Genomic DNA, 113,514 nt, shown 5'->3' on the forward strand with positions numbered 1-113,514 from the left:
GGTCGCGGCCGGGCACGCCTATACGCAACAAGGTTTTGATACCAGCTTCCGCGTGATGGGACACGACGATGACGGCGGCCAGCTCGCCGGTCAGTATGCGGTCAATACCCTGAAAGCCAAACGCATTGCGGTGATCGACGACCGCACCGCATTTGGTCAGGGGCTTGCAGACCAGTTTATTAAATCGCTGGAAGCCCAGGGCGTGAAAATTGTCGATCGTCAGTACGTGGATGACAAAACGGTCGATTTCAGCGCCGTACTGACCGCCATCCGCAGTAAAAATGCCGATCTTATCTTCTTCGGCGGCGTCGACAGCCAGGCCGCACCGCTGGCTCGCCGCATCAAACAGCTGGGCATGAATGCCACGCTGATGGGCGCAGGCGGATTCGTCAGCCAGACGTTCCTCAAGCTGGCGCAGAAAGAAGGCGAAGGCGTTGTGGCGCTGGAGCCGGGTCTGCCCGTTGACCAGATGCCGGGTGGAAAGGCATTCGAACAGGCCTATCAGTCCCGCTACCACACCCATATCGAACTGCACGCCCCGTTCGCCTATGACGCCACCCGCGTGCTGGTTGCGGCAATGGAAAAAGCAGACTCCGTTGAGCCTTCCGCGTATCTGCCTGCCCTGCGCGCCATCAGCTATTCCGGCGTCACCGGGCAGATCGCGTTTGATAAAGAGGGCAACCTGAAATCGCCGTCGTTCACGGTCTACAAGGTTGTCGACGGCAAATGGCAGCCGCAGACCGTGCTGGGCGGCGCAAAAGCGAAGTAACGCAGCGAGGCAATGTGATGAGTGATAATAACGAGCTGGGCATTCTCGCCCGCCGCAAAATTGAAGCCGAAATTATTAAGCCAATTTATGAAATCCTGGTGCGCGAGATAGGGAAAGCCCGCGCCCAGGCGGTGATTGGCGAGGCCATTGAGCAGGCCGCGATTGACGCTGGCAAAGCATTTGCCAGCAAAGAACCCAACGGCGCGAACATCAAGAGCTTTATCGCCCTGCAGTATCTGTGGGAGAAAGATAACGCCCTGGACGTGAAGGTGATCGACGCCGACGACCAGCAGTACAACTACAACGTGACCCGCTGTCGCTACGCGGAGATGTACCACGAGATGGGGCTGGGCGAGATTGGCCACCTGCTCTCCTGCGCGCGCGATGAAAAATTCATCGTTGGCTATGCGCCGGACGTTGAGCTAACCCGCACCACTACCATTATGCAGGGCGGCGCGTGCTGTGATTTCCGCTACCGCAGCAGCAAGGACAAGCCATGATCCGCGTCAACGCCGAACGGTTGTGGTCAACGCTTGAGATGATGGCGCAGATCGGCGGCACGCCCGCCGGTGGCGTCACCCGTCTGGCATTAAGCGAGGAAGATCGTGTTGCGCGTAACCTGCTGCGCGACTGGGCGCTTGACGCCGGTTTTACCTGTGACGTCGACAGCATGGGCAATATGTTTATCCGCCGCGCGGGGAAAAACCTGCAGCTTGCCCCGGTCATGACCGGTTCACACGTGGATACCCAGCCGCTGGGGGGGAACTACGACGGGGTTTACGGCGTCCTGGCCGGGCTGGAGCTGCTGCGTACCCTCAATGACCATCACGTTGAGACGGATCGTGACATCGTGCTGGTGAACTGGACCAACGAAGAAGGCGCGCGCTTCGCGCCAGCCATGCTCGCTTCAGGGGTCTGGACGGGGCAGTTTAGCGAAGCGTACGCCCATGCCCGCGCCGATCACGATGGCATCACCGTGGGTGAAGCGCTGGATAGCATTGGCTACCGGGGTGAAACCCCTGCCCGCGCGTTTCCGGTTCACGCCTGCTACGAGCTGCACATCGAACAGGGACCGATTCTGGAAGACGAAGCCCTGGATATCGGGCTCGTCCGCGCGGCAATGGGCCAGCGCTGGTTTACCCTGACGCTGGACGGATTTGCCGCCCACGCGGGCACCACGCCGATGCACAGCCGCCGCGACGCCCTGATCGCCTTCGCAGAGATGGCGCTGAAGGTGGAAGAGATTGGCTATCGGCATGCGCCGGACGGACGGGCGACGATCGGTATGGCGCAGGTTACGCCAAACTCGCGCAACGTCGTGCCGTCTCGCGTGGTATGCAGCGTGGAGTTTCGCCATCCGGCGCAGGCGGCATTGGAAGCCATGGAGGCAGCGCTGCATAAGGTGGCTGAAAGCCTGAGCCTGCGCGGCGTGTCGGCTCTCGTTGAGCGCATTTTTGACTACGCGCCCATCGCGTTTGATGCCAAATGTCTGGCTCGCACGGAGAAGGCGGTGGCAGAACTGGGCTATTCGTCGAAACCGATGGTCTCGGGTGCGGGACATGACACCTGCTATGTCAGCAACATTGCCCCTGCCAGCATGATCTTTATCCCCTGCGTGAAAGGCATCAGCCATAACGAAGCGGAAAGGATCCTGCCGGAGTGGTCCGAGAAAGGGGCGAACGTGCTGTTGCATAGCGTCCTGTCCGCGGCCCAGGAGAACTAGAACGGCGCGAAAGCAGCCCCTGCTTTCGCGCGACGCTAGACGGCAACGCGGCGGCTGATTTCAACCACCCGATCGCTGGGAAGGTGGTAGTGGTTGATGACGTGCGTGCAGTTGCGCTTCATGAAGGCAAAAATGTGTCGCTGCCAGGCCGCCATACCGGCCCCGCCTTCGCCTGCCACAATGGTTTCATGCCCGACATACCAGGTGGCGTCGTCCGTGGCAAAAATTGCGTTAATCTCGCTGACGCCCTGCAACAAACGCGGGATGTCCGGGTGTTCCATAAAGCCATATTGCGCCACGCCGTGCCAGTAGCCCGGCGCGCGCTGCTCCACCCTGATACGCTGCTCCTCTCCGACGTAGGGCACGTTGAGAATATCAATGGTCAGCGACAACACGTCCTGCTGTAGCGCCCGGTTTCGCGCGACATGCCAGCGCATTACCGGTGGGATATTGTTCTGCGTGCGGGTCAAAAAGACAGCAGAGCCCGTCACTCTGGGCACCGTCTTTTGCTGAAGCTGGGCAAAGAACGCATCCACGCTGACGCCCTTCTCGCCCACCGACGCGGATACCGCCTGCACGCCGCGATGCCAGATCAGCATCACCGTACAAATGGCGGCGGCCATTAGCAGCGGGATGTAGCCGCCCTCAAGGACCTTAATCAAATTGGCAAACAAGAAGGTGGCATCGATCGTCAGGAAACAGAGGGCGATGATCCCGCTGCTGAACAGGCTCCAGCGCCATACTTCCCGCATAGCGACAAACAGCAGTCCTGTCGTCATCAGCATGGTTAACGACACGGCAATGCCGTACGCCGCGGCAAGCTTATCGGAGGATTTAAAGAACACCACCAGCCCTATCGTCACCACCATCAGCAGCCAGTTTATTATCCCGATATAGATCTGACCGTAGCTTTCTGCCGCCGTCTGTTTGATGCGTAGCCGCGGTAGCCAGCCGAGCTGAATCGCCTGACGCGTCATGGAAAAAGCGCCGGTAATAATCGCCTGACTGGCAATGATCGTCGCCAGCGCGGCAAGAATGATGAGCGGCACCTGCAGCGCTGGTGGACAGAGCGTATAGAATAGATTTTGTTTGCTGTCGGCACCGGCCAGAATCAGCGCTGACTGACCAGCATAGTTGAGCAGCAGCGAAGGAAAGACGACGCCGTACCAGGCAAACCAGATGGGCTTTTTACCGAAATGCCCCATATCGGCGTACAGCGCCTCGGCCCCCGTCACGCAGAGAAATACGCCCCCCAGGACCAGGAAGCTGGTGTACCCGTTCGAAAACAAAAACGCGATGCCGTAAGCAGGATTAAGGGCCAACAGTACCGAGGGGTGCTGAACGATCCCCCGCACGCCCAGGGCCGCAATCGCCAGGAACCACAGCGCCATCACCGGGCCAAATATCTTCCCTATGCGGGCGGTACCAAAAGGCTGGATCAGGAACAGCGCCAGCAACACCGCAACCGTGAGGGGTAAGATGTACGGCTGGGACTCCGGAATGACCATCTCCAGCCCTTCCAGGGCGGAAAGCACGGAGATGGCCGGGGTTATCGCGCCGTCACCGTATATCAACGCGGCGCCAATTAGGGCGGCAAAAATGACCCAGCGACCGCCTTTGCCTTTTTCCACCAGAAGCGACATCAGGGCCATAATGCCCCCCTCGCCATGATTATCAATTCGCATGGCGAAGGCGGCATACTTAATGGAGGTCACCAGGATGAGCGTCCAGGTAATCAGGGAGAGCAGGCCCAGGATGACGTCAGGCGTCGGGTCATGCTCAGAGAGCGAAAGTACCGTCCGGAAGGTATAAAGCGGGCTGGTGCCGATATCACCAAAAACAACACCCAGCGCGCCCCCTGCAAGCAGGGTTAACCGGGAGAGAGGTTGGGACGGTTCACTGCTGTGGCGCGGGCTCATATTTTTCAGCAAGAGTCAGATAATCCTTTAAAAAACATAGCTCATCTGCCCCGCCCGCGCCAACCGCTGCCCCTGTTTTACCGCGTGGTTTACTGCGGATTGACCTTCGCCAGGCTGAACCAGATCCCCACTGCCAGCAACAGAAGCATGCCACCCGCACTGCCCAGCGCCACGCTGTGGGAGGTAATAAACGCACTTTTCGCCGCCTCAATCACCGGCTCCGCCAGGGACGGCGTCAGATCCTGCGCCACCTTCATCGCTTCCCCAATCGATGACGAGGCTTTATCGATGAGCGAGGCATTCAGCCCCTGCGGCAGGTCAATCGACGCCGAGAAGCTGCGGGTCAACAGCAGACCAAAAATGGCGATCCCCAGCCCGGCCCCCAGCTCATAGGACATGGTTTCAATCGCCCCTGCAGCGGCGGCTTTCTCCTTCGGCGCGGCAGCCATAATGGCGGAAGTCGAGGCCAGCAGCGCGCTGGCGGCACTGAAGCCGAGCAGCACCATCAGCCCCCATGCCTGCCACTGCTGCGTGCTGAAGTCGAGCGTCGACAGGCCGATAAAGCTGACAGCGCTGAGCCCCATGCCGCCGGCCGCGACGATGCGTAGCCCTAATCGCCCAACCAGCACGCCCGCGATCGGCCCGCTGAACCCGCTGGCGACCATCACCGGCAGCATAAACATGCCCGCTTCAAACGGCGTAAAGCCGTGAACAAACTGCAGCTCCTGGGCCATCAGCAGCTCAAACCCGACCAGGGCAATCATGGCGGTCATCGCCATCACCACGCCGCTCAGAATAATGCGATGGCAGAAGAGACGCATATCGATCATCGGTACGCGGGCGCTAAGCTGAATACGCACAAAGATAAACAACAGCACTGAGCCGGTAACCAGCGCGGCGGCCACCAGCCACGGCGACAGCACGCCCTTTAGCGCGGTTTTGGCGCTGTAAACCAGCAGCAAAATCGCCACAATCAGCATGATGGCATGGCTGATATTCAGCGGCTGCTCCGGGCGGCCCTGCTGACGGGGCACAAAACGCGCGGCCAGCGACACCACCACCAGCACGATCGGCACGTTGATTAAAAACACCGATCCCCAGTAAAAATGCTCCAGCAGCATACCGCCAATCAGCGGGCCAAACGCCGCCCCGCCGGAACCGACCGCTGCCCAGACGCCGAGCGCGATGTTGCGATCTTTCGCGTCGGTAAAAAGCGTGCGGATCCCTGCCAGGGTGGCCGGAATAATCATCGCCGCACCGATCGCCAGCGAGGCGCGCGCCGCGATCAGCCATCCTGCTGAGGGGGCAAACGCAGCCGCCAGCGATGACAAGCCAAAGAGCGTACTGCCGATCATCAACAGCCGTTTAAAACCGATGCGGTCACCCAGGGCGCCCATCGGCAGCACCATCCCCGCCATCACCAGCGAGTAGATATCGATGATCCACAATAATTCGTTACCGCTGGCGCCCAGCGTCATGCTCAATGTTGGCGCCGCCACGTGCAGCACCGTCGCGTCAATCGCGACCGGGATATACACCAGCACGATAATCACTAACGCTAACCACTGACGAAACATAAATTTCCTTTTCATTTTAAACCTGGACACATGTCCAGATTGCGATCCTACGTAAAGTTGAACGCGTGTCCAGCTTTTTGTTACACTCGTTTCGTTCCCATTGAGAGTGAGTAAAGATGCGATATCTGAGCAAGGATGAACGGCGCGAAGCCATCTTACAGGCCGCCATGCGCGTGGCGCTGGCCGAAGGACTGGCGGCAATGACGGTACGCCGCGTTGCGGCTGAAGCCGGCGTCGCGACCGGACAGGTTCACCATCATTTTACCTCCGGCGGGGAGTTAAAATCGCTGGCCTTCGTACGGTTAATTCGCGAACTGCTGGATGCGGATGTTGCGGGTGAACAGGCCGGATGGCGGGAACAGCTTCATGCCATGCTCGGCAGCGATGACGGCAGGTTCGAGCCTTATATTCGTCTCTGGCGTGAAGCGCAGATCCTGGCCAGCCGCGATGCCGACATTAAGGGTGCCTATGTGATGACCATGGAGATGTGGCATCAGGAAACGGTGGCGCTGATTAACGCGGGAACGGAGGCCGGGGTATTTCGTCCCGGCGATCGGGCGGAAAATATCGCCTGGCGCTTGATTGGTCTGGTGTGTGGTCTTGACGGGATGTATATCTTAAACATGCCCGAAATGGATGAGGCCGCGTTTAACAATCATCTGGATAAGTTAATCACGCTCGAGTTGTTTACTACCCCGTCTCAGCAGTGATGTTACCGGGCAGCGGCTACGCCCTACCCGGCCTTCCTTTTGTCTACTCCCGGTCTGTTAAGACTGCAGCATTCCGTGTTGCAGCAGGAAACCCCACCACGGAATGCCGAGGAACATGTGGATTAAAAACGTGCACAACGCCACGAGGGTGCCGATTATCCACCAGGATTTGATGTCGTTATACCCGGAGGCAAAAATAATGGGCCCTGCTGCTCCGCCATAGTGCGTAATGCAGCCTCCATAGGAGTTGGAAAACAGAATAGCGAGGGCAAGCAGAACGGGCGCCGTGCCGGTGACCAGACCCACGGTGGCAAAGACCGGCACCATCGCCGCGACGTAGGCTCCGCCGGAGGCAAAGAAATAGCGAACCAGTACGCTGAGAAACACGATAATCACGATGGTCATGTTACCGGCGCTGAGGAAATCCAGATGTGCTGACAGGAAATCAGCCAGCCAGCGGAAAAAGCCCTCCTTGCTCAGGGTGGCGCTCAGACCAATGATGCCCCCATACCACATCAGGGTGTTCCAGCCACCTTTGTTTTTCTGCACATCACTCCAGCCGATAATATTAAACAACAGCGCCGCGCCCATCGCGATAATGGCGACGGCGGATTCAGTGAGCCCAAGCTGACGAGAAAAGATCCAGCCCAATAATGCAGCGATAAAAATAACGACCAGGCCCTTCTCCTTGAGGCTCATAGCCCCGAGACTTTGCAAGCCGTTGGTAGCAATAGCGACATTATCAATCTTTTTAATTTCCGGGGAGGCAACGCGATAGCAAATATAGGGAATGATACACAACATCAATAAACCCAGCGGTGCTCCCGCCAGCATCCAGCCGATCCAGCTAATATGAATATGGAAAATATCTGAAATAAGCTGCAGCGCTAATGCATTTCCCGCAAAACCCGTTAAAAACATATAGCTGGTCGTTTTAGTGACCATATAGACGTTGACCATTAAATACCGGCCAGCCTTACACGGCGACTCTTTTGGCGTTGAGCCCAACACCGTCGCGATGCTGTTAATAATAGGAAAAACGACCCCGCCCGCCCGCGCCGTATTTGAGGGCGTTGCCGGTGCCAGCACCAAATCCAGCAAGGCGGTCACATACCCTAGCCTCAGCGTCGTACTGCCAAACTTGAGAATAAACCAGTAGGCAAGCCGTTTCCCCAGACCCGTGGTGACAAACGCCGCGCTAAGCGTAAAGGCACTGAACACCAGCCAAGTGGTGCCTGAGGCGTATCCGCTCAGTACATCCATGGATTTGACGGGTGAATCCGGGAACTTTGTCACGGTAAAACAGGTTAACGCCACCGCAACCAGCATGATGACGGGTTCAGGATACGGTTTAATGACCAGTCCAACGATAGCGGATAAATATATTCCTGCCAGTATCCATGCCTCTTTGGTTAATCCATCAGGCGGAGGAATGAATATCGATAATAAAATGATTACGGCAAGCAAGATTGTTTTTAAAACATTCGATTTAAGCATATCTCACCCATGAGAAAAGGGTCCCTGAATAGCAGAGACCGCTCTTAGAGAAGCCTCCGCCCACAAAACACATTTATCAAACAAATAAAAAATTAGAGATTCACGATGCTGATATTATCGCTTTCCGCGAGTTGATATTCCGTTAAGGTGTCAAAACTGAGATAGCGATAGATATCCTCATGTGCACCATGCAGCTTATCGGTATAGCTTAAATACTCTTCAACGGTAGGCATTTTGCCGAGTATGGCTGCGACGGTGCTTAATTCAGCTGAGGCAAGAAATACTTTGGCATTGGTACCCAGACGATGCGGGAAATTTCGGGTGGACGTCGACACCACATGGCTCCCTTCGCGCACCCTCGCCTGGTTCCCCATACAAAGGGAACAGCCCGCAGGCTCGATCCTCGCCCCCGATTTAATAAACTGACTGAAATAGCCTTCACGGGAGAGCTGTTGAGCATCCATTTTTGTCGGCGGTGCGAGCCACAAACGCGCCTGGTTTTCGGTGGCTCCGGCCATGATTTTACCCGCCGCGCGAAAATGACCGATGTTTGTCATACAGGAACCAATGAAGACCTCTTCAATCGGCGTGCTGGCAACCTCTGAAAGTAACCGGGCATCGTCCGGATCGTCCGGGGCACAGACCACCGGCTCGGTGATTTCATTGAGATCAATGTCAATGACTGCGGCATATTCCGCATCCTGATCGGCACAGAGCAGCGACGGGTTAGCCAGCCACGCCTCGATTTCAGCAATGCGTCGTTCAAGCGTGGCGGCGTTCTCGTACCCTTGCTTAACCATCCAGCGCAACAGGGCCGCATTGGAACGCAGGTATTGCGCGACATTGTCTTCCGTCAGGCGCATAACGCACGCCGCAGCGGAGCGTTCAGCGGAGGCGTCCGCCAGTTCAAACGCCTGCTCGGCACTTAATGTTTCCAGACCTTCAATTTCGAGGATCCGGCCCGAGAAAAGATTGCGCTTATTCTTTTTCTCAACCGTCAAAAGCCCCTGTTTTCTGGCGTAAAGCGGAATGGCATGCACAAGATCGCGAAGGGTAATCCCTTTCTGCATCTCACCCTTAAAACGCACCAGCACAGATTCCGGCATATCCAGCGGCATAATGCCCGTCGCAGCAGCAAAAGCCACCAGCCCGGAGCCGCCCGGGAAGGAGATCCCCAGCGGGAAGCGGGTATGGGAGTCGGCGCCGGTGCCCACCGTATCCGGCAGCAGCATGCGGTTAAGCCAGGAGTGGATAATGCCGTCGCCCGGTTTGAGCGCAACCCCATTACGGCGGGTAATGAACTCTGGCAGGGTTTCGTGGAGCTGAACATCCACCGGCTTAGGGTAGGCAGAGGTGTGGCAGAAAGACTGCATCACCAGGTCGGCTGAAAACGTGAGGCAGGCAAGATCGGTCAGCTCGTCGCGCGTCATCCCGCCGGTAGTATCCTGAGATCCCACGGTCGCAATTTTCGGCTCGCAGTATTGTCCTGGACGGATCCCTGCCACGCCGCAGGCTTTACCCACCATTTTCTGTGCCAGCGTGAAGCCTGTTGCAGAGGGTGCGGGTGCGGCGGGCTTGCGGAAGACGTCTGAAGGCTCAAGATTCAGCGATTTTCGCGCTTTCGCCGTCAGGCTGCGTCCGATAATCAGCGGGATACGTCCGCCGGCGCGCACTTCGTCCAGCAGCACCTCGGTTTTCAGCGTAAAGGTCGTCACCAGCCGCTGGCTTTCCGTCTCCCGAATTTCCCCCTTGTAGGGGTAAAGATCGATCAGCATCCCGGTCGTCAGCCCGGAGACGTCCATCTCAACCGGCAAAGCGCCGGAATCTTCCAGCGTGTTGAAGAAAATGGGTGCGATCTTGCCGCCAAATACAAACCCGCCGTTACGTTTATTCGGCACGAAAGGAATATCTTTTCCGATGTGCCACAAAATGGAGTTGGTGGCGGATTTACGTGAAGAGCCGGTTCCCACGACGTCACCCACGTACGCCAGCGGCCAGCCACCCTCTTTGAGATCGGCCAACTGGCGTACAGGGCCACGCACGCCGGGCTCGTCAGGCACTACCCCTTCCCTGACGTTACTGAGCATGGAGAGCGCGTGCAGCGGGATATCCGGACGTGACCACGCTTCCGGCGCCGGAGATAAATCGTCGGTATTGGTCTCACCGGGAACCTTAAACACCTTAAGGGTCATTTTTTCAGGCATGGCCGGACGGCGGGTGAACCAGTCGGCATCTGCCCAGGACTGAAGTACCTCTTTTGCCCGGTCGTTACCGCTCAGCGCTTTGGCTTCGACCTCGCTGAATTTTTCAAAAATCAGGATCGTGGAAGCAAGCTGCTCTGCGGCCAGCCTTCCCAGCCCTGGATGCTCGAGAAGATCGATCAGTGGCTGAACGTTATAGCCTCCCTGCATCGAGCCCAGCAGCATCGTCGCCGCTTCGGGCGTCAGCCCGTCAACAGAGTATTCCTGCAACGCAACCTTAAATAAAAACTCGGCTTTGAGCTTTGCGGCAGGATCGACGCCCGGCGAGACGCGGTGGGTTAATAAATGAATTAATTCCGGATGATGTGCGGGTGCATCATTAATTAAACGCTGAATCAGCGCATCCGTTTGTTCCGCCGTTAAGGGTTTCGCCGGAATACCCCGTTCAGCACGCGCGTGCAGGTGCTGATTATAATCATCTAACATAGGCTCTCCTGTTAAAGCTAAAGTTGTTCACAAAATTCAATTAATCGTTCGAGTCCGTAAGGCCATTCACCAAACCCAGACTCGGCATTAATATGTCCCGCCTCTCCGATATCGATTAAATGCCCCTTCCAGCAGGCCGCCCAGAACTCCGCGCGTGAAAAAGGCATCAGGGGATCGTTTCGGCTGGCAAACATCAGGCAGGGAACCGGCAGTGAGGCGGGCAGAATGGCCTCTTCAAGGCCAAAAAAAGCGGGCTCTGCCGGTGCGATCATCACGACCCCGGCGACGTTTACCCGGCGCGTTTGCAGCAGTCGGCATGATGCCAGCGCGCCAAAGCTATGGCCGACGAGAATTGCGGGAAGCGTGCACAGTGCCAGCTCGCGGGTAATGGCGGAAACCCAGTTTTCAATATCGGGCTCTAGCCAGTTTTTCTGTTTAATCCGCCTCCAGAAAGGAAAACGCTGTCCCCAGCAGCTTTGCCAGTGATATTCATCGCTGTCTCTCAGACCCGGCACCAGAATAAGGGTATAAACGTTACTGAGCTGCTGCAGGCGTTGTTCAATCATGACGTTTTCCTGTTACGCGTTTCGTGATTATTCGACTGGAAATTGCGACAATAACCATCCGACGGCGATAAGGTCTGCGCTTCCGCCCGGGCTTAAATTCCGGCGAATAAACTGGACGTCCATGCGGGATAAGGCTTTCACCAATTTCTCCGGCGTCAGACATTTAATGGTTAATATTCGTCTGGAATAGCGTCTGGCATAATTCAGCCCCGTTATTCCACCCCGTGAAACAAGATTGGTGTCCGGATTCTCCGCCATCAGCCCGAGCAACATCCTCAACAACGCTTCCTCCTCAGAGGCTCCCCGTCGCAGCGCGATGTCAAAATGAGGGAGGCCAGCGTGACGGACGGTAGCGAAACCGCTTTCAACTTCCCCTCTGGCACCGGTGAAGCCATAGGCTTTGAACTGCTGCTCACCCTTGGTTTTTGCCACGCCGCGATTTTTCAGCTCCTGCTCAACGATTCCAGCGCAGATCGCCCTGCTCTCATCGCACAGGCTGCGTTGCGTGAGGGTTTCTTGCCTTTGCGTCAACCGTCCGGCTGCAGCACACAGCAGCCCCAAAGAGAAGATCCCGCCTTTATGGGTATTCACCCCGCCGGTGGCGTTAAACATCGCCTGTTCGCAGGCCAGCCCGGTCGGCCTTATGGCCCGCAAGGTTTGCGGACCAGCAAGACGAGCCGTCTCTCTGCCGACGTGAAAGAACGCTGAGAACCAGGGGGCAATCGCCGCGATACTGGCCATGAACATCGCGAAATTCATATCGGTATGCGCCCCGCTGTTTGCACGATCCACCAGACCCGGCTTCGGCGTTAGGCGAATTTCCCGATACATGGCCTCGGCAGCCAGCTCAGCGAAGGTGCGCTGAACGTCTGGCGCATTACATCTGGCAGGCAAAGTAGCCATCGGTTAACTCCTCGATCGCACGCGCGAGCTCGGCCCGCGAATGACGCCGGGCGCGAGAGCAGGCATGAGCAGGTTCCTGACAGATAAAGCATCGGCGCATCGGTTGCTGGATGGCGTTTCTTTTCAGCTGTCCCGTCTTCGGACAAAACACGTCGATATCCCATAAGCGCCCCAGAGGGTGGTTATCTTCCAGATGCGCCGTGACGTGTTTTATCATCCACGCGGGTGCCGACACCGACCAGAGTGCTTCCGGTCCCGTGACCGGCAGCAGGATCTGCTGCCGACAGACCGTCCATTGATGGGAGCGGAATACTTCTGCAAGGGCCTGATTCGCAACGTTCATCACCCGTCTGGCGAGCCCGGTATCCTTCACCTCGCCCGGCCAGACCAGCGTGACGGAAACCACGCTATGTTCCGACTGAAACAGCCATGCCTGCTGGCGACGGGCTCGCTGTTCTCTGGCGGCCAACACCTGTTCCAGAGTGACTTTCACGTTCGAGGCTTTATCCATCATGAGGATTACTCCTTCACCTGGCGCACGACATCAATCACGCTGCCGTCACGGTAGCGCACCACGCCGACGATCCGATCGGTAAACTCGACAGGCTTAGGTTCACCTGAGATGAGCAGCGCCTTTTGATACAGCGCATCAATGTCGACAACGGGCAGCCCGGCGTTAATCAGGCGTTCGCGGATTTCCGGGCGCGCCGGGTTCACGGCAATACCGTGATCGGTAACCAAAACGTCAATACTTTCGCCCGGCGTCACCAGCGTGGTGACCTGTCTGACGACGGTAGGAATGCGGCTACGGATCAGTGGAGCCACGACGATGGTGAGATTGGCCGCCGCGGCGACGTCGCAGTGTCCGCCTGACGCCCCACGCATCACGCCGTCGGAGCCGGTCAGGACGTTGACATTGAACTGGGTGTCCACCTCCAGCGCGCTGAGAATGACCACGTCCACCTTGTCACAGCAGGCGGCTTTTGCAGCCGGATTCGCATAGACGTTAGTGGAAATTTCCACATGGTCAGGATTGACCGCCATGGAGGCTGCCGCCGTGCCGTCAAAGCTTTGCGTATCGAGGATCTTTTCAATTAACCCTTTCTGATGCAGATCGACAATGCTGCCGGTGATCCCGCCGAGCGCAAATCGGGCGACAATATTGTGTTTGCGCATCCGGGTTTCCATAAACCGCGTACAGGCAGTTGACGCCGCACCTGACCCGGTCTGAATGGAAAAGCCGTTGCGGAAATAGCCGGAATGTTCAATCACGTCGGCGGCAGAACGGGCAATCATCAGCTCGCGTGGGTTGCTGGTGACCCTGGCGGCACCGACGCTGATTTTTGCCGGATCACCGACGCTCTCAATCTGCACCACATAGTCAACCTGATCCTGAATGATACTGGCCGGCAAGTTAGGGAATGGTTTCAGGGTTTCGGTAAGCAAAACCACCTTCCTGGCATATTTTGCGTCGACCATCGCATAACCGAGCGAGCCGCACTGCGATGTGCCGCCGTTACCGCTGGCATTGCCATATTCGTCACTGCACGAGACTGCCAGGAAAGCGACATCAATGGCAATTTCGCCCTTCTGAATCAAATTCACCCGCCCGCCGTGGGAGTGGATTTGTACCGGCTCGTCCATCAGACCGTGTGAAATCGCATCTGCCAGTTCGCCACGCATCCCGGAGGTGTAGATTTTGCCGATTACGCCATTGCGAATGTGTTCAATAAGCGGCGTGTTGCAGGACATTAACGAACTGGATGCCAGCGTGATCCCTTTCAGACCACGCTGAGCCAGTTTGTCCATCACGTAGTTGATGACCTTATCCCCTTCGCGGAAGGCGTGATGGAAAGACACGGTCATGCCGTCATGCAGATCGCAGCGGGCCAGCACCTCGTCCACGCTGGCAAAAAATTTTCGCTGTGACTTTTGCTGACTGTCAGCAAGATAAGGCGTCGTCGCGTTAGCGCCGCAGAAGGCGATGTATTCACGACGAGAGCCTGGAATGTGATGCAGGGTTTCAGTTAGGTTTTTCATTATTCATCCTGTCGCTTGCAATAGGGGATTACTGACGAATGCCGGAGGCATTTTTGCGTTCGATCACGACGCGGGCATGGTTGATGATTGGCGCATCAATCATTTTGCCGTTCAGTGAAATCACCCCGAGTCCGTTGCGCTCCCCTTCCTCTGCGGCTGCAATCACGCGCTCCGCATAGTCCACCTCTTCCTGGGTTGGCGCGTAGGCGTTATGCAGAATTTCAATTTGTCGTGGATTAATCAGCGATTTTCCGTTGAAGCCCATCCTGCGGATGAGGTCTACCTCTTTCAGGAAACCGGCTTCATCATTCACATCGGCGTACACCACATCGAACGCATCAATACCGGCCCCGCGTGCGGCATGGAGTACGGCGCAGCGGGCATAGAAAAGCTCCGTGCCGTCGCCCCGCTCGGTTTGCATATCCATCACATAGTCAAAGGCTGCCAGGGCAATCCCCATTAAACGCCTGGATGATTTCGCAATGGCGACTGCGTTAATGACGCCTACGGCAGATTCGATCGCTGCCATTAATTTGGTTGAGCCAACAGGACGCCCGCAGCTTTCTTCAATACGGACAATTTCACGTTCGAGTTGGTGGATATCTTCCGGAGAGTCGGTTTTCGGCAAACGAATAACATCGACACCCGCCCTGACGGCGGCCTCCAGATCTTTTAATCCAAACGGGGTATTCAGAGGATTAATTCTGACAACGGTTTCAATATCGTTGTACATCGGGTGTTGCAGAGCATGAAATACCAGAAGTCGGGCGCTGTCTTTTTCTTTCAGCGCGACGGCATCCTCCAGATCAAACATAATGGAGTCAGGTTTATAAATAAATGCCGTCGAAAGCATGGCGGCACTTGAACCGGGAATAAATAACATACTGCGGCGTAACTTTTTCATTATAACGTTTCCCATGCAATGTCATCCCGGGCCGTTCCCCTGAGCAAAGCAGCCTGCACCCGGGCGCGGATCACGCAATCCAGGGCACCTTTATCATCAACAATGATCTGCCCTTGCTCGATGTTGAACGCGGCCAGGGTTTCATTTACCACCTCTGCAATTCGATCCCCGAATTGCTTATACACTTCGCTTTCAATAACGACATCCAGCCCGCTTTCGACGGGGCTTACCTTGACCATCAGGTCGCTGGACTCGAGCGTTCCCGCCATCGCAGCTTGCACAATTTTCATATCAGATATCCTGTAATAAGGCGGTTAAACTGCTGCCGACAACGGTTCGGATAAACAAGGCTGATGCTGCGCCTCATTCTTCAGAAACGCGCGCGTCGTGACCGGCACCATGCGGTTGGCGGCAGAGAATTTGTTTTCATTTAATAAACGACGAACGGCGGAAGCCGATACCGGCACATTATTGTCATCCGTTCTTCTTTCTATTTCGTGTATGCTGATAGCGGCTGCCTGGCATGTTTCATCTTCCAGCCAGCGATGCATTGCCCGGTTATATTCAGCGGTTAACGAACAGAACGGCTCTGTGCCCACAAAACGATGATTAATATTCAGCGCGGGGGCGATGTAATTTCTGAACAGCATGAGATCAATGGCCGCATAGGCTTTATTAATGACCTGCTTATCTTTCAGAAAATAGCCCGGGAATGTCCCGCGAGAAATAATATACGCAGACCCCGGATGTACGGTGACATTTCGCAGATGCCGCGATCCGTCTCTGACCATCGCAAACCGTTCTTTAAAGGAAAAAGTGGAGACATCTTCCTGAACCACGAAAACATGGAGCCAGTCGCACTGGCCTGCCGCATGCTCGATGAGGTATTGATGGCCCAGCGTGAACGGATTCGCGTTCATCACGATCGCGCCAATATTTTTCCCGGGCACGAAATGATGGCTTCGGAGCTGGCTGCAGTAACGATGAATACCGACCGGCGTGTTCTCCATTAATGCCGCACAGTTCTCGACGGTCACCAACGGATAGAATCCGCATCCGCGAAACGACTTCACATTATCCGGACAGGTAAAGAGAAAGAGCTGATGTTCGCCGTTTTGTGCCGCCAGAAGTTCGGCCTCATGAATTAACGTCAGGCTTAACGACGTGCCCCGCCATCCGGCATCCACAGCAATGCATTTTAAGGTGTTACCCGCAATGCCGGTGCAGGCGACAAGATGGCGCCGATCGCGCGCAACGATGAATTGCTCAATATCATCATCAATGCCTAAACCGTTGCGTGCCAGAAAGCGGACAACCTCCTCTCTGGCCTTCGAGTTACCGGCGTTAATCACCTCAAATTCTGGCGTTGTGGCGGTGTACATCGTCTCTCTCCTGCGCGTTTAAACGGTCAATTCTTGTTGCTGGGGCTGCGCTTCCACGATGGTGTTCATCAGGCGGCCAATGTTTTCAATTTCGACTTCGACGCGATCGCCATCGCGCATAAACAGAGGCGGATTACGTTTTTTACCGACGCCACCAGGCGAGCCGGTAATAATGACGTCCCCGGCGCTGAGGGAGGTGAACGTGCTGATATAGGCGATAAGATCGGCCACTTTGTGGATCATGCTGCCGGTGGAGTCATTCTGAACCAGCATGCCGTTCAGCCAGGTGTGGATGGTCAACGCGTGAGGATCGGGGATCTCATCCGTTGTGGTCATATAGGGGCCGAAAGCGCCGGTTTGCTTCCAGTTTTTACCGGCGGTGAACCAGGCGTGCTGCCAGTCGCGGACGGAACCATCCATATAGCAGCTGTATCCCGCAACGTGGTTGAGCGCGTTGTTGACGTCAATTCGGGAGCCGGGTTTGCCGATGATCACGGCCAGCTCGCCTTCGTAATCAAATTCGCTTGAAAGAACCGGTTTTAGAACGGGCCGCGCATGTCCGGTTTGCGAATCAGGGAAGCGGATAAACAGCGTGGGGGCATTATTCGTCTCGGCAAATTCTTTTCTTTTTTCTGCATAATTCATCCCCACGCAGAAAATCTTTCCAGGCTCTTCGATAACGGGCAAGAAGGTGATGTCTTTATGCATAATATCCGCAGGGCAGTCGCTATACTGCCTGGCGACATCAATCGCATCCCATTGAAGGAGATCTTTCAGGGTTGCATATTGATGGCCAATTTTATTACCCAAGTCGATAAAGCCCGACTCAGTATAAATTCCGTAGCTTTTACGGCCCTGATGAATATAACTTGCTAGTTTCATAATAATACCTGATTAATATACGTGCTCATTCTGTGTTCACGCTCTGAAGCGTGAACACATTGTCATGCTACTTACTCGGCTGACTGCGCTGGAACCAGAACCTGCTTATTACCAGATGCAAGATACGTAGCCACGACTACGCCAACGCCAAGTAATGCCAGAATAAATCCGGTCATTCCCTGCCAGCCCATTGAATGGAAGACAAAACCGTTGATAAAACCAATCACCGAACCGCCCATGTAGTAGAAGAATAAATAGAGCGCGACGGCCTGACCTCTTGCATGAGTGGCATTTTTACTGACCCAGCTTAAGCCGATAGAATGGCAGCCGAAGAAACAGCCGGTAAAAATCACTGCGCCAACAATAAAGGTGACGACGTTTGACGTCAGCGTCAGCAACATGCCCAGGGCCATTATCAAAAACAGCACGCGCAATACCTTCATTGCGCCATATTTCGCCGATAAACGACCGGCCTGTGGCGCCGTAAAGAAACTCAGGGCGAAGCTAAAGGAGAGCAATCCTGCGTTTGCCGGTGAAATATGGAACGGTTCTCCTTTCAGGAAGAAGGCCAGATAGTTATACAGTGAGGTAAATGCGCCGAAGATAATAAAGCTGATGACAAACGCCAGCGCCAGATTTTTGTTTTTGAAATGGGAAGCCGCCCCTTTCACCATACGCATAACGTTAAGATTCTGCGTAGGCGTGAAGTTTTTCGATTCCGGCAACAGGAACTTCACCAGAATCGCAACCGCGATCAGGCTGACTGCAAACCCGTAGAAGATCACATTGATTGAAACGTGGTCGATCAGCTGGCTGGCAACAATACGACCGGACATGCCGCCCATCGAGTTACCGAAAACAAAATAACCCGTCACGATGCCTGCCGCTACCGGTGCGACCTCTTCGCTGATATAGGCCGTTGCTGCCGCAGCGATGCCGCTCAGCGCCAGACCAATCACCGCACGCAGCGCCACCAGCATTGCCCAGGACTGAACCAGTGGGCAGAGCAGCGTCAGAATGCCGCCCAACAGGAGAGAGACGATAATTAACCGCTTCCTGCCGTAGTGATCGGATAATGTCCCGGTAAACAATAATCCAATTGCCAGCAAGGCCGTCTCTGCTGATAAGATAATACTCACCTGGCTAACCGGAACATTATATTCCACCGCAAGCATCGGGAGCAGAGGCTGAATAAAAAACAGAGAAGCCAGTTCAGCAAGCCCGGATAATGCGAGGGCCAGAATGACACGAATATGCGCGCTGGCTTTTACCGGCTCGGGCGCTTTCAGGGTATTGTTAGTATGCGTTAACGCCATAATAACCTCAGTATTATAGTTAAGGTACAGAATGTATTTTTTAAGATGGGTGATTTTTTGGTTCAGAATTTACTTAATCAACTTCAGAGAGCATTTTTTCTGACACGCAAACGACGCCTTCAAATAACTTGCGTGACGTGCGAATAACCGCGGCTCGGGTATTTTCGATATTATTTCCGTCCCTCAGCAGCGAAACGGATATTTTTCCACTGGGGTGTTCAATATCGATAATGTTGGTAAAGCGTTCCTTTGGACGATCGGCGATGATTTTCGCCGCGATGGAACCGTCAATAAGCGTCGCGGTTGAAATACCAATCGAACCGGTTATCGCAAGCGATTTATGGCACGTATGCGGCATGAAGTACCGCACCTGAAGCGTCCCGCCGTTACGGGCCCGACTGAGGAGAACCGGTTTAGGGATTACTTTATTTGAAACATCCCCTAAACCCATCGCCGTGCCAGCCTGTCGGCGCAAATTTTCCAGTTTTTCTTTAAATGCTTTATCGCCATCTAATTCCGCTGGCGCTTCCCCACCAGTTTTACCCAGCGCCGAAGCGTCAATCAAAACCATCGGCATCGCCATATCTATGCAGGTGACTTCAATACCGTCAAACACGTTTGTCACGCTACCGGTCGGCAGCAGTTTTCCCGTTTTCGAACCCGCCGAATTCAGGAAGGTTAAACCAATGGGCGCGGCAGTACCCGGAACTCCGTCAATCTGGGTATCGCCGTCATACACAACGCGATAATCAGGCGTTTGCACCTCGGCGTCGACCAGTGTTCCGGTGTTCAGATTGCGGATACGAACCGTCGTCACCGGGCTTTGCGCCTTAACCAGCCCCTTTTCAATGGCAAAGGGACCGACAGCGCAGAGCATATTGCCGCAGTTAGGCGTGGTATCAACGCGACGTTCGTTCACCATCACTTGTGCGAACAGATAATCCACATCCGCGTCCGGACTGTCGGAAGGACTGACGATCGCCACCTTACTGGTTTGCGGGCTTCCGCCGCCAATGCCGTCAATTTCAAGTTCGTGGCCAGCGCCCATCAATCCGAGCAATACCGCGTCACGCTCTTCACTGTCCGCAGGCAGATCGCTGGCCAGAATGACCGGGCCTTTTGACGTACCGCCACGCATTAATACGCAAGGGATCTTTAACATGTCTTTTTCTCATTTCGCTTATATCAGGAACGCAATAAGGTTTTCACACTCGGGTTGATAACTCTAATGTCAAAAAAAGCAGGATTAATACGTTTTGCACATTAATAACCCTTGCGTTATCGTGGTTAAAGAAAAGCAAAAATGGAATACAGATATGCAGCATGAATTACAGGGAATACAAGCGTTTGTAAAAATTGCAGAAATCGGATGTTTTACAAAGGCATCGCAATTTCTTCACATTTCACAACCAGCTTTAACACGCAGAATTCAGAAACTGGAAGAGAGTCTGGGAACCACGCTGTTTGAACGTTCGACGCGCAGCGTCAAACTCACAACGGTGGGAAGGGAATTTTTACCTAAGGCTAAGAATTTAATCGATTTTTATGAAAGCTCGATCATGAGTATTAAAGAGATGGCGACGCATCAGGCTGGCGTTATTACGGTTTCCTGTATCCCGACAGCCGCGTTCTATTTTCTGCCTTCCGTGATACGAGATTATAACAATGACTACCCAAACATCCGTATTCGCATACTTGAGCACAGCGCCAGCGATTGTCTCGAAGCGGTATTAAATGGCGACGCAGATTTCGGCATAAATATGATAAACATCACACATCCCAATATCGATTTCGCGCCGCTGGTGAACGAACCCTTTGTGCTGGCATGCCGACGGGATAATCCGCTGGCAAAAAAACAGCTGGTCACCTGGGACGATCTGGCTGGCATGAAGCTGATTGGTGTCAGACGCTCCAGCGGAAACCGTTCGCTTATCGATCAGGCTTTTGAAAAGATGGACTGGAAGCCGAACTGGTTTTACGAAGTGCGTCACCTGTCAACGTCATTGGGGATGGTAGAGGCGGGTCTCGGGGTGTCTGTTGTGCCGAGTCTGGCGATGCCGACTGATGAACATCATGTCCTTGTCAGTCGCCCGCTGATTGAACCCGTGATCCGGCGAACACTGGGGCTAGTACAACGCCGGGAAAACCCTCTCAGCCCGGCGGCGGAAAAATTCAGAGAGCTGCTTGTTCAGCTATGGTCAGCGGAAAACAACAGCCCGTGGATCGGCAAGTTTACTCAGTTGTAAGCCATCATATGACAAAGGGGCTAAGGCCCCTTTGCGCATTATTTTCCCGCCTGAGGATGTGTATCAAAGCCCGCCATCACCGCCGTCAATTCTGCAAGTGAAAATCCGTGTTTTGCATCGTCAACGCCCAGCCCAAAGCGTTCCTGCATCAGCTTGTAAAGCGCTGCCGCATCGGAAAGATGGATCTGCTCCTCCACATGACCGTTCTGCCAGTGGGTAAAGTTGAAGTTGGTCAGCGTCAGCTTGCCGCCGTCCGGCAGATGGCGGCACATCAGCAGATGATGGCGGAAGTGCGACTGCGGCCAGTGCGCCGACCAGAAATTCCCCATCACGTAATCACTGAAATACTGTGTTGTCAGGTCAAAATGGTACATCGACTGCCAGTGCTCGTGGTGACGGAACTGCAGCACCCAGTCGTTACCCTCGCTCAGCAGACGATACAGGCCGTGCGGCGTTTCCTGTTCCTCACTGGCGAGCAGACGAATTGGCGCCGTCAGCGTCTGGCCGCCAAATCCCACGTCCGCAATCCAGCGCTCGCCGTTAAGCTCAACCAGCAGCAGGCGGTGCGTGCGCGGCGGCATTTGCGGCGGGCTCGCTAATACCACGCGTCCCAGCACGCTGCGTACCGTGAAGCCGACTTCACGCAATACCCGCTCAAACAGGCCGTTTTGCTCAAAGCAATATCCTCCGCGACGGGCGGCGATCAGCTTGTCGACCAGGCACCGATCGTCAAGCTGGATTTCGCGCGGCAGCACGACGTCAATATTCTCAAAGGGGATCGCACAGTTATGGTGTAAATGCAGCGCGCGCAGGGTATCGATATCCACCCGTGTCGGTTGCGTCCAGCCGATGCGAGCGAAGTAGTCGGTCAGGAATGGGGACATACATCAGTTTCCTTTGATTGTGATGTTCTGTTTATAAACTAATTTTACGCACTCACTTTGATTTACGTGCTTTTTCGTCATACTCATCGTTACAGATGAGGAGATCCTATGAGCCACTTTCGCCCTGTTGAATTACGTCATGCCAGCCGTTTGCTGAACCACGGCCCTACCGTGCTGATCACCAGCCGCGATGAAAGCCTGGACAGACGTAACGTTATGGCCGCCGCATGGTCAATGCCCGTTGAGTTTGAACCGCCGCGCATCGCAATCGTGGTGGACAAAAGTACCTGGTCACGCGAGCTGATCGAACGCAGCGGGAAATTTGGCATCGTCATCCCCGGCGTGGCGGCAACCAACTGGACTTACGCGGTCGGCAGCGTCAGCGGGCGCGATGAGGACAAATTCAACTGCTATGGGATCCCGGTGGTGAATGGCCCGGAGCTCGGCCTGCCGGTCATTGAAGAGAAATGCCTGGCGTGGATGGAATGCCGGTTATTACCCGTGACCTCCGCGGCAGAGAAATACGACACCCTGTTTGGCGAAGTGGTTTCAGCGGCAGCGGATGAACGGGCGTTTATCGCCGGACGCTGGCAGTTTGACGGGGATAAGCTCAATACCCTGCATCATCTTGGGGCCGGGACGTTTGTGGCGAGCGGGAAGATGGTGAAGGCGCTGGACTGATTGTTTAAATCATATATGGCTGAATTATATTAAATTTCTATGGCATTTTATGTTTACTCTTGCGTTGTAAAACGGAGGATATTTCCGGAGTTGCTGCATTAGCACTCTCCCGTTAAGGAAATATCAATGTCATGGAATAAAGATGGCGCAATCTCCTATGCCAAATCACACGCCCAACCGAAGAGCACCGGCTATTGTGCTCGCTACGTCACCGAAGCGATCAGAACAGGGGGAAGATTAAAAATTCCCAATACGCGTCTGGCAAAAGATATGGGGCGTACATTGGTCAACGCTGGATTCCGCCTGGTATACGATCAACCTCATTACGAACTGTTCAGGCACGACTAATGAAAATACTCTGCTTTTTTCTTTTTGCCCTGTCTCCGTTCGCAGTCGCCCAAACTGACTATGCCCCAGGCCAGGCTGCGCTTAAATTTAATCAATGGTATATCGCTCAGCTGAATCAGGACAAACCACCAGTGCTGAATCCAGACATTATGAATGAATACATTGCCTCTGGAACAATTGATGCAATTAAGGAGATGTACTCAGGAGACAGTAACGAAAAAGACATGCCCGATGCTGATATGTTCATTAAAGCGCAGGACTGGGATGAGGACTGGGATCAGATAACCGTTCTGCATTCTGATTTTGATGCCGTTTGCTCAAACGTTTATATCGCATTTGGTAAGAAACAAGATCACGTTGTAGCAGATTGTCTCGTTCAGGAAAAAGGGAAATGGAAAGTTCGGTCGGCCACGCTGATCAAGTAATAAACGTCTATGAAAGCCCTCTGCTACAGCGGCAAAAGCACATGATAGCCCAGCGACTACCATGTGCAATTCATTAACTACTTCGCACGCCGTGAAATAATCTCATCCGCAACATTCCGCGGGGCTTCCGCAAAATGATGGAACTCCATCGTATACGTCGCGCGTCCCTGGGACATCGAACGCAATGTCGTGGCATAACCAAACATCTCTGCCAGCGGTACGTCGGCGCGGATAATCTGGCTGCCGTACTGCTCTGCCATCCCCTGCACCATGCCGCGTCGGGAAGAGAGATCGCCCATGATGTTACCGGCGTACTCTTCCGGTGTTTCCACCTCCACGTGCATGATCGGCTCAAGAATCACCGGATCCGCCCTGCGGGCCCCCTCTTTAAAGCCGAGGATCGCCGCCATGCGGAACGCCATCTCCGAGGAGTCGACGTCGTGATACGAGCCAAACGTCAGCGTCGCTTTGACATCGACGACCGGATAGCCCGCCAGCACGCCGCTGTTCATCGCTTCACGCAGTCCTTTCTCAACGGACGGAATATACTCACGCGGCACCACGCCGCCCTTAGTAGCATCTTCAAATTTAAAGCCACTTCCAGGCTCCAGCGGCTCCAGGCTCAGCACCACATGGCCGTACTGGCCTTTACCGCCGGACTGTCGGACAAATTTGCCTTCGATGTCCTTCACCGTTTTACGCAGGGTTTCACGGTAGGTCACCTGCGGACGACCGATATTTGCTTCGACGCCAAACTCACGCTTCATGCGGTCGACGATAATCTCAAGGTGTAACTCACCCATCCCGGAGATAATGGTCTGACCGGACTCCTCGTCAGTGTGCAGGCGGAAAGACGGGTCTTCCGCCGCCAGGCGCTGCAGCGCAATGCCCATTTTCTCCTGATCGCCTTTGGTTTTCGGCTCAATCGCCAGCGAAATCACCGGATCCGGGAACTCCATGCGCTCAAGCGTAATGACGGCGTTCGGATCGGTGAGCGTGTCACCGGTGGTCACGTCTTTCAGCCCGACGCAGGCTGCGATATCCCCGGCGCGCAGTTCGTCCACCTCGTGGCGATCGTTGGCATGCATCAGCACGATACGCCCGATGCGCTCTTTCTTCCCTTTCACCGGGTTATACACCGCGTCGCCTTTGCGCAGCACGCCAGAGTACACGCGGATAAAGGTCAGTTGTCCGACGTACGGGTCGCTCATCAACTTGAACGCCAGAGCCGAGAACGGCTCATCATCACTCGGGTGACGCTCCGCGTGCTGCCCTTTTTCATCCACGCCATCGATGGCCGGCACGTCCAGCGGCGACGGCATAAGCTCAATCACCGCATCGAGCATGCGCTGTACGCCTTTGTTTTTGAACGCGCTGCCGCACAGCATCGGCTGGATTTCGCCCGAAATGGTGCGAATACGTAGTCCTTTGATAATTTCTGCTTCCGTCAGGTCGCCGGTTTCCAGGTATTTGTCCATCAGTTCATCGCTGGCTTCCGCCGCCGCAGAGACCATTTTTTCCCGCCATTCCTGGGCGGTACTGACCAAATCGTCCGGCACGGGGGCATAGGTAAACACCATGCCCTGCGTCGCGTCGTCCCACAGAATGGTGCGCATCTTGATCAGATCCACCACGCCGGTGAAGTGATCTTCGGCCCCCACCGGGATGACAATCGGCACCGGATTGGCCTTCAGGCGTTCCTGCATCATCCGCACGACGCGGAAGAAATCGGCACCCGGACGGTCCATTTTGTTGACGAAGGCCAGACGCGGAACGTGATATTTATTGGCCTGACGCCAGACGGTTTCCGACTGCGGCTGCACGCCGCCCACGGAGTCATACACCATCACGGCACCGTCGAGTACGCGCATGGAACGTTCCACCTCAATGGTGAAGTCCACGTGTCCCGGGGTGTCGATGATGTTGATCCGGTGCGGTTCATAGCCTCTGTCCATGCCTGGCCAGAAGCAGCTAACCGCCGCGGACGTAATGGTGATCCCGCGCTCTTGCTCCTGCGCCATCCAGTCAGTGGTTGCCGCGCCATCGTGTACTTCACCCAGCTTGTGGCTCATCCCGGTATAAAACAGGATGCGCTCAGTGGTGGTAGTTTTACCGGCATCGATATGCGCGGAGATACCGATGTTGCGATAACGTTCGAGAGGGATGGGTCGGGGCATGATATTTCCTTAGTCACTATGACATGTTTGTGACGACCAGGATGGTCGTGCATTCGTTCGTTTGCTATAATAGTCCTATTGTACGAGTATTATCGAACTATTTTTTAAGGGTTGACCTATTGTTGATATAGCTCAATCTGACGCCATACGCAGGAAAACGATGATCCCTAACCACCCTGAAACTGAACAAATACTGCTGGAAAATGTGCTCTTTGCCCTCGGCAACCCGCTCCGGCTATCGATTATTCGCCGGCTCGCCGATGGCAGCGAACTCAGCTGCAACGCGCTGCGCCCGGAGGATGTGGTGAAGTCCACGATGACCCATCACTGGCGCGTATTGCGCGACAGCGGGGTCATCTGGCAGCGTCCGCAGGGACGCGAAAACATGATTTCATTGCGACGAGACGATCTGGATACCCGCTTTCCGGGGCTGATGGCGATCCTGCTGCAGGTTAAGTAATTTCAGTCCCTTCCAGGCGATAGACCGGGATCTGCCGGGTTGTTTTGGTGAGCGTATCGAACACCTCGGCGTTGGACGTCACGATCCGCATCCCTGTTTTGCGTAGCCGTTGAACATCAGCCGCGATGCGCTGAATGCCAAACCAGAAAAGCCCGTCGAGCGCGGTCACAGACAGCCCGTTTTCCAGCGCCAGTTTGAGGCGCTCCTTTGGCGCTTTCACCTGCTGGGCAATTTGCCGGTAAGACGATTCCGTCGCACCCGTGGCGTCACTGCGCTGGATACGTGTCTTCAGGTGATAGGTAAACTCGTCAGGTATGCCGTCCAGATCCCGTTTAAGGCTGTAGACGCAGCCAAAGCGCTTGCCGTTAAACAGAACATTTTTCTGACTGAGCTGAAGCTCTTTTCTGACAGCGTCAATCAACTGGGGGGCGCGGGTGAGAAGTAGCCTGAAAGGCAGCTCGAAGCTGGTGACGTAGTCCACATTAAGCAACGCGAGACGCAGACGATCCTCCGCACCGGACTGTTGCTCACGGCACTCCTCCAGCACCTCCGCCCACTGGCGCGTCAGGCGCTCCGGTTCGGCGGCTTCGGTCAGGAGATATTTTTCAATCTGATAATCAACTCTTCCGGTCATCGTGTGGTATCCCGTCGCTGTGGCTGCGGTAATTCTATACAGCGCGGTGAGTTTTATAAAGGACTGAACCGCAGCGACACGCTGTAAATGTCGTTGCGATTCAGTATCCTGAGGTTTCGAATCAGTGCGCCATAACCCAGCCCATCAGCAGCGTGGCCAAAATGACCGTCGAGGCACCGCCGATACGCGTCGCAATCTGCGCGAACGGCATGAGCGACATGCGGTTGGAGGCGGACAGAATGGCCACATCTCCCGTACCGCCCAGCCCACTGTGGCAGCAGGTTACAATCGCCGCTTCCACCGGATACATATTCAGACGCGACGCAATCACGTAGCCGCTCAGCGCCATCGCAATCACCACCGATCCGCATACCACTACATAGCCCACCGAGAAGACCGACACCACGCTCTCAAGCGGCACGTATAGCATCCCGAGGCCGATCATCAGCGGCCAGACCAGCGCAGCCGAAACGAATTTATAGCAGCTGTGCGCCCCCTGCTCCATTGAGGCCGGGATCACCCTGAAGTATTTACACAGGACAGCAATCAGGATCATCAGCACCGGACCGGGAATGTGGACCAGTTTTTCAAACAAGCCCCCGACGATGAAAAATGCGCACACCATCAGCAATCCGCCGCCCATCAGATGAAAATCCGTCTGCTGTGCGCTTTGCGCCCCGGCAAACAGGCTGGCGTCATCTTTACTCCGCGTGAGCATGCCATTTCCTGAAAGCGCAGGACGTTTCGTCCCGAGACGCGCCAGCGAGCCGGCACAAATAATGGCGAAGATATTTCCGACGACCGCAGCAGGAGCCAGCTGCGCCACGTAGACGTCCGGCGTCTGCCCCAGTATGGCCGAATAGGCCAGAGACAGGGGCAAAATCCCCTCGCCAATTCCGCCGCCAATGATAGGGACAATGATAAAGAAGAAGGTGTGGTAAGGCGTATACCCAAACAGCGTTCCCACAATAAGCCCGCTCAGCACGGCCATCAATGTCCCCGCCACCAGCGGAACAAACATGCGCATCATGCCCTGGATCAGCAGCACCCGGTTCATCCCCAGAATACTGCCGACTACCAGGCAGGCGATGACGAAATAGAGCAGATTCGCCTCCTTCATCAGCAGATGCACCGTATCAAGGGTTTGTTTCCCGAATGCGCCAAAATAGACCAGCACGGAAGGCACCATCAGACACAGGATCGCCGGGCCGCCGATGTCCTTCAGCACGGGGATTTGACGCCCCACTTTGGCAAACGCAAAGCCAAGGGTCATGATGACTGCCAGTCCGCCTATCATATTTTTCGGCAGCAGCCCTGCCCAGGCGGACGTCGCCACAATCGCGGCAATCCCCACGAACAGCATCAACGGGACTGCGCCAACCTCAGTATTGTTGAGCCCAAAGGCGAAACGCGAGGTCGACAGCTCAGAAGTCGGTACAGGATTATCTTTCATATAATCACCTGAAATTTGTGTTCGGATATGCAGAGAACGGAATAAACGAAAAACTATTCCTGATTCGAATAAATGTTCTTAAATAGAAAATAAAAACTTTGGTGGCCTTTTCTAAAAACAGGCTCAGCGTGAAATTAACATACCCTCCCAAAGAGAAATGTGAACACAATAGCCCTTTCCTTTTAAATAATTTAATTCATTATTATGTAACTAAAGTTATTCATTACATTCAATGCAATTCTTTTGAAATTAATAAAACCAGAAAGAATGTGAACCTTGTCACTCCTGATCCGTTAGCTAAGCGCTAAATTAGCTCCCCAACAAAACACAGAAAACTGCGTGCCTTTATCATCCTTAAAGTCACTGTTTCTGCTCGTCTTATTTTCTGTTTCGTTTAAATATTCAGGAGTTGACCATGTCTCGTAAAGACGTTCTGTACACGCCCTATAATGGCGCCGTACTGCTGGAGAATCCGTTATTAAATAAAGGCCTCGCCTTTATTAAAGAAGAACGGGATAATTTTAATCTGCATGGATTATTGCCGCATAACGTTGAAACCATTGAAGAGCAAACCGAGCGCGCCTGGGTGCAGTTCTGCCATTTTAAAAGCGATATTTCCCGTCATGTTTATTTGCGCAATATTCAGGACACCAATGAAACTCTCTTTTACAACCTCTTGCGTTCGCATCTGAAAGAGACGTTACCGATTATCTATACCCCGACGGTGGGTGAAGCCTGCGAGCATTTCTCCACGATTTATCGCCGCGCGCGCGGCTTGTTTATTTCATGGCCTAACCGCCATCGTATTGATGAGATGCTGCAAAGTTTCTCGCGCAACGACGTTCGGGTGATTGTGGTAACGGATGGAGAGCGCATTTTAGGGCTCGGCGACCAGGGTATCGGCGGTATGGGCATTCCGATTGGCAAGCTGTCGCTGTATACCGCCTGCGGAGGGATCCATCCGGCCTCCACCCTCCCGATTATGCTGGATGTCGGCACCAATAATCAGCAACACCTCGACGACCCGATGTACATGGGCTGGCGTCATCCGCGCATCAGCGACGATCAATACGCTGAATTTATGGATATGTTTATCAGCACGGTTAAAGCGCGCTGGCCCGACGTTCTCCTGCAGTTTGAAGACTTTGCACAGAAAAATGCCACCCGACTACTCCAGCGCTACCGCGATCAGCTGTGCTGCTTCAATGATGATATCCAGGGCACGGCAGCCGTCACCGCGGGGACGCTGATCGCAGCGGCCCACGCGGCAGGCACGCGCATTCGCGATCAGCGCGTGGTCTTCCTCGGCAGCGGCTCTGCGGGATGCGGGATCGCTGAAAAAATTGTGGCGCTGATGGTCGATGACGGCCTGACCGAGTCCGAAGCCCGCAGCAGGATCTTCATGGTCGATCGCTTCGGCCTGCTGACCGACGACATGACCAACCTGCTCGATTTCCAGAAAAACCTGCTTACCGCGCGCGACGCCGTAAGCCGCTGGCAGGTAGACGCGAAGAATATTTCCCTGCTGGACGTGGTGAAGAACGCACATCCAACGGTGATGATCGGCGTTTCAGGTCAGCCGGGGCTGTTCAGTGAAGAGATCGTCAAAGAGATGCATCGCCACTGCCCGCGCCCGATTATCATGCCGCTCTCGAACCCGACGTCGCGGGCGGAGGCCCAGCCGCAGGATCTTATCGCCTGGACCCAGGGGGCCGCGCTGGTGGCCACCGGCAGCCCGTTCGCGCCGGTATTCTGGGAGAACGCGCACTACGAGATTGCCCAGTGTAACAACGCCTATATCTTCCCGGGCCTGGGACTGGGCGTGCTGGCCTGTAACGCGCGCCGGGTGACGGAAGAGATGCTGATGGCAGCAAGCCGCAGCCTGGCCGCCCAGTCTCCACTGGTGACCACAGAAAGAGGAGGATTGCTGCCGCCGGTAGATCAGATTGAAAAGGTCTCACGCCAGATTGCCGTTGCCGTCGCCCGGGTCGCCATTGAACAAGGCATAGCGCCATCGTTAGATGATGAAACCCTGATGGCGCGTATCGAGAAGACCTGGTGGCAGGCGGACTATGCGCCGTACCGCCGATCCGCGCTGTAGCGCCGGTCATGCCCTCATCCTGCGGTGAGGGCATCGCTGTGGTGTTAGTGCTGTATGCCTGAGCGGTCAGAAAAATCGCTGGCGGAGAGACTATCACCCCGAGTTGCCGCCTGTTTCAGACGGGCATACCGATCAGGTACCCCTTCAGGACGCGTTTTGAAGCGACGGTGCAGCCACATATACTGCTCTGGGGCCATGCGTACGGCCTGCTCAATTGCCCTGTTCATCTGCGTCGCCACGGCTTCTTTATCGCCGCCCTGCAACGCCTCACTGATATCCTCCAGAATAATCAGCTCGTAACCGGTGCCATCCGCCCTGCGACGCGGCACAAAGGGGATGACGGCAGGCTTAGCGCTTTTGACCAGCATATAGCTGCCCGCCGTAGTCGCGGCATCCGGCACCGCAAAGAACGGCACAAACACGCTGTTGGTTTTGCCATAGTCGTGGTCCGGGGCGTACCACAAAATTTCATTCTGCTTTAGCGAGCGGATCATGCCCTTTAAATCATGGCGATCGAGCATGGTTTTGTTGGAACGCAGACGTCCGCGCGTCTGAAGCCAGTCCAGCAGAGCATTGTTATTAGGGCGATACACCCCGATACCGGGGTTGAGCATGCCAAATATCCGCGCGCCCAGCTCAAGCGTCAGAAAATGCATCCCCACCAGCACCACGCCTTTTCCCTGCGCCCTCGCCTTTTCCATGTGCTCATACCCCTGCACGGTAAAGCATTTCTTCACCCGCCACGCAGGCCAGAACCATGCCATCCCGGTTTCAATCACCCCCATTCCTACCGATTCAAAATTACGCTGCAGCAATGACTCGCGTTCATCCTTTTTTATCTCCGGGAAACAAAGTTCCAGGTTGCGGCGGGCAATCTCGACGCGGCGAGGAAGTAAGCGCATCGCCAGTCGCCCCAGGCCATGACCGATTCTGAACAGAAGCGGATAAGGGAGCAGCATGATGAGCCACAGAGCCGCAATGCCGGCCCAGCTTAGCCAGTAACGGGGATGAAGAAAGGCGAATGAAAAACGGGGTAATTTTGTCATCAGAAAATTATCCTTTAACGTGTCTGTCCTTAATTGATTCTGTTGAAGATCTTTCCTAAGGATGAATAAAAAGTCAGCCAGAAACGTTAATTGTAGCGGATAAAACAAAACGCATTTTTATCGATTTTTGCGAAAAACGGGAAGACGAGCCGGGGAGGATTTATTCGCTCCCCGGCAGAAGATATTACATCGAATACCCGGGCTTCTTAATAAGCTCCTCCAGCTTCGGTCCAATTTCGGTATCCCAGACCTGCGCCTTCCAGTCTTCAGGCGCGATCTGCTTCAACGCCACCGACACGGAACTGTCTTTGCTGTTGAAATGGCGAATAATCACGTCGGCAATATCTGCCGCCAGGGCAGCTCTTTGTTCGTCGTTCAAATCACGGGGAAAACATTTGATATCTACGTGTGGCATGTACAGGCTTCCGGTTGTGAATGAGGGTTCCACGTTATCAGATAATATTGTTTGCCTTTAACACCTTGTGCAGTTCCGGTCGCTGACATACGGCGTCCGCAATCGCCGTGAATTTAGGGGTATTTTCGGCAAACCAGGCGTGACGGGGCCCCCAGGTGCGCGCTACCGCTATATGCACATCGAGCAGCGTCAGCCGTTCCCCCAGCGCAAACGGGGTAGCCTTAAGCTGGCTTTCGAACCACAAATAGAGGGATTTCCGGTATTCGATGCAGTTTTTCTGCAGCTGTTCCGGCGCATCCGGCACCCAGCGTTCGGGATAGTCTGCATAGGTAAACGTGGGATAGACGTTGGCTACGAACCAGATGAGCAAACGCTGAAACTGCTGACGCTCAGCCTGCCCCACGGGCGGGGCGAGATCGGGACACCGGTCGAGCACCATCAGGGCAATCGCCGCCGTTTCGGTCATGATGGCGCCATTTTCCAGCTCCAGCGTCGGCACCTGGCACAGCGGATTGAGCTTGTGCAGCAACTCACGCTGCGGACCGGGCTGGTCAAACCCGTCCACGTTGATAAATTGATAAGGGATATCAGCCAGGGTCAGCATCACCTCACTGATTGCCGAGCCCCAGCCGGGTACACCATAAAGTTTAATCATGTTGCCCTCTCAGGAGTGAAAATCCTAAGTGTAGAGCACCATTAGTATGTTATCCCAGGCGGGTTGACCTCCGATTGCGCCACCGCTTCGCCCTGCTCGCCCCAGCGCGCCAGCACCTTCTGGTACTCTCCGCGCTCAATCGCACCGTTCAGCGCGGCCTGCAAGGCATAAACCAGTTGATTGCCTTTTTTGGTCGTGGTGGCGACATAAGCTTTCTTCGGCCCTAAACCGACCACGCGGGTTTTGCCGGTGAGCGCCGCTTTGTAAGCTGAAACCGACTGAGGACCAAAGAACACATCCGCCCTGCCGGACTGGATATAGAGATTGCCCGAGGCATCGTCGTGAAGATAGACCGGCAGCGCAGGCGCCCGCCCCGCCTTTTTATTTTCTTCGTTCCAGCCAAGCAGGATGCGCTCCTGATTGGTACCCGAGCCGACAATCACCCTTTTCCCGGCCAGATCTTCCGCGCTTTTGATTGACTGAATCTCGCTGGTGGATTTCACCGAAAACGCCAGCGAATCGACGCGGTAGGTCGCAAAATCAAACTTCTCTTTACGCTGTTCGGTCACCGCAATGTTCACCAGCGCCACGTCGTAGCGCCCGGAAGCGATCCCCAGCGGCCAGTCTTCCCACGCCGTCGGCACCAGCTTTAGCTTCAGCCCCAGGCTGCCCGCCAGCAGACGGGCAATATCCGGGTCGCTGCCGATCCGCGTGCGGTTATCGCTGGCCAGCAGCGCCAGCGGCGGGGAGTTCAGCATCGAGACGGCGACCGTCAGCGTACCTGACTCAACGAATTTATAACCGGTGGGGATTTTCGCCACGGCCTGCCGATCCACCGTCACCGGCAGCGGCTGCTCGTTGGCTTTCAGATCGATGCTGGCGTGGCTCGCCGTCGTAAAAAGCAGTCCTGCCAGAAGTCCATATTTCATCTGCGCTCCTTACAGCACTTTTGACAGGAACTGGCGCGTTCGCGCGTGCGACGGGCGGTTCAATACCGCGTCGCTGCTGCCCTGTTCCACGATTTTTCCGTCGACCATAAACACCACCTGATCCGCCACCTCGCGGGCAAAGCCGATCTCGTGAGTGACCACCACCAGCGTAGTGCCGGACCGGGCCAGTTTTTTGATTACGTCCAGCACTTCCCCTACCAGCTCCGGATCCAGCGCCGAGGTGGGTTCATCAAACAGCATCACGCGGGGACGTAACGCCAGCGCGCGGGCAATCGCAATGCGTTGCTGCTGGCCGCCGGAGAGATGGCGGGACCAGGCATCGGCTTTGTCCCGCAGCCCGACCACGTCCAGCAGGCTGTACGCCCTTTCCACCGCCTCTTTTTTGCTGAGCTTTTTATGCGCGATGGGCGCCTCAATCAGGTTTTCCAGCACCGTGAGATGGGGAAAGAGATTGAAGTTCTGAAACACATAGCCCACGTTGACGCGCTGTTTGAGGATCTCTTTCTCCTTCAGCTCGTAGAGCTTGTCGCCCTGGCGACGGTAGCCAATGTAGTCCCCGTCGATCTGAATAAAGCCTTCGTCGACGCGCTCCAGGTGGTTAATGGTACGCAGCAGCGTCGATTTTCCCGACCCGGACGGCCCGAGGATGACCGTCACGGATCCCGGCGGGATCTCAAGCGACACGTTGTCGAGCGCCTTATGGCGTCCAAAATATTTGCTGACGCCGGTAATCGAGATATGTCCTTCAGGAGAGGCTTGCATGGATAGGCTCCTGTGCTGGCGTGGTGGTGACAGAACGGGTACGACGGGCGGCACGGTTCTGATTAACCGCAGAGCGGCGTTCGCTGCGGGCAAGTGCGCGCTCAACACCGTACTGGATAGCGGACAGGACGGTGGTGATCGCCAGGTACCAGGCGGCGCCGACCATCAGCAGCGGGATCACCTCCTGCGTGCGGTTGTAGATCATCTGGATGGTATAAAACAGCTCCGGCATCGCCAGGACGTACACCATCGCTGTGCCCTTGGCGAGGCTGATGATTTCATTGAACCCCGACGGCAGAATGGTACGCAGCGCCTGAGGCAAAATGATGCGCACCGTGCGGCGCCAGGCCGGCAGACCGAGCGCGGCGGCGGCCTCATACTGCCCGTGATCGACTCCGAGGAAACCACCGCGAATGATCTCGGCGGTATAGGCGCTCTGCACCAGCGTTAGCCCCACCACGGCGGTAGAGAACTGCCCCAGCACGTTGATGGTTTCAAAACTGCCCCAGGTAATACCGGTAAACGGCACGCCGAGCGAGAGCGTGTCGTAGAGATAGGAAAAGTTGTACAGGATAATCAGCACGACGATCAGCGGCAGCGACCGAAACAGCCAGATGTACGCCCACGCCAGGCTGCTCAGCAGCCAGGATGACGAGAGTCTCGCCAGGGCCAGCATGCCGCCAAACACCACGCTCAGCGCGGTGCCGATCAGCGTCAGCAGCAGGGTCTGCCCGACACCGTCGAGGATCACCGGGTCGAAGAACCAGCGGGCGAACACCGCCCACTCCCAGCGCGGGTTAAAGGCTACGGACTGAATCACGACCGCCAGGACAAACAGCGCCACCGCGGCGCCGACGGCCCGCAGCGGATAACGCGCCGGGACCACCTTAATGCTTTCAACGTTGCTCATCGTCGTTCCTCATGCGGTTTTACTGAACGCTTCACGTACCAGCGTTTTGGTGAAACGCAGCCGACCGTCAAACGGCGGCTGGCTATACTCTTCCGGATCGCGGTTCAGATCGAACTGCGGCTGATAGCCCTGGCTAAGATAGAGCCTGACCGCTTCCGGCTGACGAAAGCCGGTTGTCAGGTAGATTTGGCTATAGCCTGCCAGCACCGCCCTGCGCTCCAGCTCCTGCACCACGCGCCCGGCAAGCCCCTGCTGACGCAGGGTTTTGTCCGTCCAGATACGTTTGATTTCCGCGGTGCGTTCGTCGAACGGTTTGTACGCGCCGGTAGCAATAATCTTCCCGTTGCGCTCCAGGACGATAAACAGCCCCTGCGGTGCCAGATACCACTCGGTGAGCTCCACTTCCGCGTCTTTAGAGAAGTAGTCTCCGTAGCGGGCCGCATATTCCCCGAACAGCCCCTCGATAATGGGCTGAAGTTCGGCATCTTCCGGTGATACATCACGAAATCGTTCGCTCATTACGCCTCCTTAATCGCCCAGGCCAGCCGGGTTCACTTCGGACTGAGGAATGCGCTCAACCCCTTCCCCCCAGCGGTTCAGCACTTTGTCGTAATCGCCGTTTTTGATGACGCCGTTCAGCGCGGTTTGCACTGGCTCAACCAGTCCGCTGCCTTTTTTCAGCGTCACCGCGATGTGTGCCGCCTTCGGCCAGCCGCCGTCGACGCTGCCCACCAGTTTGGTTTTCCCGTTCAGCGCCGCTTTCCATGCGCCAATCACGTTCGGGCCAAAGTAGGCATCCGCGCGGCCGGACTGCAGCGCCAGGGTTTGGGCCGCATCGTCTTTGGTGTAGATCGGGGTAAAGGGCTTCAGCCCCTTCTTCAGGTTTTCGGCATTCCATGCCAGCAGGATGGCCTCCTGGTTGGTGCCGGAGCCGACGATAATCTTCAGCCCGGCGATGTCTTCCGCCTTCTGCAGCGACGTAATCGGGCTGGTGGATTTCACGTAAAAGCCGAGGGAATCCTTACGATAGGTAGCAAAATCAAACTTCTGTTTGCGTTCTTTAGTGACGGTGATGTTGCTGATGGCGGCATCGTATTTCCCGGACGCCACGCCCAGCGGCCAGTCCTCCCAGGAGGTGGGCACCACATTGAGCTCCAGCCCGAGGCTGTCGGCGACCAGACGCGCGACGTCAACTTCGCTTCCCAGCAGCGTTTTGTTGTCGTCGGAGAAGACCGTCAGCGGCGGCTGATTGAGTCCCGCCACCGCAACGGTAAATTTCCCCGGCACGGCAAAGCGATAGTCTTTCGGCAGTTGCGCTACCGCCTCGCTATTTTTCGCGGTGTTAATCGGGGTTTTATTGGCCTCGATGCTCACGCCGGTGCCGTTAATATTCACATTCTCTGCCCAGACGGCAGGGGTAAAGGCCAGCGCGAGCGCCAGAATAAGCGATGATTTCTGCATAGCGGGGTTCTCTTTTATTGTTGTGTGTACTGGTTTTTCGGTTGGTCTAAGCCAAGGCTTTCACGCAGCGTGGTGCCCGGGTAGTCGGTACGGAACAGGCCGCGGGCCTGAAGAATGGGCACCACCTGGTCAACAAAGCGCGGGAAGGTGTCCGGCGTGCCGCCCTGAATAATGAAGCCGTCTGCGGCATAGCCTTCAAACCAGGCCTGAAGACCGTCTGCCACCTCCTCCGGCGTGCCGGAAAAGCGCGGGCGCGGCGAAGCGGCCTCAAGCGCCACCTGACGCAGGGTTAAGTTGCGTTCGCGGGCGTTACGCTTGATTTCATCGGTGGTGCTGCGGAAGCTATTTTTGCCTAAGTCGCCGATATCCGGGAACGGCTCGTCGAGCGGATACTGGCTGAAGTCGTGATGTTCAAAATAACGCCCGAGGTAATTGAGGGCGTCATTAATCGACACCAGCGCCGCCGTGGTCTGGTACTGGTTTTCCACGTCATCGTCATCTTTCCCCACAATCACGCTGACGCCCTGGAAAATATGGAGATCCGACGCGCGGCGGCCGTTTGTTTCCAGCTGCTGTTTTACGTCGCGGTAAAAGGCTTTTGCCTCATCGAGCGTCTCGTGGTGGGTGAAAATGGCGTCGGCATGTTTCGCCGCCAGCTTTTTCCCATCGTCTGATGCCCCGGCCTGAAAGACAATCGGGCGACCCTGCGGCGTGCGGCCAATATTCAGCGGACCGGCGACCTGGAAGAAGTCACCGTGGTGATCGAGCGTATGCAGTTTCGCCGGGTCAAAAAACTGGCCGCTCTCTTTGTTACGAATAAACGCGTCCCCTTCCCAGGAATCCCACAGCCCTTTCACCACGTCGAGATACTCATCGGCAATCCGGTAGCGCAGCGCATGCTCGGGGTGTTTTTCGCGGGAAAAGTTCTTGGCCGACCCTTCCAGCGGCGAGGTCACCACGTTCCAGCCCGCGCGGCCGTTGCTCAGGTGATCGAGGCTCGCGAACTGGCGCGCCGTGGTGAAGGGCTCGCTGTAGGAGGTGGATAAGGTTCCCACCAGCCCCAGGCGCGAGGTGATGCTGGCCAGTGCGGAAAGCACGGTTAACGGTTCAAAACGATTCAGAAAATGGGGGATAGATTTCTCGTTAATATAGAGGCCATCGGCCACAAAGAGAAAATCGAGCTTCCCTTCCTCGGCCTTTAACGCCGTCGCTTTCACAAAGTCGAAATTAATACTGGCGTCGGCGATCGCTGCAGGATGGCGCCAGGCGGACATATTCCCGGATGCACCATGCAGAATGGTGCCCAGCCGCAGTTGTCGGGTTGCAGACATATTTACCTCTCCTGAATTAAACGTGTTGCAGGGCTTTTTCCGCAAGCTGTGCAAAATAGCGGGCGGCGGGCTCAATCAGTGCTTCATCCGGGTTAAAGGCCGCGTGATGTAAACCAAACGGACTGTTGCTGCCAATGCTGACAAACGCGCCGGGAACAGACTGCAAATAGACCGCAAAATCCTCCCCGCCCATATGCAGTTCCGCGTGCCGGGTTTCATATCCGGCCTCACGCGCGACCGAGGTGGCAAAATCAGCCCAGCGCTCGTCATTCACCAGCGCGGTAGGCCCGGCATACCAGGTGATATCAATCTGCGCGCTGAAGGCGCTGGCAAAACCGGCGGCGATTTCGCCCACGCGGGCTTTCACATTCTGCTGCACTTCCGTGCGATGGGTTCGCAGCGTGCCTTCCAGCTCGACGCTTTCCGGCAGCACGTTCCATGTGTTACCACCCGCAATACGTGTCACGCTCAGCACCACCGAATCCAGCGTGTTGACGTTGCGGCTGGCGACGCTTTGCAGCGCCGTTACCAGCTGGCTCGTCAGCACAATGGCGTCGTTACCTTCATGAGGACGTGCGGCGTGCGCGCCTTTGCCGGTAATGCGGATCACAAAGCGGTCGACGTTGGCGTAGAACGGCCCGCCGCGGGTGGCGAACTCACCGACCGGCAGGCCGGGCTCGTTGTGCATACCGAAAATCGCGCTGACATCGCGCAGGGCACCGGCGCGCACCATGCTCTTCGCACCGCCAAAGTTCTCTTCAGCAGGCTGAAACAGGATACGCACCCGGCCGTTAAGCGAGGCCTCCCGCTCTTTCAGCTTTAACGCGGCGCCGAGGATGACGCTGGTGTGAATATCGTGTCCGCAGGCGTGCATCACCCCTGCATGCTGTGAGCTAAACGGCACGCCGCTGCGCTCCTCGATCGGCAGCGCGTCAATGTCGGCACGCAGCGCAACCAGCCTGCTGCCCGTCCCGATTTCCGCCACCAGCCCGGTCGACAGGTCGTAAGGCTGTGGGGTGATCCCGGCGTTGGTCAGCCACTGGCGCAGGCGCGCGGTGGTTTCGACCTCCTGGCCGGACAGTTCCGGGTTCTGGTGCAGTTCGCGGCGCCAGGCAATCAGTTGTTCGCCAAAACTCATACGGTGACCTCCTTGTTAAGACGCGCCCCGGCAAGCAGTCGCAGCGACGCAACGCGCGTAGCCCCCTCCGCTACCGGCGTGTCGATGATAAATTCGTCAATGCCCCACTGCTGATGCAGCGCGTTGAGCTGTTCCACTACCGACTCAGCGGTACCCGCCAGCAGCGACTGCGCCCGACGTGCAATGCGCACCGGCTCACTGCCCGCCTGGCGTGCAAACGCGTAGGCCTGCTCTTCGCTGGCCACGGTGACACGCTGCCCGTTTGCCAGCTCAACGCCCCACACTTCGACCTTCTGCGCCAGCGCGTCTGCCTCAGCCTGCGTCGGCGCGACAATCGCCTGCACCGCCACTATCACGTCACGCGCGCTGTTCTCGCGCCAGGTCGATACCACCTCGCGCAGCAGGTCCGGGTCACCGTTCAGGTGTGCGGCAAACACAAAGTGCCAGTCGAGCCTGGCGGCGAGCAGCGCGCTTTCGGTACTCGCGCCCAGCAGAAAACCCTCAGCAGGCAACGGCGGCAGCGGCGTGGCGCGGACGGCCTCTTCAATAGCGTGATGCTCAGGACGGATCCAGCGGTCGAGCTGGGCCAGTTGTTCGGCAAAGCTGCCCTTTTCCTGTTGATTCAGGCCCTGCTGCAGCGCGCGGGTTGAGAGCGGTAATCCGCCGGGGGCTTTCCCGACGCCGAGATCGACGCGGCCAGGCGCCAGCGCGGCCAGCACGTTGAAGTTCTCGGCGACTTTATAGGGGCTGTAGTGCTGAAGCATTACGCCGCCTGACCCGACGCGAATGCGCGTGGTTTGCCCGAGGATCCAGGCAATCAGCAGCTCCGGCGAAGGGCTGGCAAGCTGTGGGGTGTTGTGGTGTTCGGCAATCCAGAAGCGGTGATAGCCCAGATTTTCTGCCTGCTGCGCCAGCGCCAGGGTACGCGCCAGTGCATCGGCAGCCGTTTCGTTTTCAGCGATGGGGCTTTTATCCAGAATGCTGATTCGCCATGACATGTTGCGTTCTCGTTTGACTTAACATGTCGACATTATTAAAGGCGCATTTCACCACTGAGAAACAATTAATTTACATTTAGTTTGCCGGAAAACAGATATATAAAACCCTGCTAAGAATAAGACTTTAAGGAGGCAATCAGCGATTCCACCTGCTCCCGACGGGTAATGCGGACGAAGCGAATATGGCTATATTGCGGGTTTTGCAGATCGGCTTCATAGCGCGTACGGTTGTTACGCCAGGTTTTTATCGTCCAGATGATAATGGATTCTCTGCTGAAGAACGCGCGCCGGAAACTCTCTTTATTCCCCGTTCCCGGCCAGAGTTCGTGCTTATGCCAGGCCCGCTTTATTGCTCGCGTGACGGCCTGCCAGAGGGTGCGGGTAAACCCGTAATCCACCCACACCACCACATCGACATCGCGCCATTTCACAGGCCGCGTGCGGTTGTAGTTACCGTCAAGCACCCAGTCTGGCGAAGCCTGTAGCGCCTGCACCAGCTTTGCCTGAAACTCGTCGTCCGGCGTGCCCTGCCAGTCAGCCTGCCAGTAGAGTCTGTCCATCTCGATACAGGGAATAGCCAGTTCGGTCGCAATCTGCTTCGCCAGCGTGCTTTTTCCACTCCCGCTGGTTCCTATGACGTTAATTTTCACCTCAGCCTCCCTGTATTCACGAAAATGAGACCAAATCATAGCGTTTTCATTCTGTTAACGAAACGCTATTTAAGCATGACAATTTTTCCAGGGAGGCGATCTCCCTCTTGCAGTTTGGCTTATGTCATTTATTTAAATCGATTCAAAATAACACCCACTAAAATATTTTCAATTTTATTACATCCGATAACATTAACATATTAAAAATAATGAACGCCGGGTATTTCGGAGGATCTCAATTTCAGCGAGAATATGTGCAGATCGTTATTAAAATAATCACTTTTATCTTGCCGGAGCGCTTTCCGGGTTTTTATTCTTGCACAACATCATGGAGTTACTCATGAGGCGTAACACCCCCGTTACACAAAACGAGTATTTACTTAACGCTGGTTCGACGTTAATGTCCACCACCGATACAAAAAGTCATATTACCTATGCAAACTCGGCTTTTATAGAAGCCAGCGGATATAAAGAAGAGCATCTTCTGGGTGAGCCGCATAACCTCATCCGCCATCCCGACATGCCTGCCGAAGCGTTTGGCGACATGTGGTTTACCCTCCAGCAGGGTGAGACCTGGACAGGGCTGGTGAAGAATCGTCGTCATAATGGCGATCACTACTGGGTGCGTGCCAACGTGACGCCGGTCTGGCAGGGGGAATCCCTGACCGGCTATATTTCGGTGCGCAATATCCCCTCACGGGAGGAGATCGCGGCCAGTGAAAATCTGTATGCAAAAGTACGTAATAATGAATTAAAACAGTACCGTTTTTATAAAGGACTGTTCGTTCGGCGCGGTTTATTTTCCTTTTTGTCGCTCTTTAAATGTCTCAGTACCGGAAAACGAATTCAGCTTGGTATTACTGCGACAGCGTTACTTTCCTGCCTGGCGGTATATTTATTCCGCGATCGTCTCGTTCAGGCCACCACTCTGGTGCTGCTTTTTTCTGCGCTGTCCTGTTATCTTCACGCGCAGATCGCCCGGCCGGTAAAATCCATTGTTCAACAGATGCAGCGCGTGGTTTCAGGACGTAAAACGGACTATTACCATTTTGACAGGATCGATGATATCGGGCTGATGATGCGCCTGGTGAATCAGTCTGGTTTGAACCTGAACTCGCTGGTTGATGATGTCGGGGCGCAAATCAGCGGTATTGGCACCATCAGCCAGCAGGTCGCGAAAGAAGGTGCGGCGCTGCAGACGCGCTCTGAAGAAACTGCAGATTTCTTGCAGCAAACCGCATCTGCGGTGGAAGAGATCGCCAGCGCCGTGAAGCAGACGGCCGAAACCGCGAACGAGGCGATTCAGATGGCGGATCGCACCCGCGACAGCGCCCACTGCGGCGAAGCGATGATGAAAGAGACCATCGGTATGATGCAGTCCGTTTCGCAGGATAACGGCCAGATCGTCGATATTATTAGCGTAATCGATCGTATTGCCTTCCAGACCAATATCCTTGCGCTGAATGCCGCCGTGGAAGCGGCGCGCGCGGGTGAAGCCGGCCGCGGCTTTGCGGTGGTCGCGGCTGAGGTGCGCAATCTTGCACAGCACTCCGCGACGGCAGCGAAAGAGATCAAAGCGCTGATCGAGAAAAACGTTGCCAGCGTCAACGCTGGCGTGGAGAAGGTGGTACAAACCGAATCACAGCTGACGGTCATGATCGACCATGTTCTGCAGGTTTCCACCTTGATTAAGGAGATTGGCCTCGCCACGCAGGAGCAAACTCAGGCGCTGACGCTGATTAACGCCTCCCTCTCCCGTATCGGCGCAATGACCCAGAGCAATACGGGGATGGTGGATAACGTCACTCACGCCGCGAATCACCTGACGCAGCGGACGACGCGCCTGCAGCAGGCGATTGCCGTTTTTGGCGGTTAGCCGTTCGGGTACTGCTCGTCGGTCACTTTTTCCAGCCATGTTACCGGGCTGCCGTTTACCGCTTCGGCGATGGCAAGATGCGTCATCGCCGTTTGCGCACTTGCGCCGTGCCAGTGCTTCACGCCGGGTGGGATCCAGGCGATATCGCCCTGATTCAGGATTTCCGCCTCTTTGCCCCACTCCTGTAACCAGCCGCGACCCTGCGTCACAATCAGCGTTTGTCCCAGGGGATGCGTATGCCAGGCCGTGCGCGCGCCCGGCTCAAAGGTTACGGTTGCCCCGCCGACGCTGGCTGGTTCGGTCGCCTGAAAAGGCGCGTCAATGCGAACAGCGCCGGTAAACCAGGCTTCCGGTCCTCGTACTGAAGGTAATGAACCGCTGCGGATAATTTTCATCTTTTGCTCCTCGTTGACTGTTGCGTTAACAGTAGCGCAAAGCACTCGGGAGCATTAGGGTGCATAATCAGATAGGACACATGACTGAAACTCATAAATAGAACCGCGATGCTAAAAGATAATTTCAACGATCTGCTCTCCTTTATGGTGGTGGCCCGCGAGCGCAGCTTTACGCGCGCAGCGGCGCAGCTGGGCGTCTCGCAATCGGCGCTGAGCCATGCGATGCGCAAGCTTGAGGCGCGATTAGACGTTCGCCTGTTAACCCGCACAACCCGCAGCGTGGTTCCGACACCCGCGGGTGAGCAGCTTTTTTCGCGCCTCAGCCCGCATCTGCTGGAGATCGAACAGGAACTCACGGCGCTTCGCAGCACCCGCGACAAACCCGCAGGCGCTATCCGCATCGTCGCCGGCGAGCACGCGATGGACGCCGTGCTCTGGCCGGTACTGAAGCCTTTTATGCTGCAGTATCCTGACATTAACGTCGAAGTGACGGTCGACAATGGCCTGACAGATATCGTAGATGGCCGCTTCGACGCGGGGGTTCGCCTGGGTGAACAGGTGGCAAAAGACATGATTGCGGTGCGGATTGCGCCGGACATGCGCATGGCGGTCGTCGGCTCCCCGGATTACCTGGCTCGTTTTGGCGTGCCGCTCGTGCCGGAGCAGCTGGGTGAACACCGCTGTATCAATCTCCGCCTGCCCACCCGAGGGGGATTGTATGACTGGGAATTTGAGCGCGACGGGCGCGAGCTTCGCGTGCGGGTTGACGGACAGCTTACGCTGAATAACCTGTCGCAGCGCATCGACGCTGCGGAGAATGGGCTCGGATTAGCCTACGTGCCCGAGTCATCGGTTCTGGACGCTCTGAATCAGGGACGGCTGGTCAGAGTCCTTGAATCGTGGTGCCCCACGTTTGAAGGATACCACCTCTATTATCCGAGCCGCCGGCAGCACACAACCGCGTTCAGGTTACTTCTCGATGCCCTGCAGCAGCAAAAATTTATACCATCTGGTAATAATTAAGAGAATCTGATGATTAAATAATCAACCCCACCATTGTTTTGACTAAAAACTCATCACGTTTCAGCGTGTTGTGATCCCCGTCTGCTCTGACCACACGATTTCCTTCGACGTGCATCACTTTCGGCACGGTTATATTTTGCGTCGCTTATGAATTGCAGGTAGGATGCCTCGCCATGTTTCGCCTTATCCATACGCAGAATGACTGGGGAGGCGACATGTGTTTGCGCAGAAGCAATCGTTTGTATTGCGCTCTGCCAGGCAGGACTATCACGATAATGGTTCAGACAGGCAAACAGGTAACTCAATGAAAACAAGCAATAAAAGCGCAGCCGATCATCATGCTGCTAAACGTCGCTGGTTGAACTCCCACGAAGAGGGCTACCACAAAGCGATGGGCAACCGTCAGGTTCAAATGATCGCCATCGGCGGCGCTATCGGAACGGGTCTGTTTTTAGGTGCTGGTGCACGCCTGCAGATGGCTGGCCCGGCTCTCGCCCTGGTCTATCTGGTGTGCGGGATCTTCTCTTTCTTCATTCTTCGTGCACTGGGCGAACTGGTACTGCATCGCCCTTCCAGCGGCAGCTTCGTCTCTTACGCCCGTGAATTCCTCGGTGAAAAAGCCGCTTACGTCGCGGGCTGGATGTACTTCGTCAACTGGGCGATGACCGGTATCGTCGATATCACCGCCGTGGCGCTGTATATGCACTACTGGGGCGCGTTTGGCGATGTGCCGCAGTGGGTCTTTGCGCTTGGCGCGCTGGCGATTGTTGGCACCATGAACATGATCGGCGTGAAATGGTTCGCGGAGATGGAGTTCTGGTTTGCGCTGGTTAAAGTGCTGGCCATCGTGGTGTTCCTGGTCGTGGGTACCGTCTTCCTCGGCAGCGGTAAGCCGCTGGATGGCAATGCCACCGGCTTCCACCTGATAACCGATAACGGCGGATTCTTCCCGCACGGTCTGCTGCCTGCGCTGGTTCTGGTTCAGGGCGTCGTGTTCGCCTTCGCCTCCATCGAGCTGGTGGGTACCGCTGCAGGTGAATGTAAAGATCCGCAGACGATGGTACCAAAAGCCATCAACAGCGTGATCTGGCGTATCGGTCTCTTCTACGTCGGTTCCGTGGTGCTGCTGGTGCTGCTGCTGCCGTGGAACGCCTACCAGGCGGGCCAGAGTCCGTTCGTGACCTTCTTCTCTAAGCTGGGCGTGCCTTACGTGGGCAGCATCATGAACATCGTGGTGCTGACGGCGGCGCTCTCCAGTCTGAACTCCGGCCTCTACTCGACCGGTCGTATCCTGCGCTCCATGTCGATGGGCGGTTCTGCACCGAAGTTCATGTCCAAGATGAGCAAGCAGCACGTGCCGTACGCCGGTATTCTGGCGACGCTGGTGGTCTATGTCTTCGGCGTGTTCCTGAACTACCTCGTTCCGTCTCAGGTGTTCGAAATCGTTCTGAACGTGGCTGCACTCGGGATTATCGCATCCTGGGGCTTTATCGTGGTCTGCCAGATGCGTCTGCGCAAGGCGATTAAAGAAGGCAAAGCCGCTGACGTCAGCTTCAAGCTGCCTGGCGCGCCGGTAACATCCTGGCTCACCCTGGTCTTCCTGTTCAGCGTGCTGGTGCTGATGGCCTTCGACTACCCGAACGGCACCTACACCATCGCGACCATTCCGCTGCTGGCCGTGCTGCTGATTGCGGGCTGGTTCGGCGTGCGTAAACGCGTTCACGAAATTCACAGCACCGCGCCGGTTCATCCTGATGATGAAAAACACGACGCGCCGCTGGTGGAAGAAACCTCGCGTTAATAAAAAAGCCGGGTGGCGGCTTCGCCTTACCGGCCTACATTTCATTATTTTGTAGGCCCGGTAAGCGCAGCGCCACCGGGCAATTCCCATCTTACAGCGCGATACGAATCACGTCGTCAGGCTGGGTGGCTTCCTGCTGGCGGGTAGATTTTTGTTTCACCGTCACGTACAGGGTTTTGCCATCCGCAGAGAGCGCCAGGCTGTTCGGGTAGACCGGCGTGTCGAACGTTTTAGTCACCTTATACGTTTTCCCATCAATCACGCTCACCTTGCCGGCTTCACGGTGCGTCACGTAGGCTTCATTGCGGGCCGGGTTAAACAGGACCGCCAGGGATTCCGGCGCGGCGATTTTCGCGATCACGCTGCCGTCTTTCAGGCTCACCACCAGTACTTCCGGCTGTTTTGAATCGGTCAGGAACGCGCGCTGACCGGCTGTGTCGAGGCTCAGGTTCAGGTAGAAGTGCTCTTTCCCGTCATCCTGCACTTTTTTACGGCTCAGGATTTTGTTCGTTGCCGTATCAATGGTTAACAGCTCGCCGTCCGCATTCGTGGTGTACAGACGTTTCGCCTGCGCATCCAGCGCCAGGCCGGTGCTGTAAGTACCGGTATTGGCAATGGTCTCTTTTAGCTTCAGCGTGGCGCCATCCACCACCCAAATCACGCTCTCTTTACCGACACCGGTGATGTAAATCGTGTTGCTTGCGTCATCCGCCACCAGTTGGCGCGGCTGCAGCGGTTTGACGGTTTCGCTGCGTTGACGCCCGTCCAGCACCAGTCGCCCTTTTACGTCACCCGTTTTTGCATCAATCGCGGTTACCGCGCCGTTGATCGTATTACCGAACCACAGCGTTTGGGTCGCGTTGTCAAAGGTGGCACCAAAGGGTTTGAGATCGCTATGGATTGCCTGCGTCACGTCCAGCGTGACCGGATCAAGACGGTAAACAATCCCGCCCTTGTCGGTTTTACGGCTTTGCGAGGTCGCCACCCACAGCGCATTCTCCTGCTGGCTCACGGCCATTTCATACGCCCCTTTGCCCACCGCTTTACGCAGCACCTCTTCGGCGGCATGCACCTGGAACGTCCCGGCAAGCAGTAAAGTGGCAGACAGCAGTGACAGGCTCAGACGCGGCGAGCACAGATGACGTAAAGACATAACAATTCCTTTTCTGAAAAGTGGGGTTTGGGCTGACATCACTTCCGGCAGACAACGTCATGGCATTGCCTTTTGATAATGAGAATAGTAATCATTAATCAGATGAATGTGGAGTTTTTCTTTCCCCTCTCGCCTTTCATTAACGCAATGTGCGGTTATAGTTTTCAAAACATTTACAAAACCTTTAACATGTATGGACATGTTCCATTTGGTTCGTTTACATACCACAACCGGTTTTATTCATGAAAATCATTTCTGCCCGTAAGGCTTCTCTCCCGCTGCTGCTGGTTCCTGTTATTTTTGCGCCGCTCACCGCCATGAGCGCAGAGGAACAGACCATGATCGTCAGCGCCACGCCGCAAACCGTATCGGAACTCGATACCCCGGCAGCGGTCAGCGTCGTCAATGGCGATGATATGCGCCAGGCTGCACCCCGCATCAACCTGTCTGAATCCCTTGGCAGCGTACCCGGGCTGCAAATTCAGAACCGTCAGAACTACGCCCAGGATCTCCAGCTGTCGATGCGCGGATTTGGCGCTCGCTCAACCTTCGGGGTGCGCGGTATCCGTATGTACGTCGACGGTATTCCAGCCACCATGCCGGACGGACAGGGCCAGACCTCCAACATCGATCTTTCCAGCGTAGAGAGCGTTGAAGTGCTGCGCGGTCCCTTCTCAGCTCTGTACGGCAACGCCTCCGGCGGCGTGATTAACATCAACACCCAGACCGGTCAGCAGCCGCCGACTATTGAAGCGAGCAGCTATTACGGCAGCTACGGTACCTGGCGCTACGGTATGAAAGCCACCGGCGCGATGGGTGATGGCACCCACGCGGGCGATGTGGATTACACCGTTTCCACCACCCGTTTCACCACCCAGGGCTACCGCGACCACAGCGGCGCGCGGAAGAATCTTGCCAACGCGAAGCTGGGCGTGCGTATTGATGACGTCAGCAAGCTGACGCTGATCTTCAACAGCGTGGACATGAAAGCCAACGATCCGGGTGGACTGAATTATCAGGAGTGGCGGGACAACCCGCGCCAGTCGCCGCGCGGCGATCAGTACAACACCCGCAAGACCATCAAGCAGACCCAGGCCGGTCTGCGCTACGATCGCCAGCTCAGCACCCAGGACGACCTGAGCGTGATGATGTACGCCGGCGAGCGTGAAATGACGCAGTACCAGTCGATTCCGTATCAGCCGCAGCTAAAAGCCACTCACTCCGGCGGGGTGATTGATATGCAACGCCACTATCAGGGCGTGGATACCCGCTGGACTCACCGCGGCGAGCTGCTGGTGCCGGTGACCTTTACCACCGGTCTGAACTACGAAAACCTGAGTGAAGATCGTCGCGGCTATGAGAACTTCGTGATGAGCAACGGGGTGCCGGACTACGGCGTCAAAGGCGATAAACGTCGCGACGAACGCAACCTGATGTGGAACGTCGATCCTTATCTGCAGAGCAGCTGGCAGCTGACGCAGAAACTCTCTGTCGATGCGGGTGTTCGCTACAGTTCGGTCTGGTTTGATTCCAATGACCATTACGTTACGCCGGGCAACGGCGATGACAGCGGTGACGCGAGCTATCACAAATGGCTCCCGGCGGGCGCCGTGAAGTATGCGGTGACTGACGGGTGGAACCTCTACGCAGCCGCAGGGCGTGGGTTTGAAACGCCAACCATCAACGAACTCTCCTATCGTGCCGATAATCAGGGCGGTCTGAATATTGGCCTGAAGCCATCCACGAATAACACGTATGAAGTGGGCAGCAAAACCCGAATCGGCAACGGTCTGCTGACGGCGGCGTTGTTCCGCACCGATACGGACGATGAGATCGTGGTGGACTCCAGTTCCGGCGGCCGCACAACCTATAAAAATGCCGGGAAAACCCGCCGTCAGGGTGTGGAAGTTTCCCTGGATCAGCAGTTCGCGGAGAACTGGAAGCTGAAGATGGCGTGGACGTATCTGGATGCCACCTACCGGACTAACGTCTGCAGCGACGCAGACTGTAACGGTAACCGTATGCCGGGGATTGCGCGCAACATGGGCTTCGCTTCGTTTGGCTGGCAGCCGGAAGAAGGCTGGTACGCGGGCACGGACGTGCGTTACATGAGCGATATCATGGCCGACGACGAAAACACCGCGAAAGCGCCGTCTTATACGGTAGTCGGGCTGAATACCGGGTATAAGTTTAACTACGGCAACTGGGGAATGGACGTCTTTGGCCGCGTCGATAACCTGTTCGATAAAGAGTACGCGGGATCGGTTATTGTCAACGAGTCCAACGGTCGTTATTACGAGCCAGCACCAGGCCGTAACTATGGCGTCGGGCTGTCGGTCTCTTATCGCTTCGAGTAAGCAAAAAAGAAAAGTTTATTTTATAAATGAAATAACCCTCCTGATGGCAATAAGCCATCAGGAGTTATTCACCAGATAAATAATTAGCGGCGGTATATAGTCGCTCTGATAAATAATCTCTCAGTTAAAATATTGTCGCTGTAAAAGAGAATCCGCTTCATCAATCAACTTATCAATCGCCTTTTGGCTGGCCTCCACATCTCTCCGCTCAAGGGCTGAAAGAAGTTCGTCATAGTGATATGTTGCCGTTTTGATGTCGCTAAGCTCCTGGTGCAGATAGTTCATGCAGGGGCCGATGCGGACCCATAGCTGTTCAATTAAGGCATTAAGCGTCGGCATTTCCGCATACTGATAAAGCGTAAACCTGAAGACACGATTCGCATGCAAGGCCTGCTGAACGTCTCCATTGCGCATAGCCTCATGGAAGGCCTCTGACATTTTGCGCAACGCCTCCAGCTTGCCGTCTGACATATTCTGGCATGCTGCGGCAACCGCCATTGGCTCAAGCTGTTTTCGGATGGCGTTAATCTCGTTATAACGCTCCAGCGTCACCTCAGGGACCAGAAAAGCCTGCGCTGGCGTGGCGTGAAGCGCGCCTGAGGAGACCAGACGCAGCAGCGCTTCGCGGACCGGCGTAATACTGGTGCCTAATTTATCAGCAATCTCTTTCGTTATCAGTCGTGCTCCTGGTTTGAGGGAGCCTGTAATTAACGCCCCTTTCAAACTGTGTTCAACCTGCATGGTAAGGCTAACCCTTTGGGCTTTTTCTAAGTGATCCAAATCAAGCATGTGGAATTCCTGTAGCTAAAACTTAATGCTATTTTTAAACGCCAGTTTTAATAAAACGGCGCCGGTACGATATATCCTGTATCGTCATGCCTGGTGGTGGGAAGTACGTAAAACAGCAAAAAAAAAGCAAACATCATTTTTTTTATCGTTTTCGGGCTCATCCGGGATGATGGCGCGAAAAACCGTGTCCAGTAATTAAAGACAATATATCGTATCTTCACAAATAAATATGGCGGGAAACCCCGCCATTGTGCGCTTTATTTATTGTCACTCGCGACGCGAATCACGACTTTGCCGAAGTTTCGTCCTTCCAGCAGGCCAATCAGCGCCTCGGGAGCATTTTCCAGCCCGTCCGTCACCTGTTCGCGATAGTGGATTTTCCCCTCCTGCACCCAGCGCCCCATCTCTTCCTGGAACTCATGAATGCGGTGTCCATAATCCTGGCCGATAATAAAACCCTGCATACGAATGCGTTTCTTGAGAAGGGTCGCCATCAGGAGCGGCAGGCGGTCCGGCCCGTCAGGCAGGCCCGTCGCGTTATAGCCGCTCACCAGGCCACACACCGGCACGCGCGCGGAGGTGTTCAGCAGGGGCAACACGGCATCAAACACTTTCCCGCCGACGTTTTCATAATAGACATCAATACCGTTCGGACAGGCGTGTTTCAGCTGGTCGGCAAAATCCGCCGCATGGTGATCCAGACACAGGTCAAAGCCGAGAACCTCAACGGCATGGCGGCATTTCTCTGGGCCACCGGCCACGCCGACCACCCGGCAACCCTTGATTTTGCCGATCTGCCCTACTGTCGCGCCAACCGGGCCGGTCGCCGCAGCCACCACCAGCGTTTCACCCGCTTTCGGTTGCCCGATATCCAGCAGCCCCATATAGGCGGTAAAGCCCGGCATGCCCAGTACGCCCAGCGACCAGGAAGGATGAGACGGATTGTCGCCCAGCTTCACCAGGCCACTGCCGTCCGAAAGTTCATACTCCTGCCAGCCGCTGTAGCCCAGCACCCATTCACCGGCTTTGAAGTCGGGATGGTTTGACTGTTCAACGCGGCTGACCGTTCCCCCCACCATCACCGCACCGATCTCAACCGGCGGTGAATAGGATGGCGCGTCGCTCATGCGACCCCGCATATAAGGATCCAGCGACAGCCAGACGGTACGAAGCAGAAGCTGCCCCGCACCCGGTTCCGGAACAGGCTGCGTTTCCAGACGAAAATTTTCCGCGACCGGTGCGCCCTGTGGACGAGAGGCCAGCACCCAGCGGCGGTTATGCGAAACAGAGTGATTCATCAGGATCTCCTTCTGGGACAAATGTCATTACAGCCTGGCTCACGTTCAGCGTTATCGCATTAGCATTACGAGCCAGACTGATTGAGGCGTACAACCAGATAGATGCAGGTTTCATTCGTCTCGTTGATGAACCGGCAGTCATTAGGCGGCCCCAGCTCAAGACAGTCTCCGGCGTGCATCTCGTGGCGGGTGTCGCCCTCCTGAAACACCAGCTCACCGGACTGCAGCCAGATAAGCTGACGCGCCAGCGCGTAAGAAGAGGCCGGCATCGGAACGTCGCTTCCCGCAGGCAGTTCCACCTGAACAAGGTCGATGGGCAGATCGGTACGGGGAGAAACATGGCGGCGGAGGTAGTGCGTCTGCGGATCGCGCCAGACGGGCTGGTTTGCCAGGCGCAGCAGCTTACCCTCCTGCATTTCGGCCCGGGCAATTAGCGTTGACATGCTGATGCCAAACGCGCCCGACAAGCGGGCAAGCAAGGTGGCTGTCGGGCTACTGTCCCCGCGCTCTATCTTATGGATCATGGCGCGGGAGACCCCTGCCCGGTCCGCCAGCTCGCTCAGGGACCATCCGCGAGACTCGCGTTCAAGGCGAATTCTTGCGCTAATCCGTTGATTCATCGTGTCTGTTATGGTGTTCATGACGTCATACTATAGTGTATGAACGGCAATTCAATGGGCTTTTGATAACAAAAAAATATGGCTTATGCCATAGCGATCGGGCGATACAGTTGTGTAATATCGTGGCGATAACGTAATACTATAGTGAACAACACACAGAGGCTTCATCATGATCGTTCGTCATGCCTGCAAAGAAGACTGCGCTGCGATAGGCGAGATTTACAACCACGCGGTGCTGCACACTGCCGCGATCTGGAACGATAAAACCGTCGATACCGATAACCGAATCGCATGGTTTGAGGCGCGCTCGCTTGCGGGCTACCCGGTTCTGGTAAGTGAAGAGGACGGCGTAATCACCGGCTACGCCTCTTTCGGCGACTGGCGCGCCTTTGACGGCTTCCGTCATACGGTTGAGCACTCGGTCTATGTCCACCCGGCCCATCAGGGCAAAGGGATTGGCCGCACGCTGATGAAGGCGCTGATTAACGAGGCCCGCGCCATCGGAAAACACGTGATGGTAGCCGGCATTGAAGCGCAAAACCATGCCTCGATTCACCTCCATGAAACGCTCGGCTTTGTGACGACCGGACAAATGCCGCAGGTGGGAACCAAGTTTGGCCGCTGGCTGGACTTAACCTTTATGCAGCTGCAACTGGACGAGCGCAGCGATCCGGACGCGATCCCATGAATCAGTCACTGACGCTGGCGTTTCTGGTCGCGGCGGGCATCGGTCTGGTGGTGCAAAACACTTTGATGGTGCGTATCACCCAGTCCTCCTCCACCATTCTCATCGCGATGCTGCTGAATTCGCTGGTCGGCATCGTGCTGTTTGTCAGTATTCTGCTGCTGAAACAGGGCGTGGCCGGGTTCAGCGAGCTGGCCGCGACGGTGCGCTGGTGGACGCTTATCCCGGGGCTGCTGGGGTCGTTTTTCGTGTTTGCCAGCATCAGCGGCTATCAGAATGTTGGCGCGGCGACGACCATCGCCGTGCTGGTCGCAAGCCAGCTGATTGGCGGGCTGGTGCTGGACGTGCTGAGGAGCCATGGCATCCCGCTGCGCGCCCTGATCGGCCCGGTGTGCGGCGCGGTGATGCTGGTGGTCGGGGCCTGGCTGGTGGCGCGACGCCAGTTTTGATGGTTACAGTATGGTGCCGCCTTTCGTCAGCTGTTCCTCACGCGCGTCCATCTCCTCTTTATGCTGCTTGCCGTGGTGCGAAATCGCGGTGCGCAGACGCTGCTGCTGAGTGTAGCGATCTTCACGGCTCAGCTCCGCATCATCGCTTAATTCAATCAGCAGTTCGTTCATGTGGGTAATCACGCTCTCTTCGATAGCGGCATCGACGCGGGCGATAACTTCGTTTAAATGTGACATTGTCACTCCTCGTTATGTGCCCGGTGGCGCTACGCTTACCGGGCCTACAGGTGCCAAATGTAGGCCGGGTAAGGCGGAGCCGCCACCCGGCTAAAAAGGCTTAGTTCAGCTTCGCTTTTGAGAAATCGCTGCCCATCAGGCTTACGCTGTACCCGGTCACGTTGCTGCGGGTCGCGTAGAACGTTTTCCCGTTTGCGAGCGCAATCCACGGCGCCTGCTGGTAGAAAATCTCCTGCGCCTGGCCATAGAGCTTCGCGCGCTCGGCCGGGCTGCTGGTCAGCTTCGCTTTTTGTACCAGGGCATCATACCCCTTATCGCACCAGCGCGCGGCGTTTGAGCCGGTTTTAATGCTGTTGCAACCGAGCAGCACATCGGCAAAGTTGTCCGGGTCGCCGTTGTCGGACATCCAGCCAAACAGCGCGGAGTCATGCTCGCCTTTACGCATTCCGGAGAGATATTCGCCCCACTCGTAAGAGACAATTTTGGCTTTAACGCCGACTTTCGCCCAGTCGCTCTGGATCATCTCCGCGATACGACGCGAATTCGGGTTATACGGACGCTGCACCGGCATTGACCACAGCGTGACTTCCGCGCCCTTCTCCAGACCCGCCTGCTTCAGCAGGGCTTTCGCTTTTTCAGGATCGTAGCTGTAGTCCTTCAGGTCTTTATTGAAGCCCAGCATATTTGGCGGGATCGGCGATTTTGCCACCGTGCCCGATCCCATAAAGACCGCATTAACGATGGCCTTCTTGTCGGTCGCGTAGTTGAGCGCCTGACGCACCAGCACGTTATCAAACGGTTTTTTCTCGGTGTTAAACGCCAGATAACCGACGTTCAGCGCATCGACGGCGTGCAGCGTCAGGTCTTTGTTGTTCTTGATGGCGTCAAACTGAACCGGGGATGGCGCAGGAATGATCTGGCACTCGTTGGTCTGCAGCTTCGCCAGGCGAGTTTCCACGTTTGGCGTAATGGAGAAGATGAGATGCTTCGTCGGCACCTCGCCCTCCCAGTAGTTCGGGTTCGCGACGTAGCGGATCAGCGAATCCACTTTATACTGCTGCAGCACGTATGGCCCGGTACCAATCGGCCAGGTATCCACGTTTTCAGGCGTGCCTTTTTTCAGCATCGCGTCGGCGTATTCCGCGGAGAGAATCGAGGCGAAATCCATCCCCCAGTCGGCCAGAAATGCGGCGTTGGGTTCGCTGAGGGTGAACTGGACGTGATAATCATCGACCTTTTTAACGTCCTGGATCAGCTTATCGAGACCGACATCATTAAAGTACTCGTAGTTGCCCTGCGACACGTTGTGGTACGGGTGTTTAGGGTCTTTCTGACGCATGACCGAGAAAATAACGTCATCGGCATTAAAGTCGCGCGTCGGTTTGAAGTATTTGTTGCTGTTGAACTTCACCCCTTTACGCAGGGCAAAGGTATAGGTCTTGCCGTCCGGAGAAATCGTCCAGGACTCCGCCAGCGACGGCACCGGGGTGTTTTTCACCGGGTCGAAATTGATCAGACGGTTATACAGCACCTGAGAGCTGGCCACAAAAGACGGGCCAGAGCTGGCGATTTGCGGGTTGAAGGACTCGGGGGAGGCTTCTGAACAGTAAATAAGGGTGTCGTTATTTGCCGCCCATGCGGCACCGGCTGGTAACAGCGCGCTCAGCGCAAGGGCGAGCAGTGTTTTCCCTGTAGACATGGTTATAACCCTGACAGTTTTATTATATAGGACAGTAATAACAGCACAGGCGTTTTGACCTGGCAAATAACGAAACACTATCAGGTTATTCTAAAGCCGCGTTTTTTGCTGTTTTAACCGCCAGCGCTCAAAAAGATGATTTGCCTTAAGTGCCATTATTCGTCAAGCACAACCGTCACTTTCTATGCCGCAAGAAATCGGCGCTTTTAGCGTCTCTTCCTCCGTTTGTTTGCTTCCTCGTTTCGTTAAAGTAATGGTGTGAAGAAGTATATGGGATCAAATCGTGGCAAAAACTCTTTTACGCAGCGGTAATCTGGATGATTTTCAGGCCGTTGGCGGCGGCGGACAAGCCGTTTTCGAATCAGCGTTGCAAATCCGGGAAGCGCTCCGTTTGCGCAAACAACAGGCCATCGTCGACTGTCTGGCGATTCCTCAGGTCAACGACAGCGGCGACCGCGTGGACTGGTATTCCCCGGTTGAAGGGAGCGTAATCAGTTGGAAAGCGGCCGATGAAGATGATCGCTATCGCGCCCTGCGCTATCTGGAAAACACGCTCGCCAGCGTCGAGTCATTAAGCAAGAAATGCCTGCAGTCGCCTAAAACCGCGCAACAGCTTTTTGGCTCTCTGCTGTCAAAGGCGTTTCAGTTTCCGGGCGAAAACTTCCTCTTCCTGGTGGACGGAAAGCCGGTCATTAGCTTCTGGGGGTTTGTAAACCTGAACGAGAACGCGCGCGACGATGTCCTCGACTGCCTGCGTGAATCGCTGATCCCTGAGCCAGCCCCCGTTGTGATTGACGATCCTGAACCCGAGCCTGAGCCAGAGCCGGTGATGACCTTTGAGCATGCTGACGAGCCGCTGATCGCCCCTTCCACGGTGGTGCGTATTACGCCGGAGGAGCTGTATGAGCCCGAACCGGCCCCCGCCGTTGCACAACCTGTTCAGGCGCCTGCTCCGGCGAACGTCGTGAAAAAGCGCCGCGTTCCCCTGTGGACCCTGCCGGTTGCCGCCGTGATCGTCGCCGCCATTGCCGCCCCGCTGCTGTGGCCAAAACAGGCACCTTCCGCTGAGCCCGGCCCGGCTCCCACACCTGAACCTGTGGAGATTGCGCCAAAACCGATCAAAGCGGTTGAGCCGCTGGCGATGAAGCTACCGCTGCATCAGGCGGAGGTCGTGGCCAGCAAAGAAAAAGAAGCCGCTCCGGCCGCTCCTGCGCCACAGCTCGCTCCGGTGGTGATTGTCGCCATCCCGAAAGACGCCATGGTGATGGAAGCGAATCAGGTAAAAGCGGGATCGACGCGCTTCCTGAACGGCACCTGGCGCGCCATCCTCGATGTGAAAGATCCGGTTACCGGCAAGCCGCCGTCGCTGCGCTATCAGATCCAGAACAATAAAGGTTTCGCCCGCGTTGTCCATGGCGACAACATTGTCTGCCGCGCGGAGGTCTTCTCCGGGCTGCACAGCAATGGCGAGCTGATGATTAAGAGTCGCGGCACTGCCCGCTGCACCGACGGTTCCCGCTACCCGATGCCGGAAATTGCCTGTAAAGCAGGCACCAGCGATATCGCAGAATGTCGCGCCCGTTATGATGCCAACACCGTCGTCCCACTGACGTTCAAGAAAGCAGGTGCCTGATCTTATGCTGGTAAATCTTTGCGACTATAAACAAAGCGTCACGCTTATTGCCAACAGCGGCGTGCAGTTCCTCGATTTCGGTCTGACGCCGCAGGACTCCGCCAGCAACGGGCGCTTCGTACGTAAAACCGCGAACGGCCCGCTATTGCGCCTCGATTTCGACCTGGTCAACGGTCGCTATACTCTGCCCGGCATGAATGGCGGGCAGCCAGAAGTGGTCAAACCGGAAACCACTATCCCGCTGCATCAGTCGCTGGCGGTACTGGATGGCGTCTGGCTTCCGGTTCCGTTCCTGCGCTTCAACCCGCCGCGGACCTTTGTTGAAGGGCCGGATAACTGGGCGCGCGTTCAGGTGCGCAAGCTTGACACCCCGGACACGGCAGGCAATACGCACCGCGTCACCCTCGCGCTTGACAGCCAGATTGCCGATCATGCCACGTCCGCGCTCTCTCCGGTGGAAAACGATATTCTGAACGGCACCCGCTTCGCGCTGGCGTGGCGCGATAACGAGGTAGACAGTTTCCTCGATCAGACCTGGATTGACGGCTGGCTGCGTGAGGCGTTTACCCAGTATGCCGACGGCGTTGAGAACCGCTCTGAACGCGACCTGCAGCAGGCGATGCGCAGTTTTGAATATCAGGCCCACTGGCTTAACCTGCTGACCATGCTCGGTGAACAGCTCACCGTACCGGAAGTGAAATTTGTCACCCATACGCTCAGCACGCCAGCCATTCCGGTCGACCTGATCCTCGACGTGGGTAACACCCACACCTGCGGCGTCATTATTGAAGACCACGGCGATGCGAACGATGGGCTGCGTCAGACAGCCGAGCTGCAGGTTCGCTCGCTCAGCGAGCCGCAGTTCCTGAACGAGCCGCTGTTCACCAGCCGTCTCGAGTTTTCAGAAGCACGTTTTGGCAAGCAGCACTTCTCGGTGGAAAGCGGTCGCGAAGACGCGTTTGTCTGGCCGTCGATTGTCCGCGTCGGCGATGAGGCCCGCAAGCTGGCGATGCAGCGTCTGGGAACCGAAGGCAACAGCGGTATCTCCAGCCCGCGTCGCTACCTGTGGGATGAAACCCCGGTCGTGCAGGACTGGCGCTTTAGCCAGATGAACAGCAAGACCCAGCGTGAACCGCTTGCCACCGCGTTCCCGCTGATGAACCTGATGAACGATGACGGCGAGCCGCTCTTCACGCTGCCGCAGGACGAGCGCCTGCCGGTCTTCTCGCCGCAATACAGCCGCAGCACCCTGATGACCCATATGCTGTGCGAGCTGCTGGCACAGGCGCTGGGGCAGATCAACAGCGTCGCCACGCGCCTGCGTCTGGGCTTCCCTGCCTCGCCGCGCCAGCTGCGCACGCTGATCCTGACGCTGCCCTCCGCCATGCCAAAGCAGGAGCGCGAGATCTTCCGTCGCCGCATGTTTGAAGCCATCGCGATTGTCTGGAAAGCGATGGGATGGCACCCGCAGGATGAGGATTTTGTCACCCGCAAACAGCAGGAAAAAAGCGTGGTGCCGGTACCTGAAATCCAGATGGAGTGGGATGAAGCCAGCTGCGGTCAGCTGGTCTGGCTGTATAACGAAGCCATCTCCCGCTTTGGCGGCCAGACCGAAGCCTTCTTCGCCTCCCTTGCCCGTCCGGACCGTGAGCCTGAGCCGGGCAGCCAGCCGGGGCGCGCGTTGCGCGTCGCGTCCATCGACATCGGCGGCGGCACAACGGATATGGCGATCACCCATTACCAGTTGGACGACGGTTCCGGCAATAACGTCAAAATCACCCCGCAGCTGCTGTTCCGCGAAGGGTTTAAGGTCGCGGGCGACGATACGCTTCTGGACGTGATTCAGCGCTACGTGTTGCCCGCTCTGCAAACGCAGCTGCAGAAATCCGGTATCGCGGATGCCTCGCTGCTGATGGCCTCGCTGTTCGGTGACTCCGGGCGCATTGATACCCAGGCCGTACTGCGCCAGCAAACGGCGCTGCAGCTCTTTATGCCGATTGGCCATGCCATTCTTGCCGGATGGGAATCCAGCGACGTTGACGATCCGCTGGCCGGTCTGCATGCCACCTTTGGCGACCTCCTGCCGCAAAAGCCGACCCGCAACGTGATGAACTATCTGCAGCAGGCGATCGATCATGCCCTGCCTGCGGGTTCAGACGCTTTCGATCTTTTCGCCGTGCCGCTGCATGTGAACTTCCGCGAAATGCAGGATGCGATGCTGGCCGGGCAGTTTACGCTGGCCTCCCCGCTCCATGCGGTGTGTGAGGCGATTTCCCATTACAGCTGCGACATTCTGCTGATCACCGGACGCCCGGGTTGCCTGCCTGGGGTTCAGGCGCTCATTCGTCACCTGCAGCCGGTGCCGGTCAACCGCATCGTCTGGCTGGATAAATACCAGGTACATGAGTGGTATCCGTTCAGTCAGCAAGGGCGCATTGGCAACCCGAAATCGACCGCTGCCGTGGGGGCCATGCTCTGCAGCCTGGCGCTTGACCTGCGTCTGCCGCGCTTCAACTTTAAAGCCGCGGACATTGGCGCGTATTCCACCGTGCGCTATCTGGGCGTGCTGGATAACACCGTCAATACCCTGCGCGAGGAAAACGTCTGGTATCAGGATATCGATCTTGATAAACCCGGCGCGAAGCTTGATGCGCGTCTGCACTTCCCGCTGCGCGGTAACGTGACTCTCGGCTTCCGCCAGCTGGCAAACGCGCGCTGGCCGGCCACGCCGCTCTACACGCTCAGCATTAACTCGGCCGAACTGGCAAAAGCGATTGCCGGCGACGGCGTGCTGAACGTGCGGCTCAAGCTCTGCGGCGGCAGCAAGCAGGAAGGTCCGGAGGCCTTCGAGCTGAGCGATGCCTGGCTGCAGGACGGCACGCCGGTGGCGCCTGACGCATTAACTTTCAAACTGAATACCCTGGCCGATCGCCGACACAGCGGTAGCCACTACTGGATCGACAGCGGGAGCGTATACCTGAAATGACAGCGACCACGAACACCACTCAGGCCTTAATCGGGTGGATTAACGAGACGCGCCTGACCGCCCCTGTGCTGGATAACGATGCCGACGCCCTGCTTGCTCGCATCAACGCGGTGCAGGCGCGGGAGCAGGCCATTGAACGCGCCATGACCCGCCAGAGCAGCATTGGGCTTTACGGCCATTCGCAGTGCGCGAAAGCGCACCTGCTGTTGTCGCTGTGCGGCAGCGGCAATGGACGCCTGAACGTGACGCCAGGCCAGCGCACCTTTGACTATTTTTCGCATATCAATCCGGGACATGCCCTGACCAATATGCCCGTCCGCTTCACCCGGGAAACCCCGGAATCGCTTGATGAGGCGTTTCCGCTGCGCCTGAGCCTGGTCACCGAGGCCGAGCTGGTACAGCTGTTTATTGCCCGCACGACGCTGCATCCGCAGATGCGCGCGGTGGATAAGGCGGTCATCGAGACACGTCTGGAGAAATGGCGCGGCCTGCGCCAGCCGCAGGGCGTGCCCGGCATCACCGCTCAGGAAGTGGGGGCAATTGCCCGTTTCTGGCAGAGCACGGTACCCGCAGCGAAACAGCAAGTTGATGATGCCCTGTGGCATGAGTTTGCCCAACTGGTGCCTTCACTCGATCTCAGCACGCGAGCCAGCGTCTGGGCGCTGCTCTGGGGCGAACAGCAGGAACTGACCCAGCAGTGGTTAAACCTGGCCCATGTGCTGCACCAGACCAGCCATGCCAGCGAGCTTGCGGCCCCCCTTAGCCTGCTGGTGGACAGCTTTGGGCTGCCGGGTGAAGGGTTCCTGACGCACGACGGTTCGATAGCGCTTCAGCATGCACAGGAGACGCTTCTCCATCCGCTGAACAACGGTGAAATGCTTAACGCCATCAGCCTCCCGGTCGATGTGCTGGCCTTCCTGACCCGCGAAGTGGTGCTGCCCGTTGAGAGCGGCGCGCTGGATAATGTTGATATCATTGATATCCCAGTGTTTGAAGAGCACCATGCCGATCCGCTACGCCAGGCGAAATCCCAGTGGCTGCTTGAGCACTATCGTCAACAGCTCCAGCCGGATGTGCTGGTCATTTGCAACGCGACGGCGCAGCACGAACAGACGGCCAAAAAAGCAAAAGTGTTAATGAACTGGGTCAGGGAGACGCAGCCTGCCGAAGAATCAGCCCTGCCGGGACTGGTGTGGGCGATCACCCCGCATGACGCCCGCTTTACCACCCGGCAGAATCTCGACGAAGCCGTACAGCATCTGCTCGGAAAGCCGGGCTTGCGCTGGGGCACCCTTCAGGCCCTGGACAGCCACAGCATGCAGCGCGTCATTGAGTGGCTGTCTCAGGCCACGTTGCCCGCGCAGCGACAGAAACGTCTCGGCACGCTGAAAAATGCGCTGCATCAGGAGCTCTCGGCGCTGATGCAAAGCTATCTGGCACCGCTGGTTGAGGAACCGGGTACCAGACGCGCTCAGGCAGAAAACATGGTGCGCATGCTGCAAAGCAGTGCCGCCCGCCACGGCGAGCTGCTTGAAGGCCTGCTGCCGCCGCTGAAGGCCTTTGAAGCGCTGCTGGCCGTTCAGCAGCCGCGCGAGGAGCAGGTTAACGGGCTGTTTACGGATACCATTGACCTGTTTGCTGATAATGCCCAGGAAAGCGCAGGCCTGTTCCAGACCAAAGACAAAGCGCGTCTGGCGCACAGAGTATGGATAAATCATCTGCGCCAGTGGAGCCGCAACGAGGCGACCGCCGCCCGTCTTGGGCTGGATCCTGAGGTGTTACAGCAAATCGCGGATGTGCTGGTCGTCACCAGCTACCGGCTGAATCTGCCTCAACAGCTGCAGCGAATTGTCGAAGCAGACAAAAGTAGCGCTGCGCAACTGCATGCCGTGATGGGCAATTTCGTTGGCTGGCTGGGTTACGACCAGACGCCCGTGGCGACGCGTCCGGCAAGCCGCATCCGTAAGGGCCACGCTATCTTCGTCACGCCGGTGGTCAGCAGCGCCGAACCTCGCCTGACGCGCCTGGGAGAACAGCCGGTCCATGCGGCTACCGCATATGTTTACGACTGGCTGGTCGCACTCTATAGCCGCGCGATAGAGTGCATTGATTACCAGCACCCGCATGATGTTCAGCCTGACGCACGTCAGGCACTTCGGGCTTTAATAAAGTAGCCGCCCTTCTTGCCGGGTGGCGCTGCGCTTACCCGGCCTACATTTCGCAACGATGATACATTGCACAATAATCACATCGTCATACATTCGGCTAAGGCCCGCGCCAGCGCAGAGGGGTTTTCCCAGGACATTGAGTGCCCCGCCGCAGGAATAATTTTCACCTCAACGCCCTTCTGCTGGAGATTTTCCACATCGTCATCCGGCAGAGAGAGCTCGCCAAAAATCAACGTTACCGGGCAAGAGAGTGACAGGAACTGCGCTTCCCATTCCGGTTCAACGCCCGCGACCAGGCCAGATGCACCGCGCCAGACGGCATAAGCGGCATTGCTCTGCAGGCATCCCGCCCATGCTGTTTTTTCTGCGCTGAGCATGGCGTCATATCCGTGCTCCAGAAACTGTTGCTCGGATTGCGCCGCTATAGACCGGCTGAACATGCCCCCACCCGCGTGAAAATTGGGCTCTGACACCATCAGTCCCTTCACGCGCGTTGCCAGCAGCCCCGCCGTTTCGATAGCAATACTGCCGCCCATGCTGTGGCCATATAACCAGAAGGAATCCAGCTCAAGATGGTCAATCAGTTCCGCGACAACGTGCGCCTGGTCAGTGGTTTTATAGCTGTAGTGCTCAGGCTTATCGCTGTAGCCGCTGCCGGGCAAGTCGATGAGAATCGCTCTGCGCGCGCCAAACAGCGGGTCACAAACGACGCGGGGATATTCATAGGAAGAGGCGCAGCCCAGCCCGTGAATGAACACCACGGGATCGCCGGTACCGGGCAAGTCGTGCCAGCGCACGGTGCAACCGGCCTGCTGCGAGTAAAAACTGTTCATAAGCACTCCTTTCATGATGCACTGTGTATTTATACAGCTATCACATCAGGAATGCTATGTTCATCTTTTAAAACTGGAAGCGTGCCTCAGAAAAGCGAGACCAGCAGGGCAACAGGAAAGCTCATTGGCCAGGTTGACCCCACCAGGAAAGCGCTCAGCAGGCGGATACGTTTGCGGTCTTTAGAGAGGAACCAGGTGATTAATGCGCAGATGGAAGCCATGATTGCGTAAAAAACCAACATCTTTTGATACAACGTCATTCTGTATACCAGAGCCGAAAAAATAACCGCACGCAATATGCGTCATATGTTGACACAGATCAAGTTTTTTCGTTACAGAATAACCACTTAAAAATTACGGTTAATAACAATTGAGTATGTTACGTAACACGTGTGGCGGGCAAGGAGAACGCCTGGCCGCGCAAGCGACCAGGCTGAGCGGATCAGTGTTTGATCATGACATGCCTGACGACCGTATAATCCTCAAGCCCGTAGACCGACATATCTTTCCCGTAGCCCGATAATTTCATGCCGCCGTGCGGCATTTCGCTCACCAGCATAAAATGGGTATTCACCCAGGTACAGCCGTACTGCAGGCGCGCGCTCAGGCGATGGGCGCGCCCCACGTCTTTGGTCCAGACCGATGACGCCAGGCCGTATTGCGAATCGTTCGCCCAGGCCAGCACCTGCGCCTCGTCATCAAATTCGGTGACGCTCACCACCGGGCCAAACACCTCGCGTTGAACGATGGCATCGTCCTGTTTTGCCCCCGCCAGCAGGGTTGGCTGGAAGTAGTAGCCCGCCCCCTCTTTTTTGCTCCCGCCGGTGACAACCCGGATATGACCGAGCGCTTTCGCCTCATCGACGGCCTGGCAGACGCGTGAAAGATGGGCGGCCGAGCTGAGCGGTCCCAGTTCGGTCGAGGTGTCTTCCGGAGCACCCATTTTAAGACTGGCAACCGCGGCACCCAGCTTTTCCACCAGTTGGGCATAAATTCCCTTCTGGGCATAAATGCGGCAGGCCGCCGTACAGTCCTGTCCGGCATTGTAGAAACCAAACGTCCGCACGCCTTCGACCACCGCATCGAGGTCGGCATCATCAAACACGATCACTGGCGCTTTGCCTCCCAGCTCCATATGGGTTCGTTTAATCGAGGACGCCGTATGGCCGATGATATGTTCCCCGGTCGCGATCGAACCGGTCAGCGAAACCATGCGGACCTTCTCGTGTCCGGTGAGCGGGTCGCCGACCGTTTTGCCCCGACCAAACAGCACGTTCAGAACGCCCGCCGGGAAGATATCTTTTGCCAGCTCTGCCAGCTTAAGCGCGGTCAGGGGCGTGATCTCAGAGGGCTTAATCACCACGCAGTTCCCTGCTGCCAGCGCGGGGGCCAGCTTCCAGGCTGCCATCATCAGCGGGTAGTTCCACGGCGCGATAGAGGCCACCACACCCACCGGGTCACGGCGAATCATTGACGTGTGGCCGTCAAGGTACTCGCCAGCGGCGAGGCCGTTCAGGCAGCGGGCGGCCCCGGCAAAGAAACGGAAAACATCGACCACCGCCGGGATTTCATCACCCAGCGCGCAGTGTAGCGGCTTACCGCAGTTAAGGGACTCGAGCCGGGCAAACGCCTCGCCGTGCGCTTCAATCGCATCCGCCAGCCTCAGCAGGCACTCGGCGCGGGTTTTCGGCGTCGTTTGTCCCCACGCCGCAAAAGCACGGTCAGCAGCCAGCACCGCCGCGTCGACCTGGGCCGCTGACGCCTCAGCAATTTCCAGCAGTACCTCTCCGGTGGCCGGGTTATAAACCGGCTGTTTTTCACCTTCTCCGGCAACCAGCTCACCGTTTATCAGCAGATGTTTTTGCATAGCATTTTCCTGTTGAATTCACTGTTATTTCCCGCTGCCGGCAATGTTTTCGCCGTCGCGGGTTAGCCACCAGGCTCCCAGAATGGGGATAGTTGTCACCAGCATCACCAGCAGAGCAACAACGTTGGTGACGGGCACGTCGCGCGGACGCCCGAGCTGGTTGAGCAACCACAGCGGTAACGTGCGCTCGTGTCCCGCCGTAAATGTTGTGACGATTATCTCGTCAAACGACAGGGCAAACGCCAGCATTCCCCCGGCCAGCAGCGCGGAACCCAGATTGGGCAGCACCACGTAGCGAAAGGTTTGCCACCCGTCAGCCCCGAGATCCATCGACGCTTCCACCAGGCTCCAGGAGGTGCGTCTGAACCGGGCAATCACGTTGTTAAACACCACCACCACGCAGAAGGTGGCGTGTCCGACAACGATGGTGAAAAACCCCGGCTCAAGATTGATCGTTTTGAAAGCCGTCAGCAGCGCCAGACCGGTGATGATCCCCGGTAACGCAATCGGTAACAGCAGCAGCAGAGAGATCGCATTCTTGCCAAAAAACGCGCTTCGCCACAGCGCTGCTGCAGCAAGCGTGCCAAGCACAAGGGCAATGGCGGTGGAAAGCGCGGCAATTTGAAGTGACAACGTCACGGATTCGATAATATCGCCGCGCCCCGCCGCCACGCTAAACCATTTCAGCGTCAGCCCCTGTGGCGGAAAGCTGAAGGCGGCGTCTTCGGTGTTGAAGGCATAGGTCGCGATAATCAGCAGCGGGAAGTGCAGGAAGATGACGCCTCCCCACGCTGCCACTTTCAGGAACAGCGGTGCGCGTTCAGAGTGCATCGAATGCTCCCAGACGTTTCACGAACGCCAGATAAAGAGAAATCAGCACGATGGGAACCAGCGTAAACGCGGCGGCCATTGGCATATTGCCGATAGCGCCCTGCTGGGAGTAGACCATGTTACCGATGAAATAGCCCGGCGGGCCGACCAGCTGAGGAACGATGAAGTCCCCCAGCGTCAGGGAAAACGTGAAAATAGATCCCGCCGCAATGCCCGGAATGGCCAGCGGCAGAACGACATAGCGGAACGTCTGACGGGGACGTGCGCCGAGGTCGGCTGAGGCCTGCAGTAGCGAGGCCGGCAGGCGCTCCAGCGCCGCCTGGACGGGAAGGATCATAAACGGCAGCCAGATGTAGACGAAGACCAGAAACCGTCCCAGCCCGGAGGTGGACAAGGTGTTACCGCCCACTGCCGGGAGCGTCAGGATTGAGGTCAGAATCGGCTCCAGTCCGAGATGGCTGAGAAACCACTGCGCCACGCCGTCCTTCGCCAGCAGCAGCGTCCAGGCATAGGCTTTGACGATATAGCTCGCCCACATTGGCAGCATCACGGCAATATAGAAGAAAGCCTTCCACTTGCCGCTGGTGTATCGCGCCATGTACCAGGCCATCGGGAATGCGAGGATGGCGCTGGCAATGGTCACCGCAATCGCCATCGTTAACGTTCGCAGGATGATGTCGTAGTTTGCCGGGTTGAAGAGCGCCTGAATATTCGCCAGCGTCAGATCCGGCGTGACCGTCATGGTGAAATCGTCAAAGGTGTAAAACCCCTGCCACAGCAGCGTCAGCAGCGATCCTAAATAGACGATGCCAAACCACATCAGCGGCGCAAGCAGAAGCAGGAACAGGCCGAGCGACGGTTTACGCCAGAACAGTGCGGTCATGCGGCTTAAGCGGCCGCGCGGGGCGGGAGGATGCGCGACACTCATATCCATTTCACCTCTCCTCGTGAAGGCGGATCATCGCGTCGCGTGACCATGACGCCATGACCGCCTGCCCTGGCGCAATGCCGCTCAGCGGCGAGACGTCACTGAAGTTAGCCTGACTCACCAGCAGTTTGGCGCCATCGGCGAGCTTCAGCTCCAGACGCGTGGCAGCCCCCTGATACTGAACGGCCTGCACGACGCCCTGAACTTGAACGTCACCCTGTTCATTAAGGCGAATATGTTCAGGGCGCAGGGAAAAGGTGCCCTCCATCCCGCAAAGTGTCTGCGCAAGGCCCGCATCAAAAACGTTAGAGGTGCCAACAAAACCGGCGACAAACGGCGTGCGCGGACGCATGTAGAGATCGCGCGGGGTATCCACCTGCTCGATGCGCCCGTTATTGAACACCGCCACCCGGTCCGACATGGAAAGGGCCTCGCCCTGATCGTGGGTGACAAAAATAAAGGTGATGCCGAGTTCTTGTTGAAGCTTCTTCAGCTCGAACTGCATCTGTTCCCGCAGCTTGAGATCGAGCGCCCCTAAAGGCTCATCCAGCAGCAGGACGCGCGGTTCATTCACCAGCGCGCGGGCAATGGCGACACGCTGACGCTGGCCGCCGGAAAGTTGTGAAGGTTTGCGGGCGATGGCAAAGCTCAGGCCCACTTTTTCCAGGGCATCACGGGCCTGGGCATGGCGTTTTTTCTTGTCGACGCCTTTGACCATCAGCCCGTAGGCAACGTTGTCGAGGATCGACATATGCGGGAACAGCGCGTAGTCCTGAAACACGGTGTTCACATCCCGCTCCCAGGGGGGCAGTTCGCTCGCCTCTTTGCCGAAGATAGAGATCGTGCCGCCTGACAGCTGTTCAAAACCGGCGATCAGACGCAGGCAGGTGGTTTTGCCGGAGCCCGAAGGCCCCAGCATGGAGAAAAACTCTCCGTCACGAATCGCAATGGTGACCCCATCCACCGCCCGGACGTCGCCGTACAGGCGGGAAACATTGTTAAACTCGACTGCGTACGTCATGTTCTGCTCCCGGGCAATTAACGACCGCCCATGATGGCAATGTAATCCTGCGTCCAGCGGCTGTAAGGGACAAATTTGCCGCCTTCTGCGATGGGGGTTTTCCAGAACATGATTTTGTCGAACTCGTTATAACCGTTTGTTTCGCAGCCTTTATCGCCCAGCAGCGTGCTGGCTTTACACCCTTCCGGAACCACAGGCAGGGAACCAAACCATGCTGCCAGATCGCCCTGCACTTTCGGCGTTAGCGACCAGTTCATCCATTTGTAGGCGCACATCGGGTGTTTAGCCTGCGCGTGGAGCATGGTGGTGTCCGCCCAGCCTGTCACCCCCTCTTTCGGGAAGACGGTGGCAATGGGCTGGTTCTCGGCCTTCAGCGCATTCGCCTGATACGGCCAGGCGCTGGAGGCCACGACGCCTTCGTTTTTGAAGTCGCTCATCTGGACGGTGGTGTCGTGCCAGTAGCGGTGGATCAGGGCATGCTGGTCGCGAAGCACCTTAAGCACGGCGGCATACTGTGCTTCGGTGAGCTGGTACGGGTCTTTGATACCCAGCTGCGGCTGCGTGGCTTTGACGAACAGCGCGGCATCGGCGATGTAAATCGGGCCGTCATACGCCTGCACGCGTCCCTGATTGGTTTTACCGTCCGGCAGATCCTGTTTAGTAAAGACCACGCTCCAGCTGTCCGGCGGCGTCGGGAAGGTTTTGGTGTTGTACATCAGCAGGTTTGGCCCCCACTGGTATGGTGTGCCGTAGACCTTGCCCCCGACGTTAAACCATTCCCCTTTCACAATCCGTTCGTCGAGGGTTTTCCAGTTGGGGATAAGATCCGGGTTAATCGGCTGGACGCGTTTGCCCATGATCAGCCGCAGTGAGGCATCACCTGAGGCGGTCACCAGATCGTATCCCCCTTTCGCCATCAGGCTGACCATTTCATCCGACGTGGCTGCCGTTTTGACGTTGACCGCACACCCAGTCTCTTTTTCAAACTGGGTGACCCAGTCGTAGTTTTTATCCGTCTGCCCCCGCTCGATGTATCCCGGCCAGGCGATAATATCCAGTCGACCTTCCCCGTCACCAATGGCCTTGGGGGGTTCTGCGGCTTGCGCTGTCATGATGGTCATGCCGAGCGCACACAGGCTGCTGCGGGCAAAATTTTTGCTCATAAGAGTTACTCCTGTCGCAATGAAATTTAGCGGCAGCCGTGCCGTAAAAATATCTCCCTTATTAAACGTAGACCGCGCAAATGCGCCGCACCGTACGGCTTCAGGAAATTTCATCAAGGTGTGACCGAGGGCGCATTCCCCGTTAACTGGATTATAGACAAGGAGTTAGGCGCGAGAGACGGTATGCAGATTTCCTATGACAGGTCACCACGAAATATTCGCAGTGCCGTCATCAGGATAAGAATTGATGATTTAAATAACGGAGAAAGGATTATTCCAGCATCGTGCTAATTAATTTTCCTAACTGAATGACCGCCTGCTCTTCCCGCTCTCCCCAGGCCCAGGAAGTATTAAAACGAAAGAACGGCGTCCACGCGTCAGAGGTGGAAAACATCTTTCCCGGGGCAATGCTGATGTGGTGCGTTAAGGCCTTTTCGCTCAGCAGCCCCGCATCCAGCGGTGCCGGCAGTTCCAGCCATAAAAAGTAGCCGCTGTCGTTATGGTGAATTTTGACACCGGCAGGCATATGGCGCAGAAGTGACTGCCAGGCCTGCTGCTTCCGCTCGGCCAGCGTACGCCGCAGGCGGCGCAGGTGGGCGTCGTAGCGTTTGGTCGCCAGGTAATCCACCAGCGCCAGCTGCATGGGAGAACTGGTTGAGAGCGTGCTCATCAGCTGCAGCTGCTGAATGCGACGCGCGTGTTTTCCTGCTGCAACCCAGCCGATGCGAAAACCGGCCACCAGACATTTTGAAAAGGACGAGCAGTGAAGCGTCATGTCCTGACGATCCCACGCTTTCGCCGGGAGCGGCTTTTCGCGGCCAAAATAGAGTTCGCTGTAGACGTCATCTTCAATCAGCGGGACGTTGTGCTGTGTTAACAGCGCGACAAGCTGCGCTTTTTTCTCCGCGCTCAGCGTGAAGCCGAGCGGGTTTTGGCTGTTGGTCATGATCCAGCAGGCTTTAACCGGGTACTCATTCAGCGCCTGTTCAAGGGCGTTGAGATCGATCCCCTCGCGGACGTCTGTCGCAATCGACAACGCTTTAAGCTTCAGGCGTTCCAGCGCCTGCAGCGCGCCGTAGAAACAGGGGTTTTCGACAATCACCCAGTCACCCGGCTCGGTCACCGCCTGCAGGCTAAGATTCAGCGCCTCGAGCGCGCCTGCGGTGATCACGATCTCTTCCGGGGAGATGTTCATTCCCTGCTGAGCGTAACGACGGGCAATGGCGTGGCGGAGATCGACGTTACCCGGCGGCAGGTTCTCAATCACGCTCATCGCCGTCGCGGTTTTACTGACGTTAGCCAGCGAGCGGTTGAGCTGCTGAAGCGGGAAAAGCCGGGGATCGGGAAACGCGGAAGCAAAGGGAACTACGGAGGGGTCGCGGCTGGCCTGTAAGACATCGAAGATATAGGTATTGATATCCACCGCTTCGTCACGCATCACCTGAGCGGGTGGCGCAGGCTGTTGTGCGGTCGGGCGCGAGGCAACGTAATAGCCCGACTGCGGTCTGGCGACGATGCGCCCCTGACTTTCCAGCATCTGATACGCGTGGCCAACGGTCATAAAACTCATGCCGCTGCTCGCCACCTGCTCTCGCAGGGAAGGCAGCTTATCGCCCGGCAGCCATACGCCAAGCTCAATCTGCGAGATAATTTGTTGCGCCAGACGCTGGTATTTTTTCATCAGATTCTCCTTATGATCGATAGTGTATATCAGCAGGAGAAAAAGAGAAGATTTAGCTAACTGTTATAGTCTGGAAGATGAATTACTTACGGTATTCGGTCACGTGGCTCTGAGCGGAATGCGCGGCGGCCAAGTGGTCGAGCGTGATCATCGGCGATTTGCAAAAAATGCATTTCGCGCCAAACGGGTTTTTCTCAGACACGTCAAAGGCTGAGGTACGGTACTGCGAACCATGGCAGCATGGGCAGCGAAAATGGATATAAGAAGTCATAGGATTCTCCTGAAACGTTAAAACGTAAATTACTAATGGGCCGATTGGGCATAATGGTTTTAAACAAAACGAATCGGAATGTAGATAAAGACCCAAGAGAGGCTGCGGAGAGGCACAACGTGATGAGAACTGCTTTAAAAACTACGTCAGATATTTATTTGGACTCAAAACCAGAAGACCATTAACGCACGGCGCTGACGACAAAGCAAGCGGTTTAATGCGGAAAATTCATAAAAAGAATGTTTTTATTCATAAATCCTAAGGTTGGCACTAACTATAGGTTAAGTCAATTACAAACAAAATTCCTATAAATCAATGAAATATAAATATTTTGCATAACACTTTTTGCCTAATAACCTTATCACACCGGGAGTATTAACATTCGTTAAAACACGAATTGTTAAAGAAAAAAGGAGTTTGAGATGGCCATTCCAGCATACCTTTGGCTCAAAGATGATGGCGGCGCAGATATCAAAGGCGCTGTTGATGTACAAGATCGGGAAGGAAGTATTGAGGTGTTAGGATTCGGTCACGGACTGCATCTACCGACAGATAACATGACAGGAAAAATAACGGGTACCCGTATTCATTCAGCCCTCGTTTTTGAGAAGGAATTCGACAGTTCTAGCCCCTATCTCTACAAAGCCGTTGCAAAAGGTCAGACGCTGAAAAGTGCGGAATTTAAGTGGTATAAAATCAACGATTCCGGGCAGGAAGTTGAGTACTTCAATATGCAGTTAGAGAATGTCAAGGTGGTATCTATATGTCCACTCATGCACGACGTTAAAAATCCGGCAACAGAGAAACATAACCATCTGGAAAGTATCGCCCTGCGTTACGAAAAAATAACCTGGAAGCACTGTGACGGTAATATTATTTTTTCTGACGAGTGGAAAGACAGATGATTCGGTGTACTTTTCATTTGAATGGCTATCAGCTTTCTACTTTGAGCTGTCCTGGTTTAGGCTTTTTTCCCGCATATTCTGGAAACTCGGGGAATAACAGAAATAATCCTGATGCCGTTGCTACTGCTGAGGTGGGCCCCTTACCACCAGGACTCTATTATATCGTGACACGACCACGAGGCGGGCTTGGTACTCACTGGCATGACGCAATCAAAGGGTTGGAAAGCGGTTCAAACCGTGACTTTTGGTTTGCTCTTTACCGCCACGATACTCACATCGATGACAGAACTTTTATCAATAACGTTGAACGCGGTTCTTTCCGGTTACACCCTGCGGGACAGTCTGGAATTAGTAATGGATGTATTACGTTACCAAATCACTCCCACTACAGAATACTGATGCATGGTCTACTCGCATCCGGCACGTTTAAAGTCGCTGCTGGATTAGATGCACTTGGAACAATACAGGTATATTGATGAATGCAAAAAAGCATACCCTGACCTGGGTTATTGAAACATTGATGCTGTTTGTTATTTACTCCCTTGTATGTTACTTCATGCCTGATGTATTACTTTATCATCTCTTTACCAGACATTTTGGTTTTGTAACTGAACTCGAATGGAGTGAAAGCTATACGCTATTGCTTTTCATCTTTTCATTTTTGCTCAATGCCATGTTGATTTATCTCTGGGCATTACGAAAATGAACCTCTTCAGGGCGGAAAAATGGCCGCCCAACAAGAGCTACAACTCAGGTTGGCATGAGAACTGTTATAGATAAATAACAGAGGTCTGTTTCTGCAACCCAGAGCTGGTGCGGCTTAGAATGGCATCGACATAATTACATCGCGGAGTTTTGCATGTTTGGTTTAGATGCTTTTCACCTTGCGCGGATACAGTTTGCCTTTACCGTATCCTTTCACATTATTTTCCCGGCCATCACCATTGGTCTCGCAAGCTACCTTGCCGTGCTCGAAGGGCTGTGGCTGAAAACAAAAAATCCGGTCTGGCGCTCGCTGTACCATTTCTGGTCGAAGATTTTTGCCGTCAACTTTGGCATGGGCGTGGTCTCCGGGCTGGTGATGGCCTACCAGTTTGGCACCAACTGGAGCGGCTTTTCACAGTTTGCGGGCAGTATTACCGGCCCGCTTCTGACCTACGAAGTGCTTACCGCCTTCTTCCTCGAAGCCGGATTCCTCGGCGTAATGCTGTTCGGCTGGAACAAAGTGGGGCCTGGGCTGCACTTCTTCGCTACCTGCATGGTCGCGCTGGGGACCATCATCTCTACCTTCTGGATCCTATCTTCAAACAGCTGGATGCAGACCCCGCAGGGCTACGAGATCGTCAACGGTCAGGTGGTGCCGGTGGACTGGTTCGCGGTGGTGTTTAACCCCTCCTTTCCTTACCGCCTGCTGCACATGTCGATAGCCGCGTTCCTGAGCAGTGCCCTGTTTGTCGGCGCATCCGCGGCATGGCATCTGCTGCGCGGGAATAATACCCCCGCCATCCGGGCAATGTTTTCGATGGCACTGTGGATGACGCTGATTGTCGCCCCCATCCAGGCCCTGGTTGGCGATATGCACGGGTTGAACACCTTAAAGCACCAACCCGCCAAGATCGCCGCCATTGAGGGCCACTGGGAAAACCCGCCGGGTGAGTCGACCCCGCTGCTGTTGTTTGGCTGGCCAGATATGGAGCAGGAGCGCACCCGCTTTGGACTGGAGATCCCCGCGCTCGGCAGCCTTATTCTGACGCACAGTCTGGATAAACAGGTTCCGGCGCTGAAAGAGTTTCCAAAGGAAGACCGCCCGAATTCCACCATCGTCTTCTGGTCGTTCCGCATTATGGCGGGCCTGGGCATGCTGATGTTGCTGCTTGGGGTAACGGCACTCTGGCTGCGCTATAAAAAGCGCGTTTATTCATCGCGCCCTTTCCTGTGGTTTGCGCTGCTGATGGGGCCATCCGGGCTGATTGCCATTCTGGCCGGGTGGATCACCACCGAAGTGGGCCGCCAGCCGTGGGTGGTCTATGGGCTTCAGCGAACGAAGGATGCGGTTTCTGCCCATGGTGATTTGCATATGAGCGTGAGCCTGCTGGCCTTCTTCGTCGTTTACACCTCGGTATTCGGCGTGGGTTACAGCTATATGGTGCGCCTCATCCGAAAAGGCCCGCAGCCGCATGAGTCTTTCGCCACCGAGTCCGATGGACGTCCGGCGCGCCCGCTTTCTGCCGTCACAACTGAACATAAGGAGCAGCCATAATGGGTATCGATCTTTCCATTATCTGGTTTGTGATCATCGTCTTTGCCACGCTGATGTATATCGTGATGGACGGTTTTGATCTGGGGATCGGCATTCTGTTCCCGGCCACGCAAAACGCCGACGATCGCGACGTGATGGTCAACAGCGTCGCGCCGGTCTGGGACGGGAATGAAACCTGGCTGGTGCTGGGCGGTGCCGCCCTGTTCGGCGCATTCCCGCTGGCCTATGCAGTCATCGTTGATGCCCTGACCATTCCGCTCACATTAATGCTGATCGGACTTATTTTCCGCGGGGTGGCATTTGAGTTTCGCTTTAAAGCCACGCCGGCGCACCGTCCGTTCTGGGATAAGGCGTTTATAGGTGGTTCCATTCTGGCGACGTTTACCCAGGGCGTGACGGTGGGCGCCGTCATTAACGGCTTTACCGTCACCGGCCGGGCCTATACCGGCGGCCCCTTTGACTGGTTTACCGCGTTTAACCTGTTTTGCGGCGCGGGCCTGGTGGTGGCCTACGCGCTGTTAGGCTCGACCTGGCTGGTGATGAAAAGCGAAAACGCGTTGCAACAGCGGATGCGTGAAGTATCGAAAACACTGTTAATCGTGCTGCTGGCGTTTATTGCCGCCATTAGCCTCTGGACACCGCTGGCGCAACCGGCCATCGCCGCGCGCTGGTTTACGCTGCCGAACCTGTTTTATCTGCTGCCCGTCCCTGCGCTGGTAGTGATTTTTAGCCTGTACCAGTGGCGCTGCCTGAATAATCCAGCCAGCCATAGCCGTCCGTTTATCCTGACGCTGGGGCTGATATTCCTCGGCTTTAGCGGGCTGGGGATCAGCATCTGGCCGCATATTATTCCACCGTCGATCACCCTGTGGCAGGCCGCCGCACCGACGCAAAGCCAGGGCTTTATGCTGGTCGGCGCGCTGTTGATCATTCCCGTAATTCTGGTCTACACCTTCTGGAGTTACTACGTTTTCCGCGGCAAAGTTCAGCATGGGGAGGGTTATCACTGATGCAACAACCGGTCTGGAAAAGATTGCTGTGGCTGGCCATTATCTGGGGCGGCAGCGTACTGGCGCTGGCTGCGGTCAGTATGCTCTTCCGTATGCTGATGACGGCAGCAGGGTTTAAATCGCATTAACTTCATCCCGGGCAACCGCAGCGTTGCCCGTCTCCTTCCCCCCGCACTTTCAGATAAACCCCATTAACGCACGGCAGAGTATCGTTACACTGGAAAAAGATTCACAGTATTTATAGTTTGAGAAGAAAAATGAAAAAGCTCATTGCGTTAAGTGTTATCAGTCTTGTCCTTACCGGGTGCGTTAATCCGGGTAAAGCCTCCGTTCAGCCGGAGCAACTTCAGAACCACCGCTTTGTGCTGGAAAATGTGAACGGTAAGGCCGTTAAGACCGCGACAACGCAACCTGAGATCAGTTTTAGTGCCCTGCCTGATATCAGCCTGGTGAATAACATCAGCGTTTCTGGCCAGATGTGTAACCGCTTCAACGGACAGGGGAAATTGTCCGAAGGCGAGCTTAAAGTGAAAACGCTGGCCATGACGCGCAAGCTCTGTACTGAACCGCAGCTGAATGAGCTGGATCAGGCCATCGGCGACATGCTGCGCAAAGGGGCGCAGGTCGACCTGACGGAAGACCAGTTAACGCTGGCGACAGCCGATAAAACGCTGATGTTTAAGCGTGTAGAATAATCAGTAGTTACCGCAGCTTCCAACGGCAAGCGACTGTTCGCTACAGCGTTTGCCGTTTGGCAAGGCGCACATCCCAATCGCAGAACCATCAAGCTGGCGGGCAACCGACAGCGAGCCGCCAATCATCGCGCAGTTAGCCTGACCCGAGCTGGACATCGCCGCCTTCATTCCCGGCGCCACGTGGGCTGCCGTTGCCTGCTGAACGGGTTCACTGCTACATGCCGACAACAATAATGCGGCACACCCTACCCAAAATGCTGAGCGCATGCTCTCTCCCCCATGAATAATGCGAAACCTATGCATAATAGGCATCCCATCCCGTGTCGTCGAGAGCGGAAGTGCGTATTTATGCGCTCCAGAAACAATTTCTCGCAATTTTTTCGCCAAAAGTTTGATCTACACATTGATGGCGAGAATACCGAGGACACAAAAGCGAAAATCGTAAAATCCCCCGTTTGCTAGAATACACAGATAATATTCAGGGTTTGTCGTCGTAATACAGACCCCTATTTTTTGCGCAATGTAAGGGTGTTGTCCTATGCAAACTATTGACGGTAATGGTGCAGTTGCCTCAGTCGCGTTTCGCACCAGTGAAGTTATCGCCATCTACCCGATTACGCCAAGTTCGACCATGGCTGAGCAGGCGGACGCCTGGGCGGGTAACGGGTTAAAAAACGTCTGGGGCGATGTCCCGAGAGTAGTTGAAATGCAGTCTGAAGCCGGTGCGATTGCCACGGTGCACGGCGCGCTTCAGACCGGCGCGCTTTCCACGTCGTTCACCTCTTCTCAGGGATTGTTGTTAATGATCCCGACGCTCTACAAACTCGCCGGGCAACTGACCCCCTTCGTTCTGCACGTTGCTGCGCGGACCGTTGCCACCCACGCGCTCTCTATCTTTGGCGATCACTCAGACGTGATGGCCGTACGCCAGACCGGCTGCGCGATGCTGTGCGCCAGTAGCGTTCAGGAAGCCCAGGACTTTGCTTTAATCTCGCATATCGCCACGCTCAAAAGCCGGGTGCCGTTTATTCATTTCTTTGATGGTTTCCGCACCTCTCACGAAATTAACAAAATCGTCCCGCTGGCTGACGAAACAATCCTGAATCTCCTCCCGCAGGCGGATATCGACGCGCATCGCGCCCGCGCCCTGAATCCGGAACACCCGGTGATTCGCGGCACGTCGGCGAACCCGGATACCTATTTCCAGTCCCGCGAGGCCACGAACCCGTGGTACAACGCGGTTTACGACCATGTTGAACAGGCGATGAATGACTTTGCCGCTGCGACCGGTCGGGAATACAAACCCTTTGAGTATTACGGCCATCCACAGGCGGAACGGGTCATTGTGTTGATGGGCTCTGCCATTGGCACCTGCGAGGAAGTTGTTGACGAGCTGCTGACGCGCGGCGAAAAGGTTGGCGTGCTTAAAGTGCGTCTCTATCGGCCGTTCTCGGCGAAACATCTCCTCTCTGCTCTGCCGGAGAGCGCGCGTACCGTTGCGGTACTCGATCGCACCAAAGAGCCGGGCGCCCAGGCGGAACCTCTGTATCTGGATGTGATGACGGCCCTGGCCGAAGCCTTTAATCATGGCGAACGTGAAACGCTGCCGCGCGTGATCGGAGGGCGGTATGGTTTGTCCTCCAAAGAGTTCGGACCGGACTGCGTGCTGGCGGTATTCAACGAGCTCAGCGAAGCGAAGCCCAAGCCGCGCTTTACCGTCGGCATTTATGATGATGTGACCAATCTGTCCCTGTCGTTGCCGGAAAACACCCTGCCCTCAACCGCCAAACTCGAGGCGCTGTTCTATGGTCTGGGCAGTGACGGCAGCGTCTCTGCGACCAAAAACAACATCAAAATCATCGGAAACTCCACGCCGTGGTACGCCCAGGGGTACTTCGTCTATGACTCCAAGAAAGCCGGCGGTCTGACCGTTTCCCATCTGCGGGTGAGCGAACAGCCCATCCGCTCTGCGTATCTTATTTCTCAGGCTGATTTTGTTGGCTGTCACCAGCTGCAGTTTATCGATAAATACCAGATGGCCGAGCGCCTGAAGCCTGGCGGTATTTTCCTCCTGAATACGCCATACAGCGCAGATGAGGTCTGGTCGCGCCTGCCGCAGGAAGTGCAGGCGGTGCTGAACCAGAAAAAAGCCCGTTTCTTTGTGGTGAATGCGGCGAAAATTGCCCGCGAATGTGGCCTTGCCGCGCGTATCAATACCGTTATGCAGATGGCCTTCTTCCATCTGACGAATATCCTGCCGGGCGACAGCGCGCTGGCGGAACTGCAGGGCGCGATTGCCAAAAGCTATAGCAGCAAGGGCCAGGAGCTGGTCGAGCGTAACTGGCAGGCGCTGGCGCTGGCGCGCGAGTCGCTGTTCGAGGTGCCGCTGCAGCCGGTCAACGCCGCAAGCCCGAACCGCCCTCCGGTCGTGTCCGATGCGGCGCCTGATTTCGTGAAGACCGTGACGGCGGCGATGCTGGCCGGGCTGGGTGATGCCCTGCCCGTCTCTGCGCTGCCGCCAGATGGCACCTGGCCGATGGGCACCACCCGCTGGGAAAAACGAAACATCGCCGAAGCGATCCCCATCTGGAAGGAAGAGCTGTGTACCCAGTGCAACCACTGCGTGGCGGCCTGCCCGCACTCTGCCATTCGCGCCAAAGTGGTGTCACCGGAAGAGATGGAGGCCGCGCCGGCCAGCCTGCATTCGCTGGATGTGAAATCCCGCGATATGCGCGGACAGAAATACGTTCTGCAGGTCGCGCCGGAAGATTGCACCGGCTGTAACCTGTGCGTCGAGGTCTGTCCGGCGAAAGACAGGCAGAACCCGGAGATCAAAGCCATCAATATGATGTCGCGTCTGGAGCATGTTGAAGAGGAGAAGGTCAATTATGACTTCTTCCTGAATCTGCCGGAAATCGATCGCAGCAAACTGGAACGCATTGATATTCGCACTTCACAGCTGATCACGCCGCTGTTTGAATACTCCGGCGCCTGCTCAGGCTGCGGTGAAACGCCGTATATCAAGCTGCTTACCCAGCTGTACGGCGACAGGATGCTGATTGCCAACGCTACCGGCTGTTCGTCTATCTATGGCGGTAACCTGCCCTCCACGCCGTACACCACTGACGCCAACGGTCGCGGTCCCGCGTGGGCAAACTCGCTATTCGAGGACAACGCCGAATTTGGCCTGGGCTTCCGCCTGACCGTTGACCAGCACCGCGCACGCGTGATGCGCCTGCTGGAACAGTTTGCCGGGCAGATCCCCGCCGGGCTCAATGACGCGCTTCACGCGGACGCGACGCCAGAGGTACGTCGTGAGCAGGTTGCTGAGCTACGTCAGGCGCTTCAGGGCGTAGCGGGCGCTGAACAGCTGCTGACCGACGCGGACGCGCTGGTTGAAAAATCAATCTGGCTGATTGGCGGTGACGGCTGGGCTTACGATATCGGCTTCGGTGGACTGGATCACGTGTTGAGCCTGACCGAAAACGTCAATATTCTGGTTCTGGATACGCAGTGTTATTCCAACACCGGTGGTCAAGCGTCGAAAGCGACGCCGCTTGGCGCTGTGACGAAATTCGGTGAACACGGCAAACGCAAGGCACGTAAAGATCTCGGCGTGAGCATGATGATGTACGGTCACGTTTACGTCGCACAAATCTCGCTGGGGGCTCAGCTTAACCAGACGGTGAAGGCTATCCAGGAAGCGGAAGCATATCCAGGCCCGTCGCTGATCATTGCCTACAGCCCGTGTGAAGAGCATGGCTACGACCTGGCACTCAGCCACGATCAAATGCGACAGCTGACCGCGACCGGCTTCTGGCCGCTGTACCGGTTCGACCCGCGCCGTGCGGACGAAGGTAAGTTACCGCTGGCGCTGGACTCTCGTCCACCGTCAGATGCCCTGGCCGAGACGTTAATGCAGGAACAGCGCTTCCGTCGCCTTAACGCACAGCAACCGGAAGTGGCCGAACAGCTATGGAAAGACGCCGCGGCCGATCTGCAAAAACGGTATGACTTCCTGGCGCAGTTGGCGGGTAAAGCCGAAAAATCGACCAGCGACTAGTTTCTCAGCCCGGCGTGTCCGGGCTTGTTTTTGCCATAAAAAAACCCGGTGTATTCACACCGGGCGAATCCAGATAATCATTAAATATCTATTTAGTTTCCTAAATAATATTCACGCGAATTATGGATAAATAATCTTAAAGGCATATAACGCCGCCAAGAATAACTTACTTAACGACTGATTAATAATTTTAATTTCATATATTTTGCATTAAGACATTCATCAAACCAATGACTATTACCGTTGATTTATTCGGTTTAGATTTTACTTAATTCGTAACAATTATAATTTATTACTCTTACTCAGGAGTGATTTAGCATGAGACAACTTTCTCATTCAGGAAGTTCAACAGGTAATTAAATAAAAACAACCGCAAAGGAATATCATAATGCAAAGAAAAGTATTGGCCCTGATGATTCCGGCTCTGTTAATGGCTGGCGCAACTCATGCAGCAGAGATTTATAATAAAGACGGCAACAAATTAGATCTGTACGGAAAAGTAGATGGTCTGCACTATTTCTCCGACGATAAAGGCGCTGACGGGGATCAAACCTACATGCGTCTGGGCTTCAAAGGCGAAACCCAGATCAACGACATGATGACCGGCTACGCGCAGTGGGAGTACAACATTCAGGCTAATAACACCGAAGGGTCTGATAACCAGTCCTGGACACGTCTGGCCTTCGCCGGTATCAAAGTGGGTGATTATGGCTCCTTCGATTACGGTCGTAACTACGGTGTTCTGTACGACGTAGAAGGCTGGACCGATATGCTGCCTGAGTTCGGCGGGGACTCCTACACCAAAGCCGACAACTTCATGACCGGCCGTGCCAACGGCGTGGCCACCTACCGTAACACCGACTTCTATGGTCTGGTGCAGGGTCTGAACTTTGCGCTGCAGTATCAGGGCAAAAATGAAGATGCCAGCAACAATCAGGAAGGCACCAACAACGGTCGCGACATGCGTCACGAAAACGGCGACGGCTTCGGTATCTCTACCACCTATGACTTCGGCATGGGGATTACCGCAGGGGCAGCCTATACCTCTTCAGATCGTACTAATGACCAGGTGATCGCAGGCACTGGTGCTGCATCTCAATATGCGGGCGGCGATAAAGCGGACGCATGGACCGCGGGTCTGAAATATGATGCTAATAATATCTACCTGGCGGCTATGTACTCTGAAACCCGCAATATGACGCCATACGGTTCCACTGACAGCACTTCGGGCGGCGGTATTGCCAACAAAACCCAGAACTTCGAAGTGACCGCACAGTACCAGTTCGACTTCGGCCTGCGTCCGTCCCTTTCCTACCTGCAGTCTAAAGGTAAGGACCTCGGTAACGGCCAGGGCGACCAGGATCTGGTTAAATACGCTGACATCGGCGCGACCTACTACTTCAACAAAAACATGTCCACCTACGTTGATTACAAAATTAACCTGCTGGATGAAGATGACAACTTCTACAAAAACAACGGCATCGGCACGGATGATGTCGTGGCACTGGGCCTGGTTTACCAGTTCTGATTGCCAGAGCCCGCATGATGATGCGGGCTCCCCCCCTTTTTTGAAACTCGTCACAAAAAACAGGTTCTGGAATCGTGTGGTTGAGGGTAAGTTGAGGGAAAGCTGGTTAAACTCAGACGATAACCTTTTCATCACAAGGGATAACAGCGTTGTTTGGTCGTGTATCCGTTGCCGTACTTACTCTTTTAGCGCTCATCTGGATGGCGTTAATTTTTGATTTTGCTGATATTGTCGGTCATCTCGGCGCTGTGTTGAACCACCTCGATGGTGGTTAATATTGCTCCCGCGGAAATAAAAAGCCACCAGCAGTGCCGGTGGCGGGTAAACGCGCAGTTCGCGTTATTTTTTCACGGGTTGAGGCTTTTTATCACCTGATTCAGGGGCCTCACGCGGATCGTCTTTTTCAACACAGAGCATAGTTTCTCCTGTTTCAGATAACCACCCTCCACTATAGCCAGGCTGATTACAGAGTGGCCAGGCGGCAATTACGCCTCAACTGTCCCTTTCTTGCGAAAAGAGAGGTAGCCAAACACCCCGCTGTCTCCATCCGAGGGATGGTTAACCCCGTCCATCACCGTCACGTCAGGAAAATCGAACGGTGAGACGTTTTCGAAGCAGGCAACGTTCACGCCGTATTCGTTTGGATTGGAACGCCGCTGATGGAACGTGTAGATCCCGCACACCGAGCAGAAGAAGTGCCGTGCCGTCCCCGTGTTAAAGCGGTACTCCGTGAGCTTATCCTCACCTTTGGTCACGGTAATCCCTGACAGCGGCGCAGAGACGACGACCGCGCCCCGCATGCGACAAAAGGAACAGCTGCAGCGCCGCGCGGTATTCAGGCCATCCGTGAGCGCAACGGTAAAGGCCACCGCACCGCAATGGCACTGCGCATTACGACATTCAGCCATAGGCTATACCCCTTTTCTCACCAGCTCGGCGGCCTTGACGAAAACCTCGTCTTCTACACCATCGCCTTTTTGCCTGCCGAGCCTGACCAGTTCATCGACAATACTGTTGCGATGGATCGGTTTCTGCGCTGAAACCAGCCCAATGACGGCGGCCCCAATCGCCAGCCCCACTAAACCTGTTTGTTCGTCTTTGTTCATCATGCTCATGCTCCTGATACAACAGACAAGCGTAGCAGGAATCCGGTAAAACGGAATGAGGACACTCGCTTTGTGAATATAATTTACGTAGTTCAGACAGGTACGACTTCTAAAATCGACAGATACGAACGGGTGTCTATTATAGTGTTTAGCTTCAGACTGGTCTTTTCAAACAAGATCTGATACTCAGACTCCGTTCTTGCCCGCCCTCCATCAAAGCTTGTTAAAAGAAGAAGGTCAATTTCAAATCGTCCCTGCTCATTATTTTCTTTTTTTATAAGTGGTTCAAAAATTAATAATCGGGAATTTTCTTTCATTGCATTTCTACACGATTGAAGTATCTGAACCGCTTTCTCATCAGGCCAGTCCATCAAAATATATTTAAGCAGGTAAATATCCGCTACAGGACAGGCTCCAAAAAAGTCACCCTCAACTGCCTTCCATCGACGATTGTCATTTAACAGATACAGTCGATTCCGCGCAAGCACGTCTTTTTGATCGAATAGGATCCCTGTTAAGGTCGGATTTCGGCGTAAAACAGCCAGCAATAAATTACCCAGCCCACCGGCAATATCGGCAACGATAGCATTTTGAGGAAACGAATAGCTATCGGCGATGACTTCATTCTCTACGGATGACATAGAGGCCATACCCGCATGAAAAATGTTGCTGTCAGTCATCGTGTCATCATGCTGCCAGTAGTCGTAAAAAGGCTTGCCAAACAAATCATTAAAAACAGGTTTGCCTTGCAATATCTCATCCATTTTAGCCGCTGGCTGCCAGAATGTTGGGTCTGTCAGCATGAGCACCGCCGCACGCAATGAAAATTCATGTTCAGAACACAGGAACTGTGCTGAATGGCTAAGGCTATATTCAGCTTCGGACAGTTCGTTGAACACTCCACGAGAGGATAATACGCGCATGATCCGATGAAGATAGTCGCCATCGACATTAAGCTCCTCCGCCAGTTGCGTAACGGATTTTTTTCCTTCAACCAGACGATCTGCAACGCCTAATACTGCGACAGCCCGAAGTGCTGCCTGCCAGACAAAACCCATGCTTTGCTCTAACAAACACATTCCTTCTTTACGGCTTAGCAAATCCAGACTATTAGGATGTGACATTTTCTGCTCCTTACCAATAAAGATGTGCTGAACAACTAAAACGCCGTTAGCAAGCGTAAGTCTGGTAGCGAGCTTTATCCACAATGTTAGTAAGGATTATTTGTGCGGTTTCGTACCGTTTAGCATACAGTCCATTTCAATACGTAAAAAAACAGGGCCACTTACTCCATATTTTGATTAATAACACCATGACACTATTCTTTCATAAATGATTACCATGATAGAAATAATACCTGTCGTGAGACAGACATTTCATCGTTAGAATCTCGGTGCCAGCCCGTATTTTGGCGTTTTGATATTTGCCGCCCAAATTTTGATATCGTTTTGCAGGAGAATAGTGAAATCAGATTTTAAATGCGTCACAATGCCATTGACGCTGTCCGCATCCACAACTGAAAAATGTTCAATTCTGTTTTTCCCTATCTGAACACAATGATATTTGGAGGGAAGCACTTTACCATTCACATTGAGTGGCGGCTTATTCTCACCACAGCGCCCTTCCGTAATATATGACACCAGCAAATTAGCGGATTTCCTCCCAGGCTGGGATACGCTCACCATGACGGGATAACCTTCCGAGGTCTGCGTCATATCATAAAGCACCGCATTTTTCATATACCAGGTATTATATTCCCGCTCCTGAAAAGCGGACCAGGCAGGCGCAGAAAAAAGCGCCAGCACTGCCAGCATAATAGATACTATTTTCATGGGATGTTATCGTCCGTGGTGTTGCACGTATTATTCAGATTGTGCAAAAAACAGCAACAACTTAAGAATAGTCCTACCACTATTGGCAGTGATGGAGGATCAATTAACGACGCGCGACGCGGTCTGTTTCCTGTTGCTAACGTATCTTCGCTTTATTTATTCCGACTGGCCGTTCGGATCGCTTCCAGACCGACGCGCTGTCCGAATGACAGCTCTAACGTGTTTCCATCGGGATCGGCAAAAAAGACATAGTATCCTACGGGATCGCCTACATTCTCAGGCGCTTTCCTTAGCACACCTTCAGCGGTGGCCATCGCGGTTTTTCTGTCAATTTCTTCGCGGGTCGCACAGGCAATTCCCAGATGCCCGAAGCTGCCCAGCGGCGTGTCGGTCACGGCATCAGCCTGTACCAGAACCAGTGCAAAAGGACGGGTATGGTCGCTAAGCCATGCGACTCTTCTGGCATCAGGCATGTCGGGTTCACGCAAATGAATAACCTCCATACCGGCATAGCGACGATAGAACGCGATACTCTTTTCCAGGTCCCTGACCATAAACGCGACATGAGTGAAACCTACATCAATGTCTTTCATTTTAAGATGTTACTCCTTTATCAACGTGGTGCTGACATCTTAAAAGCTCAAGTTAACTTGATGTCAATACGCTCATAAAGACGAAACAGGCGAGAAATGGTAAACCGCCGCCATCACGGCAATGCTAACGACAATGCTTAAGAAAAAGTAGGTTTTAAAGGGCTGCTTTTGCGTTTTATGGCGAAAGAGTTGCTGGCCCACAATCGCGCCAGGCCAGCCGCCGGTTACGCCAAATACCAGCAGCGTGGCTTCCGGTACCCTGCGCATACCCTTACGCGCTGCCTGTTTATCGGCGCCATACATAGCCATCGTCAGCACATTGATCAGCAGAAACCACATAGCCAAAGGGTTAGAGGCAAAAAGGCTGCCGATTGCAGCAAAGATCAGGAGTAAATAACAAAAGCGATTGAGGGTCATAGTACCGGCCAAAGGATTGTTAAGCAGTTTTCGACGCCGCATTATACGCTACTTACGCATATATCAGGCGGGAAATGCAGACAACTGGGAAAACGTCACTCCACCCTCACTTTAACCTTTGGCTTCGACAAAAGGATTTTTATCAACTCCTTAAAGGGAACGGGTTTGTAGAAGAAGTAGCCCTGTAAAAACGTGATGTTATTGCGGATGAGATAATCAAGCTGTTGCTGGGTTTCAACCCCTTCCGCCACAATACGGATTGACAGTTTTTTTGCCAGTTCCAGTACCGAATCCAGGATCAGGGTGGAATCCTCATTGGCATTCACTCTGGCAACAAAGCTTTGGTCGATTTTGATGTAATCAATGTGCAGGTCCTGCAGGTAGGACAGGCCAGAATAGCCCGTTCCAAAATCATCCAGCGCGATTGCAAATCCATTGTTATGCAGCTCATTCAGGGTTTTAACGAGATGTTCATCTACGTGGAGGGGCTCGCGCTCGGTCACCTCAACGACAAGGTTAAGATCCTGTTGCACAAAGCTGCGCTTGTAATTCAGGCACTCTTCAAAAAAGGTAGAGGCCACGATATGAGACGCACTGAAGTTAATTCCTACATGGAATCCTTCCGGCAGCAGCGAAGAAATTGAATTCATCTGCATTGCAACCTGACGCATTAAGCTTTGGGTTAATGGAATAATTAACCCTGATTTTTCAGCAAGCGGAATAAACGACGCGGGAGAAATAAACCCGGATTGCGGATGCTTCCATCTGGCCAGCACCTCGACACCGCGCAAGGTGCCCTCTTTTCCGCTCACGACGGGTTGGTAATAGGGAATAATTTCATTTCTGTAGATGGCAGTACGCAGCGAATCTTCAGGCGATATATCCTTAGAGAGATAGCGTTGCAGAAGATAAGCAGGAAGAGAGGAAATGAGCAGCAGAAATAACAGCACCCCACCGGCCTGGTCGAATAATCTCGTCAGGCTAAAAAGAGGCGGAGCGTTAAATTGAATCGCGAAGGGATAATCAGCGTCTTTTACCGTCAGTACATCTTTGTTTGCATGGGGTGCCGTCAACACATCGCCGGATTGGCCTAAACGACGATTGCCGACTTGCAGTGAATACGCCACGCCACGTAATGGCATATTCAGCGCATCCCGGATATGGCTGTCGCTGATGCTCACCATGATTCGGCTTCCGGCATGGTTTGTCTGGTATAAGAGAACCGGCAGGCCGTTGACCGTACTTTTCGATGGAACAAGTAGCAATGATGCCTGAGGCAGCGCTGAGCCGTTAACCAGCAACACGCGATTTCCCGGTAAAGAGGAGCACCAGACCGCATCTTGTTTCAGAATAACGATCGTTCTCAGATGGGGTTGTAATGCCGCTTCAGTACCGAGCCGATACTGCCCTTCAGCATCACACTCATTCTCAGCAAGCTGCATTGCTATCTGGGTCGCATGACGAGCTTCTTTAAGAATGACGTTCATGTTTCGCACGACATAGTGCGCCCCTGCAAGGCTGTCAGCCCGTGCAGAATACCAAACCTGTAAATTGATGATAAAAACGCCCAGCATAAAAATTGCCGTGGCTGCAGCTAAGGAGATAGGTGCATGGCGCATTCAGGGTTCTCGACTCGAGTGACGTTGCCGCTTCGGTGATGCTGAAGTGATTGAATTGTCTTCGTCTTAAGCATGGTTGATAAAGAAAGAAATACCATGTCATGCGTCAGAAATTTTCCCGCAAACCAGCCTCCATCGTTGCACCTTCTAAAATGGGGAAATAAAAAGGCCGCCGAACGGCAGCCCTGGTTGATACGTGCTTATTAGTACTGCTTTATTGTCTTGACCGGCGTTCTTTCTGACCAGTCAGGCCGCTCGCCTGCCATGATTGCGCGCTGTTGTGATGGCGTCACAGACTGCGTTATTTCAGGCATCGACTTGTATTCAGGTTGCTGAGGTGGGCTGAGAACCAGATCGGCGCTACAGCCTGACAGTAGCAACGCCACCAGTAGCGATGAATTAAGCTTGAACACGTTAACCCCTTCCAATGGGATGAAAGTTACAGAAAAAGCGTGGTGTCGGTTCTATCCCGGTGACTTTTCTTTGTTATACAACGTCACGCGCCTGGCTACCGGCCATAGATTCACCACGCAGATAACTCCGCAAGGATATATTTACTCGAGCAATAAGCGCAACGCTTTGTTTTCCTGCCCACCAGTGAAAAAAGGTGTCAGGAAAGCAGAGTACGCTTCTGGTATCGACGATGTTTATGCTAAAACCGCTGGTATGTTTCTTTTGATAAAAGCTATGAGGGAAGTTGAATGGTGACGGTTGAGGAATTAAAAATGAAATACCCGGGCGCACAGGCCTGGCAAATGGGTGACAGCCTGGAACTGGCGAACGAACTAGCGGACCTGATTAAAAAAGGGCTCAAAACGGCCACCTGCGGCTCTTTTGCCTCGTACTCGCAGGATGTGTCTGCTCCACGGATAGGAAGCTACAACATAATCCTTGATGGTCAGAATGTCCCGGTCTGTGTGATCCGGCTGGTTTCCATGCGACTGGTGCGTTTTTGCGATGTTACTGAGGAATTCGCTCGTAAAGAGGGTGAAGGTGATTTAAGCCTTGAATACTGGCAGACAGAGCATCAGCGATTTTTCTTCCGCGAAGGCCATTTTTCTGAAGATATGGAACTGGTCGCAGAAGAATTTGAATTGGTTGAGGTGCTGTAAGCGGAGATAAAGTGGCAGAGGTGTATCTGTTACTTAAGCAGGCTTACCAATATTAAGCTCATAGACTACGCATTGAGTATCGTAATGCTGCTCTATTGCTTTATAAGTCATACCTAACCTTTTCATAACACGCTGCGATGCGATATTTTCGGGATCGGCCACGGCCACCAGATAAGATGCTCCCACCCGTTCTACAGCATAATCAACGATCGCTTTCGCTGCCTCTGTAGCATAGCCTTTGCCATTGTGTTCAGGAACGAGGCGCCAGCCAATCTCTAATGGTGCACCCTCCACATTTGCCAGGTGCTGGAGGCATGCTGCACCAACGATCGCACCAGAAAATTTCTCTCTGATAGCCCACCACGAGAAGTGATACTTATCCCAGCGAGCCTGCACCCTTCTGATACCCTCCCAGGTTTCTTCGGGCGTTTTAACAATACCCTTATTGATATAGCGCATCACTTCAGCATCACTATCCATTACCCTTAAGCCTTCATAATGTGAATCATTAAAGGGTTCCAGGATTAAGCGGACCGTTTCTACATTCATCTTAAATTTCTCTTACATTAAGCCAGTGCCTTCATTGAACTCGTCCCGATAAAACACCATGACGCCGGAGGTAGCTTACTGGAATCGTTTTAATCTAGTAGAATTCAACTTTCGTATGTGCTGTCATTGAAACTGGTTTCGGTGCCGGATTACCTGCGTTCTGTACTGTGGCATTACATATTTCAGGCACAAGCATTTCGTTATAATGACAAGAACTGGTTGCTGTATACCCCTCCGAGAAAACTGATGAGTTTATTAGTGTATAATCAAGAGGCTTTCTTTTTTTATCAACATAAGATATTTCATTTTTAGACATAACGCTTTCTGAACTATAAAATTCAGAGCGCGTCAAATTATCGTCTTCATCATAAAAATGTTCAGATATTTTTTTGCCTAAAAAATAGGTGTCTTTAATTAATCCATTCGAGTAAAGAGTGTAACGCAACTCGTCACCGTTTTCATTTTTACTCAAAATGTGACATTTTTCATCAAGTTGTATTGAGAAAGGCTTGCCATCTCTATGGCCAATAAGACTTCCATTTGTATATTTTAGAATGGTTTCATGCCCGGAAGAAACATTATCAAGGTTTAAGCTATCAACACAACCATTTTTATTCAGTCTGATGGAGATTTTATAAGTGATTTTTCCATTCTCCTCAACATCAGTATCTAAGGATTTAACAGCCCCCTTAACTGGATTGAAATCAAACATAGTCGATAAGTTATAAAGTAGAGGTATGTAGTGATTTTCTGCAAAAGCCATGCTTGAAAATAAGGAGGAACAAAGGAAAAGAGTAGAAGTTTTTATCATTTTTAAATCTAAGCTCAAGTTACCCTCAAATTAAGTAAGCTCATTACAGCATGCTTACTGCTAATCTTCAATATTGATACTGGCGGAGATGATTGCACCACAACTGCGCCGTTTGCCGTAAAGTCGCTATCGTATCCAAACGTCTGAACGCTACCCTTTATCACGTATCGGCGCCAGATTTCACGCAGCAGTAAAACGTGCTGGCATTCGCCGCCGGAATCCGTACCATACGCGGCATACAATTTTTGCCCCTGCTGGCTCCGAAGGTAGTACTCAATGCAAGAGAATCAAGAGATTAACAAAAAAGAGCAATACAATCTTAACAAACTGCAAAAGCGGCTGCGCCGTAACGTTGGCGAAGCCATTGCAGACTTCAACATGATTGAAGAAGGCGACCGCATCATGGTTTGCCTGTCAGGGGGTAAAGACAGCTACACCATGCTGGAGATCCTGCGTAATCTTCAGCAAAGTGCGCCGGTGAAATTTTCCCTGGTGGCGGTCAACCTTGACCAGAAACAGCCGGGCTTCCCGGAACACATTCTGCCGGAATACCTCGAGAAGCTGGGCGTTGAGTACAAAATCGTCGAAGAAAATACCTACGGTATTGTGAAAGAGAAGATCCCGGAAGGGAAAACCACCTGCTCTCTGTGCTCTCGTCTGCGCCGCGGCATTCTTTATCGTACCGCGACGGAGCTGGGCGCGACCAAAATTGCCCTGGGCCATCACCGCGACGATATCCTGCAAACGCTGTTCCTCAATATGTTCTACGGCGGCAAGATGAAAGGTATGCCACCTAAGCTGATGAGTGATGACGGTAAACATATTGTGATCCGCCCGCTTGCCTACTGCCGTGAAAAAGACATTGAGCGTTTCTCTCAGGCTAAAGGGTTCCCGATCATTCCATGTAACCTCTGCGGCTCTCAGCCGAACCTGCAGCGTCAGGTGATTGGCGACATGCTGCGCGACTGGGATAAGCGCTATCCTGGTCGTATCGAAACCATGTTCAGCGCCATGCAGAACGTCGTCCCTTCCCATCTCGCGGATGTGGAGCTGTTCGACTTTAAAGGCATCAACCATGACTCAGACGTGGTGAATGGCGGCGATCTGGCGTTTGACCGGGAAGAGATCCCGATGCAGCCAGCAGGCTGGCAGCCGGAAGATGATGACAATCAGTTTGAAGAGTTGCGTCTGAACGTGCTTGAAGTGAAGTAAGCGATTAGCGTCTCAGAAACACCTTCTGAGACGCTTCATGCTTTATTTCAGCAGACGTACGCGGCAGGTTTTACCCTTAATTTTCCCGTTTTGCAGCTGCTTCCATGCTTTATGGGCAACCGCCTGGCGAACCGCGACGTAGACATGCGCCGGATGGACAGCAATCTTACCGATATCCGCCCCGTCCAGACCCACATCCCCTGTCAGTGCACCTAGAACATCACCAGGACGCATCTTGGCTTTTTTACCGCCATCAATGCACAGGGTCGCCATTTCGGCCTCCAGCGGCACAAGGCTGACGCCGGCTGGGGGATTCATCCAGTTCAGCTTAATCTGCAGCATTTCAGAGAGAATATTGGCGCGCTGCGCCTCTTCAGGTGCGCAGAAGCTGATCGCCAGACCGCTGTTTCCTGCGCGCGCGGTACGGCCAATACGGTGCACGTGTACTTCCGGATCCCACGCCAGCTCAAAGTTCACCACCAGCTCAAGCGATTTAATATCCAGACCGCGCGCAGCAACGTCGGTCGCAACCAGCACGCGGGCGCTGCCATTCGCGAAACGGACCAGCGTCTGATCGCGATCGCGCTGTTCCAGATCGCCATGCAGCGACAGCGCGCTCTGCCCGGCGGCATTCAGGGCATCACAAACCGACTGACAGTCTTTTTTGGTATTACAGAACACCACGCAAGAGGCAGGCTGATGCTGGCTCAGCAATTTCTGCAGGAGCGGGATCTTCCCCTGCTGCGAGGTTTCAAAGAACTGCTGTTCGATCGCGGGCAGCGCATCTACGCTGTCAATTTCAATGGTAAGGGGATTTTTCTGCACGCGGCCGCTGATGGCGGCAATGGCTTCCGGCCAGGTTGCGGAGAACAGCAGCGTCTGGCGATCGGCCGGTGCAAAACGGATCACCTCGTCAATGGCATCGCTGAAACCCATGTCCAGCATGCGATCGGCCTCATCCATGACCAGCGTTTGTAGCGCATCCAGCGAGACGGTGCCCTTCTGCAGATGATCGAGAAGACGGCCAGGCGTCGCGACAATAATGTGCGGGGCATGCTGGAGTGAATCACGCTGGGCGCCGAACGGCTGCCCGCCGCAGAGGGTTAAGATCTTGGTATTGGGCAGGAAACGCGCCAGGCGACGCAGTTCACCCGCAACCTGGTCTGCCAGTTCGCGGGTCGGACACAGCACCAGAGACTGGGTCTGAAAAAGCGCCGCATCGATATGCTGCAACAGGCCAAGGCCAAATGCCGCCGTTTTTCCACTGCCCGTTTTCGCCTGCACGCGCACGTCACGGCCCTCGAGAATGGCAGGTAAGGCGGCCGCCTGAACAGGCGTCATCGTGAGGTATCCCAACTCGTTGAGGTTATCGAGTTGGGCGGCGGGCAAAACATTCAGGGTAGAAAAAGCGGTCACTATAGTCTCTCGTGGTGATCTTTGCAGTCAGATGGCGCGTATCCTCGCAGATCTCGCGGTTCGATGCGACAATTTAATCGGTTCTTCATCGGGCGGCGGGTCCGGCATCGGCTGCGGACGCGGGATAGGATCGGGCATGGGTACCGGATCGCTGGGGATAGGATCGGACTGACGCGATTGTGGCAGTAGCAGAGCGTTAAGGATGCTCATCATTCCCTCCAGAATTTGCTGTCGTCCCTTTTAGGGTAGACGCTGAGAATCAGGAGGCAAAAAAAAGCCGACTATGAAGTCGGCGTCGTACGAATCAATTGTGCTATGCAGTAATTCAAAAAAGGAAGTAAGACAATATGGAGCGCAACGCCCATCGCTTGACGTTGCATTCACCTGCGGGAGTAATATTGCACCTTACGGGGTAGATGTTTATTGACTTCGCTCAATTAAAAGAGCGTTTTAATCCCGGAAAAAGACGAAAAAAGCGTAAATTTACAGCCATTTACTACGATGCAACCACCATGCAACACCCCCAATCAAAACAACTAACATCACGCAAAAGGCCGTAAAGCCGTAGCGATAAGCGCCGCCCGGAATTCCCCCCAGATTGACGCCAAACAGCCCGGTCAGAAACGTGCTGGGTAAAAACACCATCGCCATCAGGGACATCGTATAGGTTCTTCGCGCCAGCGACTCCTGCATCACCTGCGCGATTTCGTCCGCCATCACCGCCGTTCTGGCAATACAGGAATCAATTTCATCCAGCCCGCGGCCCAGCCTGTCGGCAATATCCTGCATTCTGCGTCGGTGATCGTCGTTCATCCAGGCGAGCCTTTCGCTGGCCAGCCGCGCATACACGTCGCGCTGCGGCGTCATGTAGCGGCGCATCACAATCAACTGCTTACGCAACAAGGCCAGAAAACCGCGCGGCGGGATCTGCTGATCGAGCAGGTTATCTTCCAGGTCGATGATTTTGTCGTGCAGTTCTTCAATAAACTCACTGGCGTGATCGGTAAGCGCGTCACAGACGTCCACCAGCCAACTGCCGCAGTCGATCGGCCCGGTGCCCTCTTTCAGATCGTTGACGATGTCATCCAGCGCCAGAACCTTACGCTGTCGGGTGGAGACAATCAGCCCATCGTCCATATAGACCCGCATCGCAACCAGCTGATCCGGACGTTCATCCGTGCTGCCGTTAATACAGCGCAGGGTGATCAGCGTCCCGTCCCCCATTCGGCTCACGCGGGGGCGCAGGCTTTCACCGGCCAGCGCATCGCGTACGTTGTTAGGCAAGAGCGGGGTCGACGCCAGCCAGTCAGCGCTGTCCGGGTGGGTGTAGTTCAGATGCAGCCAGCAGGGATGCGCACTGTCGATCACATCATTGTCTTCCAGCGGCCGGGCACCGCCGCGACCGTCCAGCACCCACGCAAAAACTGCGTCTGGAACGTTTAGTTCAGATCCTTTAATGCTTTCCACAGCTCCTCCGCCTTTTAGCTCTTTCGGTGTCAGTCTAGCTTTCATCAGGGGTTAAGCAACAACTATGTATGCCATCGCGCTGAAATCGTTCATGAAATGTACATGCCATGCGTTTCGCCCGGCGGCACTACGCTTGCACGGGCCTACAGTGAAGGGTGTAATGTATTGATATTGCGGCAGAGTGTAGGCCGGGTAAGCGCAGCGCCACCCGGCAAGAAATACGGCGAGAATGTTGCGGTTTTGTCAGAGAGAGTGCTCTGGCCGCGGGAGGAAGGATGGCGAGCCGCCAGGTAATGAGGACAACGATCCCTGATCCAGTCTGAAATTACGCGTGCGGGCCTGCAGCTCAATCACCTGATTGCGCAGGACATCAGAGGAGCCGTTGAGTTCCTCCGCCATCGCCACGTTGCTTTGCGTGACCCGCTCCAGCTCCGAAAGCGCCAGCGTGATCTGGGAAATGCCTTTCTCCTGCTCAGAGGTCGACGCGGAAATTTCATCCATCAAGCGGCTGACGTTCCCCGACCCCGTCACGATTTCATGCATATTCTTCTCTGCCTGTGACACCACGGTCGCGCCCTGCGTGACGTTACTGCTGGTGACTTCAATCAGCGCTTTGATATTCTTCGCGGCCTCTGCACTGCGGTGTGCCAGGTTTCTGACCTCCTCCGCAACGACAGAAAAACCTTTTCCGTGGTCGCCTGCCCTTGCCGCCTCAACGGCCGCGTTGAGCGCCAGAATATTGGTCTGGAACGCAATGCCGTCAATCAATGAAATAATCTCCGTCATCTGCTGGGCGCATTCGGTAATGGACTGCATATTGTTGGCGACCTGCCCCATCAGCTCCCCGCCCTTGCGCGCCTGCAGCGTCGCCACATTCGCCTGTTCACTCGCCAGGCGGGTGTTATCGGCATTGTTTTTGGTGCTCGCCGCCATTTGCTCCATGCTGGCTGCGGTTTGCACTAAAGACGCAGACTGCTGTTCGGTTTTCACCGAGAGCTGAGCGCTACGGGCCGAGAGCTGATCCGATAAGGTCATGGCGGTTTGCGACGACGCCCTGATCTCGCGCACCAGCGTCGCAATGTTGCCGGAAAGGCTATTGATCCCGGGAATAAGTCGCCCCGCGCAGTTATTGCCAAACTCCGGGATAGAAACCCCAAGGTTGCCTGCTGTCACCTCTTCAATACTTCTCTTTACCGTATTGATCGGCGTCACAAGATAGCGGGTCATGTAGACCCAAAGCAAAAATAGCGCAACGAAATTGATAACGTTAAGGGAAATAAAGAGAGAGGACTTGCTGGAAATTAGAACAACGACACCTGCGTTTACCAAAAATAGCGATAAAAGGAACCCGATAATAAAGGTCCTGACACTAATATTTCTTAGCATGATGATACCCACGTTTTATATTTTGGTCGGCATCTAGACTTATAGCATTGGCTCAGACGTTTTTCCTCGCAAACTTCACGGGATTGTTTTTTCGCCGTTAGCAACCTGGGATTTAGCTTAAGTCAGATAAAAACAGCGTATTAGTGAAAATGTTCTTCGCAGCGTGCTGTGATACTGGTCTGCCGCCACGTTAAGCGATACCATCCGCTGCGGCGCACTGATACAATCGCCGTTATATTTAAGGAGCTTTGCTACTTTTATTCGCTCTTGTTTAGCAATACTTAATACGTTAACAATGAGAATATATTTTATATTCTTAATACGTTTTAGAGTATTAATATGACTGGTCATTTTACACGATAAAAAACTAATATTGTTTGAATGCGCATGTTCGTTGCCAGATAAAGATGTGCCCGGCAGGCGAAATCGGTAACCCTCTCAGGCGTGGGATTGCATAATGCTCAATATATCGTGGGACCCTGTGTTAATCGCTATCTCTTATCTGGTGGCGTTTATCGCCTCCTTTGTGGCGCTGGACAGTGCCGGAAAGATCCCCCTTTCCAGCCGAAAGGCTGCCCTGTTCTGGCGTATGGCCGGTGGCATCTCGCTCGGCATCGGCATTTGGTCGATGCACTTTATCGGCATGCTGTCGATGCAAATGCCCATGATGATGCGCTATGACCTCTGGTTAACCCTTGCATCGCTGGGCGTCGCGGTTATTGCGTCGACCACGGCCCTTGATATTGCCGTCGCGGGAAAAAAACGGTCTCTCTTTCGCCCCATCGTTGCCACCGCAATCCTGAGCGCAGGCGTGGTATCCATGCACTATATCGGTATGGCGGCCCTGATGCTGGATGGCAGCATCATCTGGGATCGCCGTATTGTGGGGTTGTCCGTGGTCATTGCCGTGGTGGCTTCCGGCACTGCGCTGTGGCTGGCTTTCCGCCTGCGAGACAAAGGGGTTTTTATCGAGCGCCTTCTCGCGGCCCTGGTCATGGCCGCCGCCATTTGTGCGATGCACTATACCGGCATGAGTGCCGCGCATTACCCGGAAATGTCGCATACCCTTCCCGGCGGGATCGGCGAGCTCGGGTTATCCATCTGGGTTTCGGTCACCACGCTCTGCCTGCTTGGCGTGATGTTGATTATTTCCCTTGTCGACTCTCACCGGCGTACCGGCCGGCTGACGGACAATCTGCGGCAGCTCAATCGGCAGCTTGAGCTGCAGGCGCGCTTTGATGCACTCACCGGACTCGCGAATCGCCATCAGATGGACATCCGCATGCAGGACTGCCTGCGCAGCGCGTTGCTGAGTAACAGGCAATTTGCCGTCATTTTCCTGAACGTCGATCATTTCAAACGCGTCAACGATACCTGGGGTCACAGCGTCGGCGATGAGTTATTGATCACCGTTGCACAGCGCATCACTTCCCGTCTCACGCGTGAGATGACCCTGGCAAGGCTGGGAGGTGACGCCTTTATCCTGCTGGTACCGGAATGTGACGACGACAAACTCAACGCCCTGCTCGCGTCGTTGCTCGAGGATGTGCGACGTCCTCTTTCGATCTGTGGTCATACGCTAAGCACGACAATTAGTGCGGGCGTCAGCCTCTATCCTCAGGATGGCGAAACGCTGCATGAGCTAAAGCTCAAGGCGGATGCAGCCCTGCATCACGTCAAAGACGACGGCCGGAACGGCTGGGCGCACTACCGATCCGAGATGTCGACAGCAATCCCGGCAAAACCCGGTTTTCTGCAGGAACTCTCTCAGGCGCTTGAGCGCGATCAGTTTGAACTGTGGTACCAGCCAACCTGGTATGCACAAGAGAAGACTATCCATGGTTTTGAAGCCCTGCTGCGCTGGCGGCACCCTGAGCAAGGCGTTGTTCTGCCGGGCCTGTTTATCCCCTCGCTGGAACAAACCGGCTTAATTATTCCGGTGGGCAACTGGGCCATTGAAGCGGCATGTCGACAGCTGCATTTCTGGACTGAACAAGGGTTTAGCCAGTGGACGCTGTCGCTCAACTTATCCCCCGTCCAGTTCGAACAGCCGGACATTTTCCACATCGTATCGTCGATGCTGGAAAAATATAGCTTGTCCCCGTCCAGACTAATCCTTGAGGTTACGGAGAGCACCGCGCTGAAAAATCTCGACCGCAGCATTGAGTTACTCAACGCGTTTAATCATGCGGGGATCACCGTATCGATTGATGATTTCGGTACGGGCTACTCGAACCTGCTGATGCTGAGCGTGCTGCCGGCAAAAGAGCTCAAGATCGACAAAAGCTTTGTGACGTCGATGCTGGAAAATGAAAAAAGCTACAAGCTGGTTGAAACCATCATGAGTATCGCCCGAACCATGGAGATGAACGTGGTGGCTGAAGGGATTGAAACGCAAGAGCAGCAGGAGGTTCTCACCCGTCTCGGCTGCGACTACCTGCAGGGTTATCTTTTCTCCCGCCCCTTACCTGCCGAACAGGTGCCGTGGCTGCTTCTGCAGATAAACTCCGACAGGCAAATTATACCCATTAATAAAATTCAAACGGACCCCGCATTTATTTCACAAAAAAACCATGCCTGACGGGGTTGAGTAGAGTATGTTTCAAAGCAGTAGACACTCATCACGTCTGTCATGATTGTCAGGCGCATTGAGCCGATGAACAGGAAATGCCTATGTCGCAAAACGGTTTTGAAGCGCTGAACGTCATTAAAACACCTGTGTGGCTGATTTCCCCCGCTTCGGAAGCGATCGTTTTTGCGAATGTGACCGCAACGCAGCTTATGGGAGAGAAGACGCTGGACCAGCTGCGTAAAGGCCTCTATTCCGCGAATGCACAGCACCTCCTGTCGATGTATGTACCTGAACTGAAAACCGGGCAGGAGATCGTCGAAATCTGGACAATAAGCCGGGATGGACAGGATACGCCGCTAAGCTGTCGTCTCTCGCTTGCCCATTATGCCCCCTGGGGAGATGTGATTGTTTTCGAGGGGATCGCCCAGCACATTCTCTCTGGGCTAAAGGCCAGCCGCTCCGCAACCTACCGGCGGAAAAAACAGGGGTTTTACGCCCGTTTTTTTCAGACCAACAGCGCGCCGATGCTGTTAATCGATCCGGCCCGCGATGGCCAGATTGTTGATGCTAACCTGGCCGCGCTCTATTTTTACGGTTACTCACATGATGACATGTGCAGTAAACATACCTGGGAAATCAATACTCTCGGGCGAGACGTGTTGCCCATTATGACTGCGATTGCCGCGCTGCCCGGCGGCCATAAGCCGCTCAACTTTGTTCACCGCCTTGCCGACGGCTCTACCCGCCACGTTCAGACGTATGCCGGCCCCATTGAGATCTACGGTGACAAGCTGATGCTGTGCATCATCCACGATATCACCGAGCAAAAAAGACTGGAGCAAGAGCTGGAACATGCCGCGCTACGTGACTCCATGACCGGGTTACTCAACCGTCGCCAGTTCTACGCGATTACCGATCCCAACAACCTGAATCATCTTCCTGCCCAACAGCAGTTTAGCCTGCTGCTGGTGGATACCGATCGCTTCAAAAACATCAACGACCTGTTTGGTCATTTGAAGGGCGATGAGGTGCTTATCGCCCTCTCCCGAACGCTGGAAGCCTGTAGCCGGGAGAATGACCTGGTGTTCCGCTGGGGAGGCGAAGAGTTCGTTATCCTGCTGCCGCATACCGCTCTCGACATCGCGTTGCAGATTGCCGAGTCGATCCGTGCAGCCGTTGCCCGCATTACGATTCCGGGCTTACCGCGGTTTACCGTTAGCATTGGCGTGGCGCGACATAACCAGGGTGAGACGATTGATGAGCTGTTTAAGCGGGTAGACGACGCGCTGTATCGCGCTAAAAATGACGGACGCAATAAAGTCCTTGCAGCATGAAACTGGAGTATAGGGGAAAGCCCCGCTACAATGCCTGCCTCGACTCAATTAACTTCAGGTGGGTAAAATCTGCAATGGGAAAAACAGAAATAATACTCACCTTAATTATTTTGCTCCTTATTATATTTGGCTTATGGTTTATTTTTAGCGGTGAGATCTGGTATCTCGTCGAATTTCTCGAAAATAGTCTTTACCCGACCTTCGATGCACCATAACGCACGTTTAATATCTTGTTTCACCTACCGAATTTGTCAGGTATCTGCAAGCCTGACAGCCGCGTAAGATACGCGCCGTTATCCTCCAACTACGTTGATAACGAATCACTTATTCATTTGCTTATGTTGCCCGTGCTCTGACGGGCTTTTTTATTTCCGGCATTTCAGCCACGCCAGGCTATATCTTAATCATCTTTAATGACAAGGGAGAGGAATGATGAGCAAGAAGATCCTGATGCTGGTGGGCGATTATGCCGAAGATTACGAAACCATGGTGCCTTTTCAGGCTTTGCAGATGATTGGCCATCAGGTGGATGCAGTCTGCCCCGACAAACCAAAAGGCGACTACATCATGACGGCAATCCATGATTTCGACGGCGCCCAGACCTATAGCGAAAAACCCGGTCACCGCTTTACCCTCAACGCCGACTTTTCCGCCGTAAAGGAGCAGGACTACGACGCACTGCTCATCCCCGGTGGGAGAGCGCCCGAGTATCTGCGGCTAAATGAGGATGTGTTAAAGCTGGTACAGGCATTTGACGCTGCGCGCAAACCGATTGCTGCAGTATGCCATGGCCCGCAACTGCTCGCTGCCGCGGGCATCCTGAAAGGCCGTACCTGTAGCGCCTACCCGGCCTGTGCACCTGAGGTACGCCTCGCGGGTGGACACTACGCCACGATCGGCATCGATCAGGCCCATGTCGACGGCAACCTGGTGACGGCTCCCGCCTGGCCCGCCCATCCGCAGTGGCTGGCGAAGTTTAGTGCGTTATTAGAATAACAGCTCCGGCCACATCGCTGCCGGGAAGCGTCATGCATTGTAAAACTGGCGCTTAGGTGCGCCAGTTTTATAACCGTCAGTGCTTCTCAATATACATCGTCCGGCTATACGCCACGTCTTCCGGGTTATTGATCGGGTACCCTTTCACCCACGGCTTAATCAGTCGACCGTTGGTGTACTGGTAAATAGGCGCGATAGGTGCTTTCTCCATAAGGATTTTCTCCGCCGTGTTGTAGTCGGTGTTACGCGCTTTCGCCGTGGTTTCGAGCGTCGCCTGGTGGATAATTTTATCGTAAGCCGGGTCATTAAAACGCGAGATATTGCCGCTGTGGGTTGAGGTCAGCAGGGACAGGAAGGTCGAGGGCTCGTTGTAATCCCCCACCCATGACGCGCGGATCACATCAAAATTGCCGGTGTTGCGGCTGTCGATGTAGGTTTTCCACTCCTGGTTTTGCAGCTTAACATCCACACCGAGATTTTTCTTCCACATGGACGCCACCGCAATGGCGATTTTCTGGTGGTTTTCCGACGTGTTGTACAGCAGGTTCAGCTTCAGCGGACGCTGAGGGCCGTAGCCTGCGGCCTGGAGCAAGGTTTTGGCCTGAGCGTTCAGCTCCTGCTGGGACATCTGCTCGAACGGCGAAGGTTCAGGCGTGAAGCCCGCCGTCACGTCAGGGGTAAAATGCCAGGCCGGTTTTTCGCCGGTACCCAGCACCTTTTCCGCCATAATGCGGCGATCGATAGTCATACTCAGGGCAAGACGAACCCGGGCATCGGCCGTCGGCCCCTTTTGCGTATTAAACGCGTAGTAGTAGGTCCCGAGCTGAGGCGGCGTATACACCTGTCCCGGAATGTCCTTCAGGAGCTTCTGATACATGTTTTTCGGGAACGATTCGGTAATATCGATATCCCCTGCCAGATAGCGTTTCGTGGCGGACGATTCCTGGTTAATCGGAATAAAGGTCACTTTTTGCAGGACAGTTTTCGCATTGTCCCAATAGTGGGTGTTCGGCACGACAACCAGTTTTTCATTCACCACGCGGTCGTTCAGGACGTAGGCGCCATTACCGACCAGCGCTCCCGGACGCGTCCACTCTTTCCCGCTTTCAACGTTCGCTTTTTGCACCGGATAGAAGGCGAAGTTTGCCGTCAGGTTGCTAAACCACGGTAGCGGTTTATCCAGTTGGACGCGCAACGTCCTGGCATCCACCGCCGTCACGCCCAGGGTATCAGGCGCTGCCTTACCGTCGATGATAGCCTGCGCATTGTTGATACCTGCCAGCGCTGCAAACCAGGCAAACGGAGAGGTCGTTTTTGGGTCAACCAGACGCTGCCAGCTGTAGACAAAATCCTGCGCGGTGACCGGCGTACCGTCAGACCATTTTGCGTTATCACGCAGGGTGAACGTCCAGGTACGGTTATCGTTACTCTGCCAGCGCGTCGCCACGCCCGGGGTCAGTTCCCCTTTCTCATTCTGATTCACCAGCCCTTCGAAAAGATCGCGAATCACCTGAATCTCTGGCAACCCCACCGCTTTTGCCGGATCGAGCGAAGCCGGTTCATCTTTAATATGTCTGACCAGCTCCTGTTTTTGCGCCAGCACCGTGCCCTGTGGGACATCAGCAGCGTATGAGAGTGTAGAGAGCCCGCACAGGCACAGTGCGGTGAAAAGACGCGAAACAGGATGCTTCATAAGATCCCCTTTAAAAAATTCAGGTAACAAGCAGATGCGTAATTATTTGTTTCGACAATAAGAAATGCAAATAACTTACGCCTGAATAGTGATTTAAGGCAATTCTCAGCCGCTACGGAAACTATTTGATTAACAGCGGCTTTTGCACAACACTGCCAGTAGAGACTTCTTTATCAGGATTTCGTATGGCAACCACCCGACCCCGCGCGGAACGCGGCGCCTTCCCTCCGGGCGCTGAACAATATGGCCGCTCATTTTTAGGCGCATCGCTGATCTGGTTCCCGGCCCCCGATGCCGATCGCGACAGCGGTTTGATTATTGCCGGCACGCACGGTGATGAAAACTCGTCTGTCGTCACGCTCTCGTGCGCGCTACGGACATTGACCCCTTCATTACGACGTCATCACGTGATTCTTGCCGTCAATCCGGATGGCTGTCAGCTGGGATTGCGGGCGAATGCGCGGGGCGTCGACCTGAACCGTAATTTCCCGGCAGCAAACTGGCGCGCTGGCGAAACGGTTTATCGCTGGAACAGCTCCGCCGAGGAGCGAGACGTGGTATTGCTGACGGGAGACAACCCTGGCTCAGAGCCGGAAACGCAGGCGCTGTGCCAGCTTATCCATAAGATCCACCCCGCCTGGGTTGTCTCCTTTCACGATCCGCTGGCCTGCATTGAAGAGCCGCGCCACTCTGACCTGGGCGCGTGGCTGGCACGGGCGTTCGACCTGCCGCTCGTCACCAGCGTGGGTTATGAAACACCCGGATCATTCGGGAGCTGGTGCGCCGACTTAAGCTTGCCCTGCATCACCGCTGAGTTCCCGGCGATCTCCTCCGACGAAGCCAGCGAAAAATACTTAAAAGCCATGATGGAGCTTCTGCGCTGGCAGCCTCAGAGATGAAGCACGCCGCTGGTAAATTTCAGGGCCGGTGAAACGTCAACCGCCAGCCACGTAGGGCCATCCAGATCGGCGAAACGAACCTGATTGACCAGCGGCAGCGCCGCGCCGATCGCCCGGGAGGTGCAAAGCATGCATCCCAGCATCAGGGCGAACCCCTGCGCCCGGGCGTCCGCCGCCAGAGCCAGGGCTTCTGTCAGTCCGCCTGACTTGTCGAGCTTGATATTGACCATGTCATAGCGGCCCTTAAGCTCGCTTAAATTCTCGCGGGTGTGGCAGCTTTCATCCGCGCACACGGGCAACGGATGGATAAAATTCTTCAGCGCCGCATCCTCTTTTACCGGCAGAGGCTGCTCCAGCATCGCCACCCCCAGGTCAGCCAGCAGCTGGCATCGCGCGGCGAGCCCTTCGGGGTGCCACGACTCGTTGGCGTCCACAATCAGCGTGGCTGAAGGAACCGCCGAGCGAATAGCGACCATCCGCTCGCTGATCAGACGATCGTCTAGCTTCACTTTTAACAGCGTGGCTCCGGCGTCATAGAGCGCTTTCGCACTGGCGGCCATCTGCTCCGGCTCACCAATCACGACCGTTTGCGCGGTCACGACGGACTCCGGCACGACCACGCCCAGCAATGACGTCAGCGATTTTTGCTGCTGAGCGGCTTCAAGGCTCCAGAGCGCACAGTCGATGGCGTTGCGCGCCGCCCCGGCGGGTAAACGCTGCTGTAATGCCTCGCGCGTGAGCCCTTTTTGCAGGTCTGGCACCAGGGTCATGATCTGCGCCATCACAGATGCAAGGCTTTCCCCATAGCGCGGATAAGGCGTACATTCCCCGACGCCTTTCACACCCTCTTCTTCAATTTCAACCACAACCACGCTGGCTTCACTTCGGCTGCCGCGCGAGATCACAAACGGGGTATGCAATGGCCAGGCTTCTTCATAGACCTTAACGCTTCTCATCACTGACTCCTTGCGGCCCGGAAAGGCGAAAAATTTGGTTTGCCGTGTTATCTGCTGATGGCATACACTAGCCACGACGTTAACTATATGTAAACAGGAAGATATCTATGTCACAACTCGTTCATTTCCAGGGCAACCCGGTTGCTGTAGCAGGTTCCATTCCGCAGGCTGGCAGCAAAGCGCAGGCATTTACTCTGGTGGCTAAAGATCTGTCTGACGTCACACTGGCTCAGTTTGCGGGCAAACGCAAAGTACTGAACATTTTCCCAAGCATTGATACCGGTGTTTGTGCCGCATCCGTGCGTAAATTCAACCAGCTGGCGACTGAAATGGACAACACCGTTGTGCTGTGCATTTCCGCTGACCTGCCGTTTGCCCAGTCCCGTTTCTGCGGTGCCGAAGGCCTGAGCAACGTTATCACCCTCTCCACCCTGCGCAGCGCAGATTTCCTCGAGAAATACGGCGTCAGCATTGCGGAAGGCCCACTGAAAGGTCTGGCAGCACGTGCTGTACTGGTTCTGGACGAAAACGACACTGTCGTCTTCAGCGAACTGGTTAACGAAATCACCACCGAGCCGGACTACACTGCCGCGCTGGACGTGCTGAAAGCATAATAAGTCCTTAGCATTCTATACAACTTATTCTCAACCTCGCTTCGGCGGGGTTTTTTATTATTTCAAAGCTGAATCGTTAAAGCATAAATACTCGCATGTCACATTAATCCTGCAATAATCAGAGCAATATGTAACATGATCGTGATCAACAACGCATAATAATCGTTAAAATCCCCTATTTTCATCCCGAGTGAAGCCCATCACATTTCCCTTTTTGTCTAAACATTAGATTTGCTTACGAAAGAAGATAATCGTTTCAGCAAAAAAGGATAAATTATGAAGATCAAATTCGCTTTTACGCTCCTGGCGGTCCTGGTTTCTGGCCATGCCGCGGCTAAAACCTGGGTGCTGACAAGTGCTGAAAGCAGCGTAGAGAAAGGAAATTGGAAGATTTCCAGTGATGAGCTGAAAGTTAAAGATCAGACGTTCAGCATTGAGCAAAAAATCTTACACGGCGGCAAGCAGGAAGGCAGTAAAGTCATCATTATTAGCAGTAAAGATGGCCTGACGATTACCCTGAGCCCGACACGCGGCATGAACCTTCTGCACGTTGAAGGGTTTGGCACCCGACTGGGATGGAATTCCCCCGTCAAAGAGGTCGTCAATCCTGCCTATATCAATCTTGAAAGCCGAAACGGTCTCGGCTGGCTGGATGGATTCAACGAGATGATGGTGCGCTGTGGCTACGAGTGGACAGGTCATCCGGTCACCGCAGATGGGCAAATTTACACCCTTCACGGCAGGGCCGGAAATACACCGGTATCGCAGGTGGAAGTTGAGGTGGCGGATACCGCCCCGCATGAGATCCGCGTTCGGGGTTTAATCAAAGAGAGCACGTTCAAAAAAGCGGATCTGCAAACCATGACCGAACTGCGCTACGTTCCCGGAACTAACCAGTTCAGTCTGCATGATGTTCTGACCAACCATGCCGATTACCCTCATGATTATCAAATCATCTATCACAGCAACTTCGGCACGCCGATCCTCGAAGAAGGCGCACGTTTCCTTGCGCCGGCGGCGAGCGTGAGCCCATTCAATGACTACGCCAAAGCGGGCGTAAACGACTGGCAAACCTACGCCGGGCCGACAAAAGGCTTTGATGAGATGGTCTTTAATATTCAGCCGCTCGCTGACAACAACCACGAAACGCTCGCGGCAGTGGTCAATAAAGCCGGAGATAAAGGCGCATCCATCCAGTTTGATACGCGCCAGCTGCCCGTGCTGACCTTATGGAAAAACACCGACACGCTGAAGCAGGGTTATGTCACAGGCATTGAACCGGGCACCAGCTACGCCTACCCCGTCACGATTGAACGCGAACAGAAGCGGGTTAAGCAGCTGCAGCCTGGTGCCAGCGCGCAGTTTGATCTGACCTATACCCTGCTCCACAGCCCACAGCAGGTAAAAGAGGTTGAAAGCAGGATTGCGTCGATTCAGGGCGAGACAAAAACAGACATCGTTAACACGCCGCTGGCGAAGGAATAAATCTAAAGTGAAAAGTAAAAAGCCTCTTTGCAGAGGCTTTTTTGTTATTCGTCACCTTTCTTATGATTCAAACCATATTCACGTAGCTTATTTGCGATCGCGGTGTGCGACACGCCAAGGCGTTTTGCCAGCTTGCGGGTGCTGGGATAGCTGCGGTACAGCTGCGTCAGCACAGAGCGCTCGAAACGGCTGGTGATATCATCCAGCGACCCTTCCATCGCCTCTTCGCCTACGGATACCGTCCCGGCGTCGTAATCCGGCAACAGGATATCCTGCGGACGCAGCTCATACCCTTCAAGCTGGGTCAGCGCGCGATAAACGGCGTTTTTAAGCTGACGAATGTTGCCCGGCCAGCCGTAGCGCATGAGCACCGTGCCCAGATCGGCAGACAGCTTCGGACGCGGCACACCCTGCTCGTCGGCAAAGCGGGCGACGAACAGCTCCGTAAGCGGCATAATGTCCTGCGGGCAATCGCGCAGCGGCGGAATGTTCAGCGTCAGGACGTTAAGGCGGTAATAGAGATCCTCGCGGAAGATCCCCTTTTGCACCAGTTCCACCAGATTCTTCTGGGTGGCGCAAATGACGCGCACGTCCACATGCACTTCGTGATCCTCACCGACGCGGCGGAACGTGCCGTCGTTCAGGAAACGCAGCAGCTTAGCCTGCATACGCGGCGACATTTCGCCGATCTCGTCCAGCAGCACGGAGCCACCGTTAGCCTGCTCGAAGAACCCTTTCTTGCCCTCCGGCGCGTGACCAAACAGCTCGCTTTCAACGGCATCTTCCGGAATCGAGGCGCAGTTAAGTGCCAGATAAGGCTTGGCCGCACGCGGGCTCGCCAGATGCACGGCGTGAGCCAGCAGGTCTTTCCCGGTGCCGGTATCCCCGGTAATCAACAGCGGCGCGGTCAGGCTTGCGAGCTTACGCGCCTGATCAACCACATGACGCATTTTCGGGCTGACGGCAATAATCTGGCTGAATGCGCCAACGTCCTGACTGGAGAGGTTTTGCAGCTGACGACCCATGCGCAGCGTCGAGCGCAGCATGATCACCGCCCCGGTCAACACGCGGGTATTCCCTTCCCCTTTCAGATAGACCGGCGTGATCTCCATCAGGAAATTCTGCCCGTTAATCACCACATGCTCGCTGTGCGTGTTCTGCGGATTGCTGTCCAGCCAGCGCTGGAAGTTAAAACCGGGGATCAGCTGCGCGGCGTGATGATTGCTCAGCTTCTCCTGACTCTGTGCGAAAAGCTGGCAGCTCGCGTGGTTAACGCGCTCAACTTTGCTTTTCAAATCCAGGGAGAGGAACGGTTCAGGCATGGCTTCCAGCAGCGCGCTCAGCGCCAGGTGCTCACGCTCGGACGGCATCCAGGGAATGGTGCGCACATCCGTAACGCCAGCGATACGGCGGATTTCCGCCATCAGGCTACTGAAGGTATTAAATTCAATTTCGGCAAAATTGAGGTAAATTCGCCCGACAGGATCGATCTCAATGCCACGTAAATCAATGCTACGTAAAACAAGAAGATCGAGTAATTCGCGGGTCAGACCGAGACGGTCTTCACAGAAGACTTCAAGACGCATGGGAAATTCACCGTTTTAAGCCAATAACAGTAAAATGATATGTCAGAACACGGTGATCCGGAAGATGGCTGTCAACAAATATTGACAGCCAGCACGATTAGTGAACAAAACCTCATGGCGCAGGTTTTTTATTGAGCGTCTCTTTGAGCTGGCCGATCAGTTCACGCCTGAAATCCCCCAGACGGGGCTTATCGCCATCGATCCACGGCAGCGGGCGGCAGACTTCCATCGCTTTAATCCCCAGGCGTGCGGTTAATAATCCCGCACCGATGCCCTGAGCCGCACGGGCAGAGAGACGCGCCGCCAGATCCTGCGACATCCAGTCCATTCCCACTTCGCGCACCAGCTCACTCGCCCCGGCAAACGCGATATTGAGCAGGACCAGCTTAAACAGTCTGAGCCGACTGTAGTAACCCAGCTCTATACCGTAAAGGTTCGCGATACGGTTGATCAGGCGCAGGTTACGCCAGGCGATAAAGGCCATATCGACCAGCGCCAGCGGGCTGACGGCAATCATCAGGGTGGATTCCGCCGCAGACCGGCTGATTTCGCGCCGCGCCTGAGCATCCAGCACCGGCTGAACCATGTGGGAATAGAGCGTCACCACTTCCCGGTCATTCTGGGTCTCATGGATGGCGGCGTGCCAGCGCTGAAGCGCCGGATGCGACTGATCGATTCCGGCCTGACTGGCCAGCTTTTCACAGAATGCGCGCCCTTTCCCGGTGCCGTGGCTGTGGAGCAGATCCCGCGCTTCATCACGCTCGTGCGCGCGCTGGCACAGACGCCAGAGTCGACGCCACTCGGTGGCAACCGACCCGACGCCCGCCCCCACAATCAGCGCGCCCGCGGCGCATCCGCCCAGCGCGACCCAGTCCTGAGTTTGCCAGGCATTCATCGTCCACTGCACGCCCTGAGCCACCACGCTTACGCCAAACAGCCCCAGACCGGCGGTAACCATCCTGCGCCACAGGCTGCGTTTTGGACGCAGCGCGGCGTCCACGACCGCCTCCGCCGGACCGTCCTCAACAGCGGGCTCGTCCTGCAGCGCCGGGGCAAATTTATCGGCCTGGGTTCCGCTGAACGTCTGCGCCGTTTTGAACGCCTCCTGAGCGTCCTGCTCAAGCGTTCCGGTAAAGTCAATGCGCGGTTTTAACGGTTCCGTCATCGCAATTTATCTCCAATCAAAAACTCCAGCGCCGCATCCAGACGGATGTGCGGTAATGGCCTGTCGACGCTCATTGCCTGCGGGCGGAAGGCTTCAAACTGGAAGCCCTGATTCTGCCAGAAGGCCTGACCCGGCAGCCGCGCAGGCACTTCGCCCGGATACACGGTAAGCGGTTCACCGTCGCTGAGTCGGTTCCCGCGTAATGCCGGTATTTTCTCGCCGTTAAGGTCAATCAGTCCGCTTTGCGTCGCCTGCACCGACGCGAGCCCAAGGCAATCCATGCTGATCCCTTCGAAGGCGGCGTTTTGCCAGGCGTCCTGCACCAGCTGCTGCAGCAGCGACACCATATTGGCATGCTGGTCGACCGTGACGTGATCGGCTTTTGTGGCCGCAAAGAGCAGTTTGTCGATCACCGGTGAGAAAAGACGGCGGAACAGCGTCCGCTGCCCGTAGTGAAAACTTTGCATCAGCTGCGTCAGGGCAAGGCGCATATCGTTGAATGCCTGTGGCCCGCTGTTGAGCGGCTGCAGACAATCCACCAGCACAATCTGACGGTCAAATCGTAAAAAGTGGTTCTTATAAAATCCCTTAACCACTTTTTCACAGTAGTAATGGTAACGCTCGCGCAGCATCCCGGCGTTAGTGTGCTTATCAGCCTGCGCCAGCGTCGACTCGCCAACCCCGTCCACATCTGGCCAGGGGAAAAACTGAAGCGCAGGCGCGCCTGCTAAATCACCCGGCAGAACAAAGCGCCCCGGCTGAATGAAGTGTAACCCTTCCTGTTTACACTGGTGTAAATACGCCGTCCAGGCGTCGGCAATGGCCGCCAGACGGTTTTCATCTGCTGGCGCAAGCGGGTCCAGTCCTTCACACAGCTGGCGCCATTTGGCTGACCACCCGGCGCGCTGCCCCTGCAGCAATCCCGTCATCTGGCGTGACCAGCTGAGGTAATCCTGCGCCAGCATTGGCAGGTCGAGCAGCCATTCGCCGGGGTAATCGACGATTTCAAGGTATAGCGTGGAGGTATCCTTGAAATGGCGCATCAGGGATTCATTCGAGCGGAAACGCAACGCAAGACGAATTTCGCTGACCCCTCGCGTCGGCGTCGGCCACGCGGGCGGATCGCCATACAGCTGCGCCAGCCCTTCGTCATAGGTAAAACGGGGAATACCAAAATCGCGCTGAGGGACGCGCTTAACGCCCAGCAAACGCTCTTCCCGCACCGCGCCAAGCAACGGCAGACGCGCCCCTGCGTGCAGGTTCAGGAGCTGGTTCACCATCGCGGTGATAAACGCCGTCTTACCGCTGCGGCTCAATCCTGTCACCGCCAGTCGCAGATGACGGTCAACGCCGCGGTTTACCAGTGAATTGATTTCGTTTTTAAGTCGCTTCATCGCCGTCCTTCGTTGCCTGGAAGCCTTGAATGCATGGCTTCAGAATACAATAAATGGGGGCAGATCGTTGATTATCAATTCTTATTTATTGCTATTGCCGTTTTTTCTCCAGTAAGATGAACGACATTGCTGTCAGTTCTGAGTGAGTAAGGTGTATGTCACCCACCATTTATGATATCGCACGGGTTGCGGGCGTATCGAAATCAACCGTTTCCCGCGTTCTGAATAAACAAACGAATATTTCTCCCGAAGCACGTGACAAAGTGCTGAAGGCGATTGATGAATTAAATTATCAGCCCAACAAACTGGCTCGCGCCCTGACCTCTTCAGGATTCGATGCCATTATGGTTATTTCGACCCGTTCAACCAAAACCACTGCCGGCAACCCTTTTTTCTCCGATGTCCTTCATGCCATTACGGCAAAAGCGGAAGAAGAAGGATTCGATGTTATTTTACAAACCTCAAAAAGCAGTGAAGACGATCTGCTGAAATGCGTGAGTAAAATAAAACAGAAGATGATCAAAGGGATCATCATGCTGAGTTCGCCCGCAAATGAATCCTTTTTCACCACGCTGGATGCGTATGGCGTACCGGTAGTGGTTATCGGTAAAGTGGAAGGTGAGTATCAGAATATTTACTCCGTCGACACGGATAATTTTCATGACAGCGCCACGCTAACGGAAACCTTTATTAAAAACGGCCGCAAGAAAATTGCCTGTCTGCATGCGCCGCTTGATTATCATGTTTCGATCGATCGCCTGGCGGGTTATAAAGCCAGTCTGGAAAAGCACCATATTGCGATGAACCCGAACTGGATCATGGACGGCGGTTATACCCATGAGAGTGCGCTTAAAGCGGCTCTGGAATTGCTCTCATCACCCACGCCACCTGATGCCGTATTTGCTACCGACAGCATGAAATTACTCGGCCTTTATCGCGCGGCGGATGAGTTGAATCTGATGATTCCGGAACAGGTGGTGATAGCCGGATACAGCGACCCGATGTTGTCTCTCATTTTAACGCCCGCACCTGGCGGCTTTGATATCCCTACCCGAAAACTGGGGGAAGAGAGCTGTGATCTTCTCTTCAGGCGTATCGCGGGTCATCCCGCCCCGCAAAAAGTGCTTGTCAATACGCATTTTTTACTGGCGGCCTCGCTGCGCTAAAACCAGGGGCATGTAGCCCCTGGAAGCCCCTCGGTCAGAACGCGTAATTTACCCCAACGCCCGCATAGTGGAAGCGGTCGTTGTCACCCTCGTCATGGTTTTCCCATTCATAGGCGTATTCAAGCGTCATGGATAAGCCGTTGTTGAAGTCATAGGCGTACTGCATACCCAGGCGGTTGAAATTATGCCCTTCACGCTCAGGATCGTCCTGCCAGTCCCAGTTCGACCAGCGATCGAGCCCCAGGCGGGTGTAAGGCGTTAAGGTCGTCTGGCCCAACGAAATAGGGAGATACGCGCGAATCTCCTGGGTGGAGAACTCGCCGTTATTACGTGAACCGTCCATATTGAAACCGCGCTCTAAATAGTAATTTACTTTAGCGGCAAAGGTTTCGTTTATGGTCCAGGTAAAGCCCGTTTCGGTTTCGACGCGGCTGTCTGAATAGCCGGTTTTTTCCAGATCGTTGGCAAATTGATACATGGCAAACCAGCCGCCAAAACGCCAGTCGTCGGTTAATTTTATATCCCAGTCAGGCTGAATTTTGTAGCGCTGCATATTTGCGCTGCCGTCTCTGGCGCCGTGTTCATCCTTAAAGTGATAACCATAATTACGGAAGCCGCCGGTCAGACCGAACGTAAAATCATCGGTTCCGATAAAGCGATAGCGTAATTCAAATTCCGGGCGATCAAAATAGGTGCCACGGGTCATGCTGCTATAATCAACCGGCCCTTCCTGATACATTGCCAGCGAAATAGTCCAGGCATCCCAGGTTGCATTAAACCACACGGAAGGTTCATATAACCCGTCTTTATCCTCCCCCTGGCCTTCGACGTTTTCTATTTCATACATCGCGCCAATATTAAATTCCCACTGTTTAGCCGTTTCTGTTGCATGTGCACAGCTAACCCCTGCGCACAGCACGAGCGCAGCACTTTTTAGTAGAGTACTCATCAAATATTCCCTTTATAAGTAACAAACAAAAAAACCGGAAATGGGTATTTCCGGCGAACACCTTTCTTATCTAATAGCCGCTTCGGTTTCAGCGTCGAAGAAATGGCACTTATTCATATCGAACTGGATGCCGATATTATCCCCAGCGGCATAATCATTCGCGGCTCCCGCGCGAACAACCAGTTCATGGCCACCAACGGTGGCGTAGAGCATGAACTCTGCACCGGTCAGTTCGGCCACGCTGACTTTTGCCGCGATGTTTTCACCGCTACTCTGCTGGGTGAGAATATCTTCCGGGCGGATCCCAAAGACCACGGCTTTACGCTGGTACCCTGCGGCATGCAGTGACGCGAGTTTGTCTTCGGGGATCTCGAGACGCAGCGTTTCCGTGACGAAATAGCGGTCGTCGATGGCGCCACGAACAAAGTTCATGGCTGGCGAGCCAATGAACCCCGCAACAAACATGTTTGCCGGCTCGTTGTATACCTGCTTCGGTGCACCAACCTGCTGAATAATGCCGTCTTTTAAGATCACAATCCGGGTCGCCATCGTCATGGCTTCCGTCTGATCGTGGGTCACGTAAATCATCGTGGTATTGAGCTTCTGATGGAGCTTGCTGATTTCAGCCCGCATTTGCACGCGAAGCTTGGCATCGAGGTTGGAGAGCGGTTCATCCATCAGGAAGACGCCCGCTTCCCGAACTATCGCCCTGCCCAACGCCACGCGCTGACGCTGGCCACCGGACAGCGCGCCGGGTTTACGCTTGAGGTACTCCCGTAAGCCGAGGATCTGTGCCGCCCAGTTAACGCGCTCTTCGATAACCGCCGGGGCGATTTTCTGCATCTTCAGGCCAAAGGCCATGTTGTCGTAGACCGTCATATGCGGGTAAAGCGCATAGTTCTGGAACACCATGGCGATGTCGCGTGACTTGGCGGGCACGTCGTTCATGCAAACGCCGTCGATGACCAGTTCGCCGGCGGAGATCTCCTCCAGCCCGGCAATCATGCGCAGCGTTGTCGATTTACCGCAGCCAGACGGACCGACAAAAACGATAAACTCCTTGTCCTCGATTTCGAGATTAAAATCCTTCACCACGTGGACCTGGTTATCGTAAATTTTCTGAATATGTTTCAGTGACAGTTGTGCCATTTTTAATTCCTTATCAATACGCCCGGGAGGCCCAGAAATCGGCCAGGCATTTCCAGGTCAGTTCCTGCGTTGAATGAAGCTGTAATCCCGCATGGGTCAGGCCTGAGCCAATCCCGACCGACAGCATGCCCGCCGCGTTGATCGCCGCCACGCCTGCGGGCGCATCTTCGACCCCAATGGCCGCATCGGGGCGGACGTTCAGGCCAGCACAGGCGGCGAGGAAGATCTCCGGATCCGGTTTTGAACAGACAATGCGGGAGGCATCAGCGCAAAAATCAAAGGCGTCATGAATACCCAGGGCATGCAGTATTCCAGGTGCATTGAGGGAAACGGAGGCGAGCCCAATTTTGACCTCTGCCGCCCGAATGTCCGCCAGCACCTCCCGGATACCCGGCAGCAGCGACGCCTCGGTCAATGACGACAGCGATGCGACGTAGAGCGCATTTTTCTTCCGCGCCAGCGCCAGGCACTGTTTATCGTCAAACGCCCCCTCTTTTCCACCGTGTCGCAGGATCCGCTGCAGGGATTCCATGCGGCTAATTCCCTTCAGCTCCTCGTTAAACACCTCATCGATAGTGATGCCGATCTCCTGCGCGACCGAACGCCAGGCGAGAAAGTGCAGATGTGCGGTATCGGTGATAACCCCATCAAGATCGAATACAACCGCTTCAGGCTTCATTGCTGGCCTCCGTGGTAGCGGTCCCATTAAAAGATGTAAGAAATTCCCTACGAGAGAATGCCTGCCGCTCCGATACGCAAACCGTTTTTCCCCACAGCGTTAACGTGACGGGCGCGGAGGTATCGATGGTTAAAACGTCATTTTCAAACGTGAAGCGCAGGCGTGCGTTCTGCCAGCGCAGCGGGAAGGCAAGTTTTCGCCAGTGAGCGGGTAGCTTCGGCGCAAGGTGCAGCTCGCCCTCAACAATCTGCATGCCAGCAAACCCCTGAATGACGCCGGACCAGATGGCACCCGTGGCCGCAGCATGAATGCCGTCATCGCTGCTGTGCGGATCGTCGCCCAGATCGATAGCCACGCCAGCGCGCCAGAAGGCGTAAGCCCCTTCCGTATCGCCACAGCGGGCGGCCACAATGCCGTGAATAGCCTTGCTCAACGAAGAGTCATGGATCGTCCGCGGCTCGTAAAACGCCAGGTTGGCCGCGCACTGGGCTGGGGTAAATTTCTCCGGCAACAGGTAGTTAAGCATCACCAC

At 55.0% G+C, this 113,514-nt stretch carries 106 protein-coding genes and 2 pseudogenes (1 of these 108 cut by a window edge); 39 read left to right on the forward strand and 69 right to left on the reverse strand.

Features of this window, described 5'->3' with window-relative positions; genetic code table 11:
- The 3 genes from ACMWJS_RS05220 to ACMWJS_RS05230 all read left to right on the forward strand — a co-directional run.
- Positions 1-769, forward strand: a 769-nt coding sequence (locus ACMWJS_RS05220) for a branched-chain amino acid ABC transporter substrate-binding protein (RefSeq protein WP_414746751.1), incomplete at its 5' end; no start/stop codon positions are given.
- A 17-nt stretch (positions 770-786) separates the two neighbouring features.
- On the forward strand, positions 787-1,269 hold the full coding sequence (locus tag ACMWJS_RS05225; RefSeq protein WP_047071799.1) for an L-2-amino-thiazoline-4-carboxylic acid hydrolase: 483 nt from the start codon (positions 787-789) through the stop codon (positions 1,267-1,269).
- Complete coding sequence (locus ACMWJS_RS05230) at positions 1,266-2,492, forward strand: Zn-dependent hydrolase (protein WP_414746752.1); 1,227 nt, start codon at positions 1,266-1,268, stop codon at positions 2,490-2,492. Before ACMWJS_RS05225 ends, ACMWJS_RS05230 begins: the two co-directional genes overlap by 4 nt.
- A 35-nt stretch (positions 2,493-2,527) precedes the next feature.
- On the opposite strand, the gene ACMWJS_RS05235 is transcribed toward ACMWJS_RS05230, so the two are convergent.
- Both ACMWJS_RS05235 and ACMWJS_RS05240 read right to left on the reverse strand, forming a co-directional pair.
- On the reverse strand, positions 2,528-4,411 hold the full coding sequence (locus tag ACMWJS_RS05235) for a potassium transporter Kup (RefSeq protein WP_048029934.1): 1,884 nt from the start codon (positions 4,409-4,411) through the stop codon (positions 2,528-2,530).
- 89 nt (positions 4,412-4,500) lie between these two features.
- Positions 4,501-5,988 (reverse strand): MFS transporter, encoded by a 1,488-nt coding sequence (locus tag ACMWJS_RS05240; protein WP_414746753.1) that lies wholly within the window; start codon positions 5,986-5,988, stop codon positions 4,501-4,503.
- 116 nt (positions 5,989-6,104) lie between these two features.
- On the opposite strand from ACMWJS_RS05240, the gene ACMWJS_RS05245 reads away from it, so the two are divergent.
- Positions 6,105-6,698: a TetR family transcriptional regulator gene (locus tag ACMWJS_RS05245; RefSeq protein WP_048223369.1), complete on the forward strand. Its 594-nt coding sequence runs from the start codon at positions 6,105-6,107 to the stop codon at positions 6,696-6,698.
- A 57-nt stretch (positions 6,699-6,755) separates the two neighbouring features.
- Here ACMWJS_RS05245 and ACMWJS_RS05250 read toward each other — a convergent pair whose 3' ends face one another.
- The 12 genes from ACMWJS_RS05250 to ACMWJS_RS05305 form a co-directional block, all read right to left on the reverse strand.
- Positions 6,756-8,195: an anion permease gene (locus ACMWJS_RS05250; protein WP_414746754.1), complete on the reverse strand. Its 1,440-nt coding sequence runs from the start codon at positions 8,193-8,195 to the stop codon at positions 6,756-6,758.
- 92 nt (positions 8,196-8,287) lie between these two features.
- Positions 8,288-10,882, reverse strand: coding sequence for a bifunctional aconitate hydratase 2/2-methylisocitrate dehydratase (gene acnB, locus ACMWJS_RS05255; protein ID WP_414746755.1), 2,595 nt, complete (start codon positions 10,880-10,882; stop codon positions 8,288-8,290).
- A 17-nt stretch (positions 10,883-10,899) separates the two neighbouring features.
- Positions 10,900-11,448 (reverse strand): RBBP9/YdeN family alpha/beta hydrolase, encoded by a 549-nt coding sequence (locus ACMWJS_RS05260; RefSeq protein ID WP_414746756.1) that lies wholly within the window; start codon positions 11,446-11,448, stop codon positions 10,900-10,902.
- Positions 11,449-11,475: 27 nt separating this feature from the next.
- Complete coding sequence (gene citG / locus ACMWJS_RS05265; RefSeq protein ID WP_414746757.1) at positions 11,476-12,351, reverse strand: triphosphoribosyl-dephospho-CoA synthase CitG; 876 nt, start codon at positions 12,349-12,351, stop codon at positions 11,476-11,478.
- On the reverse strand, positions 12,326-12,865 hold the full coding sequence (gene citX / locus ACMWJS_RS05270; protein ID WP_414746758.1) for a citrate lyase holo-[acyl-carrier protein] synthase: 540 nt from the start codon (positions 12,863-12,865) through the stop codon (positions 12,326-12,328). The genes citG and citX overlap by 26 nt, the downstream gene beginning before the upstream one ends.
- A 5-nt stretch (positions 12,866-12,870) precedes the next feature.
- The gene (citF, locus tag ACMWJS_RS05275; RefSeq protein ID WP_414746759.1) at positions 12,871-14,391 is read right to left on the reverse strand and encodes a citrate lyase subunit alpha; all 1,521 of its coding nucleotides are present in this window, start codon (positions 14,389-14,391) and stop codon (positions 12,871-12,873) included.
- Positions 14,392-14,419: 28 nt separating this feature from the next.
- Entirely contained in the window at positions 14,420-15,295 is an 876-nt protein-coding gene (citE, locus tag ACMWJS_RS05280) for a citrate (pro-3S)-lyase subunit beta (protein ID WP_414746760.1), read from the reverse strand.
- On the reverse strand, positions 15,295-15,585 hold the full coding sequence (citD, locus tag ACMWJS_RS05285) for a citrate lyase acyl carrier protein (protein ID WP_334756164.1): 291 nt from the start codon (positions 15,583-15,585) through the stop codon (positions 15,295-15,297). The genes citE and citD overlap by 1 nt, the downstream gene beginning before the upstream one ends.
- Before the next feature lie 24 nt (positions 15,586-15,609).
- Positions 15,610-16,677, reverse strand: a complete 1,068-nt coding sequence (gene citC / locus ACMWJS_RS05290) for a [citrate (pro-3S)-lyase] ligase (RefSeq protein WP_414746761.1) — start codon at positions 16,675-16,677, stop codon at positions 15,610-15,612.
- Between the two features lie 18 nt (positions 16,678-16,695).
- Positions 16,696-17,559, reverse strand: a complete 864-nt coding sequence (locus ACMWJS_RS05295; RefSeq protein ID WP_414746762.1) for a fumarylacetoacetate hydrolase family protein — start codon at positions 17,557-17,559, stop codon at positions 16,696-16,698.
- A 71-nt stretch (positions 17,560-17,630) separates the two neighbouring features.
- On the reverse strand, positions 17,631-18,875 hold the full coding sequence (locus ACMWJS_RS05300) for an MFS transporter (RefSeq protein ID WP_262820776.1): 1,245 nt from the start codon (positions 18,873-18,875) through the stop codon (positions 17,631-17,633).
- Between the two features lie 73 nt (positions 18,876-18,948).
- Positions 18,949-20,037: a 4-oxalomesaconate tautomerase gene (locus tag ACMWJS_RS05305; protein ID WP_262820777.1), complete on the reverse strand. Its 1,089-nt coding sequence runs from the start codon at positions 20,035-20,037 to the stop codon at positions 18,949-18,951.
- A gap of 154 nt (positions 20,038-20,191) precedes the next feature.
- On the opposite strand from ACMWJS_RS05305, the gene ACMWJS_RS05310 reads away from it, so the two are divergent.
- Positions 20,192-21,121, forward strand: a complete 930-nt coding sequence (locus tag ACMWJS_RS05310; protein WP_262821008.1) for a LysR family transcriptional regulator — start codon at positions 20,192-20,194, stop codon at positions 21,119-21,121.
- Between the two features lie 38 nt (positions 21,122-21,159).
- Here ACMWJS_RS05310 and nhoA read toward each other — a convergent pair whose 3' ends face one another.
- Positions 21,160-22,005, reverse strand: a complete 846-nt coding sequence (gene nhoA, locus ACMWJS_RS05315) for an N-hydroxyarylamine O-acetyltransferase (protein ID WP_414746763.1) — start codon at positions 22,003-22,005, stop codon at positions 21,160-21,162.
- 108 nt (positions 22,006-22,113) lie between these two features.
- Between nhoA and ACMWJS_RS05320 the strand changes: the two genes are divergently transcribed.
- The 3 genes from ACMWJS_RS05320 to ACMWJS_RS05330 all read left to right on the forward strand — a co-directional run bounded on the left by ACMWJS_RS05320 (position 22,114) and on the right by ACMWJS_RS05330 (position 23,459).
- Positions 22,114-22,686: a flavin reductase family protein gene (locus ACMWJS_RS05320; protein WP_395994981.1), complete on the forward strand. Its 573-nt coding sequence runs from the start codon at positions 22,114-22,116 to the stop codon at positions 22,684-22,686.
- A gap of 126 nt (positions 22,687-22,812) precedes the next feature.
- On the forward strand, positions 22,813-23,034 hold the full coding sequence (locus ACMWJS_RS05325; RefSeq protein ID WP_414746764.1) for a hypothetical protein: 222 nt from the start codon (positions 22,813-22,815) through the stop codon (positions 23,032-23,034).
- A complete protein-coding gene (locus tag ACMWJS_RS05330; RefSeq protein ID WP_414746765.1) occupies positions 23,034-23,459 on the forward strand; it encodes a DUF3828 domain-containing protein in 426 nt (141 codons plus the stop codon). The genes ACMWJS_RS05325 and ACMWJS_RS05330 overlap by 1 nt, the downstream gene beginning before the upstream one ends.
- Before the next feature lie 77 nt (positions 23,460-23,536).
- Here ACMWJS_RS05330 and fusA read toward each other — a convergent pair whose 3' ends face one another.
- Positions 23,537-25,636, reverse strand: a complete 2,100-nt coding sequence (gene fusA / locus ACMWJS_RS05335) for an elongation factor G (protein ID WP_039262847.1) — start codon at positions 25,634-25,636, stop codon at positions 23,537-23,539.
- A 160-nt stretch (positions 25,637-25,796) separates the two neighbouring features.
- On the opposite strand from fusA, the gene ACMWJS_RS05340 reads away from it, so the two are divergent.
- Positions 25,797-26,096: an ArsR/SmtB family transcription factor gene (locus tag ACMWJS_RS05340; RefSeq protein ID WP_008501755.1), complete on the forward strand. Its 300-nt coding sequence runs from the start codon at positions 25,797-25,799 to the stop codon at positions 26,094-26,096.
- Here ACMWJS_RS05340 and ACMWJS_RS05345 read toward each other — a convergent pair.
- Both ACMWJS_RS05345 and ACMWJS_RS05350 read right to left on the reverse strand, forming a co-directional pair.
- Entirely contained in the window at positions 26,089-26,730 is a 642-nt protein-coding gene (locus ACMWJS_RS05345; RefSeq protein WP_407364674.1) for a DNA-binding protein, read from the reverse strand. The genes ACMWJS_RS05340 and ACMWJS_RS05345 overlap by 8 nt on opposite strands.
- Before the next feature lie 121 nt (positions 26,731-26,851).
- A complete protein-coding gene (locus ACMWJS_RS05350) occupies positions 26,852-28,183 on the reverse strand; it encodes a 2-hydroxycarboxylate transporter family protein (RefSeq protein WP_414746766.1) in 1,332 nt (443 codons plus the stop codon).
- Between the two features lie 415 nt (positions 28,184-28,598).
- Between ACMWJS_RS05350 and ACMWJS_RS05355 the strand changes: the two genes are divergently transcribed.
- Positions 28,599-30,284: an NAD-dependent malic enzyme gene (locus ACMWJS_RS05355; protein ID WP_414746767.1), complete on the forward strand. Its 1,686-nt coding sequence runs from the start codon at positions 28,599-28,601 to the stop codon at positions 30,282-30,284.
- A 44-nt stretch (positions 30,285-30,328) separates the two neighbouring features.
- On the opposite strand, the gene ACMWJS_RS05360 is transcribed toward ACMWJS_RS05355, so the two are convergent.
- The 11 genes and pseudogenes from ACMWJS_RS05360 to ACMWJS_RS05410 form a co-directional block, all read right to left on the reverse strand.
- On the reverse strand, positions 30,329-31,330 hold the full coding sequence (locus tag ACMWJS_RS05360) for a Kdo(2)-lipid IV(A) acyltransferase (RefSeq protein WP_414746768.1): 1,002 nt from the start codon (positions 31,328-31,330) through the stop codon (positions 30,329-30,331).
- Between the two features lie 184 nt (positions 31,331-31,514).
- Positions 31,515-31,745, reverse strand: a complete 231-nt coding sequence (gene pptA / locus ACMWJS_RS05365; RefSeq protein WP_262763568.1) for a tautomerase PptA — start codon at positions 31,743-31,745, stop codon at positions 31,515-31,517.
- A 37-nt stretch (positions 31,746-31,782) separates the two neighbouring features.
- Positions 31,783-32,400 (reverse strand): glutathione S-transferase family protein, encoded by a 618-nt coding sequence (locus ACMWJS_RS05370; protein WP_414746769.1) that lies wholly within the window; start codon positions 32,398-32,400, stop codon positions 31,783-31,785.
- A 41-nt stretch (positions 32,401-32,441) separates the two neighbouring features.
- On the reverse strand, positions 32,442-33,329 hold the full coding sequence (locus ACMWJS_RS05375; protein WP_262763563.1) for an ABC transporter substrate-binding protein: 888 nt from the start codon (positions 33,327-33,329) through the stop codon (positions 32,442-32,444).
- Between the two features lie 9 nt (positions 33,330-33,338).
- Positions 33,339-34,112 (reverse strand): amino acid ABC transporter ATP-binding protein, encoded by a 774-nt coding sequence (locus ACMWJS_RS05380; protein WP_023292311.1) that lies wholly within the window; start codon positions 34,110-34,112, stop codon positions 33,339-33,341.
- Entirely contained in the window at positions 34,096-35,022 is a 927-nt protein-coding gene (locus tag ACMWJS_RS05385; RefSeq protein WP_414746770.1) for an amino acid ABC transporter permease, read from the reverse strand. Before ACMWJS_RS05385 ends, ACMWJS_RS05380 begins: the two co-directional genes overlap by 17 nt.
- A gap of 9 nt (positions 35,023-35,031) precedes the next feature.
- Positions 35,032-35,541: a GNAT family N-acetyltransferase gene (locus tag ACMWJS_RS05390; protein ID WP_414746771.1), complete on the reverse strand. Its 510-nt coding sequence runs from the start codon at positions 35,539-35,541 to the stop codon at positions 35,032-35,034.
- 9 nt (positions 35,542-35,550) lie between these two features.
- Positions 35,551-37,814 (reverse strand): annotated as a pseudogene (locus tag ACMWJS_RS05395) (NtaA/DmoA family FMN-dependent monooxygenase).
- 16 nt (positions 37,815-37,830) lie between these two features.
- Complete coding sequence (locus ACMWJS_RS05400) at positions 37,831-38,952, reverse strand: amidohydrolase (protein WP_414746772.1); 1,122 nt, start codon at positions 38,950-38,952, stop codon at positions 37,831-37,833.
- Complete coding sequence (locus ACMWJS_RS05405; protein ID WP_008501769.1) at positions 38,949-39,950, reverse strand: LLM class flavin-dependent oxidoreductase; 1,002 nt, start codon at positions 39,948-39,950, stop codon at positions 38,949-38,951. The genes ACMWJS_RS05400 and ACMWJS_RS05405 overlap by 4 nt, the downstream gene beginning before the upstream one ends.
- Before the next feature lie 110 nt (positions 39,951-40,060).
- Entirely contained in the window at positions 40,061-40,600 is a 540-nt protein-coding gene (locus ACMWJS_RS05410; protein ID WP_262823634.1) for an AAA family ATPase, read from the reverse strand.
- Between the two features lie 340 nt (positions 40,601-40,940).
- Between ACMWJS_RS05410 and ACMWJS_RS05415 the strand changes: the two genes are divergently transcribed.
- On the forward strand, positions 40,941-42,476 hold the full coding sequence (locus tag ACMWJS_RS05415; RefSeq protein ID WP_262777874.1) for a methyl-accepting chemotaxis protein: 1,536 nt from the start codon (positions 40,941-40,943) through the stop codon (positions 42,474-42,476).
- On the opposite strand, the gene ACMWJS_RS05420 is transcribed toward ACMWJS_RS05415, so the two are convergent.
- Positions 42,473-42,871, reverse strand: a complete 399-nt coding sequence (locus ACMWJS_RS05420; protein ID WP_008501772.1) for a cupin domain-containing protein — start codon at positions 42,869-42,871, stop codon at positions 42,473-42,475. The two genes, ACMWJS_RS05415 and ACMWJS_RS05420, sit on opposite strands and share 4 nt — an antisense overlap.
- Before the next feature lie 108 nt (positions 42,872-42,979).
- Between ACMWJS_RS05420 and ACMWJS_RS05425 the strand changes: the two genes are divergently transcribed.
- Together ACMWJS_RS05425 and ansP are read left to right on the forward strand one after the other, a co-directional pair.
- Positions 42,980-43,894, forward strand: a complete 915-nt coding sequence (locus ACMWJS_RS05425; protein WP_048223405.1) for a LysR family transcriptional regulator — start codon at positions 42,980-42,982, stop codon at positions 43,892-43,894.
- A gap of 304 nt (positions 43,895-44,198) precedes the next feature.
- Positions 44,199-45,695: an L-asparagine permease gene (ansP, locus tag ACMWJS_RS05430; RefSeq protein ID WP_414746773.1), complete on the forward strand. Its 1,497-nt coding sequence runs from the start codon at positions 44,199-44,201 to the stop codon at positions 45,693-45,695.
- 91 nt (positions 45,696-45,786) lie between these two features.
- Here ansP and ACMWJS_RS05435 read toward each other — a convergent pair whose 3' ends face one another.
- Positions 45,787-46,848, reverse strand: a complete 1,062-nt coding sequence (locus ACMWJS_RS05435) for a YncE family protein (protein ID WP_235404777.1) — start codon at positions 46,846-46,848, stop codon at positions 45,787-45,789.
- A gap of 242 nt (positions 46,849-47,090) precedes the next feature.
- On the opposite strand from ACMWJS_RS05435, the gene pqqU reads away from it, so the two are divergent.
- Positions 47,091-49,205, forward strand: coding sequence for a TonB-dependent receptor PqqU (gene pqqU, locus ACMWJS_RS05440; protein WP_048223414.1), 2,115 nt, complete (start codon positions 47,091-47,093; stop codon positions 49,203-49,205).
- Positions 49,206-49,325: 120 nt separating this feature from the next.
- On the opposite strand, the gene ACMWJS_RS05445 is transcribed toward pqqU, so the two are convergent.
- The 3 genes from ACMWJS_RS05445 to ACMWJS_RS05455 form a co-directional block, all read right to left on the reverse strand.
- Positions 49,326-49,994, reverse strand: coding sequence for a GntR family transcriptional regulator (locus tag ACMWJS_RS05445; protein WP_334756123.1), 669 nt, complete (start codon positions 49,992-49,994; stop codon positions 49,326-49,328).
- A gap of 257 nt (positions 49,995-50,251) precedes the next feature.
- On the reverse strand, positions 50,252-51,292 hold the full coding sequence (locus ACMWJS_RS05450; protein ID WP_069719148.1) for an NADP-dependent oxidoreductase: 1,041 nt from the start codon (positions 51,290-51,292) through the stop codon (positions 50,252-50,254).
- A gap of 65 nt (positions 51,293-51,357) precedes the next feature.
- On the reverse strand, positions 51,358-51,933 hold the full coding sequence (locus tag ACMWJS_RS05455) for a helix-turn-helix domain-containing protein (protein WP_008501301.1): 576 nt from the start codon (positions 51,931-51,933) through the stop codon (positions 51,358-51,360).
- 148 nt (positions 51,934-52,081) lie between these two features.
- Between ACMWJS_RS05455 and ACMWJS_RS05460 the strand changes: the two genes are divergently transcribed.
- Complete coding sequence (locus ACMWJS_RS05460; protein ID WP_023292298.1) at positions 52,082-52,600, forward strand: GNAT family N-acetyltransferase; 519 nt, start codon at positions 52,082-52,084, stop codon at positions 52,598-52,600.
- Positions 52,597-53,046, forward strand: a complete 450-nt coding sequence (locus ACMWJS_RS05465) for a DMT family transporter (RefSeq protein WP_008501299.1) — start codon at positions 52,597-52,599, stop codon at positions 53,044-53,046. Before ACMWJS_RS05460 ends, ACMWJS_RS05465 begins: the two co-directional genes overlap by 4 nt.
- Before the next feature lie 3 nt (positions 53,047-53,049).
- Here the strand turns inward: ACMWJS_RS05465 and ACMWJS_RS05470 are convergent, their stop codons facing one another.
- Complete coding sequence (locus ACMWJS_RS05470; protein ID WP_008501298.1) at positions 53,050-53,283, reverse strand: YdcY family protein; 234 nt, start codon at positions 53,281-53,283, stop codon at positions 53,050-53,052.
- A 100-nt stretch (positions 53,284-53,383) separates the two neighbouring features.
- Positions 53,384-54,982, reverse strand: a complete 1,599-nt coding sequence (locus ACMWJS_RS05475; RefSeq protein WP_128301699.1) for an ABC transporter substrate-binding protein — start codon at positions 54,980-54,982, stop codon at positions 53,384-53,386.
- Positions 54,983-55,265: 283 nt separating this feature from the next.
- Between ACMWJS_RS05475 and ACMWJS_RS05480 the strand changes: the two genes are divergently transcribed.
- Genes ACMWJS_RS05480 through ACMWJS_RS05490 form a run of 3 tightly spaced genes read left to right on the forward strand, consistent with a single transcriptional unit; the run spans position 55,266 to position 61,775 of the window.
- Positions 55,266-56,615 (forward strand): SrfA family protein, encoded by a 1,350-nt coding sequence (locus ACMWJS_RS05480; protein WP_414746774.1) that lies wholly within the window; start codon positions 55,266-55,268, stop codon positions 56,613-56,615.
- A gap of 4 nt (positions 56,616-56,619) precedes the next feature.
- Positions 56,620-59,601: a virulence factor SrfB gene (locus tag ACMWJS_RS05485; protein WP_008501295.1), complete on the forward strand. Its 2,982-nt coding sequence runs from the start codon at positions 56,620-56,622 to the stop codon at positions 59,599-59,601.
- Positions 59,598-61,775 carry a virulence factor SrfC family protein gene (locus ACMWJS_RS05490; protein WP_414746775.1) on the forward strand — a complete coding sequence of 726 codons (2,178 nt, stop codon included), beginning with the start codon at positions 59,598-59,600 and terminating at the stop codon, positions 61,773-61,775. Before ACMWJS_RS05485 ends, ACMWJS_RS05490 begins: the two co-directional genes overlap by 4 nt.
- A gap of 71 nt (positions 61,776-61,846) precedes the next feature.
- Here ACMWJS_RS05490 and ACMWJS_RS05495 read toward each other — a convergent pair whose 3' ends face one another.
- The 9 genes from ACMWJS_RS05495 to ACMWJS_RS05535 form a co-directional block, all read right to left on the reverse strand.
- Positions 61,847-62,602: an alpha/beta fold hydrolase gene (locus tag ACMWJS_RS05495; RefSeq protein ID WP_414746776.1), complete on the reverse strand. Its 756-nt coding sequence runs from the start codon at positions 62,600-62,602 to the stop codon at positions 61,847-61,849.
- A gap of 86 nt (positions 62,603-62,688) precedes the next feature.
- Positions 62,689-62,862, reverse strand: a complete 174-nt coding sequence (locus ACMWJS_RS05500; RefSeq protein WP_013096478.1) for a GhoT/OrtT family toxin — start codon at positions 62,860-62,862, stop codon at positions 62,689-62,691.
- A gap of 182 nt (positions 62,863-63,044) precedes the next feature.
- Entirely contained in the window at positions 63,045-64,469 is a 1,425-nt protein-coding gene (patD, locus tag ACMWJS_RS05505; protein ID WP_414746777.1) for an aminobutyraldehyde dehydrogenase, read from the reverse strand.
- A gap of 24 nt (positions 64,470-64,493) precedes the next feature.
- Positions 64,494-65,300 (reverse strand): ABC transporter permease, encoded by an 807-nt coding sequence (locus ACMWJS_RS05510; RefSeq protein ID WP_023292290.1) that lies wholly within the window; start codon positions 65,298-65,300, stop codon positions 64,494-64,496.
- Positions 65,290-66,234, reverse strand: coding sequence for an ABC transporter permease (locus tag ACMWJS_RS05515; protein ID WP_262796304.1), 945 nt, complete (start codon positions 66,232-66,234; stop codon positions 65,290-65,292). The genes ACMWJS_RS05510 and ACMWJS_RS05515 overlap by 11 nt, the downstream gene beginning before the upstream one ends.
- A gap of 1 nt (position 66,235) precedes the next feature.
- A complete protein-coding gene (locus ACMWJS_RS05520; protein ID WP_032674887.1) occupies positions 66,236-67,249 on the reverse strand; it encodes an ABC transporter ATP-binding protein in 1,014 nt (337 codons plus the stop codon).
- Between the two features lie 17 nt (positions 67,250-67,266).
- Positions 67,267-68,412, reverse strand: a complete 1,146-nt coding sequence (gene ydcS, locus ACMWJS_RS05525) for a putative ABC transporter substrate-binding protein YdcS (protein ID WP_024907240.1) — start codon at positions 68,410-68,412, stop codon at positions 67,267-67,269.
- Between the two features lie 271 nt (positions 68,413-68,683).
- Positions 68,684-70,093 carry a PLP-dependent aminotransferase family protein gene (locus ACMWJS_RS05530; RefSeq protein WP_032674890.1) on the reverse strand — a complete coding sequence of 470 codons (1,410 nt, stop codon included), beginning with the start codon at positions 70,091-70,093 and terminating at the stop codon, positions 68,684-68,686.
- 82 nt (positions 70,094-70,175) lie between these two features.
- Positions 70,176-70,364: a hypothetical protein gene (locus tag ACMWJS_RS05535; protein ID WP_032645155.1), complete on the reverse strand. Its 189-nt coding sequence runs from the start codon at positions 70,362-70,364 to the stop codon at positions 70,176-70,178.
- 422 nt (positions 70,365-70,786) lie between these two features.
- On the opposite strand from ACMWJS_RS05535, the gene ACMWJS_RS05540 reads away from it, so the two are divergent.
- The 6 genes from ACMWJS_RS05540 (at position 70,787) to hslJ (ending at position 75,234) form a co-directional block, all read left to right on the forward strand.
- The gene (locus ACMWJS_RS05540) at positions 70,787-71,269 is read left to right on the forward strand and encodes an Hcp family type VI secretion system effector (protein WP_104948426.1); all 483 of its coding nucleotides are present in this window, start codon (positions 70,787-70,789) and stop codon (positions 71,267-71,269) included.
- Positions 71,266-71,745: a DUF2778 domain-containing protein gene (locus ACMWJS_RS05545; protein ID WP_111966591.1), complete on the forward strand. Its 480-nt coding sequence runs from the start codon at positions 71,266-71,268 to the stop codon at positions 71,743-71,745. The genes ACMWJS_RS05540 and ACMWJS_RS05545 overlap by 4 nt, the downstream gene beginning before the upstream one ends.
- Before the next feature lie 383 nt (positions 71,746-72,128).
- Entirely contained in the window at positions 72,129-73,529 is a 1,401-nt protein-coding gene (locus ACMWJS_RS05550; protein ID WP_334760872.1) for a cytochrome ubiquinol oxidase subunit I, read from the forward strand.
- Positions 73,529-74,539: a cytochrome d ubiquinol oxidase subunit II gene (gene cydB, locus ACMWJS_RS05555; RefSeq protein WP_048029815.1), complete on the forward strand. Its 1,011-nt coding sequence runs from the start codon at positions 73,529-73,531 to the stop codon at positions 74,537-74,539. The genes ACMWJS_RS05550 and cydB overlap by 1 nt, the downstream gene beginning before the upstream one ends.
- Positions 74,539-74,667 (forward strand): DUF2474 domain-containing protein, encoded by a 129-nt coding sequence (locus ACMWJS_RS05560; protein WP_008501283.1) that lies wholly within the window; start codon positions 74,539-74,541, stop codon positions 74,665-74,667. The genes cydB and ACMWJS_RS05560 overlap by 1 nt, the downstream gene beginning before the upstream one ends.
- Positions 74,668-74,796: 129 nt before the next feature.
- Positions 74,797-75,234: a heat shock protein HslJ gene (gene hslJ / locus ACMWJS_RS05565; protein ID WP_048029814.1), complete on the forward strand. Its 438-nt coding sequence runs from the start codon at positions 74,797-74,799 to the stop codon at positions 75,232-75,234.
- Here hslJ and ACMWJS_RS05570 read toward each other — a convergent pair whose 3' ends face one another.
- Entirely contained in the window at positions 75,235-75,501 is a 267-nt protein-coding gene (locus ACMWJS_RS05570; protein WP_023312003.1) for a DUF333 domain-containing protein, read from the reverse strand.
- Between the two features lie 271 nt (positions 75,502-75,772).
- Here ACMWJS_RS05570 and nifJ point away from each other — a divergent pair, with 271 nt between their 5' ends.
- Positions 75,773-79,297 (forward strand): pyruvate:ferredoxin (flavodoxin) oxidoreductase, encoded by a 3,525-nt coding sequence (nifJ, locus tag ACMWJS_RS05575; protein ID WP_252077055.1) that lies wholly within the window; start codon positions 75,773-75,775, stop codon positions 79,295-79,297.
- Between the two features lie 388 nt (positions 79,298-79,685).
- On the forward strand, positions 79,686-80,825 hold the full coding sequence (ompC, locus tag ACMWJS_RS05580; protein WP_167210926.1) for a porin OmpC: 1,140 nt from the start codon (positions 79,686-79,688) through the stop codon (positions 80,823-80,825).
- Positions 80,826-81,164: 339 nt separating this feature from the next.
- On the opposite strand, the gene ACMWJS_RS05585 is transcribed toward ompC, so the two are convergent.
- From ACMWJS_RS05585 to ACMWJS_RS05620, 8 genes are all read right to left on the reverse strand, one after another.
- On the reverse strand, positions 81,165-81,242 hold the full coding sequence (locus ACMWJS_RS05585) for a hypothetical protein (protein ID WP_223239581.1): 78 nt from the start codon (positions 81,240-81,242) through the stop codon (positions 81,165-81,167).
- 68 nt (positions 81,243-81,310) lie between these two features.
- Entirely contained in the window at positions 81,311-81,733 is a 423-nt protein-coding gene (locus tag ACMWJS_RS05590) for a GFA family protein (RefSeq protein ID WP_167210930.1), read from the reverse strand.
- Positions 81,734-81,736: 3 nt separating this feature from the next.
- Entirely contained in the window at positions 81,737-81,934 is a 198-nt protein-coding gene (locus ACMWJS_RS05595; RefSeq protein WP_023616678.1) for a hypothetical protein, read from the reverse strand.
- 89 nt (positions 81,935-82,023) lie between these two features.
- Entirely contained in the window at positions 82,024-83,055 is a 1,032-nt protein-coding gene (locus tag ACMWJS_RS05600) for a methyltransferase (RefSeq protein ID WP_196364494.1), read from the reverse strand.
- 258 nt (positions 83,056-83,313) lie between these two features.
- Positions 83,314-83,763: a hypothetical protein gene (locus ACMWJS_RS05605; protein WP_414746778.1), complete on the reverse strand. Its 450-nt coding sequence runs from the start codon at positions 83,761-83,763 to the stop codon at positions 83,314-83,316.
- A 152-nt stretch (positions 83,764-83,915) separates the two neighbouring features.
- Positions 83,916-84,356 (reverse strand): VOC family protein, encoded by a 441-nt coding sequence (locus ACMWJS_RS05610; RefSeq protein WP_414746779.1) that lies wholly within the window; start codon positions 84,354-84,356, stop codon positions 83,916-83,918.
- Positions 84,357-84,428: 72 nt separating this feature from the next.
- Positions 84,429-84,773, reverse strand: a complete 345-nt coding sequence (locus tag ACMWJS_RS05615) for a DUF1294 domain-containing protein (RefSeq protein ID WP_196346425.1) — start codon at positions 84,771-84,773, stop codon at positions 84,429-84,431.
- Between the two features lie 95 nt (positions 84,774-84,868).
- Complete coding sequence (locus ACMWJS_RS05620; protein ID WP_063621815.1) at positions 84,869-86,392, reverse strand: cyclic diguanylate phosphodiesterase; 1,524 nt, start codon at positions 86,390-86,392, stop codon at positions 84,869-84,871.
- 405 nt (positions 86,393-86,797) lie between these two features.
- Between ACMWJS_RS05620 and ACMWJS_RS05625 the strand changes: the two genes are divergently transcribed.
- Complete coding sequence (locus tag ACMWJS_RS05625) at positions 86,798-87,100, forward strand: hypothetical protein (protein WP_262789616.1); 303 nt, start codon at positions 86,798-86,800, stop codon at positions 87,098-87,100.
- Positions 87,094-87,504: an ASCH domain-containing protein gene (locus ACMWJS_RS05630; RefSeq protein ID WP_262777912.1), complete on the forward strand. Its 411-nt coding sequence runs from the start codon at positions 87,094-87,096 to the stop codon at positions 87,502-87,504. Before ACMWJS_RS05625 ends, ACMWJS_RS05630 begins: the two co-directional genes overlap by 7 nt.
- Positions 87,505-87,537: 33 nt before the next feature.
- Here the strand turns inward: ACMWJS_RS05630 and ACMWJS_RS05635 are convergent, their stop codons facing one another.
- Entirely contained in the window at positions 87,538-88,053 is a 516-nt protein-coding gene (locus tag ACMWJS_RS05635) for a GNAT family N-acetyltransferase (protein ID WP_262777914.1), read from the reverse strand.
- A 94-nt stretch (positions 88,054-88,147) separates the two neighbouring features.
- Positions 88,148-88,882, reverse strand: a complete 735-nt coding sequence (locus ACMWJS_RS05640; protein ID WP_414746780.1) for a YnfC family lipoprotein — start codon at positions 88,880-88,882, stop codon at positions 88,148-88,150.
- Between the two features lie 133 nt (positions 88,883-89,015).
- On the opposite strand from ACMWJS_RS05640, the pseudogene ACMWJS_RS05645 reads away from it, so the two are divergent.
- Both ACMWJS_RS05645 and ttcA read left to right on the forward strand, forming a co-directional pair.
- Positions 89,016-89,105: pseudogene (locus ACMWJS_RS05645) on the forward strand (hypothetical protein); the annotation flags it as partial.
- 35 nt (positions 89,106-89,140) lie between these two features.
- The gene (gene ttcA, locus ACMWJS_RS05650) at positions 89,141-90,076 is read left to right on the forward strand and encodes a tRNA 2-thiocytidine(32) synthetase TtcA (protein ID WP_048029802.1); all 936 of its coding nucleotides are present in this window, start codon (positions 89,141-89,143) and stop codon (positions 90,074-90,076) included.
- 42 nt (positions 90,077-90,118) lie between these two features.
- Here the strand turns inward: ttcA and dbpA are convergent, their stop codons facing one another.
- The 4 genes from dbpA to ACMWJS_RS05670 form a co-directional block, all read right to left on the reverse strand.
- Complete coding sequence (dbpA, locus tag ACMWJS_RS05655) at positions 90,119-91,492, reverse strand: ATP-dependent RNA helicase DbpA (RefSeq protein ID WP_126533759.1); 1,374 nt, start codon at positions 91,490-91,492, stop codon at positions 90,119-90,121.
- A 27-nt stretch (positions 91,493-91,519) separates the two neighbouring features.
- A complete protein-coding gene (locus ACMWJS_RS05660) occupies positions 91,520-91,684 on the reverse strand; it encodes a hypothetical protein (RefSeq protein ID WP_304665500.1) in 165 nt (54 codons plus the stop codon).
- A 291-nt stretch (positions 91,685-91,975) separates the two neighbouring features.
- Entirely contained in the window at positions 91,976-92,959 is a 984-nt protein-coding gene (gene zntB, locus ACMWJS_RS05665) for a zinc transporter ZntB (RefSeq protein ID WP_023292275.1), read from the reverse strand.
- 243 nt (positions 92,960-93,202) lie between these two features.
- The gene (locus ACMWJS_RS05670; RefSeq protein ID WP_069719081.1) at positions 93,203-94,345 is read right to left on the reverse strand and encodes a methyl-accepting chemotaxis protein; all 1,143 of its coding nucleotides are present in this window, start codon (positions 94,343-94,345) and stop codon (positions 93,203-93,205) included.
- 457 nt (positions 94,346-94,802) lie between these two features.
- Here ACMWJS_RS05670 and ACMWJS_RS05675 point away from each other — a divergent pair, with 457 nt between their 5' ends.
- From ACMWJS_RS05675 to ACMWJS_RS05690, 4 genes are all read left to right on the forward strand, one after another.
- Positions 94,803-96,926, forward strand: a complete 2,124-nt coding sequence (locus tag ACMWJS_RS05675; protein WP_045908853.1) for a putative bifunctional diguanylate cyclase/phosphodiesterase — start codon at positions 94,803-94,805, stop codon at positions 96,924-96,926.
- Between the two features lie 92 nt (positions 96,927-97,018).
- A complete protein-coding gene (locus ACMWJS_RS05680; protein WP_262752306.1) occupies positions 97,019-98,251 on the forward strand; it encodes a sensor domain-containing diguanylate cyclase in 1,233 nt (410 codons plus the stop codon).
- A gap of 74 nt (positions 98,252-98,325) precedes the next feature.
- On the forward strand, positions 98,326-98,466 hold the full coding sequence (locus tag ACMWJS_RS05685; protein ID WP_045909000.1) for an Ecr family regulatory small membrane protein: 141 nt from the start codon (positions 98,326-98,328) through the stop codon (positions 98,464-98,466).
- A gap of 217 nt (positions 98,467-98,683) precedes the next feature.
- Positions 98,684-99,247, forward strand: coding sequence for a DJ-1/PfpI family protein (locus ACMWJS_RS05690; RefSeq protein ID WP_196352900.1), 564 nt, complete (start codon positions 98,684-98,686; stop codon positions 99,245-99,247).
- A 76-nt stretch (positions 99,248-99,323) separates the two neighbouring features.
- On the opposite strand, the gene ACMWJS_RS05695 is transcribed toward ACMWJS_RS05690, so the two are convergent.
- Positions 99,324-100,940 carry a peptide ABC transporter substrate-binding protein gene (locus tag ACMWJS_RS05695; protein WP_414746781.1) on the reverse strand — a complete coding sequence of 539 codons (1,617 nt, stop codon included), beginning with the start codon at positions 100,938-100,940 and terminating at the stop codon, positions 99,324-99,326.
- A gap of 185 nt (positions 100,941-101,125) precedes the next feature.
- On the opposite strand from ACMWJS_RS05695, the gene mpaA reads away from it, so the two are divergent.
- Complete coding sequence (gene mpaA, locus ACMWJS_RS05700; RefSeq protein ID WP_414746782.1) at positions 101,126-101,839, forward strand: murein tripeptide amidase MpaA; 714 nt, start codon at positions 101,126-101,128, stop codon at positions 101,837-101,839.
- Here the strand turns inward: mpaA and ycjG are convergent.
- The gene (ycjG, locus tag ACMWJS_RS05705) at positions 101,830-102,795 is read right to left on the reverse strand and encodes an L-Ala-D/L-Glu epimerase (protein ID WP_262810953.1); all 966 of its coding nucleotides are present in this window, start codon (positions 102,793-102,795) and stop codon (positions 101,830-101,832) included. The genes mpaA and ycjG overlap by 10 nt on opposite strands.
- A 107-nt stretch (positions 102,796-102,902) precedes the next feature.
- Between ycjG and tpx the strand changes: the two genes are divergently transcribed.
- Together tpx and ACMWJS_RS05715 are read left to right on the forward strand one after the other, a co-directional pair.
- A complete protein-coding gene (gene tpx, locus ACMWJS_RS05710) occupies positions 102,903-103,409 on the forward strand; it encodes a thiol peroxidase (RefSeq protein ID WP_023335907.1) in 507 nt (168 codons plus the stop codon).
- 276 nt (positions 103,410-103,685) lie between these two features.
- Positions 103,686-104,894 (forward strand): aldose 1-epimerase family protein, encoded by a 1,209-nt coding sequence (locus tag ACMWJS_RS05715; protein ID WP_063621831.1) that lies wholly within the window; start codon positions 103,686-103,688, stop codon positions 104,892-104,894.
- 44 nt (positions 104,895-104,938) lie between these two features.
- Here ACMWJS_RS05715 and tyrR read toward each other — a convergent pair whose 3' ends face one another.
- The 3 genes from tyrR to ACMWJS_RS05730 form a co-directional block, all read right to left on the reverse strand.
- The gene (gene tyrR, locus ACMWJS_RS05720; RefSeq protein ID WP_008501254.1) at positions 104,939-106,480 is read right to left on the reverse strand and encodes a transcriptional regulator TyrR; all 1,542 of its coding nucleotides are present in this window, start codon (positions 106,478-106,480) and stop codon (positions 104,939-104,941) included.
- A 112-nt stretch (positions 106,481-106,592) separates the two neighbouring features.
- On the reverse strand, positions 106,593-107,645 hold the full coding sequence (locus ACMWJS_RS05725; RefSeq protein ID WP_414746783.1) for a TIGR01620 family protein: 1,053 nt from the start codon (positions 107,643-107,645) through the stop codon (positions 106,593-106,595).
- Positions 107,642-109,039, reverse strand: coding sequence for a YcjX family protein (locus ACMWJS_RS05730; protein WP_045415711.1), 1,398 nt, complete (start codon positions 109,037-109,039; stop codon positions 107,642-107,644). Before ACMWJS_RS05730 ends, ACMWJS_RS05725 begins: the two co-directional genes overlap by 4 nt.
- 155 nt (positions 109,040-109,194) lie before the next feature.
- On the opposite strand from ACMWJS_RS05730, the gene ACMWJS_RS05735 reads away from it, so the two are divergent.
- Positions 109,195-110,205, forward strand: coding sequence for a LacI family DNA-binding transcriptional regulator (locus ACMWJS_RS05735; RefSeq protein ID WP_414746784.1), 1,011 nt, complete (start codon positions 109,195-109,197; stop codon positions 110,203-110,205).
- A gap of 34 nt (positions 110,206-110,239) precedes the next feature.
- Here ACMWJS_RS05735 and ACMWJS_RS05740 read toward each other — a convergent pair whose 3' ends face one another.
- From ACMWJS_RS05740 to ACMWJS_RS05755, 4 genes are all read right to left on the reverse strand, one after another.
- The gene (locus ACMWJS_RS05740) at positions 110,240-111,154 is read right to left on the reverse strand and encodes an OmpG family monomeric porin (protein WP_048029790.1); all 915 of its coding nucleotides are present in this window, start codon (positions 111,152-111,154) and stop codon (positions 110,240-110,242) included.
- A 66-nt stretch (positions 111,155-111,220) separates the two neighbouring features.
- Positions 111,221-112,303 (reverse strand): ABC transporter ATP-binding protein, encoded by a 1,083-nt coding sequence (locus tag ACMWJS_RS05745; RefSeq protein WP_048223583.1) that lies wholly within the window; start codon positions 112,301-112,303, stop codon positions 111,221-111,223.
- 13 nt (positions 112,304-112,316) lie between these two features.
- Positions 112,317-112,982, reverse strand: coding sequence for a beta-phosphoglucomutase (gene pgmB, locus ACMWJS_RS05750; RefSeq protein WP_414746785.1), 666 nt, complete (start codon positions 112,980-112,982; stop codon positions 112,317-112,319).
- Positions 112,972-113,514, reverse strand: partial view of a glycoside hydrolase family 65 protein gene (locus ACMWJS_RS05755; RefSeq protein ID WP_414746786.1) — the end only. 1,737 nt of this gene lie beyond the right edge of the window; only the last 543 of its 2,280 coding nucleotides appear in the window; the start codon falls outside the window, past its right edge; the stop codon is at positions 112,972-112,974. The genes pgmB and ACMWJS_RS05755 overlap by 11 nt, the downstream gene beginning before the upstream one ends.

It is taken from the genome of Enterobacter sp. HK-058-C-ECC, from assembly GCF_047531125.1.
GTDB lineage: Bacteria > Pseudomonadota > Gammaproteobacteria > Enterobacterales > Enterobacteriaceae > Enterobacter > Enterobacter quasiroggenkampii.

What these genes read in the sequence shown, in the direction of transcription:
- ACMWJS_RS05225 (WP_047071799.1), top strand. Translation starts at nt 787, where the DNA reads ATGAGTGATAATAACGAGCTGGGCATTCTCGCCCGCCGCAAAATTGAA.
- ACMWJS_RS05230 (WP_414746752.1), top strand. Translation starts at nt 1,266, where the DNA reads ATGATCCGCGTCAACGCCGAACGGTTGTGGTCAACGCTTGAGATGATG.
- ACMWJS_RS05235 (WP_048029934.1), bottom strand. Translation starts at nt 4,411, where the DNA reads ATGAGCCCGCGCCACAGCAGTGAACCGTCCCAACCTCTCTCCCGGTTA.
- ACMWJS_RS05240 (WP_414746753.1), bottom strand. Translation starts at nt 5,988, where the DNA reads ATGTTTCGTCAGTGGTTAGCGTTAGTGATTATCGTGCTGGTGTATATC.
- ACMWJS_RS05245 (WP_048223369.1), top strand. Translation starts at nt 6,105, where the DNA reads ATGCGATATCTGAGCAAGGATGAACGGCGCGAAGCCATCTTACAGGCC.
- ACMWJS_RS05250 (WP_414746754.1), bottom strand. Translation starts at nt 8,195, where the DNA reads ATGCTTAAATCGAATGTTTTAAAAACAATCTTGCTTGCCGTAATCATT.
- acnB (WP_414746755.1), bottom strand. Translation starts at nt 10,882, where the DNA reads ATGTTAGATGATTATAATCAGCACCTGCACGCGCGTGCTGAACGGGGT.
- ACMWJS_RS05260 (WP_414746756.1), bottom strand. Translation starts at nt 11,448, where the DNA reads ATGATTGAACAACGCCTGCAGCAGCTCAGTAACGTTTATACCCTTATT.
- citG (WP_414746757.1), bottom strand. Translation starts at nt 12,351, where the DNA reads ATGGCTACTTTGCCTGCCAGATGTAATGCGCCAGACGTTCAGCGCACC.
- citX (WP_414746758.1), bottom strand. Translation starts at nt 12,865, where the DNA reads ATGATGGATAAAGCCTCGAACGTGAAAGTCACTCTGGAACAGGTGTTG.
- citF (WP_414746759.1), bottom strand. Translation starts at nt 14,391, where the DNA reads ATGAAAAACCTAACTGAAACCCTGCATCACATTCCAGGCTCTCGTCGT.
- citE (WP_414746760.1), bottom strand. Translation starts at nt 15,295, where the DNA reads ATGAAAAAGTTACGCCGCAGTATGTTATTTATTCCCGGTTCAAGTGCC.
- citD (WP_334756164.1), bottom strand. Translation starts at nt 15,585, where the DNA reads ATGAAAATTGTGCAAGCTGCGATGGCGGGAACGCTCGAGTCCAGCGAC.
- citC (WP_414746761.1), bottom strand. Translation starts at nt 16,677, where the DNA reads ATGTACACCGCCACAACGCCAGAATTTGAGGTGATTAACGCCGGTAAC.
- ACMWJS_RS05295 (WP_414746762.1), bottom strand. Translation starts at nt 17,559, where the DNA reads ATGAAACTAGCAAGTTATATTCATCAGGGCCGTAAAAGCTACGGAATT.
- ACMWJS_RS05300 (WP_262820776.1), bottom strand. Translation starts at nt 18,875, where the DNA reads ATGGCGTTAACGCATACTAACAATACCCTGAAAGCGCCCGAGCCGGTA.
- ACMWJS_RS05305 (WP_262820777.1), bottom strand. Translation starts at nt 20,037, where the DNA reads ATGTTAAAGATCCCTTGCGTATTAATGCGTGGCGGTACGTCAAAAGGC.
- ACMWJS_RS05310 (WP_262821008.1), top strand. Translation starts at nt 20,192, where the DNA reads ATGCAGCATGAATTACAGGGAATACAAGCGTTTGTAAAAATTGCAGAA.
- nhoA (WP_414746763.1), bottom strand. Translation starts at nt 22,005, where the DNA reads ATGTCCCCATTCCTGACCGACTACTTCGCTCGCATCGGCTGGACGCAA.
- ACMWJS_RS05320 (WP_395994981.1), top strand. Translation starts at nt 22,114, where the DNA reads ATGAGCCACTTTCGCCCTGTTGAATTACGTCATGCCAGCCGTTTGCTG.
- ACMWJS_RS05325 (WP_414746764.1), top strand. Translation starts at nt 22,813, where the DNA reads ATGTCATGGAATAAAGATGGCGCAATCTCCTATGCCAAATCACACGCC.
- ACMWJS_RS05330 (WP_414746765.1), top strand. Translation starts at nt 23,034, where the DNA reads ATGAAAATACTCTGCTTTTTTCTTTTTGCCCTGTCTCCGTTCGCAGTC.
- fusA (WP_039262847.1), bottom strand. Translation starts at nt 25,636, where the DNA reads ATGCCCCGACCCATCCCTCTCGAACGTTATCGCAACATCGGTATCTCC.
- ACMWJS_RS05340 (WP_008501755.1), top strand. Translation starts at nt 25,797, where the DNA reads ATGATCCCTAACCACCCTGAAACTGAACAAATACTGCTGGAAAATGTG.
- ACMWJS_RS05345 (WP_407364674.1), bottom strand. Translation starts at nt 26,730, where the DNA reads ATGACCGGAAGAGTTGATTATCAGATTGAAAAATATCTCCTGACCGAA.
- ACMWJS_RS05350 (WP_414746766.1), bottom strand. Translation starts at nt 28,183, where the DNA reads ATGAAAGATAATCCTGTACCGACTTCTGAGCTGTCGACCTCGCGTTTC.
- ACMWJS_RS05355 (WP_414746767.1), top strand. Translation starts at nt 28,599, where the DNA reads ATGTCTCGTAAAGACGTTCTGTACACGCCCTATAATGGCGCCGTACTG.
- ACMWJS_RS05360 (WP_414746768.1), bottom strand. Translation starts at nt 31,330, where the DNA reads ATGACAAAATTACCCCGTTTTTCATTCGCCTTTCTTCATCCCCGTTAC.
- pptA (WP_262763568.1), bottom strand. Translation starts at nt 31,745, where the DNA reads ATGCCACACGTAGATATCAAATGTTTTCCCCGTGATTTGAACGACGAA.
- ACMWJS_RS05370 (WP_414746769.1), bottom strand. Translation starts at nt 32,400, where the DNA reads ATGATTAAACTTTATGGTGTACCCGGCTGGGGCTCGGCAATCAGTGAG.
- ACMWJS_RS05375 (WP_262763563.1), bottom strand. Translation starts at nt 33,329, where the DNA reads ATGAAATATGGACTTCTGGCAGGACTGCTTTTTACGACGGCGAGCCAC.
- ACMWJS_RS05380 (WP_023292311.1), bottom strand. Translation starts at nt 34,112, where the DNA reads ATGCAAGCCTCTCCTGAAGGACATATCTCGATTACCGGCGTCAGCAAA.
- ACMWJS_RS05385 (WP_414746770.1), bottom strand. Translation starts at nt 35,022, where the DNA reads ATGAGCAACGTTGAAAGCATTAAGGTGGTCCCGGCGCGTTATCCGCTG.
- ACMWJS_RS05390 (WP_414746771.1), bottom strand. Translation starts at nt 35,541, where the DNA reads ATGAGCGAACGATTTCGTGATGTATCACCGGAAGATGCCGAACTTCAG.
- ACMWJS_RS05400 (WP_414746772.1), bottom strand. Translation starts at nt 38,952, where the DNA reads ATGAGTTTTGGCGAACAACTGATTGCCTGGCGCCGCGAACTGCACCAG.
- ACMWJS_RS05405 (WP_008501769.1), bottom strand. Translation starts at nt 39,950, where the DNA reads ATGTCATGGCGAATCAGCATTCTGGATAAAAGCCCCATCGCTGAAAAC.
- ACMWJS_RS05415 (WP_262777874.1), top strand. Translation starts at nt 40,941, where the DNA reads ATGAGGCGTAACACCCCCGTTACACAAAACGAGTATTTACTTAACGCT.
- ACMWJS_RS05420 (WP_008501772.1), bottom strand. Translation starts at nt 42,871, where the DNA reads ATGAAAATTATCCGCAGCGGTTCATTACCTTCAGTACGAGGACCGGAA.
- ACMWJS_RS05425 (WP_048223405.1), top strand. Translation starts at nt 42,980, where the DNA reads ATGCTAAAAGATAATTTCAACGATCTGCTCTCCTTTATGGTGGTGGCC.
- ansP (WP_414746773.1), top strand. Translation starts at nt 44,199, where the DNA reads ATGAAAACAAGCAATAAAAGCGCAGCCGATCATCATGCTGCTAAACGT.
- ACMWJS_RS05435 (WP_235404777.1), bottom strand. Translation starts at nt 46,848, where the DNA reads ATGTCTTTACGTCATCTGTGCTCGCCGCGTCTGAGCCTGTCACTGCTG.
- pqqU (WP_048223414.1), top strand. Translation starts at nt 47,091, where the DNA reads ATGAAAATCATTTCTGCCCGTAAGGCTTCTCTCCCGCTGCTGCTGGTT.
- ACMWJS_RS05445 (WP_334756123.1), bottom strand. Translation starts at nt 49,994, where the DNA reads ATGCTTGATTTGGATCACTTAGAAAAAGCCCAAAGGGTTAGCCTTACC.
- ACMWJS_RS05450 (WP_069719148.1), bottom strand. Translation starts at nt 51,292, where the DNA reads ATGAATCACTCTGTTTCGCATAACCGCCGCTGGGTGCTGGCCTCTCGT.
- ACMWJS_RS05455 (WP_008501301.1), bottom strand. Translation starts at nt 51,933, where the DNA reads ATGAACACCATAACAGACACGATGAATCAACGGATTAGCGCAAGAATT.
- ACMWJS_RS05460 (WP_023292298.1), top strand. Translation starts at nt 52,082, where the DNA reads ATGATCGTTCGTCATGCCTGCAAAGAAGACTGCGCTGCGATAGGCGAG.
- ACMWJS_RS05465 (WP_008501299.1), top strand. Translation starts at nt 52,597, where the DNA reads ATGAATCAGTCACTGACGCTGGCGTTTCTGGTCGCGGCGGGCATCGGT.
- ACMWJS_RS05470 (WP_008501298.1), bottom strand. Translation starts at nt 53,283, where the DNA reads ATGTCACATTTAAACGAAGTTATCGCCCGCGTCGATGCCGCTATCGAA.
- ACMWJS_RS05475 (WP_128301699.1), bottom strand. Translation starts at nt 54,982, where the DNA reads ATGTCTACAGGGAAAACACTGCTCGCCCTTGCGCTGAGCGCGCTGTTA.
- ACMWJS_RS05485 (WP_008501295.1), top strand. Translation starts at nt 56,620, where the DNA reads ATGCTGGTAAATCTTTGCGACTATAAACAAAGCGTCACGCTTATTGCC.
- ACMWJS_RS05490 (WP_414746775.1), top strand. Translation starts at nt 59,598, where the DNA reads ATGACAGCGACCACGAACACCACTCAGGCCTTAATCGGGTGGATTAAC.
- ACMWJS_RS05495 (WP_414746776.1), bottom strand. Translation starts at nt 62,602, where the DNA reads ATGAACAGTTTTTACTCGCAGCAGGCCGGTTGCACCGTGCGCTGGCAC.
- ACMWJS_RS05500 (WP_013096478.1), bottom strand. Translation starts at nt 62,862, where the DNA reads ATGACGTTGTATCAAAAGATGTTGGTTTTTTACGCAATCATGGCTTCC.
- patD (WP_414746777.1), bottom strand. Translation starts at nt 64,469, where the DNA reads ATGCAAAAACATCTGCTGATAAACGGTGAGCTGGTTGCCGGAGAAGGT.
- ACMWJS_RS05510 (WP_023292290.1), bottom strand. Translation starts at nt 65,300, where the DNA reads ATGCACTCTGAACGCGCACCGCTGTTCCTGAAAGTGGCAGCGTGGGGA.
- ACMWJS_RS05515 (WP_262796304.1), bottom strand. Translation starts at nt 66,234, where the DNA reads ATGGATATGAGTGTCGCGCATCCTCCCGCCCCGCGCGGCCGCTTAAGC.
- ACMWJS_RS05520 (WP_032674887.1), bottom strand. Translation starts at nt 67,249, where the DNA reads ATGACGTACGCAGTCGAGTTTAACAATGTTTCCCGCCTGTACGGCGAC.
- ydcS (WP_024907240.1), bottom strand. Translation starts at nt 68,412, where the DNA reads ATGAGCAAAAATTTTGCCCGCAGCAGCCTGTGTGCGCTCGGCATGACC.
- ACMWJS_RS05530 (WP_032674890.1), bottom strand. Translation starts at nt 70,093, where the DNA reads ATGAAAAAATACCAGCGTCTGGCGCAACAAATTATCTCGCAGATTGAG.
- ACMWJS_RS05535 (WP_032645155.1), bottom strand. Translation starts at nt 70,364, where the DNA reads ATGACTTCTTATATCCATTTTCGCTGCCCATGCTGCCATGGTTCGCAG.
- ACMWJS_RS05540 (WP_104948426.1), top strand. Translation starts at nt 70,787, where the DNA reads ATGGCCATTCCAGCATACCTTTGGCTCAAAGATGATGGCGGCGCAGAT.
- ACMWJS_RS05545 (WP_111966591.1), top strand. Translation starts at nt 71,266, where the DNA reads ATGATTCGGTGTACTTTTCATTTGAATGGCTATCAGCTTTCTACTTTG.
- ACMWJS_RS05550 (WP_334760872.1), top strand. Translation starts at nt 72,129, where the DNA reads ATGTTTGGTTTAGATGCTTTTCACCTTGCGCGGATACAGTTTGCCTTT.
- cydB (WP_048029815.1), top strand. Translation starts at nt 73,529, where the DNA reads ATGGGTATCGATCTTTCCATTATCTGGTTTGTGATCATCGTCTTTGCC.
- ACMWJS_RS05560 (WP_008501283.1), top strand. Translation starts at nt 74,539, where the DNA reads ATGCAACAACCGGTCTGGAAAAGATTGCTGTGGCTGGCCATTATCTGG.
- hslJ (WP_048029814.1), top strand. Translation starts at nt 74,797, where the DNA reads ATGAAAAAGCTCATTGCGTTAAGTGTTATCAGTCTTGTCCTTACCGGG.
- ACMWJS_RS05570 (WP_023312003.1), bottom strand. Translation starts at nt 75,501, where the DNA reads ATGCGCTCAGCATTTTGGGTAGGGTGTGCCGCATTATTGTTGTCGGCA.
- nifJ (WP_252077055.1), top strand. Translation starts at nt 75,773, where the DNA reads ATGCAAACTATTGACGGTAATGGTGCAGTTGCCTCAGTCGCGTTTCGC.
- ompC (WP_167210926.1), top strand. Translation starts at nt 79,686, where the DNA reads ATGCAAAGAAAAGTATTGGCCCTGATGATTCCGGCTCTGTTAATGGCT.
- ACMWJS_RS05585 (WP_223239581.1), bottom strand. Translation starts at nt 81,242, where the DNA reads ATGCTCTGTGTTGAAAAAGACGATCCGCGTGAGGCCCCTGAATCAGGT.
- ACMWJS_RS05590 (WP_167210930.1), bottom strand. Translation starts at nt 81,733, where the DNA reads ATGGCTGAATGTCGTAATGCGCAGTGCCATTGCGGTGCGGTGGCCTTT.
- ACMWJS_RS05595 (WP_023616678.1), bottom strand. Translation starts at nt 81,934, where the DNA reads ATGATGAACAAAGACGAACAAACAGGTTTAGTGGGGCTGGCGATTGGG.
- ACMWJS_RS05600 (WP_196364494.1), bottom strand. Translation starts at nt 83,055, where the DNA reads ATGTCACATCCTAATAGTCTGGATTTGCTAAGCCGTAAAGAAGGAATG.
- ACMWJS_RS05605 (WP_414746778.1), bottom strand. Translation starts at nt 83,763, where the DNA reads ATGAAAATAGTATCTATTATGCTGGCAGTGCTGGCGCTTTTTTCTGCG.
- ACMWJS_RS05610 (WP_414746779.1), bottom strand. Translation starts at nt 84,356, where the DNA reads ATGAAAGACATTGATGTAGGTTTCACTCATGTCGCGTTTATGGTCAGG.
- ACMWJS_RS05615 (WP_196346425.1), bottom strand. Translation starts at nt 84,773, where the DNA reads ATGACCCTCAATCGCTTTTGTTATTTACTCCTGATCTTTGCTGCAATC.
- ACMWJS_RS05620 (WP_063621815.1), bottom strand. Translation starts at nt 86,392, where the DNA reads ATGCGCCATGCACCTATCTCCTTAGCTGCAGCCACGGCAATTTTTATG.
- ACMWJS_RS05630 (WP_262777912.1), top strand. Translation starts at nt 87,094, where the DNA reads ATGGTGACGGTTGAGGAATTAAAAATGAAATACCCGGGCGCACAGGCC.
- ACMWJS_RS05635 (WP_262777914.1), bottom strand. Translation starts at nt 88,053, where the DNA reads ATGAATGTAGAAACGGTCCGCTTAATCCTGGAACCCTTTAATGATTCA.
- ttcA (WP_048029802.1), top strand. Translation starts at nt 89,141, where the DNA reads ATGCAAGAGAATCAAGAGATTAACAAAAAAGAGCAATACAATCTTAAC.
- ACMWJS_RS05670 (WP_069719081.1), bottom strand. Translation starts at nt 94,345, where the DNA reads ATGCTAAGAAATATTAGTGTCAGGACCTTTATTATCGGGTTCCTTTTA.
- ACMWJS_RS05675 (WP_045908853.1), top strand. Translation starts at nt 94,803, where the DNA reads ATGCTCAATATATCGTGGGACCCTGTGTTAATCGCTATCTCTTATCTG.
- ACMWJS_RS05680 (WP_262752306.1), top strand. Translation starts at nt 97,019, where the DNA reads ATGTCGCAAAACGGTTTTGAAGCGCTGAACGTCATTAAAACACCTGTG.
- ACMWJS_RS05685 (WP_045909000.1), top strand. Translation starts at nt 98,326, where the DNA reads ATGGGAAAAACAGAAATAATACTCACCTTAATTATTTTGCTCCTTATT.
- ACMWJS_RS05690 (WP_196352900.1), top strand. Translation starts at nt 98,684, where the DNA reads ATGAGCAAGAAGATCCTGATGCTGGTGGGCGATTATGCCGAAGATTAC.
- ACMWJS_RS05695 (WP_414746781.1), bottom strand. Translation starts at nt 100,940, where the DNA reads ATGAAGCATCCTGTTTCGCGTCTTTTCACCGCACTGTGCCTGTGCGGG.
- mpaA (WP_414746782.1), top strand. Translation starts at nt 101,126, where the DNA reads ATGGCAACCACCCGACCCCGCGCGGAACGCGGCGCCTTCCCTCCGGGC.
- ycjG (WP_262810953.1), bottom strand. Translation starts at nt 102,795, where the DNA reads ATGAGAAGCGTTAAGGTCTATGAAGAAGCCTGGCCATTGCATACCCCG.
- tpx (WP_023335907.1), top strand. Translation starts at nt 102,903, where the DNA reads ATGTCACAACTCGTTCATTTCCAGGGCAACCCGGTTGCTGTAGCAGGT.
- ACMWJS_RS05715 (WP_063621831.1), top strand. Translation starts at nt 103,686, where the DNA reads ATGAAGATCAAATTCGCTTTTACGCTCCTGGCGGTCCTGGTTTCTGGC.
- tyrR (WP_008501254.1), bottom strand. Translation starts at nt 106,480, where the DNA reads ATGCGTCTTGAAGTCTTCTGTGAAGACCGTCTCGGTCTGACCCGCGAA.
- ACMWJS_RS05725 (WP_414746783.1), bottom strand. Translation starts at nt 107,645, where the DNA reads ATGACGGAACCGTTAAAACCGCGCATTGACTTTACCGGAACGCTTGAG.
- ACMWJS_RS05730 (WP_045415711.1), bottom strand. Translation starts at nt 109,039, where the DNA reads ATGAAGCGACTTAAAAACGAAATCAATTCACTGGTAAACCGCGGCGTT.
- ACMWJS_RS05735 (WP_414746784.1), top strand. Translation starts at nt 109,195, where the DNA reads ATGTCACCCACCATTTATGATATCGCACGGGTTGCGGGCGTATCGAAA.
- ACMWJS_RS05740 (WP_048029790.1), bottom strand. Translation starts at nt 111,154, where the DNA reads ATGAGTACTCTACTAAAAAGTGCTGCGCTCGTGCTGTGCGCAGGGGTT.
- ACMWJS_RS05745 (WP_048223583.1), bottom strand. Translation starts at nt 112,303, where the DNA reads ATGGCACAACTGTCACTGAAACATATTCAGAAAATTTACGATAACCAG.
- pgmB (WP_414746785.1), bottom strand. Translation starts at nt 112,982, where the DNA reads ATGAAGCCTGAAGCGGTTGTATTCGATCTTGATGGGGTTATCACCGAT.